The organism is Ginsengibacter hankyongi (assembly GCF_008710285.1).
In the GTDB taxonomy this organism is placed as follows: domain Bacteria; phylum Bacteroidota; class Bacteroidia; order Chitinophagales; family Chitinophagaceae; genus Ginsengibacter; species Ginsengibacter hankyongi.
This window is the reverse complement of the sequence record NZ_VYQF01000012.1, coordinates 1-115343: the sequence shown is the minus strand read 5'-3', so window position 1 is coordinate 115343 and position 115343 is coordinate 1. Positions and strand designations below refer to the sequence as shown.

Sequence of the window (115343 nt, the reverse complement as noted above, 5' to 3'; positions counted from 1 at the left end):
TTAGTTACAACCATGAAAAGGATAATTTATTTGCCAATTATTTTCTTATCATTAATATCGTGCATCAAAAAAAATGACAGCACATTTATAAATATGCCTCCGGTTGATACTTCTGATATTTCAAAAGATACTTCTACAAAAACATATCTTGCCCTGGGCGATTCTTATACAATAGGCCAGTCTGTTCCCGACTATGAAAGGTTCCCTGTACAGACCGTAATATATTTAAGAGCAAAAAATATTTCTATAAAAGATGCGGATATTATTGCTGTTACCGGCTGGACAACCGGTGACCTTTTAAATGCATTAAATAACAATCCTCCTAAAAACAATTATTCATTTGTAACACTTCTTATTGGTGTAAATAACCAATACCAGGGAAGAACGCTTGATGAATATAAAACCCAGTTTACCGAATTATTAAACAGGTCTGTTGCTTATGCAGGAAATAATAAACACCACGTGTTTGTACTTTCCATTCCCGATTACAGCGTTACGCCCTTCGCCGATGGAAGAGATACGATGCAGATTGCAAAAGAGATTGATGAATTTAATGCCGCTAATAAAACCATCTCACTAAATGCAGGCGTAAACTATATTGATATTACCCCGATTTCCCGGAATGCAAAAAATGATGCTTCACTAATTGCCAAAGATGGGTTACATCCATCCGGCATTCAATATAAAAAATGGGTTGATCTGCTTGTTCCATCAGTGCTGCAACAAATAAAGTAAGTCCCTTCATTTTTTTACCCAAAAAATCTTCCAAAGATTTCCTGATAATTGGCTGGTATATATTTGCTGTTAATATGATTAGGAACACTTCAGGATTTCAGCCAATGTGGGTGTTCCATTCATTGCGAGCCAAGGCGCCAACCGTGAGAGCCGCCTTCTGGACTCCGACCAACGGCAACATAATTTTGAATTTCAATGTATAACAAAGAAATACATGGTACACAGAAAGCCAGCCCCTTTAAAAAAACTAACCAGCTGAACTACAATCATTCCGTTCGCAAACTCTTAACAGGGTTTGCCAGTGCAGCTTTAATAGTTTGAATACCGATTAATAATGCCGTTATACAGCCTAATATTGATATCGAAATAACAAAAGGTGATGCTGAAATATTTACCCTGTAAGCATATTCCTGCAGCCACTTATTCATAATTATATAAGCTAACGGGCAAGCCACCGCGCCGGCAATAGCAATAATCAGCAAAAATTCTTTCAGGAATAACAACATGATTCCCGACACGGAAGACCCCAATACTTTCCTGATACCAATTTCTTTAGTACGTTTTTGAACGCTCAATGAAATAAGGCCCAGTACGCCAAGCAATACTATAACTAATGCTAAGAATGTTGCGGTATACGAAGCTTTCTTTAATTGTATTTCTGACTTGTAGAGTTTGGCTAACGCATCATCCATAAACGTATATTCAAATGGAACACCCGGCATCAACGCTGACCATTTTTTTTGCAATGCATTAATTGAGTTACTGATATTTCCGGGTGTTATTTTAAATGAAAAAAGCCTGTAAATATTTGCCAGTGTAACGTGCAGGAAAGTGATCGGCTGAATCGGTTTTTGCATAGAGCCAAAATGAAAATCTTTCGTAACACCCACTATCGTAAATACTTGCCCTCCTCCCCCCTGGAATTTTAGTTGTTTACCTATTGCGTCGGTCGCATTGTTCCATCCGAATGCTTTAGCCTGCGCCTGGTTTATTACAATTGCAAAAGGATCGGTGACTGCACCAGGTGCACCAAAAAATTTTCCCGCAGCCATAGGAATGCTAAACGTGGATGCATAATATTCATCAGCAACTATTTGTTCGGAAGCAACTGCTGTTGTTGAATCAGCGCCTGCTCTATATAAAGAAGCGCTGCCGGAACTGTTGCCGTCGGGCACTGTGTAAGAAAGGGTTGCATTTACTACCTGTGGCATTGCAGCAAATTGCTTACGCACTTCCTCTGTCTTTGTAACACCTTGCGGCGTCCAGTCGCGGGGAAGCTGCGCAGATACAATATAATCCTTATTGAACCCAATGTCTTTACTAAAGAAAAGATGGATTTGCGAAGAAATAATTATTGCCCCAATAAGAGCAATCGTAGCGGTACCAAACTGAAATGCCACCAACGATTTTCGAAGCAAAACATTTTCTTTTGTGGAAGAAAGCTTTCCTTTTAATGACTCAACCGATTTTAAAGATGATAGCACAAACGCAGGATAAATACCGGCCGTAAAACCAATGATCAAAATAAGTATGAGGGGATACACAATAAAGTATAGTGGGAAATCGCCCAGGGAAGGAATTTGTTTTCCAAGAATATTGCTGAACATGTCTTTCGATAACGCATACACGAAAATCGCGAAGACCGTTGCAAAAAATACGAGGATGATTGATTCAACAAGAAACTGCATAATCAATTGTTTCTTCAACCCGCCAAGCACTTTTCGTATTCCAATCTCCCTCATCCGTGCGGCAGACCTGCTGACAGACATGTTAATAAAATTGATTATAGCCATTATTAAAATAAAGATTGCAATGGCCGATAAGGCATACAACATCTTTTTGACAAGGCCGTTATTTGCCGAGAGATAATAATCTTTTAACGGAACCAGGTAAGGTGTCATACCGGCTGCAATTTGCGGCGGCGCATTTTGTTTCATCAAATACTCGATTGGTTTTTCAAGGTCTTTCGGCTTTACTCCTTTTTGCAATTCAACATAACTAACAATATATTGATTGGGCCAATCCATATTTCTGCCAAAATAACTTATGTTATTTGATGATATATAAAACTGGTTATTGTTATCATCATTAAGATAGGTGACAGAATTCTTTGAAGGACTTTTCAAAACACCGGTTATAATAAAATCATGTTTTGATCCTGAAAAACTTTCAATAGTAAGTGTTTGACCAACTACATCTGTTTTACCAAAATATTTTTTTGCTTTTTCACTGGTAATCACAAGAGAGAACGGGCCATCAAACGCGGTCTTTGGATTTCCATAAAGTAACGTAAATCCATACATGTTGAACATAGTGCTGTCGCATATTTGCAACCCTTCCCTAAAACTTTTATCACCTTTGGAAACATTGGAAGTAATACCATCCCAGCGATAATAATTTGCTACAAGATCAGGATATTGCTCTCTTAAAGCCTTTGCCAGCGGCCCCATGGTGGTAAGTTCGAGTCCCTGGTTTGGATCTTTCCATTTGCTCTGAATAATATATTGTTGATTCGCGTTTTTTAAATTTTTATTTACCTGTAATTCGCTCCACACATAAGCGCCAATTAATAAAGTGAATGCAATACCCGTAGATAATCCGATAATATTTACCGATGCATAAAATTTGTTTTTGGTAATATTCCGCCAGGCAATTTTAAGATAATTTCTGAGCATATATTTTCGTTTAGTCCTATATGTTAGTCATAGTTACAATGGCCTTATTCCGTTCTTAAACTCTTAACAGGATTAGCAACTGCTGCTTTTACAGATTGAAAACCAACCGCGATAAACGCTATCCCAACAATCAGTGCAAAAGGAAATATAAAGTAGGTCCAGCGCAGATCAATGCGAAAAGCATAACCCTGCAACCAGTCAGAAGTCATCAGCCAGGCTAACGGTGTCGCTATCAAAAAAGCAACAATTAATAAGTAAATAAATTCTCGGTACAATAAATTAAGGATGGTCCCTACAGAGGCGCCCAACACTTTTCGGATACCAATTTCTTTTGTACGTTGAAGCGTTGTGAATGAAGCAAGCCCAAATAATCCAAGGCAGGCTATCAGAATTGCAAGGAATGTAAATAACGTAAATACCTGCCCAAAGCGTTGGTCAGCTTTGTATTGATCGTTGAAATGATCATCGAGAAAGAAATATTCAAACGTATTGCCGGGAAAAAATTTATTCCATTCTGCCCTTGCCACGTTTATTACGGTCTTCGCTTTAGCGGCATCTGTTTTAATAGATACCGGGCCGTTAACATCCGGGATTAAACGAAAAATAAGTGCATCATAATTTTCGTGCAAAGACTGTTGGTGAAAATTTTCCGTTACCCCAATGATAGTATATCTCCTTCCCCAAAAGTCAATTCGTTTATTCAGCGCATCTTCCAGGTTATCGAAACCTAACAGGTCTACCGCCTTCCTCGTAAACATTATTGCACTGTCATCAGAACCAAAATCTTTTGAAAACGTGCGCCCGGCAATTAGTTTCAGGCCGTAAGTTTGCATGTAATCATAATCAATCCCAATTACACGGTATTGTTTTTGTTTCGACTCGTCCTGGCCTACAAGTTTTATTCCACCGGCGTTCCAGCCAACTGCTTCCCCCGGTACATTTGTCGAAACCGCAATATCTTTTACCGAAGTTTGCTGTCTTAACGCGTCTTTAAACGCAGTCTTCTTTTGAAGAAAAGTGGAATCTGTTCCGACGGTTGGTGGTGATATAACCAGCGTTTGGTCGATGTTCACGCCCAGGGATTGTTTCCTCATAAATTGTATCTGCTTGTAAACGATAACAGTTCCAATTAATAAAAATAATGAGGCTGCAAATTGAAACACAACCAGCGACTTTCGTAACCAGGCGCTCTGCCTGGTGCCACTCATCTTTCCTTTTAGTACTTCTATGGGTTTAAACCCTGATAACACGAATGCGGGATAAAGGCCTGAGAAAAATATACCAACAAAAAATAAGGCCGATAGATCGATCCAGAAATTACCTGTCATAAATAATGAAAGTGATAATTCCTGCCCCGATAATTTATTAAAACCAGGAATGGCAAGCAGCACAATTAATAAGGCAATGGCTAATGCGGCACCATTTATTAACGCTGATTCAGTAAGAAACTGAAGAACCAGTTGTCTTCGTTGTGAGCCGATTGCTTTACGCACGCCAACTTCCTTTGCACGGGTTATCGCTCTTGCAGTAGCGAGATTGATATAATTTACCCACGCAATTACCACAATAAAAAATGCGATTCCCAACAACAGGTAAACTGTTTTGCCATCACTGGTTTCACCCGGTTCCATCATATAGTGCGAATAAAGATGAATATCGTTTAAAGGCTGAAGATGGTAAGTGACAGCCGAATTATACTTCTTCATATCAGCGCCAACAAATTTATCAACAATGGGAGGAAATTTTTTTTCAACGGCAGCAGGATCAGCGCCCTTTCTCAATTGCAAATAAGTTAAGCAACCATCCCATTCCCATGCTGTTTCAGGGCCTTTGCCGCTTGAATCAGTATTCCATTTTACAAACGTTGCATATGAAAGAAGGACATCGGGTTTGATCTGCGTATTCCCGGGCGCATCTTTATATACAGCCGTTATAACATAATTGCTGTTCCGGTTCAATTCTAATTGTTTGCCGATAACATTCGTGGTTCCAAAGACTTTTTTTGCTGTAGTCTCCGAAACGGCTGCATCAAAAGGTTCTTTCAAGGCCGTATTCTTATCGCCGGCTATTAAAGGGTATGTAAATATTTTAAAGAAAGAAGCGCTCGCAAAAAACACTTTTTCTATTTTTAAAGGTTGATGCTGAACATCGGTTGTAACTTTTCCGTTTTGAACAAGCTTCACATAGTCTTCCACTTCTGGTATGGCATCTTTAAAAGCGTTACCCACGCCAAAAGCGCCCGCCGCCCATTGTGTACTCAACTTTCCATTGTCATACCGGTCCTGTTGCACGCGATAGACCTGATTTTTATTCACCTGGAAATTTTCATAACTCAGTTGAAACGAAACATATTGTAAAATGATTAAACAGGTTGCAATGCCTATAGATAATCCGAGAATATTTATGGCTGAGTAAACCTTATGACGCATTATATTTCGCCATGCGACTTTGAAATAGTTTTTAATCATAAAATTCAATTTAATTACGGTTAATCGTTTATGTTAGTATGGCACCCTATTCAGTTCTTAAACTTTTCACCGGGTTTGCAACCGCTGCTTTTATTGCCTGGAAACCAACCGTTAGTAATGCTATCAAAATGGCAACTATAGCAGCAATTAAAAATATCCACCAGCTTATATTTATTCTATACGCAAAACTTTGCAGCCATTTATTCATTGCCCAATATGATAATGGAAATGCAATAACGCATGCAATGAATACAAGCTTTACAAATTCTTTTGAGAGCATCTGCGTAACCTGGGTTACACTGGCTCCAAGCACTTTTCGGATACCTATTTCTTTAGTACGACGCTCTGCAGTGTAAGTTGCTAAACCAAATAATCCCAGGCATGCAACAAGTATGGTAAGCACAGCAAATATGTTCAGGATAGTTCCTGTTTTTTGTTCTGCTGCATAGGTTTTGTTATACAGATCGTCCATGAAAGTGTAAGTAAAAGGCTCATCGGTATTGAACTTATCCCATTGTTTTTTCATGGTGGAAAGCAGGCCGCTTATATCTGCTGTTTTTACTTTGAATATCAAACCCCAATCAGGTTCCAGTGTCATCAACAAAGGTGTAATGGGTTCATGCAAGGATTTGAAATTAAAATCTTTTACAACGCCAATAACATGAAAAGGAACATCCCGCCCCCTGTCACTATTTTGACGTATGATGATCTTGCCAACTGCATCCCTTGTCCCCCATCCAAATGCTTTGGCGGCTGTTTCGTTAATAATCATCCCTGTTGAATCTGTTGCAAAATCTTTAGAGAAATTTCTGCCGATTGCCAAATGCATACCCAGCGTTGGAATGTACTGTTCATCCACATGATACTCCATCGTTTTCATGATCTGGTTGTCATGCCCTTCGGGGTAAGCCAAAGCATTGCCGCCACTGCTTGGTCCGGCTGGTTTATAAGATGAAACAGTTGCATTTAATACCCGCGGATCTCTCAATAGTTCTTCTTTGTAAACCTTTTCATTTTTCCCTAATGCATAAGAGTTGGGCAGGGTAAGTAATTGTTCTTTATCATAACCCAATTGTTTATTCTGTATATATTCCATTTGTTGCCATACCACAATAGTGCTTATGATTAATCCCACAGAAATAAAAAATTGAAAAACAACAAGGCTGCTGCGCAAACCAAAGCTTTTGTTGTTGCTGATGAACTTTCCTTTTAATACCATTATGGGTTTAAAAGAAGACAGAAAAAATGCAGGATATACGCCAGCAATAATGGTGACTAATATCCCAAGTGTAATAAACGCTGCAATTATTTTTATATTAAAACCAAAGCTTAAATTTTTACCAGAGATATTATTGAACAAAGGCAAAGCAAGTTGTATCAATACCATTGCGATAAGCAAAGCAATAAATACCAGCAATGCAGACTCTGTTAGAAACTGTTTAATGAGTTGAAATTTCCCGGAGCCGATTACTTTACGAACACCAACCTCTTTTGCACGTCTTGATGCGCCTGCCGTTGAAAGGTTTATAAAATTGATACAGGCGATCAGCAACATAAAAATTGCAATAGCGCCAAAAATATAAACATACATAGCATTGCCACCTGCATCTAGTTCATAGTTAGAATGAGAATGTAAATGTATAGATGTTAAAGGCTGTAAGGCAAAACCCAGTTCATTGCCTTTGGTACGAAACTGGGATAGGCTAATACCCATGTTTTGCTGTATCTGCGGACCCATGTATTTCTCAACCATACCGGGCAGCTTTGCTTCTAAGTTTTTATAATTATAGCCTGGCCTAAGCAATATATAAGTAAAAAAATTAGAGCCCATCCATGAGTCTGACTTCGCCTGGTCGAGGCCAGCTATAGAGCCAAACAAATCAAAGTGAAAATGAGAATTGACAGGCACTTTATTAATTACACCCGTTACTTTGAAAGATGCATTTTTGTTATCAGGGAAAACCAAAATTTTGTCAATCGGGTCTTCATTACCAAAATATTTTTTTGCAAAGGGTTTTGTGATAACAAGCGTATTTGGTTCTTTCAATGCGTTTTTTACATCACCTTCAATGAGTGGTAAAGTGAATATGCTGAAAAAGTTTGGGTCAACGAAAGCCAATTCATCATCCTTAAAACTCTTGTCTTTATAAGTAATTTTTGGTGCGCCTGCTACATTCAGACGCGTGGCATCTTCCACGTCGGGATAATCATTTTTCATTGCCACGGCAACAGGCGGCATCACATTAGCCTCAAAAATTTTTCCGCCATTAATATCTGCTTTGAAAACCACACGCACAATACGATCAGCATTTTTATTAAAACGGTCATAGCTCAATTCTTCCTGAACGAACAGCATGATAATAAAACAAACAGTTATCCCGATAGATAAGCCCGCAATGTTGATGATTGAAAAAGTTTTATGTTTCATCAAATTGCGCCAGGCAATTTTAAAATAATTTTTAATCATAATTTTTTCGGCTAAGCCTTTATGTTAGTAAAATTCATATTTATTCTGTTCTCATGTTCTTCACTGGCCTGGCAATTTTGGATTTCATTTCCCGGTCGCATACCATTCTACCGGCGAAGCGATAACCATAAAAATGACCACCAGCTTTAAGAAACCTTTAGATACTGATGTGGCTATATTTTTTACAGAGGAGCCAGCTACTTTACGCACACCAATTTCTTTAGTTTGTCGCTGATGTGCAATTTTGAAAAATTCTTTTAACATGGCAGGTCAATTAGGGCCGTTAAGAATAACCGGGACAGAAATTACTACGGTAATTTTTTTTCAACCATCATACCAATGATATAGTTCATTGATACATAATATTTAAGAAAAGAAATTCTAATTTAAACTGTTCGTAAACGAACACTCGTATTTATAAAGCGGACAATTTTATTTACCCTCTATGAATTTACCCGCAACAAATTGTACCGTTTTTATGCATTCTCGCAATAATAAACTCCAACCTGCGACAAAACGCAGTTTATTCTAATTAAATATTTAGAAACTTGCGTTATTATTGTTTGTCACACAAAAGCCACCACATACGCGTTCCTAATGCAACGGCATTTTTTTATATTAGTATTAAAAAAGAAATTATGAATAAGACAATTACCGGAAGAGACATTCGCAATCAGCTGAAAGCTGATTTAATTGGAAAAGACTCCTATCGGGGGGTTACTTTAACCTACACCTGGCTGGCCAATCAATTCGGGCATATTTCTCTTGGATTTATTCCCACTTTTATCCTGTACATCATTCTCTCAAGGTATTTCACAGAGGCCAGTGCCTCGTTTTGGTCAGCGGTTTATATTTCTGCTGCATGGTTTGTATTTGAAACTTTTAATTTTTTAGGGCCATTGTTATTAAGCAATCCCTTAAAAAAAAAATACTTTTATTGAGCCTTCCCAGCAATATATCTTCCAGCCGGCATGGGGAAATGTTGCATTTGATACCATAACCGACATAGGTTTTTTTTGGTTCGGTGCTTTCTTTGCAAGTTCACTCTGTAATTATTCGACAATTTCTGTCACCATATTACTGATTTTGGCAGGCCTGTTAATTTACCCGGTATACTATTGGTATCCAACTAAAATGTATTTGCAAATACCCCAATACCCTTTTCAGTTCAGACTAAGCCAATGGGAAGCTGAACAGATTGGCCCAGATGCCATACATAATATCAACAGATTTTTAAATAATGACCGCGACGGAATGCACTTACTTATCTTCGGATCAAAGAACAGTGGCAAAACAAGTATAAGTGTTGGCATTGCCACAGAACTTTCGATAAAACACAAGCCCTGTTATTATATAACTGCCATGAAATTGTTCAGTATGTTCTTTGATACCGATGAAAGGCCTGCCGGCTTGTGGAACTGGCGCTCATCTTCAGTATTGGTTATCGATGATATTAATGCAGGGCATCCCATTAAGCAGGACCTTATATCTCCTGAACATTTTTTAAAGTTAATTGACACCTACTCGGCTCAAAACGAAATAAACAGGAACGCTATTAAGAATACAAATACCATATGGGTATTAGGCAGCAGCGATACCGGCAAAGATTTGTATGGTAAATGGCACGAGATGCTCGAAAATATAGGTGTTGATAAGAAAGATATTCTGTCGGTACATCTGCCTTAAGCCTTAAACGCAATAAAGTTTTTCAGCTATTTTAAAATATGGTTTTCATAAGCGAAACTTATTAAGTGGGTAAGGCTTTTAACGTTAAATCGTTTATACAAAGGAATTATTCGTTTTTCAATAGCTGATTGTGTAACATTGAAGTGGTTGGCTATTTCTTTAAAAGAATACCCTTTGGCAACCATCTCCAACGCTTCCTTTTCCTTGCGGGATATAGCATAATAGTTAAACAACTGCTTATTTAGTTCTTCCTCAAATTCAGATTTATCCGGGCCATAGGCCTCATACCTCATCACATTGCCCAAATTAATACTCCTGTTAATCTGCGATCTTCCTATTATTGCTGTAACCATTCCGTTCTCAATATCGAACACCCCAACTTTTGAAATTAAAGGAACGGCAGTTCCGTTTTTATGGATTTTTTTTAATTCAATCGTAAAGCTATACTTTTCCAGTTCTTCGGTTCTCCCATAAATAAATTTGAGTGCTTTATCATTGAGTTCATTCGAGAAAGGGGCATATTCAGGCGAGGTAATACTGACGATTGTAAGCATACTTATTTCATCATCTTTATAGCCAAGGATCTCCTCCCATCCATCCGCATATATCATTCTTTGTTCTTTAAAAGAATAAATATAAATTGCCTCTTCAGGAAACCTTGTGAGTATTTTCCTAAAGTAAACAGCCCTTTCGCTTTTTAAATCCGCGGGCACATCAGTAATAAAAGATTTCGTATAATTTCCCGGAACCGACATTAAAAAAAATTGTTTATAATTAGAAAAGCAAGTTGACATCCTGCGTGTTTTCGCAGTTGGTGTCCTTCTTTCATAGCAATAACTTTGTAAGCATCAAATATGCAGAAATTAATGGAAAAAAAGATAAAATAATATTATTGATTTATTCACAGATTACATTTATAAAAGCTTTTGCAAATTAATACCTTATTTACTAAAAATTATCTAATCCTTTAAAAAGCCTCCTTTTAGCTTGCCTGGGAAACCATACCTTTTTGTTAAAAACATACCAATGAAAAACACCTTTTGTTTTTAACTAAAAATATCAATTTTATTTTTCCAAAAATTAAAATTGATATTTTTTATTTGCTAACGGGAGGGTTAAACGATGAAACCATTTTATTAATAAAAGTTAACACAGGCGTTACCTACATTATCTAAATAATCAACAAATTTTATATGCAGCACATTTTACTTGTTGATGATCATCCCATAATAACTGATAGCTTAAAAATAGTTATAGAAAATTCTATAGCCCATTGCAAAACGGATGTCGCCAACGATGGTGATGCAGCTTTTGAAAAAATAAAACACAATGACTACGATCTTATAATAATGGACGTGTCGCTGCCAAATACTGATTCATATAGTATGGTAAGTAACATACTCGCTATTAAGCCTGCTTCCAGGATTTTAATGTTCAGCATGAATTCTGAAGAAATATTTGCAAAAAGATATCTTAAGATGGGTGCAATGGGATTTTTACGTAAAGATGCACCGCTGGACGAAATAAAAAATGCAATTGAGACGGCTTTAAAAAATAACCGTTATATGAGCCAGGAACTAAGAGAAAACCTACTGATGGATGTGCTTGACCATAACAAGCGCGAGAATCAGTTTGATAAATTATCTCCCCGGGAATTTGAAATTGTTCAACATCTGGTTCATGGAGAGTCAGTGTCTGAAATATCCAAAAAGTTGAACCTCCATACATCAACTATAGGAACTCACAAAGCAAGGATATTCGAAAAGTTGCGCTGCGACAATATCGTTGAGCTTGTAACAATGGCAAAAGTTCATCACATTTTGTAACCCCCACCATAGTTCACATTTCAAAAACCAATAAATTCAAAGGAAAAGATTAGAATTTATTGGTTTTTGAAATGTGAACAAAGTTTTTCGGAAAAGTAAAAATTATCAAAGCAATACCGCTTCCTATTTAACTTTGATTAAACAATCTTTAAAAATCGTATGAACCAACAACTTTTTGAATCAGTGGACCAATATATCGGCCGGCTGTTTTATAATGAAGATGCCTGCCTTAAGGAGACCGAACAATCGATTATCCGCTCAGGTATTCCTCAAATAAGTGTTTCACCCAACCAGGGTAAATTCCTGCATATACTCGCCAGACTTTGCAATGCTAAAAAAATTTTGGAAATGGGAACACTTGGTGGTTACAGCACCATCTGGATGGCAAGAGCACTACCGGCAAACGGAAAATTAATTACACTTGAAATTGACAAAAATCATGCTGATGTAGCCCGGCAAAATTTTAACCGTTGTGGGCTCGCCTCAAAAATTGAAATACGTTTAGGCAAAGCCATTGATATACTACCATCACTCAAGGAAGAAGGTGCGGGCCCCTTTGATATGATTTTTATTGATGCAGACAAACCTCCTTATACTGAATATTTTCAATGGGCCTTAAAGTTGGCAAGGCCTGGAACACTCATCATAGCCGATAATGTAATAAGAGAAGGGAAAGTATTGCTTCAGGAAAGCCCTGATGAAATGGTAACCGGGGTAAAACGGTTTAATCAATTTTTATCGCAATGCAGTGATGTAACAGCCACAATTTTTCAGACAGTCGGCGCCAAAGAACACGATGGTATGGCAATAGCTTTGGTAAAATAAATAATGACCCACGCATGGATTTGATATGTGAGTTATCAACTTTACTTGTTTTCTATTCCGGACCTGCGAACCAACCATTACGGTGTTGCTGAAAAAATACAAAAAAACGTTAATGTAAGTATGTCCGCCATCTCACAAAAGGCGCATAATTATTTTTGAGCATAAATATTGCAATAAGATACTATTGCTTCTTTTAAAAGAAATTAAAAACCAAATAAATAGTGGATATACAACAACATTTTGACAACCAGGACGAGTTTAATAAGCTGGTGGCCAGAAACCTGGAGTTGAAAAAAGAATTAGAAAGAGAACAGGTGCTGCACACGATGCTTTACAAAGAATGGAAAGAATTAAGCGAGAAAATGTCTTCGCAAGAACATGAAGCGTATGAAAATAGCAGGCCGAAAAATTTATTTTATAAATATGCTTTTTTTTTACTGTTAATTGCCCTTATACCGGCAGTTTATTTTTTATATCCGCAAACAGGTAGTGGCAAACTTTCTGCATCACCTCCGGTGGCTGCAGATAGCTTATCGGGCATGAATACAACGACCGCCATTACGGAGCCACCGCAACAGGATTCTATCTCTACAAACAAAGAAAAACAAATAAGCAGCCGCGACGTGTCTCACGAGCCCGCACAGGAAAAACCTATAATAAAAACCGTCGAGAAAACACCGCCCGCGCATGATAGTTCCAGTACGGCCCCGTTAGTTGTACACAAGCCGGTTATTGAAACTCCGCTAACCAATGAAGCAAGGGATTCCATTTCTTCCGATGGATTTAGTGCTTATTTTAACCATCGTCGAAACCCTTACAGAAGGAACTCGGAGAGATATAAAGTATGGGCCGAAGGCTGGAAAGAAGGAAAAGCCGAAGGTGAAAAAGTGGTAGAGAAAAATCCTACTGTTAAGCAATAGAGTTGTTGGCAGAAAAGACTCGGGTGAACATCTTATACCTGTGCCAACCGCCTGATATCTTTTACTTCCAATATATTTTTCGAATAGCCCACCGTTACCGCGTTTATCATTGCCTGCCCCACTTCGTGCATGGTTAGCACACTCCTGGGCGAAACGGCTTTGATGACCTTCACTATAAATTTAAAAAGTGGCTTCCAGTTTTTCTGAGCCGGGAAAGGCTGCATCACACCCGGCCGGAAATTGTATTCGCCTTTAAAACCCAGCTGCGCCAAATCGTTTTCCGTTTTGCCCTTTACACGTGCCCACATCATCCTGCCCTTTTCACTGCTGTCTGTCTGGGCGCCGGATACATAAGTGAAAACAATATCCTTGTTTACCGCGAGTAGCGCCTTTGCGAAAGATAAGGTTGTATCATAGGTAATGCGGGTGTACTTATCTTCGTTCATACCAACAGAACTGATACCTGCACAGAAAAAACAGCCGTCATAACGTACAAGGTTATACGCTAGTTGGTTGATTTGAAAGAAATCGGGAACAATCAGTTCTTTTAGTTTGGGATGCTGCATTTCGTAATGCCTGCGGTTAATGATGAGTACTTCACTAACGGTTGGGTTTTGCAAACACTCAAATAATACGCCTTCGCCAACCATGCCCGTGGCGCCGGTGATGATTACTTTTATACCACTCATTATTTTGTATTTATAAACGAAGGTCGGTAGAAAAATGAAATACTGCTTTGTTGGACGCTTCAAAATTGAGTAAAACAAAATCGCGGAATTCATTTAACTAGTCACGATAAACGGCCCTTCGCCTTGCACCTTAATTTCTTAACTTTATAGAACACAATTTTTATCAGCATGAACATAATAAGAAAAGAAGACATCAAACAGGAAGTGTTTGATCTTTATGACGACTATGCACACAATCGTGTTAACAGGCGTGAGTTTGTGCAAAAGCTATCTGCCTATGCCGTGGGTGGCATTACGGTAGCTTCTCTCATGAGTATTCTTATGCCGAACTATCAAAGCACTGCTGAGGTGAAAGCAGATGACCCGGGCCTTAAATCAGGATATATACATTACGATTCTCCGAAAGGTGACGGTGATATCAAAGCGCTATTATCAATGCCATCGGATGCAAAAGGAAAGCTGGGGGGCATTGTAGTGGTCCATGAAAACCGCGGTCTGAACCCCTACATTGAAGATGTGGCAAGAAGAGCTGCGCTGGCAGGATTTATCACTATTGCACCGGATGCCCTCACGCCCCTGGGCAGTTATCCGGGCAATGATGATGCGGGGCGTGAAATGCAAAGCAAACTTGATAAAAATAAAATGCTGGAAGATTTTATAGCCGCTTATTACTACCTCAAAAGTCATAAGGACTGTAATGGTAAAGTAGGTGTGGTAGGATTTTGTTTTGGCGGAGGCATTGCAAATATGATGGCCGTTCGCATTCCGGATCTTTCAGCCGCTGTTCCGTTTTATGGAGCCCAGCCTCCCGCAGAAGATGTTCCCAAAATAAAAGCTCCCCTGCTGCTGCATTATGCGGCACTCGATACCCATATAACCGGAGGATGGCCCGCATACGAAGCTGCTTTAAAAGCTAACGGAAAAGCATACACGGCTTATATATACCCCGACGTAAACCATGGCTTTCATAATAATACCACGCCGCGTTACGACAAAGATGCTGCAGAACTTGCCTGGAAACGTACCATTGATTTTTTTGATCAAAAATTGAAATAGCGGTTGATGGTCCTAAATGTTTTTATAGCCCGACATCTTTTTGATAAATTACTTTTCCCTTTACCATCGTAGTATGTACAGTAATATCTTCATCGAAGATTACAATATCCGCGTCTTTACCCAGAGTCAAAGAACCCTTCCTATCTGCAATATTCATGATAGATGCCGGAGTGTGTGTTATCATTCGTACTGCATCGGGTAATGAAATGCCGGCCATTTGAATCATAGTCCTTACCAAACGATCCGCCGTTGCAACACTTCCGGCAAAGGAACTCCTATCGGGTAATTTTGAAACACCATCTTCAACAATTACTTTGAGCCCGGTATGAATATTACCAATCACGCTTTTCCCGGACGGCATTGCCGCGGCACGAATGGCGTCTGTGATGAGCGCAATTTTGTCGAAGCCTTTTATCTTACAAACTAATTGTAATAATGGGGCAGAAAGGTGAACACCGTCTGCAATAACTTCAACATCCATTTCATCAATAAGGAATGCGCTTTCAACTACTCCCGCATAACGGCGGGCGTTCCTGCGTGTGACACCTGACATAGCTGAATATAAATGCGTCGCCAGCGTGTAGCCGTTCTCGTAAGCCTCCATCACTTCTTCATAAATGGCGTCAGTATGGGCAAGAGCAACCAATATGCCTTTAGACTTTACATATCTTCCAAATGGAATTGCTCCTTTTAATTCAGGAGCTGCGCTCCATCGTTTGATCGCATCGGATTTGGATAGGATATACTCATATTCCTCAGGATCGGGATCACGGATGTACCGGGGATCCTGGGCGCCACGCTGGCTCATGGCTAAATAGGGGCCTTCGAGATGCACACCCATGAACTGCGCACCGGATTTATTCTTCAGGTAGGCTTCATCGTAAGTCTCCAATGTTTTAACGATATCTTCAGTGCTGCCGGTAAGTGTAGTGGGAAATAATGCCGTAGTCCCAAACCTGGCATGGGTTTGAGCAATTGCAAGAAATGCTTCCACGGTATTATCCATAAAATCGTGACCGCCTCCGCCATGAACATGGATATCAATAAAGCCGGGAGAAATAAATCTTCCGCCCGCATCAATCGTCACTGCTCCGGGCACGTCGGGATCATGCTCCGAGACTTCGGCAATAATACCATCTTTAATAATTACCGAACCATTGGATATGCCCCTGAAAGGAGTAATTATCCGTCCATTGTGTATTTTAATAAAAGAGTTCTTTGTATCCATCAAATTCGGATTTGTTGTTGGACTTAAGCGGAATTACGTAAACCGCCACATTTATTATTAAATGTTATCATCGTTGAGTAAAGCTGATGAATCTCTGTCAAGAAAACAAACGCAGTTTGTGTGAAGTTGCAAAATACCTGCCGGAAACAAATTGGAAACAGGATTATCAAAACAATCTCTTACAGCAATAGCTTTCCTGCTTTCAGGCACTGAACAAATGATTGCAGCTGATTTCATGATTTGCTTAACTGACATGGTGATCGCCGTGCGAGGCACATCGCCGATCGTTTTAAACCAGCCTTCGCCCAACTGTTGTTGTCGGCATTTTTCATCAAGCTCAACAATTATAAAAGGTTCTTCAGTTTCAAAATTGGCAGGTGGATCGTTGAACCCAAGATGACCGTTTTCGCCGATCCCTACAAGGGCCAAATCTACAGGTGTTAACCTGATAATATTATTTAATCGCATGCACTCTTCCACTGAATTAGTTTCGCCGTGTATTAAATGTATCTCTTTTAAAGGACGCACTTTTTGAATGAACCTTTCATCGAGGTATCTCCTGAAACTTGCAGGTGACGCTTTTGGTAAAGCGATATATTCATCAAGGTGAAACATGGTTACTTTACTCCAATCAATATCTTCGTTTGTAAGTTGCAGTAATGTTTCAAACTGGCTTGTGCCGGTAGCCAATATGATAACAGCTTCACCATTATTATTAACCGCAGTCCGTATTATTTGTGCGGCCATGCTGCCGGCGGCTTTACCCAATTCAGAAGGATTATCATTTACAATAATTTGCATTAGCTCTCAAATATTTTGTTTAAAATTAGTTTGAAAGTCTCTGAATTATGGATCGGGGAGTATTTTTTTCTGACCAATCCTGTTTCTGTTTATCATAATTTTTACCATACAAAACATTTCAAACTTTAAATATTTTTTTTACTTTAGTAACCTGTTATTTTCTTCCCCCATGTAACTAAGCCCTCCATCCACATCCGGAATTTGATTGTTTAACTTAAAATCAAAAATTATGTCGCAGGTAATTATTGAAAAAATGCCGCTGACCGAAGTTCAGCAAAACATGGAATCTTATTTTAAAACACATGATGTTAAGTACATTGCAACTGATGCCGTATTTATAAATATGGGAACCGGTGAACGCACGGAAGGCCGTGAGGCAGTTGCAGAGATGCTTCATTATATTTATCATGTGGCTTTTGATGCTATAGCCGATATAACCAGCTCGATTATTACCGAAAATAAAGCGTTATTGGAAGCGAATTTTAAAGGAAAGCATATCGCTGAGTTTGCCGGTTTGGCTGCTACGAATAAAGTGGTGAGTGTACCATTCTGTATATCATACGACTTGGAAAATGGGCTGATTAAAGAGGCTCGTATTTACATGCTGGGCGACGTAATGTTTAAACAACTCAGTGGTAACGGATAACCCCTTTTTTTCCGTGTATTTAAAAGGTTCGTTAGCGAAAAGTTCATTCGGGTAGGCTTGTACGTTATTACAGGGGACTAAGCTTAAAAAAGCTTACGTCATAATACGACCAGTTTAATTCATATCATATCATTTTAATTCAAGTAGCACACAAGTTGCGGTAGCTGCCTGCTTATTATTGACAGATACTTCCGTATGGAGAGCAAAGAAAATATATTTACCCATAGTAATTTTTTTGCCGGTCGTGTTTACGGTACCGTTAGTACATATTAATAAATGAGCACAGCTCCCGGCGGGAATAGCAATTTTTTGCTGGCTGCTCAAATCAAATTTATAAACACGTACCAGTTTTTCATCTATGGTAGTTTCAACATTGGCATTCGTTAATGCTGTACAAGCCTCACTTGATGGCTCTTCCTTTACCAGTTCTATATCCATCACATGAAAAACATTTTTGCCTGCATTATACACTCTATGTGTAACCGGGTTTTTATCGTAAGCCGCAAATTTTGCGTCTCCCGGTAAAACATGGACCGGCGGTGCAATTGATTGACCCATAACCTGAATTCCAATGGTTGATTTACTAATGTGGACCATAACAGAAGGTGCAGCATGAATATGATACAACGTAGTATCGCCCGGCTTTATATGTACATCCAACAAACGAACATAATTGTTCTCCAGCACAGGCTTGTGATGCGGTTCTTCACGAACAGGAACCTGCGCCGTGGTAGTGTTACCTGCCATTAATAATAAAAGTAATGAGCAATATTTTACATAAAGCATACAATAATTTTATACTAAAGATATTCAAATAAAAGCCGCCTGGCAATTACCCGCAATTGAAATGTACGGCAACTTTCCGCGACCAGACTGACGAAAATCATACGCCGGATTGTATTATATCATTTAATGCGAGACACAACAGTTATTCCTTTACATACCAATTAATTCAAATTATTAATAAAACCCAATCTATTATGGCAATTAAAATAACCGAAGAATGTATTAACTGTGGCGCATGCGAACCCGAATGCCCCAATAACGCAATATATGAGGGGGGTGTACAATGGGCTATTGCAGACGGAACAACCGTTACAGGCAGCTTTGTACTAAATGATGGGACTATTGTGGACGCAAACGACCGCTTGCCGGCAATCTCCACGGACATTTATTATATAACGCCCAACAAATGCACAGAATGCCAGGGATTCCACGAAGAACCCCAGTGCGCCTCTGTTTGTCCCGTTGATTGCTGTGTCCGTGATGAAGACTATAAGGAAACAGTGGATCAACTGATGGCAAAAAAGGAATTATTGCACGCTTAAATTATCGATTCTAACCTATAAATGATTTAGAGCAGCGTTAGGATAGGAACAGGCAATTAATTTAAAAACGAGCCGGTTTTTCGCAGTGCAAATAAATCACCGTTGGCTTATGATTGGGGTGAAAAGTTAAACATCCAGCGAATACCAAACTTGTCTAAGCAACAACCCCAATAGCCCCAAAACTCTTCTCTCATAGGAGCTACGTCGCTGCCACCTTCAGAAAGAGCTTTGAATAAACGGTCTGTCTCTTCCTTCGAATCCGGTTCAAGATTAATCGTTACGTTATTGCCCACGATTAATTTATGTCCCATAGATTCAAGCATATCAGTTCCCATTAGAACAGTGCCACCTAAAATAGGAAGAGCTACATGCATAACGCTATGGGCATCTTTTTCGGACAGTGGGGGCATACCAGGCTGTGGAGGCGCATCCTTTAAATACATAACCGGTCTTTCAAACTCAGTTTGGAAAACCGTTTTGTAGAAATTAAAGGCCTCTTCTGTATTGCCCATAAAGTTGACATAAATTGAAACTTTTGCCATTGTTTTAAAATTTATTTAGTTATCAGAATTAAATTCCTTTACCACAAAGTTTGATATCTTTTTTGAAATGCAACGGGTGTAATTGAGGCTTTTTAAGGGCCTATTGCGACAGCCTTCCACTATTCCAGTAGTTGAGATCTACCGGAAACAAAGGCTAGACTATTTAACTCTTTACCTTTTTCAGACAGATAAAACGTAACCGGATAGTTACACGGTACCACTGCGACAAAATAAGTGGGTGTCTCGCAATGTTTCACAGCAATAAATTACCAAAACCCGGAGATTGGATTACCCAACACCATCACGGGAATGATCTACAAGATAAATACCGGGTTGCCAATTCGCATAAGTGCTCTAAAATTAGCTATAAGCAAAACTTGCCGTATGTTTACGCAGGGATAGCTGCCCTCCTTGCCTTCCGTAAACGGCGGATACGGCCACCGTTAGTTTTCTCCCTGGTGAATAGCAGGATATTTTAAATAGTATAGTAACTTATTAATTGCTTTTGGAAAATATTTTCTATATCTTAATGTGTTAATAGGGTGAGCAGATCTTCCTGTTTCCACCTTATTAGTTAGTTTTGGTACGGCCGCGGTTTCCACCGCGGCCTCTTTTATAAATATTTTTCAGTTAGCAGAATTCTTTGAATATTTTAACTGTGCTTTATAGCGCCCAAATTATGAACAAGATGTACTTCTCCTGTCATCTCTCATGGGTTTAACAATCTTCTTTTTGATTTTCCTCAATTCTGCAAAAATCGTTAATTAAATTATTGAATTAGACATTTGCACTCGTCGGTTAGCCTACAACGTTAGGTCACCGAAAGCTATCGAATAACACAATCGTTCTGGCTGCAAAGCTACAGCGCTGATCTTGCCATTGCACCATCCGAAAAATAAAGAGTCTTTATGGGTTGTTTTGTCAGTATTTTAAAATAAATAAACTCCTGTAGAAACAGGAGCTTATAATTGAACCACACATTAATTGCAAAATCACCAGAAAATCTTTTATCTATGAATTATTTAATGTCTTATATAGTAAATATGTTTTGATCTAAAAGAAAATACCGGCCGTGCACAGGCAGCAATGGACGTGCAGCGCATAAAATTATAAAAGGGTGCCAGGGTGGCCATCGGTGTTTTCACCGTTTTTGCGCCAGTGTTTTTCACCGCTTTTGCAAGGGTGTTTTCACCGTAAGCGAACATTAAGGATGGATAATAAACAATGGGATATGGGCAACGGATTAGTTACATGGTTTCATGCAGCCACCCGGTGGCTTCTTCTAAAGAGGTGAACGCATAAAACTGCAAGCCCCTGGTGAGGCATAAGGATTCCCATGATTCAGCTACTTCTTTATATTCCTGCGCCACCACAATACCAATTAGCAAAGAGCGGATTTCGGGCGGATAACTAACTGCGTAATCCTGCACAAGTCCAAAATATGGAAACAGTTCCAGCGGAAAATCCGTGCCTGTATCATCTACAATTATTCTTTTGGCGCCCTGCTTCATAATTTCATCAAACATTAATTGGGAATGCTTAATCAACTCTTCTTTGGTTTGCAATGTACCTTTGCTTTCTATCAAAAGGTATCCATCTTTGTTATGCGAGGTGATGGTTAGTTGCATGTGTCATTTCATAGATGAGTAATATTTTCACGATTGGCCATATTGTCAACAATATTCGTTGCATTATAAAATTACCGGTTGCAACCAACAAGTGCAGCACACGCAGGCGGGGACAAATTAACGCTTTAAGGTTAATTTAAATACTGTGTTTTTACGCAAAATTATCACTGGCCTTTCAAAAGTGACAGAATGAAAATAGCTCCAACGAAAATTTGAATGACAGAAGCCGGATATGCATGGCATATACTATTCCCGGCTTATATTCGCCAATTGAATTACTTCTGCGTCAATAAGCACCATTCCAAAAATAATATCGTATAAGGTTGCACGTTAGCAGCCGCAAAAGATACCCTTACTTTGAAAAAAACAGGGTATTGTTTTGCCTTGTTGTATTAAACTGGTTGTTGTACAGGAAAGGATAACTATTTCTTTCGACGCCTATGCTGCCGGAAACAGAAAAGGTTCGTGCATTATTAATGTACATTAACCCCAGCGAGGCCGCTGAATACATTGAAAAATTGGCTGGCTGGTAAAAGCCGTTATACGGATTTAGCTTATTGGCATCAGCGGTTAGAAAAGCATGGTTAAAATTATGATACGTGGGTGCTGCCGTTACTCCCGCAAATGCGTACACGTTATTACTGAGCCTGCGGTTTAACTGCAGGCCTAACGGTGCAGCCATAAACGGCGTACCGCGCCGTTGGAAGAAATTATACCCCGTGGCAAAACCACTGTAGCTGCTTATGAACCATTTTTTGCGGGGGCCGCTATTATATACATTACTATCCCCGGCAAAGGCGTTACCACCCAAATTATTTTGAAAGCTGCCTGGCAAAGTTGTTTGCGCTTGTACAGCGGTGGCAAAAACTATGATAACACATGTAAATAATATACGCATAATAAATATTACAGTATAAAAATACGCCATATTGAGTTAATGCAATTGAGCCTTGTATGCCGCCTAAATATTTTCTGTCCGCCGAAGGTTTTGTAGCGGGGCAGTTTCTTTGGTTAATTATACAACCCCAAAAAGGTTTTCAGCACGTCCCTTTTCCGTCCTTTTCCTCCCACCTGTAAAGTCAGAGTTACCAAATATTGAAAGATACTTTCCCCGGTAAAATTCCAAACTATTTTAGTGTCATAAAAAATATGCCGCATTAACGCGGCATGTGCCGGCATTTAATAACAATAATAGTATTTAAACATTAAACGCTTAAACATTTTTAACCATAAATATATTTTTATGAAAGCAATTATTTTATTAATAACCATCTGTGCATTTTTAAACATTGCACAAGCACAAAAAGTGAGCGATGTAGTTAAACAACAAGCGGGCGAGGGAGTGAAGGAAGGCGCCTCAATTGCCACCCAGCAAACGGCCAATAAAGTAACAGACAGAGTATTGGATAAACTCTTCTCGAAGAAAAAAAAGAAGAACGACGCTAAGGATAATACCAATAATACTAATAATAATATCACACAATCTGCTCCTGCTCAAAGCAGCGCAGGCAACAATACCCAGGAAATAAATACGCCGGACACACCCACCTCACTTACTACTTATTCAAAATTTGATTTTGTTCCCGGTGACAAAGTTTTGGTGTATGAAGACTTTTCACGGGATGCCATTGGCGATTTCCCGGAAAACTGGAACACAAATTCTGCAGGTGAAACAGTCACCGCTTCCAGTGAAACCGGCCACTGGCTGATGATTAACAAAAAAGGTGTATTTAAGCCGGAAGGTATCAATAAACTACCGGATAATTTTACGCTTGAATTTAACCTGATCTATTCCAGCGATAATTATATTCCTACTCTTCAAACGCTGTTCCTGTCTGCAGGAAACGGCAAAGACGGCAACCAGGAGTTGAATGCTGATTTTAGTTATAATAAACGCTCAGGAATAAACCTGGGAATTCAACCCATTCCCCGCGATAAGGGCGGCATTGCTAATATTTATGCTTTTAAGGCAGGAGATAAAATAATGGACAACCAGATTGAATTTCAAAATAACGGAGCCACAAAAATTAAGGTATCTATCTGGCGGCAAAAGCAGCGCCTGAGAGTTTATCTTGATCAGAATAAAGTATTTGATTTGCCCCGGGCATTTTCTCCCGGCGAAACTTATAATAACGTAATGTTTCAAACCTGGAGCGATTTTCCGAACCAGGATAAATACCTCATCAGCAATATTAAACTGGCTGTTGGCGAGCCTGATACCCGTAATAAACTTATTAATGAAGGAAAATTTTCGACCACCGGAATCTTGTTTGATGTTAATTCCGCTGCCATAAAACCCGAGTCTTATGGCTCATTAAAAGACATTGCAAGCGTACTGCAGGACAATTCGGGTATTCATGTAAAAATTATAGGACATACCGATAACGACGGCGATGCTGCAATGAATCTGGCACTTTCCAAAAAACGTGCAGCGGCGCTAAAGGCAGCCTTGATAAGTGATTTTTCAATCGATGGCTCCAGGTTGGAGACGGATGGAAAAGGATCGTCTGACCCGGTTGCAACTAATAGTACTCCTGAAGGCAAAGCCCAAAATCGTAGAGTAGAATTTATAAAGTTGTAATGTAATGTTCAACAGTTTTTAATAAAGCAGCTTCACTATGAAAAGGACGCATTTATTTGTTATACCCGCAGCGTTCCATAATTGATGTTTTGCAAGTTTCAATAGGAGCCAGGGTTATAAAAGAACAGCTACCACAAAAATACAGGGGTTATTTAAATTCAATTTTTAAATAAACGGCACTGGCATAATTATGCTTTAAGCTTTAAGCGTTAAGTATTAAATTTAGCATGGCGATTCTTCATTAATATGACGACTTCCCTTAAACGATATTTTTTATTGGCCTTCATTCTTGTTGGGTTAATGCCGGTTAATACAAATGCCCAGGCACCGGAGCCTTCCTCAACATTTCCGCCAGCTTATTATACACTCAATTCAGATACTGCCCGCATGCTGTTTTTAATGAATGCGATCAGTGATTCACTCAATAGCGGGCAGCTGAATTTGGTTTATAATATGGCGAAGGCCGGTGTGTCCCTTGCAGAAAAGAACAACGTTGATACAATGAAGGGGATCTTTTATTTTGATGTGGCTAAGGCATTTTCATACCGGTTTGATAAACCCGACAGCGCTATATTTTATTATAAAAAAGTGCTTCCTTATTTCCCGGGTAAAATGAATTACTATAACCTTACTTCGGTAAGAGAAATCATGGAGCGTTTCGTGCAGGCAGGAAAAAAAGATTCGGTCTTTGCTTACCTCGATTCCCTGCATGAAAGGATAGATACCATGGAGCTCACCAATCCACGCCGGTACGGCATTTCATCCGTAATGGCGGGAGTGTATCAATATTATGGCATGTTCAGAACGGCTATTGCCTTGTTTGAAAATTCCATTGACGGGCTGCGCAAGGCGGGTCATCCACGGGAAGTTGGTCTACCCATGGCGAATCTTGCTGAACTCTATGATGAATCGGAAGATGATATAAATGCGGTGAGATATGCCCGCGAAGCACTGGCCTACCTTGCCGGTAATAACATGCCGTTTATGGGTACGTCATCAAACCTGGCAACTTACTATACAAACCTTAACCTAATTGATTCTGCAATTTATTTCAATAAACTGTCTGATTCGGTAGCCCGCCTCATAAACAACCCGGAGCAGGAGCATGTGCGTAATCAATTTAATTATATTAATATTTTGTGCAACGGGAAAAAGTATAGCGAAGCAAAAAAAACACTTGCCCTTGTGAAACCCTGGGTGGATAAAAGTGGCGACCAATCTGATCTCGTGACCTATTTAATGTCTTACGCCAGTATAGACACGGGCCTGCACCGGTGGGCGCCGGCAGCAGATACACTTCGGCACGCACTGACCATTGCGAAAGAAACGGGCCAGGAGGTTTACATCGTAATGGTGATGCAGCAACTTGCAGCAGTAAATGCCCAACTCAAAAATTTCAGGGACGCTTACTACTACCAGCAACAATACATGGAGCACAAAGATTCTCTCACCAGCGAGGAAACAAAATCGAGGCTGGCGGATTTTGAGGCGATGAATAAAACACGGCAGAAGGAACAACACATTACCCTATTGCAAAAGGACAATGATATTAAGAATCTCCAGTTAAAGAACAGCAGGCAAGAGAATGTACTTTATCTCGGCGGGTTTACATTCTTACTTGCTGCAACAGGAATCGTCTTTTACCAGCGAAACAGGCGGCTGAAAATACAGGCTCAAAAGACAAAAGCAGAATTACAAATGCAGGTATTCCGCTCGCAGATGAACCCTCATTTCATTTTTAACAGCCTCAACGGTATTGAAAATTTTATTTTGCAAAACGATAAAAGGCAAGCCAGTGAATACCTTAATAAATTTGCCAGCCTCATACGGATCATCCTTTCTAACAGCCGAAAAGAAGGAGTGGCATTTACAGATGATATGGAAACGCTACAGTTATATATTGACCTGGAGCTTTTACGATTTAATAATAAGTTTTGTTATGTAAAAAATATTGACCCGGCCTTAATGGAATTTGATTACCGCGTCCCTCCGCTGCTGATTCAACCTTTTGTGGAAAATGCAATTGTTCACGGCTTCGCCTACAGCAAGAGAAAAGATCTGCGTCTACTCGTAACGGCCAGGCTGGATGATGATTATATTATTTATAAAATAGAAGATAACGGTGTGGGAAGAACAGCGGCTGCAGACTATGAGGCAAAAATTAAATCCAAACATACCAGCCTGGGCCTTCAGATAACCAGCGAACGGATTAATGTTTTTAATGAACAGCATAATGCCAAAAGCATGTTAACGGTTGAAGATTTATATGATCTTAATGGACAACCCACCGGCACTTGTATAACGGTAAAAGTAAAAATCATCTGATGCATAAAACACTTAGGGCCATATTGATTGATGATGAACTGAGCAGTTTGCAAAACCTTAAACAGAAGTTAGAGGAATTCTGCAAGCCTGTAACAGTGGTGGCCGCCGTGCAGGAGCCGGAAGAAGCCATTCACCTTATAAAACGACTTAAGCCTGATGTGCTTTTTCTTGATATTGAAATGCCAAAGATGAATGGATTTATGATGCTGGAAGAACTGGGCGAATGCAACGCAGAAATTATTTTCACCACTGCTTATAACCAGTACACCATAGATGCTATGCGCATCAGCGCTTTCGACTACCTCGTAAAGCCCGTTGCCATTAATGAACTGCAACAGGCAATGAACCGCCTGCTGGAAAAGCAAACAGTTCACACACGCGAGCGCCTGAATATTTTACAGCAAACATTAAAAGATGATAACAGCCAGGATAATAAAATTGCCGTTCCACTTGCCGATGGGTTTGAGTTTGTTGCCATAAAAAATATTGTGAGGATAGAATCAAGTTCCGGTTATTCCCGCATTTATTTATTTGATGGAAAGTCTTTGCTGCTTACAAAACTCCTGAAAGACTTTGAAGAACTACTGGCTCCGTACCGTTTTTTCAGGGTGCATAACAGCCACCTGATAAACCTTAATTATATAAAAAAATATATGCGTGGAACCGGCGGACAGGTGATGATGGAGAACGGCGATGTGGTGGATGTTGCCAAAAGAAAAAAGGAAGAATTTATAAGTTTGCTGAACCGGTAATAACTTCAGTTGCTTGTTGCACCAGTACCTGTCTGTTTCAATAAATAAATGCAGGATATCGGTAACGCTTAAATGAAGTTAATATGTAAACTTAAGATTGGTTGCAACATACCTGGTGAGTTCTCTTCAAGTTGAAGTTGCAACTTACTGTTCCGCATTTACTGGTAACTTTAAGTAAAAAAATTATGCCGCCGTTAGTAATTAAAGCCGGACAAAACAAAAACACTGGCAGCGCCGGTATCGTCCTCAAACCAATTCATATGACCAGTATCACTTCGGGCAAATTTCATTCAAACATTACCAGTAAAATAAAATGTGGAGGCAACAGGCTATTTGCTGCGAGTATTCTGATATCATTATTGATTTGCACCGGCCATTGTAATGCCCAGCAACGAACTTTACTGGCCCTTTCAAAAACGGATCATACGCTTGCGATGGTTGACCCTGTTTCATTAAAAGTCATGGCACGGGTACCGGTTGGTTCCGATCCGCATGAGGTTATCGCATCAACCGATGGAAAGACGGCTTACGTTTCTATCTATGGAGGCGGCAGCCTGCACGAAATTAATGTGATTGATCTCGTGGCAAAAAAGCCTTTATACAATATTGATACAAGGCCTTTCCTTGGGCCGCACGGGCTATCGTTTGTGGGAGGTAAGCTTTGGTTCACCGTTGAAGGCTCGAAGTGTGTAGGACGTTATGACCCGGCTACCAAAAAAATCGATTGGTGCATGGGTACCGGCCAGGACCGTACGCACATGATCTACGTAACTCAAGATGAGAAAAGTGTTTACACCACCAACGTTAGCTCCGGCACCGTAAGCATATTAACGGATACCCTCCCCGCCCCCGGCCCGATGGGACCGCCCGGGTTTCAACCGCGCCGGCAATGGAAGCAAACACTGGTGCACGTTTCAACAGGTTCCGAAGGTTTTGATGTTTGGCCTGATGGCAAACAGTTATGGACCGCATCCGCTGATGATGGAAGCATTGCTGTTATTGATCTAGACATCATGAAAGTTGCGGCAACCATCGATGCAAAAGTAATGGGTGCAAACCGCCTGCAGTTTACCCCCGACGGTAAAATGGTATTAGTATCGAGTCTTAGAAATGGCGATATGTGTGTTTTTGATGTTGCATCGCATAAAGATATAAAGAAGATAAACATGGGCCATGGCGGCGCAGGTATTTTAGTAGAACCAAATGGATTAAGGGCATTTATAGGCTGCACACCCGATAATTATGTTGCTGTAATTGACCTTAAAACGCTGGAAGTAATTAACCATATTGATGTTGGTGGCGGGCCCGACGGCCTTGCATGGGCTGTTAGAAATTAAATGGAGTTACTACCGGCATGGTATACCCGCTGAACATACAAACTGTTTTTAAACTTCTTTCTCCCGTATAAGGTCCATTAGCTTAACAAAGTCAGTAGTACCCAATTCTTCAATAAACTTCATATCTTCTTTTGATAATTGAATGAGGCCGGTTGTATTGCTCTCAGCTTGCTCAATTGTCCTGATGCCGGGAATAACGGTTGATACTTCGGGGTAACTTAAAATATAACTCAGTGCCAGCTGGGTTTTGTTCATGTTGTATTTTTCGCAGAGATTCCAAACAGGCTGCAGGCCCAGGTTACAAGCATCGACCACATCTTTTGTTACTCTTTTTTTACGATGATCATTATCGGGGAAATTTACACCCGCATCAAATTTACCCGTAAGCAGTCCAAATTGCAGCGGCATCCTGGCTATGATGCCGTATCCTTCAGCGCCTGCTTTTTTTATAAGCGGCATCGCTTTTTGATTCAGGATGTTTAATACCAACTGAAAACCACTCCCCAGTTTATTTTCCAACAAATAATTTGCTTCATCAAAGGGATCGTAGGTGTTCAGTGAGAGGCCCCAGTATCTTATCTTCCCGCTTTGCTGCAACAATTGCATGGCTTCTAAACAATCGCCCTGCTTAAGGTGCGATAATCTCGCGGTATGCAACTGGTAATAATCTATTGTTTCCCGCCCCAGTCTTTTTAAACTTTTTTCACAGGCTTGTAAAATATATTCCTTGCTATAATCAAAAGTAAACTCGTCATTGCGGGATACATTGCCCACCTTCGTTGCAATGATTACATCCTTATTGTTTCCCACGGTGTGTCCCAACAATTTTTCCGAATGGCCCAACCCATAAATATCAGCAGTATCAAAAAAATTAATGCCAACCTCCAATGATCTATAAATAGCTTTTATGGAAGTTATATCATCAGCTTGTCCCCAGCCAATAGCCGTGTTACCAATCATAGCGCCCCCACCAATTGCCCAGGCACCAAACCCAACTTCACTGACCAATAAGTCTGTATTTCCAAATTTGCGAAAGTTCATTTTGAATGTGTTTAAGTGTTTGTAACAACCTCGCTTACGCATGATGTTGCATTGAATGCAAAGAAACAGAATACAATGTAAATAATAAGTTTGTTGGCATTATAAAAAAAAGAAGTTCGTGAGTATGCACGAACCACGTGTTGAAGCGACATTGCTGAGAAAACGTATTTTTAGGAATTCATTTTTTTTAATACACCTGGTAAAATATATTCTGATAAGATGAAAAAAATAATTGTATTGTCATTTACAATCTTCGTTCTAACGGTCCCAAAATCTTTTTGCCAGCTACCTAAGCTTATCGAAAAAGATGGCCATCATGCTTTACTTGTAAATGGAAAACCATTTTTTATCCTTGGCGGACAGGCGCACAATTCCAGTGCGTGGCCCGCGATGCTCCCCTCTGTATGGTCTTCCATTGAGGTCATGCATGCCAACACGTTAGAAGTACCCATTTATTGGGAGCAGGTGGAACCTGAACAAGGAACCTTCGATTTTTCTTTAATTGATACACTGCTTAGCCAGGCAAGGCAACATAATGTCCATCTTATTTTGCTTTGGTTTGCCACCTGGAAAAACGGCAGTAATCATTATATGCCTGTATGGATGAAACGCGATGCCGGGAAATATCCTAATGTTATCGGCAAGGACGGGAAACCTGTTGATTCGCCCTCCCCCCACTCCCAGGCTACGCTGGATGCAGATAAAAACGCTTTCGTTGAAGTGATGAAGCATTTAAAAAAAGCAGATGAGCGACATTCTGTAATTATGATACAGTTAGAAAATGAACCCGGCGCATGGGGAAGTGTGAGAGATTATTCACCTGCTGGGCAAAAATTATTTGAGGCCGATGTACCATCGGAATTGCTTACTCCTTCATTGCTCACCGCGTTACAAATCCCGGCAGGAACCCAAGGCACCTGGCAAAAAGTTTTTGGAGAAAGAGCGGATGAATATTTTCATGCATGGTCCGTTGCCCGTTTCATTGGGCAGGTAGCAGCGGCCGGAAAAGCAGTGTACCCGCTGCCGATGTATGTAAATGCAGCGCTGCGTGATCCACTCACGAATCCAATGGCAAACACCTATGAAAGCGGAGGACCAACAGATAACGTAACCCCCATCTGGAAAGTAGCAGCACCTGCTATTGACATATTAGCGCCGGATATTTATATATCAGGAAGTGAAAAAATATTGAAGGTTATTAGTTTGTATAGCCGCCCCGATAATGCGCTTTTTGTACCCGAAGCAGCATTAAATGCTGATAAAGTAAAATATTTATCCGAAGTGATTGCCCGTGGTGGCATCGGCTTCTCACCGTTTGGTATAGACGATAATGGTGACTCGTCTCTGGCTGAACAAACGAACGAAAAGCTTGCCTCCTTTGCACATGAATACGCAACTATTGAACCGATGATGAGAGAAATAGCTCAATGGAGTTTCGATGGAAAAATAAAATCGGTGGTAGAGCGGGAGGACTTTGCACCGCAGACAATAGAACTTGGATCATGGAAGGCCATCGTAACATTTGGTGGCAATAGAAGAGGAAACGCCGCCCCGGTAAACACAGACCCCACGGGTAAAATGATGATTGTGCAATTGGAAGAAAATAAATTTATTCTTATAGGAACCGGCTGCCACATTACTTTTCAGCCTACCGGTAAAAACGCAGGCAGGGCATGGCAGTATGAGAAAGTAGAAGAAGGGAAATATGAAAATGGGAAATTTATATTGAGGCGCATTCAAAATGGAGATGAAACAGACTGGGGTGGCCCGGGTTTCGGTAGGGTGCCAACCGTTTTGCGGATAACCCTGATCGTGCGATAACTGTCGCGTTTCATGAAAGACGAACCACAGAGCTTGGTTTAAACGATAATTCAGGAATGTCGGGCGAAGGACATCATGCAATGAAGGTGATTAAATTATCTTCTAAATTAGATCACGCACAAGTAAAAAAAATACAAACACACACCAACTCATAAAAAAATCCCTGCTTTGCCGTATCTTGAATTTTAGAATGGAAAATGCAAAACTCACAATCGGATTATTCGGAATCGGCCTTGATACTTATTGGCCACAGTTTCAAGGATTAAAAGAAAGGCTCGAAAGTTATTTAAAAATAGTTGAGGAAAAACTTTCCGCAATTCATCCGTCAGTAATTAATGCGGGGCTCGTTGATACTATCGATAAAGCCTTTGAAACAGGCCTACTGTTTAAACAACAGGATGTTGACATCATCTTTTTATACGTAACCACCTACGCATTGTCTTCAACCGTTTTACCCGTGGTACAAAAAGCCAAAGTACCCGTTATCATTTTAAATCTTTCTCCCGAAGTTTCTATAGATTATGATGCATTTAATGCTATGACAGACCGGACAAAGATGACCGGCGAATGGCTTGCATTCTGCTCACCCTGCCCCGTACCCGAAATTGCAAATGTTTTTAAAAGAACCGGAATTTCATTTCACCAGGTAACCGGCATGCTTCATAACGATGACGAATGTTCGAAAGAAATACGCGAATGGATTGAAGCGGCAAAAGTTGCTCACATCATGCGATACAATCGCCTCGGTTGTATGGGTCATTATTACAGCGGTATGCTCGATATTTACACTGACCTTACGCAACAATACGGCTGCTTTGGCGGGCATATTGAATTGCTGGAAGTAGAAGAATTAGCAACGTTCCGCAAAGGAGTGACCACCGAAGAAATGAACGAAAGGCTCCGTTTATTTTACAACACATTTGATGTGCAGGAAGATTGTCTGCAGGAAGATCTGGAAAAAGCTGCCGTGACTTCAATTGCATTGGACAAGTTGGTTGAGCAACATAAACTGGGTTCAATGGCTTATTATTATAAAGGCACCGGTAACCAGGAAAATGAAGAAGCCATCAGCTCCATTATATTAGGCAACTCATTGCTTACAGCAAGAGGTATTCCTGTTGCCGGCGAATATGAAATAAAAAATGTACAGGCCATGAAGATCATGGATAGCTTCGGCGCCGGTGGTTCCTTCACTGAATATTATGCAATGGACTTTAAAGACGATGTGGTATTGATGGGACATGACGGACCCGGGCATATTGCCATCGCCGAAGGCAAAACAAAAGTGAGACCGTTAGAGGTTTACCACGGTAAAGTAGGCAAAGGCGTATCAGTGGAGATGTCAGTAAAGAACGGGCCTGTTACTTTATTAAGCGTTGTTGAACAAAAAAATAATGGATTAATGTTGTTGGTTGCAGAAGCTGAATCTGTGCCGGGGCCAATATTGCACATAGGCAATACCAACAGCCGTTACAAGTTTTCAACAGGCGCCAGGAAATTTGTGAACGATTGGAACAGCTACGGTCCAGCACATCATTGCGCAGTGGGCACCGGGCACATAAGTTCCAAAATAGAAAAGCTTGGCAAATTGCTGAATATCGACGTAATAAAAGTTTGTTAACACCATTAAATTACCTGAAACATGACAAAAAAATTTATTGCTACATTTTTTCTAACGCTATGCGTAAACGCTTTTTTATTTATACCGAACCTCTATGCACAGGATAGTGTTTCTGTTGACTGGAATAAAACAGTATTCGTTTCCAAAACAACACCAACGCTGCAGGTGGTAGAAAATCCAATGGTGAGGCCCTCCTCACCTATTCATGAAAACACTTTTAAAGCATTAAAAAATTTAGGTGCAGATTATGTTCGTTATGTTCCATGGTTTCCCTACCCTAAGATGGCCGTTGCCGAATTAAAGCCGCCAACAAAAACAGAAACGTTCTGGGACTTCACTTATTTGGATAGCACCATGGAAGCGTTGATGAATGCCACCAGCGGACATTCCGTTGTAATCAATTTCAGCACTACGCCCGCATGGATGTGGAAGACCGATGCGCCCGTACAATATCCTGATGATGCCTACCAGGTGTCCTGGAACTATAACCAGGGAACCGTTTTGAGAGATACCACTGCAAAAGAAGTGGCAGGTTATTATGCAAGACTATTGAGCTGGTACACCAAAGGCGGCTTTACTGATGAACTGGGCAAGTATCATAAATCAAATCATTTTTATAAAATACCTTATTGGGAAGTATTGAACGAGCCGGATTTTGAGCATAGCATTTCGCCGCAGTTGTACGCGAAGATGTATGATGCAATAGTCGGTGCCATGAAAAAGATTTCACCGTCAACAAAGTTCATCGGCATGTCACTCGCATTCAATGCCCGGCCCGAACATTTTGAATATTTCCTCAATCACAAAAATCATCAGCCCGGTATTCCGTTAGATGGCATCTCATATCATTTTTATGGAACGCGTTCTTATAATAACGAACCATTGGAAGAATACCAGTATGCCTTTTTTGATAAGGCAGATGCCTTCCTTGAAAAGGTTCGTTTTATAGAAAGCATCCGCAAAAGGCTTTCGCCAAAAACTATTACCACCATTAATGAAATCGGGACCATCATCGGATCGGCAACCGGCGAAGATATTCCTGCAGTCTATTGGAATTTATCGGGCGCCATGTATGCTTACGTATTTCTCGAATTAACAAAAATGGGAATCGATGTAGCCGGAGAATCGCAACTAGTGGGCTATCCAACGCAATACCCTGATGTGAGTATGATGGACTGGAAGACAGGCAAGCCCAACTCAAGATACTGGATATTGAAACTGCTAAAAGATAATTTCGGCCCCGGTGATAGGCTGGTAGCCACTGCTGCTCACGGTGATTTTTATTGCCAGGCTTTTAGTACCGCGAAAGGGAAAAAGATTCTATTTATTAATCCCCGCAATAAGCAGGAGAAGATCAGCTTACCATTTGATGTAAAAGATGCCACGATTCAGTATGTTGATGAACAAACTGGTGAAAACCCGGTTGCAAGGGAACAATTAACCGAAAAATCCATAACGCTTCAGCCCTATGAAGTTGCCGTTGTAGAAATGAAGTAGTAAATAAGGCCGCAAGCTTTCGTGCATTCATGAGCGTTAGCACGGGATATTACACATTAATGTAAATAAATTTACAAGCTGCCGTCCTATTCCCAGCACATCATTTGTTATACAAGTGTATAAATTAGTAATACACACAATTAAAATGATCACATAATGTACAAAGAAATTCTCCTGGAAATAGTAAAGCAAAACCAATTTACCAGCCATTTTTCTTTTGACAGAGTTACAGAAGAAAATGCGGCTTTAAGGCTAAACGATAAAACGGCATCAATAGGTTTTATTTACCGGCATGTGGGTGAAACGTTCAATTTATTTGGTCAATTTTTGGGGATGCCCACCGATGTTCAAAACACAACAATCGGTAAAACCGATAACGGCCAGGGACGTGATGTTAAATACAGCAAAGAGTTAATTGACAGGGGTTACCGGATGCTAACAGAACTCGTGGAAAACAGTTCAGAAGGAGACTGGCTGAAACCCGTTGAAACTCCTTTCTTTGGCACTGTTACACGAATAAGATTATTTGCTCACGTTCTTTTCCATAACTCCCACCATGCCGGGCAGATATCAATGACCTTATCAAAAGGAAATAAATAATTACCTGAAACAAGACCGAATAACCTTTACCGTTAGTTTTATCCGCACATAAAATACCAACCCACTATTCCGTTCTTAAACTCTGCACCGGGTTTTCAACTTTATAAAATTTTGTTTTTAATTACCTGCTATGCAATTTTTCCTGATAGAGTTTTAATAATCTTCTATTGGTGCCAGTAAAAATATAACTGATTGACAGCCCGACATAAGATAAGTTGGCGGAATAAGTTCCTGTACTTTCCGGTTTGCCTGTCACATCAATGGTATAATTAAAGTTTACAACTTTTGTTGCTGAAAAATTTGCAAGCAGGTTTATGCGCAGGAAATTATAATTAGAAAGAAAAAAAGAATATCCTCCGCCAACATTAAAATTTATCCACGGCTTTAAATTATTTCCAACCCAGCCTTCCAAATCGAGCACCGGCACATATTGGCTATTTACATCTACTCCACCGTAGTCATAGATATAAATCGCTTCGTCCGGATCGAAGCGTATATTTATCCCGTCATCTACATTCCAGGTTGAATTGCTTTTTGCAGCCCATCTCTTTTCAAACCATATCGGCGCGGAAAGGTAAATAGCATAATCTTTAGTGAGGCGTCCCCGGAAATCGATGTCATATTGCAGGTTGGGGGTGAAATCTGTTTTTGGGATAAACAATTTGAAATTTCTTCCACTGAATCCAACATGAGCACCCACTATTAAGGAGTAGTCTTTATTAAAATTAATGAAATAATTTGCGCCGGCCTCGATACCACCTACATTTGAGGCACCCATTGAATAGGGACCCAATTGCCTTACAGGTTTTCCTTTTTCTGTACTGTAGGGGATTAAATAAAAGCCGAACCAGGAGCCATGGAAGAGAACTTTTGGGATGTTTTTTTTTATGAAATTATTCTGCTGTGCAAAAGCTGGTAACAGAAGGATACAATAAAAAATGGTTCCTGGTAATAACCAAACTGTAATCTGGCGGATCAACCTCATAGATTTGAATTTCGCTTATTGTCTTTCCTGGTTGCTCTTCAATATTTCTTTTTAAAATGCTTCTAAGGCTCAATTACCGTTTTTCATTTTTTCCTCTAAAATCTTACGAAGTCGTTTGTTGGTGCCAGTAGAGAGGTAACTGAATGACAGACCCACATAAGACATGTTAGCCGAGAAAGTTCCGGTACTTTGTGGTTTGCCGCTAACATTTATCTGGTAGGTTCCATCTATTATTTTCTTATCAGAAAAATTAGCCACGAGGTTGCATTGCAAGTAATTATGATTTCGAAGCAATAACGAATAACCTCCTCCTATATTATAATTAAGCCATGGGCGCAAATTGTTTCCCATTGTGGCGTCTATTTCCAGAACTTTTGTTTGATTGCCATTTACATCTGATATATTCTCCGCAAAACCATAGTGACTATATCGCATAGGATAATACCTGACATTAACACCTGCAACAACATTCCAAAAACCATTACTTCCCGTAAACAAACGCTTTTGTATCCAAATGGGAACACTCATGTAATATGCCCACTCAGCTGGCCCATACTCATTCCAATTGCCACCAATACTCGGATTAAAGTCGCTTCCGGGAATAAAAAGCTTGTAATTCGTAGCAGAAGCACCTCCATGCAGCCCTACCATCACCGAATAGCTGTTACTGATGTAGATATGGTAATCAGCCCCCGCTTCAAATCCATGTTTATATAGCGTTTTAAGATGATAAGCTCCTGATTGTGGAGTAGCTTTTGCTTTGTTAACGATATAGGATGCAATTGAAAAGCCAAATGAAGAACGGTTATAAACACTACTTATTTGTGATTGATCTATTTTTTCAATTTTAGATTGTGAAAAGCATAACAGGTTTGTTAAGAACATCAAAGCGCAAGTAATTAAAATTCTCACCCGGATAGTATCCATTTCTAATCGTTAGATTTTGGTTTAAACAATCTAAATTAACTACAATTTCTTATGATTAATACGATTCAGTTTTAAAAAACATGAAACTGAGAAAAAACACAGGCAGACAATCCGTGAATACGAACTGCGGAATTTTAATTTCAGTACCAATAGCCGATTAGCCCTTACCGTTAGTTGCATCCCCGCATCAAATACCAACTCCCTATTCCGTCCGTAACGATTTCACCGGATTTGCCACAGCCGCCTTAATTGCCTGGAAGCTGATGGTTACTAACGCTATGAACATGGCAATAAACGCAGTTATTACAAATACCCACCAACTAATAGGTGTGCGATAGGCAAAGCTCTGCAGCCATTTGTTCATCAGGAACCAAGCGAGTGGCGATGCGATGATGATGGCAATACCCACCAGCTTTAAAAAATCTTTTGAAAGCAGGGTAACGATGCCCGTTACACTTGCACCCAATACTTTGCGCACTCCAATTTCTTTTATGCGTTGCTCTGCACTAAACGTAGCCAGGCCAAATAAACCCAGGCACGAAATGAGAATAGCAATAATGGTAAAGTCGCCAACTATAGCGGCAAGCCTGTTCTCTGCATCATAATTTTTTTGAAAATCCTTATCCAGGAAACTATAATCAAATGGCTCCGTTGCATTTAATTGGTGCCACGTATTTCCAATGGATTGTAACGCCGCATTCATATCGCCGGACTGTATATGTACAATCATGTAGTTAAACAAAGACGCCGTATTTAACTGAAAGCCGTAAGGCCCTATCGGCAAATGCAGGTCTTCATAATGAAAGTCTTTTACCACGCCAATAATATTAAAATTGGATGTAACGCCATTGTAAGTAGTATGGAGTTTCTGGTTAACCGCCTGCGATGCATCTTTAAACCCAAATGATTTTGCAGCCGTTTCATTAATCACCATTGTTCCCGTGGTATCTTCCGTAAAGTAGGAGTCGGAATACAATCTTCCTGCGAGGGGCTTAATGTTCAGCGACTGCAGGTACCGCGTATCAATATAATTCATCTTAATATCTTTGCCCTGCTGCATATCTTTGCCATCGGTGTACAAAATATTATCGGACACGTTGGAGATGCCTGGATAAAACATAGACGCACCCACGTTGGCGATACCTGCCTGTTTCAACAAATCATTTTTGAAAGAACCATATATTTTTTTTGCATTTTCACTTCTCAGCGGAATAACAATTTGCTGGTCTTTAGTAAAACCAAGATCAGCAGAGCGCAAATACTTCATCTGGCTGGCAATAACCACCGATGCAATAATCAATACAATGGATATTACAAATTGAAAAACTACCAGGCCCTTTCTTAAAGAAACCGCTGCCAGCGAATTGGCAAACTTTCCTTTCAACACCTTCGCAGGATTAAAAGAAGATAAATAAAATGCGGGGTAGCTTCCTGCAATTAAGCCGGTGATAACCGACAAAGCTACAAATGTCGCAATAAGCAATACATTGTCGCCAGCCTCAAACGAAAGCTGCCGCCCCGAAACCGAATTAAACAATGGCAGCAACATTTTAGTAAATGCAAAAGCAAGCAGCAATGCAAACACGCTCATCAAAACTGCTTCGCCCAAAAACTGTGTAATAAGAAATTTCCTTTCAGCGCCCAATACTTTCCGTATCCCTACTTCCGCGGAACGCTTGGCAGATTGCGCCGTTGCCAGGTTCATGAAATTAATGCAGGCAATCAGCAAGGTGAATAAGGCAATGGAAGCGAGGATATATAAATAGGTAACACTGCCGCCGGGGGTTAAATTATCTTTTACATCTTCATCAAGGTGTATCTTCGTCAGCGGCACTAAAAATTGCTTTTTGCCAAAGCCATAATCTTTTAAGCCTTTGCCTGCATACTTATCAATGAAGGCAGGGAATTCCGATTCCAGTCTTTTTACATTGGCATTTGGATCAAGCTGCAGGTAGGTGAAATATATGTTGTTATTCACCAGGTTGGTTCCCGCGTCCTTAATCATATCAGCTATCTTCCCGCCCATCATGCTCATAAAAAATCTTCCGTCAACGTGCGATGGCTTATCGATGGGTTTAAAAACGCCGGTTACTAAAAAATCATGATCACCGTTAGTACTGCTGCTTATATGAATTACTTTGTTTAGCGCCGGCTCGTTGCCAAATAATTTATTGGCAATATCATCTGACAGCACAACGGTATTGGGATTATTTAAAGCGGTTTGCGGATCGCCTTCAATAAAATTGTAAGTGAACATTCTGAAAAAAGTAGAATCCGCCAGTAATCCCTTTGTTTCATAAAAAGATTTCATTGGCTCACCCGGCCTCTGCTGGTATTGCAACAGGGTTTTGTCTTCCCCGTATAATGCGGTAACCCTCGTGGTTTGCTTTATTTCCGGGAAATTCGCTTTCATCATTTCGGCCATGGGCGCCGGTGTATTCGGCAGCTTCTTAAAGTTGCCCAGGCCCACGAACTCCGTGCCTAACTGGTAGATGTTAGCCGCATTTTTTTGATACGAATCGTAGCTGGTTTCATTAATAATATACAACGTTATCAGCATGCAGCAGGTAAGCCCAACCGATAGGCCAATCACATTAATAATGGAGAACAATTTGCTCTTTAGTACATTTCGCCATGCGGTTTTTAAGTAAGTCTTAAACATATATTATGAGTTGTGCATTAGTATATCGTAAACCTTTATCACCAGGGTAAAAATATTTTCAACCATTATACCAATAATTTATCTCGTTGATATAGAATTACTAATATAAATAATCAATTGATGAACTGTTCGGATATGAACACTTTGTTTTGGGAAGCGGACAGTTAGGAGGGTGAGATGTAGATACCCTGCCTGAAAAGATGGTTGTCACACTGAGCTTGTCGAAGTGAGCTTAGCTTGCCCTGAGGGATCGAAGGGCCGTAGTGCTTAGTGGGGCCTTCCGATATTAGCAGTAATCTTTAAGCGAGCTTGCTCTTCACGCGCCGAGTCCCCTGCGGGAGACTCGGCTGAGACAAAAGTTTATTAATTGCTCAAATTTTTCTTTTCCAACTTACCGCAATTAACGAAAAATTTCTTGTTTGCGACCGTATCATAGTTTTGTGACTAAAAATCCTATAATAAAAGCGTAAGAAAAAAGCATAAGAACAATTTTGGCGTAATAAAAAATATATATTGGAATATTCTTATTCTTGGGCGCTTTAATGTCTGGATCTGAATCATCAGTTACTTTCTCCTCTTCACTTCGAAAGAACTTTATCCAGATTTGACCACCCAGTACATACTGAATAAGATCGAAAAATAATGCTAACGATAAAAATATAAGTGGTAAGATCAAATAATGGTCAACTAATGGTTCATCTTGTTTTGAATTTTTGAAAAGCCAAATTATACCTATACCGGCAAGACTTAATTGACGAGTTATCTCGCTTGCTTTTCCTGTATACTCATTTGATTTCTTTCTATATTCGCTAAGTTTCATTTAGTTACTTTTTTGTTCTCATCGGACCTGTATCATCGGTACCACCACCAACTATATTCTGAAAAATATTAGCAGCCTTAAATCTAGCGATATTTTTATTCTTGACTTTGATTAACGCCCCGGTATGTGGGTTTCTCCCTTGCCTTGCAGCTCGCTTAGATACCGCAAAAGTTCCAAATCCGTTTAAAGTAACCTTGCCACCATTTTTTAGAGTTTTTGTTATGGAATCAGTTAAGGAATTTATTAAGAGCGTTGCTTGCAATTTTGTAATTCCTGCATCTTTGGAAATTTTTTGGATGAGCTCTGCTTTATTCATGTAGAAGAATTTAATCTGCTGAGGTTAAATATAACTGCTAACGCTGGGTATTGCTGTAGGCGGAAATCCATTGAACGTCCTGCCCTGAATGATAGTTCAATATTGTTTTCAAAAGTTGAAGATAAGAACTTTTGCTTGGCTTTGCTCCTCGGATGAACTCTTATGTGCCAGCCGAGTCTCCCGCAGGGGACTCGGCTTGCAGAGACTTCCATAAGAATTTGTATTTTACAATCAATGTCTGTAAAGCAACAAATAACTGAATCGGATGGAATATATTTTATAACAATTACCTGTTATAACTGGTCGCATTTGTATGATGTTACCGATGGATACCCGTTAGTTTATAAATGGTTCGATCATTTAAAAGAAAACAGGCAATACATTACCGGCTGTGTTATTATGCCAAATCATTTACTTGCACTTATTGGCTTTCAAATTCAGGAAAGAAGTTGTACAAAATGGTTGGCAATGGTAAACGTTTTATGGCTTATGGTATAGCTGATATATTAAAAAAGCAAAACAATGAAATTATATTAGATAAATTATCAAAAGCAGTAAACGTTTCAGACAAAAAAAGAGGAAAGTTGAATGAAGTTTTCGAATCTTCATTTGATATTAAAGAATGTTTTACGAAAAAATTTATCATGCAGAAATTAGATTATATCCATCAAAATCCATGTACAGGAAAATGGAACCTTGCTGATTGCCCGGAAAATTATGTACAGTTCTGCCGGATTTTATTATAAAGGAGTGCAGGGAATTTATCCGGTTGATAACATCATGAATTTAATGGATATTGATTTGAGTGAAGGAATGTAGCTTGCTCTTCACACGCCGAATCCCCTGCGGGAGACTCGGCTGGGACATAGATTTAAGCTGGCGTATTTGATCTAATTCTAATGGAAACATAAATTATGAAAATAACAAAATTGCAAGCTGGGACTATGGTATTTTTTTTACTTGTAATACTATTTATTCTTATTGCGGTTCCACTATTCAAGAAAAGATTAATTCAGAACCATAAAATTTCAAATGCGACTATAACTGACTGTTCTTATGGTGGTCGGACGCATGTGGGAACAATAACTTCTATTTACAATTTTTATTATAATAAAAAAATGATAGACGGAATCGCTGCGTTTAATTCAAGTGAGCTCAATTTTAAAGATGCTAAATTATTATTTGTGGGGAAGGCATTTCCTGTAGCATATAACCCTGACAATCCTAATAATAATTATCTTTTAATTAGGCCAAAAGATTTTAAGAAGTTTAATTACTCCTTTCCAGATAGTTTGCACTGGATAGTTCGATACGTGCATAGTAAATAGTTCCCAACACCTTTTTAGTCCAAGCATATAAAGAAGTTCCGTGGCGCAACCTTTGTCGCATAGCCTTGTGCGTTAGCCATGCTTGTGCCAGTGTGAAGACGTCTCTTTGGCACGAGCGTCCACTGTTGACCAAATTAAAAAGATTTCAGCCTCCGCCAGGTCTCCCGGGCAACGCAACTATTATATTGTTGCTTCTGCTGCTACTGGTTCCCCAACAATTATATTATCCACTTCACTTTTTTCGGGCCCCTGGTAACGGCCGTGCAAAGAAGTGGGGTTATACACATGCATTCATACTATTTGACCATTCCTTCTGAACATTATGACCCGCAACACTTTTAAAGGCCCAGGCACAGATGTCGCCTATTTCGCCATGTACACTATCGTACCATCCCGTACCGGGAACAGGATCTGTAATGGCTTCGCACAATTCATGCGAACTGGTGCCGGTGATTGCATTCAACACACTCAGGCCACCAAGGCATCCGGCGCAACCCGGGAAAGGCATTACGGCATAGTAATCTTTTTTCGAAATGTGATTGTGATAACCGCAAAAAGCTGTACATGATGCCCCGCCACCCATATGCACGGTCACTCCCTTGTCCAGGTAAATAAAATACAGCGTGTTTTTGTCCCAGGCAGGAACGGTATTCGCAGCTATCCACGCCTTTAATTGCTGTTGAATAACGGCGTCGGTGATGATGCTTCCCGGGGCATTTGCCGTAATTACTTTACTGCCTGAAAGTGAGCCATGCTTTATTGTGAAAGCAGGCGTGTTATATTCAGCTAACTGGTCTATGAGGGAGCTCACTACAATATCTTTAAAAAATTTATTGATATTTTGCTCCAGCTTCACAAAGGCCGGTGCCGATTTCCAGTTTTTGCCCCAAAATATAGTATATACTTTTACCTGTGGAATTAACGGCCCGTGGTTGTATACCAGGTGTGGCGGCGGCGGAGCCGTAGGAAGCGGCGTGGCTATCAATTCAGCATCGTCTGCATCCTGTCCTAAGTCCTTTAACTCCACTTTGGTTTTAGGATGATGTAAGGGTGCAATACGAATGAACTCGCTGTTAGTAACTCCTTTTAAAGGAGCTACTATAGTTGCTTGCTTTACCATAACAATTTAAGATTTTTTGCCTACTCTTTGATAGGATTTTCGGCTAACTCCATATAAATTTTCATTAACCTTGAACTAATCCTGCAGTTTAAGAGGGGAATTTCTTTGCACTTTTTGGGGCGGGTTCAATGGGTGCATTAAACCCATTCTGAAGTTAGTGCTAATAACTGTGAAGTCAAAATTTAGCATAGAAAAATTTTATGCACAAAACAGGGTGGATGGTTCCTGCAATTTCCCAATTGGCGCTACTGCCAGTGTCCGCCGCCGATCGGATTGAAAAACGATTTCCCCACCTGCGTCTACCCTTCTACGTTAAAATGATTATTCTTTTGTTCATGGGAATGTCTCCGGAAGGCACTTCCTGCTTATGACCGCAACGTCAACTGCGCGGGAAGTTACTCCGCAATTAAAATTATATCTTAAGGTAGCTATATTTAATGTACCTTGATTATAATGTAATTTTTCAAATAAAAGCTGTTGCTATATAAAACTTCATTATGGAAAAACGAACTTTTGCCAATCCTGCCATTAACGACTCTGCTACCTTTATAAAAACTTCCGACGAAACAAATGGCGAGTACACTCTTATTGAAATAGATTTAGGTAAAAGCGATGGCCCCCCTTTGCATTACCATAATGCATTTTCTGAAAAGTTTGAGGTACAGGAAGGCACTTTGTACGTGCAGGTAGGCAAGGACAAAAAAGTTCTAAATGTTGGTGAATCGGTAACTGTTCCGGCAGGTACCCATCACCGGTTCTATAATGAAAGGAATGACAAAGTGAAATTTCATATAACCTTAAACCCCGGGCATACAGGTATGGAAAATTTCATCAAGATTTTCTACGGGCTTGCGGCTGACGGCCTTACAGACAAAAAAGGAAAACCAAAAAAATTTGCACACCTTGCGGTGGCTTTAATTATATCAGATTCGAATGCCCCGGGATGGATGTCACTACTTTCGCCAGTTATCAGGGCTACAGCCAGGCGGGCTAAAAAGGACGGAACAGAAAAATGGTTGTTAGATACATATTGTTCATGACAAACCGCATCTTCGAATTGAAAGATTTCTCCATCTGCGTCTACCCTTCAACGTTTAAATAATTATCAACTGTGGTACTGGTGTTTCCAAAACTCACCAAAAACAAAAAGCCGCCCTACCGGGCGGCCTAAAATAACTTGTATATCTGACGTTTAGTTAATGTTTAGTTGAGTAATGCGACTTAGGGGGTCGCTGTATGCCACCTGTTCTTTAGTGCCCACTGCAATAATCCGTGCCCAGAATTTTGTGCCGGCCGGAAGATTTGCAAATGTGTACTCTTTAGAGGTGGTGGAGAAACTAGTCCAGACGCTGTCGGTTGTTAAAGGGTCAGCGGTGATCTGGTGGGTGTAGCTTACACGGTATTTTACACCGTCGCACACGAGCGTTAGCCCGATGCCCACTTCGGCATCCAGGAGCTTAAAGCCTGTAACGGAGCCAAGAGGCGAAGCGCTACTGTCTTTATACAGCTCAAAGCCGCTGGTGAGCAGTTTATCCCGGTCACCTTTTGCCTCGTACGTAACAGAGCTTGCTACGTCAGTAAGCTGCAGCACGAGTTCCGTGCGGGCTGTGTCCCGCAGGGAAATCATCGCCTTGTCACGGTTTTCGGCGTTAGCCAGGGCAGTGTTAAAGCCGGTTAACGCAGATGAAAGGTTTGGCAATAGAGCCTGGGTTAATGGAAAATTGTCATTTGCTGTAAGTGCAGTATTTATTGTGTTTGCAAATGGCGACAGGGCTGTGTTTGAAAATCCGCTAAGGCCTGTCTTGATTTTAGCAGATTGGATTTTAATTACCATTGTTTTAAAATTTGACTATAAAAATGTGTACGTCAGGTACAAGTCATTTTTTTAATAACAGATAGTTTTAAAATTTATTTTACAACCGAATGACAATTTTGTGTATTTTTTTATTATTAAATTATAATTGGTTGATTATTAAAGAAAATTTTTTTTGCTTTTTTATATTTTTTTTATAAACAGCGAAAACGGTCCCCGGTCCACACCGTAAAGTGGATGCGCCACACCGAAAAGTTGACGACCCACACCGAAAAGTCGACGACCCACACCGTAAAGTTGATGCGCCACACCGTAAAGTTGATGCGCCACACCGTAAAGTTGACGACCCACACCGTAAAGTCGACGACCCACACCGTAAAGTTGATGCGCCACACCGTAAAGTCGACGACCCACACCGTAAAGTTGATGCGCCACACCGTAAAGTCGACGACCCACACCGTAAAGTTGATGCGCCACACCGTAAAGTCAGCGCACTTTACGGTAAAGTGGATGGCGGCACGGTAAGGTGAGATTGGATTGTCCTAACGACAATTGAAAATAGCGAATGTTAAACGATTGAAAATCAATTTGCAAATTTGGGAGGAGTGCCATATATTTAAGTGTTGCCTGCCATTTTTTTGAGCACCTAAATTCCACAACAAGTCGACATATTTGTTATGACAGAAGAAGAAAAGAAAAGATTGGACAAATTAAGATGGGAGGCAGAACGTAAACAAAAGCAGTCTCAGCTTAATGAAAAATTGAAACTGCTTTTAACTAAAGACAAGTATGAATTTTTATCTTTTGAAGAATCTGATAAAATTCAATTAGCCTCTGATGGTTGGCCCGACAATAAATGGAAAGACTCTTTATATTTTCAAGCAGCTTTACAAAATAAGACAGCAATTAATGAGATAGTAAAAAAATATACAGACACAACTAAAAGTGACAGCGTTTTTTTATTTTTCATGAATTTTAATTTCGGTTTAGTAAAGATTTCAAATTCAATTCTAATTAATTACTGGTCTGAGTTGATTGAAGTTGATGGCGACGAAATATTTTGTCTTCAACAGGACGACCCAAGTTTTATTTGTATAGAGAAAACGGAAGACATAATTGTTGGAAATGAAAGCGAAGGCAGACAATGGTTGTATGAAGTAACATTTTCAAACGCTGACATAAAAAGCAAACTGACTTAAAACGGCAGGCAACATTGGGTTTTATGCAAGTTGGACTTAACCAGCAAACATCAGCTAATTGCAAACCCAGGCTGTGGCTCGGGCTGAACAAACAACTTTCAACTTTAGTTCTTAAATTCAACAATATATTTTCAATCAGCAGCGGTTGTGGGTAGACGGAATGCTAATTTCCAACCTGCATAAAGCCCTGCTCGTCGTATGTCGTTTAAAATTTCAAAAAGACAACTATGCCTTTCTTTAGATTTTCCATCATGCTTATCCTAATCTGTACAAAAAGTGCATTTGCCCAAACCTCCATAGACACCTCAATGGCTGTAAATATTGGAGGAATTAAGCAGTGGATAAACATTTCAGCAAAAGATACTTCAAAACCTCTATTACTCTTTTTAGGTGGTGGGCCGGGCGAATCCTATATCGATAACAAGGATTACTTTACCAAAAAATTGCAAGAACAATTCACCCTTGTCATTTGGGACCAACGAGAGTCGGGAAAAACACTTCAATTAAATTCATCACCGGTACCATTAACTGTAGACAGGTTTCAGCAAGACACCCACGAATTAATCACCTACTTGCTACAGCGCTTCCATCGCCCTAAGCTATATTTGGTTGGCTTTTCATGGGGAACCGTGTTGGGATTAAAAATAGCTCAGCAATACCCAAATCATTTATACGCTTACATCGCCGTAAGCCAGATGGTAGATCAGGAGAAGAGTGAACAGATGTTACTGCAAAGGTTGAAAGAACAGGCGGCAACAGCAAAAAATCAAACCGCTCTTCAAGAATTGTCACTTGTCAAGGTTCCTTTTGAAAACACAGATGAATTGTACTATCAACGGAAATGGTTGTTTCACTTCACCAATAACCCTGTACCCGATTCTGTATTGAAACAATATTTTTCAACATACCCTAATTCACTGTTTGTGTTGGCGAATGAGGCGTCTAAGATTAATTTTACAAAAGAAGTTCCAGCCCTTCAATGCCCCATTTATTTTTTTGCAGGGAGGAATGATTATCAAACAAATCACGAACTGACATATAGCTATTACCAACAACTCAAAGCAAAAAACAAACATTTTTATTGGTTTGAGAAGTCAGCACATACAGTTCCTTTTACTGAACCTGATTTATTTCAGCAAATCATAATTGACACAGTGTTTAAAGAAACTTATAAATAAACGAACGCACAACATGTGCATCCTATGTAAAGCGGTTATGTCCCAGCCGAGTCTCCCGCAGGGGACTCGGCGTGCATAGATTTTCATAAGATTTTGTATTTTCCAATCAATATTTATAAAGCAACAAATAGCTGAATCGGATGGAATATATTTTATAACAATTACCGGTTATAACTGGTTGCATTTGTATGATGTTACCGATTGATACCGGTTGGTTTATAAATGGTCCGACCTTTTAAAAGAAAACATGCATTACATTAACGGCTATGTTATTCTTCACACGCCGAGTCCCCTGCGGGAGACTCAGCTGGAACAAAAGATGAAACGGGCGGGGAAAAGAAGGAATTAGGTATTATAACGTGATTGAAACAGATTCAATGCAACAATGCCCCCGGCTATCCTGATAGTACCTCCGGATATTTAAGATATAACAGCTAAGGTTAAACGAATTGCAAATAGATTGACTTATAAAAATTGAAATTTTTTTGTAGATTTAATGTTTATAAATCCTGAGCTGCAAATTCAGGATAGTGTAGCTTTTGGTTGGAGGTAAACTAAGAATAGCCGGGTGGCTGCAAAATCCAAAACTCAAAAAATAAATGTTCCTCACCTAGTTAAATGAAAACAGTTCCTCTAATTTATTTCATGTTGATATTTTCGCTTGTATTTATTTTATCAAGTGTAAAAGGCCAACAGATTAATGATAGTTCGTTTAATACTAACCTACTTAAGCCAGCTTATTTAAATAAACACCCAAGTGTGCTTATCGACGCAGCACACTACAATGCCTTTTTTACGTTGAATAGAATTCAACCATTTTGTAAATTAATCTATGCAGACGGATACAATGTAGATACGATAGGAAGAAGATTTAATTCAAGGATGCTGTCTAACTACGATATTGTTGTAATATTCACAGCTCAAGGCGGACCGGATGAAAGCGACTCAGCTGAATTTTCGGCATTTAGCGATTCTGAAATAGAAGCTCTTATTAATTGGATAAAAAAAGGCGGTTCACTTTTGTTCGGAGTTGATCATTCACCTTTTAACTATGCAGGACTTAAATTGCTCACGAACTTAGGCATTGGTTTAAGTTTTGGACGTATTGAAGATTCAGTATTTAGTGAAGGTGGTATTGAAAACGGGCCGGATGGACGAAGGGGCACTCTTATTTTTAGCCGACAAAACGAATTGCTCGGAAACCATGTTATAACAAGCGGAAGAAATTACCAGGAACAAATTAATAAGGTAATTACAGATGGCGGCCAGGCACTAAAACCCCCTAAAGGAAGTATAACTTTATTTCGAATTTCAAATACAGCCTATAATGGTGGGATTGGAAATTCAGATTCTTATCGAATGCCTGTTGGAGTATATAATGCACAAGCAATCGCTTTTACATTAGGTAACGGCAGAGCTGTAATAACAGCTGATTGTTCAATGTGGACGGCGCAACTTGTTAAGTTTAATAATAAATGGGTCAAATACGGCATGTCCAGAACCGATACAGATAATCGCCAATTCGCCTTGAATGTGATGCACTGGTTGTCTCATTTAATCAATTGAATTCTTAAACAATGAACTTTTTCAATCATCTGACAAAGGCCCGGCTTCTGATTTTGATTTTTTTAGCCGCCATTTCAGAGTACTCATTTTGTCAAAAAACTGATTCAATAGTATTGAACGATGCTGTTTTGTATTATTACATTTATGGCAGCGGAAAGCCCATCATCATATTAAGCGGTGGCCCCGGGCAGGCCTCTCATGCAGAAGACGACGTTGCATTAGCACTAAGCAAAAAATACCAGGCTATTTTATTTGATCAAAGAGGGACCGGTAAGTCATGGACAAAACCAATGGACAGTTCAACCATAAACATTGAGCAGGCAATAGAAGACATTGAACTATTAAGAAAACATTTGAAAGTTTTGAAATTGAATATGTATGGTCACTCTTGGGGAAGCATGTTAGGTGCTGCGTACATTGCATGCTATCCTGGAAATGTGCAGTCATTTATTTCTGTTGATGGTGGCCCGTTAGATTCGTCAATGGCTTCAGCCGTCCAAATTAATTTCGACAGCAAAAACCAGTTGTGTGATACGAGCCAATATGATTATTGGAGTAGGCCGGATATAATTAAACGAGATTCGCTGAAAGCTAAATACGAATTAGAGAAGATAGTTATGGCTCCCTTGTTGTACGATACCTCAAACTGGAATAAAGTGTTTCTGCAACGCCGAAAGGGAAATAGAAATGATTTAATGCACGAATTGATGTTGACAAGCTTTTCAAAAAAGTTTATTCCAATTGAAAAAGATCGCAAATATCATGGGGCCTCCTTAATTGTTTTTGGCTTTAACGACCCGATTGGTCTAACCACATTGAGTCAATATTTACGGGCGTTCCCGAAGGCAATTGTTGCAGGGATATATCAATCAGGACATTTCCCTGAAATCGAGCAGTCCAAACATTTCTATGAAATTATAAATGCTTTTCTCGAAAATAATACTAATTAAGGATAATGGGGCCCGAAAGTGCAGTGGCAAAACGGTGGCGCAGCGAATATATTCTCAATTTTTTGTACGCTAAGTTTCAGGCGATGAAAAACGCCCGGCAATCGAATAAACAATGACCCTTTATTTATGAATTAGCACCGGTTAAGAGCTGACAATTTTCAAATACCGTCAAAGCTTGCTTCTATGCTGGCAGATTTGCAAATCCTCATCTTTTGTAATGCTATCAACAGCAATCCGGCAAACTTTCATTATTGAATTTTTCTATATATCTTCATCGATAATTTTCAATTGGGCTAACGTTGCGGGCTAAACGATATAAAATTCAGAATAGCCGCAATACCCTAGCGTACAAACGGTTTAATTTTAAAACAGATAATATGCGTCCAACATTATTAATTTTTGTGGCATTGAATTGCTGTAGCTTGTTTTCCTGTAATTCAAACAATTCAGAAAAAGCGCCCGGCGAGAAAGTTGAAAGCTCAACCCTGGATAAAAAATGGGCAAAGTCTTTCGTGGATAGTATCAATGCGAAATTTTCCGAACAAATTGCCTCGGGTGACTCTGCTGCATTAGCATCTCACTACTGGCCCGATGCTGAGCTTTTGCTGGACAATAGCGAAGCTGTAAAAGGTAAAGATATTCTTAATGCCTGGGGCGCTGCAATACGCATGGGCATAAAAGAAATGACCTTTTCAACTACTGATATTACGGGGAGTCCCACATTCATAATTGAAACGGGCAACTATGAAATAAAAGATGGATCGAAATCATTACTTGATAAAGGCAAATACGTTGTAGTGTGGGAAAACCGGAATGGAGAGTGGAAGTTATATCGTGACATTGGAAGTACGAGTATGCCGGCAGCAAAATAGAATATCATCCCGTTAGATACCTGAAACAAAAAAGCACGAACGCTCATCAAAAGCATTTGCACAACCTGGAAGAACTACAGGTATATGAACAAAGAACTTGTTAAAATGATTAAGCTTTTAGTTGACACCTATTTATCGACCGACAAGACACAACGGCCAAAAAGGGTAAGGCTTTACTAACAATGGACTTTTACTTATAAATTTGACAATGGTTACGGACAAACGAAAGTTTACTTCCACGCCTGCATAAATGTGCAGTTGCGCCTTAAAAGACCTTACCTCATAGCTCCAATAGTATGAAAAAATATTACCCTTCCGTTCGTACGCTTCACTTATACTTTGGTTTATTTATCAGTCCGTTTGTACTCATCTTTAGTATTAGCGTAATAATTTTTAACCATCCGGGGCTTATAAACCGGCTTAACCCGGTTCAAAACCCGCCGACCGTAAAAACAAAGTTGGACAAAATTCCTTATGATTCTACTGATCTGCAAACAGCTAAAGCAATCATCAGAAAACTGAATATTAACGGAGAAATAGATTTTATTTCTAAATCGGACAGTTCTATTTCTTTCCCGGTAAACAAGCCCGGGCTAAAAACTTTTATTGCCGTAAACACAATTAATGATAGTGTATTAATTACCCGGAAACAGGAAGGCACGCTGCGAGCCACTACATATTTACACTCAATGCCTGGCCCGCATAACGCAAGTATTCGTGGCAATTCGGTATTCTTAAAAATCTGGCGAATATTAACGGATGCAGTAGTTTATGTACTCCTGTTCCTGACGTTTAGCGGAGTTTTTTTGTGGTATATGTTAAAAGCAGAAAGAGTTATAGGATTGTACGCCATCGCTTTGGGTGTGTTGTTCTTTATTAGTATTTTATTATTCATTTTTTAAGCCGCTAGCCGATAATATGCAATCTCAAAGATTATCTAAAGAGCTGAATTTCTGGGGCAGGAAGGTACATATTCATCTTGGCCTGTTTTTGCTTTTATTTATTTGGTTATTTTCTTTTTCAGGCCTTCTCCTAAACCACGGAGATTGGAAAATATCCAACTTCTGGGATAAAAGAAAAGAAACTCAAATAGTAACGCCCATTCATGCTTCAACCAGCAGCGACAGTAGTACCAGGTTGAAAGATATTATGTCTCAGCTTAAAATTGCAGGTGAAATAAGCGATGTGAAAATGTGGCCGGATAGTATCTATTTCCGCGTGTCGAAACCAGGTGAGGTTAGAAACATGGAAGTAAACTTTATAACCGGTGTTTGTACTCAAAAAGAGCTGCAATACAATTTAGCAGGTAAAATACGCACCCTTCATTCATTCAATGGAGTTGATAAAAACAATCCTGGCAGGCAGCCTAACTGGATAATTACTGATATATGGAGATTATCTATGGATGGAATAGCGACAGGGCTTTTATTATTATGCATAAGCAGCTGGATCATGTGGTTTAAAATAAGAGAACGATACCGTTGGGGATGGTTTGTTTTGATATTGGGCTTTGGCGCCGCCATTTACTTCATATTTGTTTTACGAATATTATAAACTGTTTCATACCATGCAAAAAAAATCCCTGCCTTTAGTTTTCCAAATCTTTTTTAAAGCTTACCCGCAATCACAATATTTCAATAGTACGACTGACCGGGGAATGCTGTCATCAGACAAAATAATATTAAGAATAAGATTTTCTTAATACACAGTTTTTATGATGAGCTTTACTAGTTCAATACGAGCTTCACAGGTATACCTATCGTTTTTAAAATTCCTGTAAGAATAGAAAACCAGATAAAGCTAATGAAATTGGAATGCTTTCCCCTCGACACAGAAAAAGTTGGTTTGCGCAGGTCATTTCCTTTTCCCGGATTTGAATTTTTTATTAAGAAGATATTTGCAAATAAACCAGTAAATGTTTTCTTTTTTAACTTACCGCCATTATTCTTATTTTTTTTAAGCGGATCGATATGAAGATTGGTGTAATTTAATGCAACTGTTCCCTTAATGGTAAAATCATTTCCTTCCAAATGCGCAAAGCCTGTCTGCATTTGCCCGGTTCTTACATTAAAAAGCCCGAGTGGTTTTGCAATGGGATTTACAATTGTATTATTCAGTGTATCCATAAATATATCCGCTGTAAATTCTCCTGTCCGATACCTTGAAAGATCGAACCTGAACTTAGCAGCCATGGGAATTTTATGCATGAATAAGCTCTTTGCGTTGACAGTGAGATACCGCGCTTTTTTTATTTCTGCACGTACGTTTGAGATATTCTCTGCGGTTCCATTTATGTCATCAAAAAATGTGGTTCCCGATTCCTTACTATCAGGGTTGAATTCTTCAAGAGACACATCAAGGTGATGAAGGGTGAGTTTTCTTACAGATACAGGAACAGGTATATTCATTAAAACCTGCTGTGGAAAATTATTTATTTTAAAAGGCCCAAATGGTAAAGATCTGTCGAGGTACACATAAAAACTTCCATGATTAATAGTTGCCTCTTTTGCTATAAATCTTTCACGATTTATCATAGACCACCAGTTAATATTGCTAAGCGCAATTTTAGGAAAAGTTAAGTGAAGCATCACTTTTCTTACTGATAACCTGCTTTCAAATTGCCGTTTATTGCCACGGGGTGTCAATTCCACATCTGTGGCAATAATTTTATGTTGTTCGCCTGAAACCTGTATTGAACCGATTTTAAAAAAATATAAACTGTCGGGGGTGCGAAAAAAATAATTATTGCATTCAATAGCCGTGTACTTTGTAAACAGGAACCTGTTGGTATCATACTGTGTAGTACTGTCTATCAGCAAATCTTTCATAACAATTGAAAGAACATTAAATTGTGTGAGGTGCGGCTTTTTGTCAAGGTTATGATTAATAAATGTACCTTTCCCAATGTTAATTTTACCAATTACAATTGATGTTGCCTGACCTTTTATGCGGCGGTATAACGATAACGTATCGCTTGCTTTTCTTATAGCTTTGTTATAGGTCCGGTTCTTATGATATACTTCAATGAGCGGGCTGTTGCAATAAATTGCGCTTATAGCAATGTGTTTTTTATTGATCAAATCTTCAAGGCCGATTCCGTCAATATGCAGGCTGGCAAATTTTATTTTAAAAATATCATCAGGAAGCTTTTTTAGTTTATCAAGTTGCAGCATCGCCACTGTGTCAACTGTAATGCTTGCATTCGCCGCGTCAAGTTTTGCAGCAAGTACATCAATACCTAATTTTTGAATGGATAAAACATATAAGCCGTCTGAACCGTCTTTCACCACTTGTTGCAGTTTGGCAATTATTGCCGGTCTTAAGTCTAATATATTTTTAGCCCTGGATTGATCGGGCTTGAAATTTTTTGCTTTCAAAAAATTATACCTGGTGTAGACGTAAGCAGAAATGATAATGAACAAAACCACAGAAAACACAACGATAAACTTTTTATAGAAGCCCGGTAAGCGCATAATTATAAAACATAAAATACGTGCCAGTTTCTGCGAATTTAATTTTCAGTTGCATGCTGGCATATCAATTGTATGGTTTAAAATAAAGACTATGAAAAGATTATCCGTATTTACTGCAACACTCGCTCTGAGTTTTTTGATATATGCTCTTTATAAAAAATCAATAACTGTAAATGATGACCTAAACGATAGCACAGAGCCTGAGCCGCACTCCCACCATGTTACAGATGTGTTTGCCAAAGCTAAAAAGGTAGCTATGTCAGAAGAGTAAATATTTGTTCAACTTCTCGTTAGGTAATACCGCGTGGAGCGGTCTGTTTTAAACCTTTGCCTTTTTTCGCCAGGGTAAAGGTTCTGCTTGATGGTATTGGATAAATTTCAAAAGGGCAAAAAGCACAATGGGTAGGTAATGCAAAAAAGCTGCATAGTTTTTCTTATGTTCCGGATCTGGGCAAAGGGCTTGCTATATTAGGGCAACATACAGAAGCTGACAACCAGTTATGGCATTTACCTACTGCCAAAGCTTTAACGGGTGAACAGCTGATACAATTGGCGGCATAAGTATACAATGTTAAGCCTGCATACAGTTCTATTAATAACTTAATGTTGCGTTCGTTTGGTCTTTTTAAAAAAGTTGTGAAGGAGTCTGTTGAAATGTACTATCAGTACGACAAGGATTATTATTTTGAATCAATCAAATTTGAGAACAAATTTAATTACAAAGCTATGAGTTACGAAGCCGGCATAAAAGATTTATCTAAAACACTCTATGTCAAAAAGTGATTACAACAGACAAAACCCTAATAGTCTTATACCTGTAAGGTTTGGATATTTATAATTAATTTTTATTCAGGTTTTTTGCACGGCCTGTAATAGCGAGCGACATTTAGGTCTTATGTATAGCGGTTCTAACAGTGGTTAATATATAATAAAACAGCTGCCCGTTTTAGGCTGTAGTTTTTCCGGCTCATGGGCGGGATGCTACCCCGAATGTTTTGCAGTCAGTTTTCGTACATGCTTTATAGTGATCTTAATCGCTAATAATATAATTTACAATTCCCGGCTATGCCGAGTTTGTAACTATTGCAAACTTCGGATAGCCTCGCTTTCGGATAAACTCATTTAGCTCCAGCTAGGGATTTATGTCACCAGGTGCCGGGTGCGTTCGTCCTGCAGGAAAGAGGCATTTTTAGCTTCGTAGAAATAATTTACCGCTATTTGGATATAATTGGGTACATTTTATGCTAAGCCTTTTATTCATCTTATTTTAAAACCCTCTTTTAATGGCCGAAGAAAAATTAAGCAATCATGTTGACCAGTCCTTATTAATTAAAAAGGTGTGGATCACGGGTGGCATTGCATTAACCTTCCTGGTTTTTTTTCTCCTGTTCAAAACTTTGTTCAGTGTGTTGCTTCTTGCGCTTGCCGGGATATTAATTGCCATTTATTTTCATGGCTCGGCTAATATCATCCGCAGGAAACTACATTTATCAAATGGATGGAGCCTTGCTATTGCCATTACCTTCAATGTGCTTTTGATGGTTGCTTTTTTCTGGTTTACAGGGGCGAGGTTGCAAAGCCAGGTATCGCAATTGTCTGATACTTTGCCAAAAACTATCAGGAGCGCAGAAAGTAAAATGGACAGCACAGCCATAGGAGGTAAAATACTGGATTATATGAAATCTTCCGGCACTACTGAAAAAACGATGGCTGTTGCAACAAAATTCTTTTCATCAGGCTTTGGGATTTTAAGCGACCTGTATATAGTTCTTTTGATGGCTGCGTTTTTTACTGCTACACCTTCTATTTATAAAAAAGGTTTCATTAAGTTGCTGCCGCCGAAAGCGAAAGAAAAAGGTGAAGCTTTGTTAAATGACATAAATGGCGTTTTAAAAAACTGGCTAAAGGGAGAGATATTTGGTTTCTTTTTTATCGCGGTGCTTACGGGTGTCGGCCTGTGGATCATTGGAATGCCGTTGGTGCTTACACTGGCGGTTATGGCAGGCATATTAAATTTCATTCCGAACTTCGGGCCGTTAATAGCGTTAATTCCTGCGGGCCTGCTGGGGCTTACTATTAGCCCCGCGACGGCACTTATAGTTTTGGGCATGTACACATTTGTGCAGGTAATTCAAAGTGCGGTAACGCAACCATTAATTCAACAAAAAATGTTGAATATACCGCCTGTACTTACCATTTTTGCACAGGTAGCGATGGGTTTGCTGGCAGGTTTTTGGGGCGTATTACTGGCAGTACCGGTTGTTGCCATCATAATGACAGTAGTAGATAAATTATATATTGAGCAACAGGCGCATAATTAATAAAACTTTCCTGGTAGCTTTCCAAATTGACTTAACTAACGGTTACGGTTAAATGTTGTTTATAACGTTATTTAGTCCGGGCATATGAAAGGTTCCCTGGCGAAGGCCTTGTCGCATAGCCCTTGTGCGTTAGGAATGCTTGCTAATAACGGGCGTTCAGTAAAAAGATACGTACCTAATGCTGTAAGCTTGCCCCGCTTCAGTGGCCAATAGCTTTTAGAAACTCCGCTTTCTTTCGTTTGGACACATCCAGCACTATCCCGTTACTTAATACCACCTGACCGCCTTCGCCGCGGATATATTTTTCGGCAAAATTTTTATTAATAATAAATGAATTATGGATTCGTATAAACGTATCGGGCGGCAATATGTCTTCAAAAGTTTTAAGGGTTTGGCATATAACAAATTTTCTTGAATCTGTGAGGATGAGATGGGTGTAATTCGTATTTGCTTCGAGATAAAGAATATCGTTAATTTTTATAAATTGTAAACCATCTGTAGTGGGTACTGCAATTTTTTGAAAGCTTGTTTTCCTGGCGGGTAAATTCTCCAGTAAGATTTCAAGTTGACGGGCCGATGTCATATTGGATCTTTTTTCGGTTGCCCTTTCCACTGCTGTTTTTAATTCTTCAATTTCGATAGGTTTTACCAGGTAATCCAGTGCGCTGAAGCGTATGGCTTTAATGGCATAGTGGTCATAAGCCGTTGTAAATATCAGCTCAAAATTTTTAAAAGATAAGTTTTGTAAAAGGAGGAAACCATTCATCACCGGCATTTCAATGTCGAGAAAAACCACATCGGGTTGTAATGAATTGATTGCTTTAATAGCATCGGCTGCGCTGTAGCAAAGCGCAACGATGTTCAACTCCGGGCAATGACGGCTTATCTTTTCTTTTAATGAGCTTACATTGCTTTCTTCATCATCAACCAGTATTGCATGTAGCATATGGAATAAATTAAGGGTTGTCAATTTTGATGTTTACGGCAACTTCTGTACCGGCGGCCTGTCCATCGCATAAAAGATCAGTAACCGTTATATTGTTTTGCCTGCCGTTTTGGTTATGTAATTGTATCCTTTGCGAAGAAATTTCTATCCCGTAAGAATTGTGCTCCGGTTTATTTTGCTGTTTTATATCCTGTGCTCTTTTCCTGCCAATGCCATCGTCTTTTATGATGTACTGTATAGTGGCTGCTTGCAGAGATGCATTGATTACTAAATTTCTTTCGCCAATTAATTTATTCATTAAGCCATGATGAATCGCATTTTCAACAAATGGCTGCACCAGTAGCGGGGGTACTTTATAATCACCATCCATTAACTCTTCATCGGCGTTCATCGTATAGGCAAATTTATTTCCGCTCCTGAATTGTTCCAGTTCTATATACAATTGAAGTGTTTCAAAATCTTTGTAGAAAGGTACCACGTTATGTTTGGTACTTTCCAAAACGGATCGGATTAATTTGGCAAATCTTGCGAGGTACGTCGTTGCTTTATCGGGCTGGTTGGTTTGTATTAAATTATCTATTGCGGTGAGGCAGTTAAAAATAAAATGAGGATTCATCTGCGAGCGAAGCGCCAGCATTTCAGTTTCGGAAATCTTATGGCGCAACTCAGCTTTGTATCTTATATTTTGTATGCGGCGCTTTACAAAAAAATAAATAATAAATGCAACCAATAAACCCATTAAGGCTTTAAACCACCAGGTGGAATAAAAAGGCGGAATAATCACTATGTTTAGCGTTGTCAGCGGAGCATTACTATCTTCTGCACCTGCTTTTAAAATAAACCCGTAATCGCCGGGCGCAAGATTTGTATAGGTGGCAATGTCCTTTTCATTTGCTTTTACCCAGTTGCTGTTCATGCCTGATAACTTATAAAAAATATCTTTTGCAATACCCGCATAAGATTGGATGGTAAATTCTATTGTGAGAAAATTTTGATCGGGCTTTAACCGTATAGTTTTATTATGGAAAAGAGAATCGATATTCATCTCACGGTCAGAAATTTTAAAGCCGGTAATGACTACACTCCTGTCTTGCCTTTGGGCAGCAGCCATTTTTGCGGGGTTAAACACAATAGCTTCCGTTTTGGAACCTGTAATCCAGTTTCCGTTTTGCAAAGGATATATGTTCAGCATTTCAAAGGAAGCATTCATAAGTCCGGGTGGCAAATCATACTTTAATAATTTATTATCCTTCGCCTGTAGCTGGTAAATATGATAATCAGAAGTCATCCATACATTTTCATGAGCATCTTTTTTTATAGCATATATGTTTATGGCTGTTACATCCGGGAATGCGTTATACCTCGTGAACTGTTTGGACCTGGTATTAAAAAAGAAAAAACCATAGCGCATAGTTCCGGCAACAAGTACTGAATCATTTTGTTGTTCTATGCCATTTATTTCATCGCTACAATTATTGTACGCATTGGTTTTTGAAATGAAGTACTGTGCAACATACCGGTGAGTTAAAGGATCAAATTGCAGCAACCCATTATCTGTGCTTATCCATAATTGATTGGCGTTATCAATAAAAATATTTTTTACCGGGAATTCATTTAAAAGGCCGCCTTTATCTTCTGCAATAAAACTGGCTGACTGTTTTTCCCACTCCACTATTTTTCCATTGTGTAATCCAATCCAAATATTCCCCGTTCTATCTTTAACCATAGAACGGGCAGTTGAATTTTCCATTTGTGGCGGATGAATGGTTTTGAGTTTTCCGCTTAAAGGATCGTAGATATGAATGTAGCCATGCTGGGTCCCCACCCAAATTGTCCCCTTATCGTTTTCAGCAAAAGCCCATACTAACGGCCACTCATATTCGCCTTTTGGCGATATGGTCTTCTTGAAGTATCCCAGGCTGTCATAAATGCTGAAGCCTCCTCCCCAGGTACCGATATATAGCCCGCCATTGTTACCTTGAATAAAAGAAGTTACCTCATTTTTTGGAAGAGACGATGAATTATTTTCCTCGTGTGTTATACTATAATAATATTGGTTGTATGGATTAAAAATATTGATACCTCTGTCTGTCCCCAGCCAGAGATTTCCGTCGTGGTCTTCACTAATACAGAGAAAGCTATAATTATATTGCAATCCTTTTTGATCATTATTTTTGCCGGATATAGTTTCAAAATTATTTTTAATTTCTTCAAACCGAAAAAGCCCGTTATGGTCGTTGCCAGCCCAAATTGTTCCATGGCTGTCCCCGTACATACAAAGCGTTGTAATTGTTTCTTTCATTTTTAATGATCCTTCATTTTTCCTTGATTTTGGGACCGTTTGATACGGTGTGCATGTTTTTTGTTGCACATCGTATTTATAGATTGTGCTGCCCCATGTTGCCGCCCATATATTTTCCTTACTGTCAACCAGCATAAACGAAATAATCTTACCAGCGAAGGCTTTTAATACAGGATTGTTAATAGGATTATAGCGGGAGGTGTAAATATTTCTTGTCTTTTCATCGAGCATCATCAACTCATTAAAGTTGGTAACCCATGTACATTTACGAACACTATCATGATAAACCACGTTCCCCAATTTGGAAGATTGTTTGGGAGTATAAAGGCCAAATAATTTTAGTTGACCCGTTAGCGTGTCCGTAAAATAAAGTCCATAATTACTTAGCAGCCATTTATTATTATTTTTATCCGTATACGCAACAAACTTTTCGCCCGGTTTTTTTAAAAGATCTTTTTCATTATATACTGTTGCATTATTTTTTAAGGTATTGATGCGGGCAACTTGCGTGGTGGTGACCCAGATATTATTTTCATTATCGGCATAGATATTTTTTATTGGAATAGCATAAGAAAGTGACGTCAATTCTCTTTCATAATTTTTAAAACGTAATCCATCGTACCGTTGCAAACCGTTAGGAGTGCCGATCCACATGAAGCCTTGTTGATCCTGCGTGATAGCAAAAACCGAATTATGCAACAATCCATCCCGCTGATCGATATGCCTGAAGATATATTGATTGTTCTGTTGCGCCTGTGCAGGTAAGGAATAACATAATAAAGCGGAAAGCAGCAGGCGAATCATATTATTGGTTTTGATTCAAACTATACAGAATGCAATTCAGGTAACTATCGTATCCGATAAAGAAGCTACAAAGAATAGTTTTGAAAATAACCATATCACAATGAAGTTACCGTGTTTTCAGAGGAAAATAAATTTAGTCTTAATCCCTTTTACTTTGAAGTAATTTTATTTCCTGCTCCATAGCTTCTATTTTTTTATTCTGCATAGCAATTATTTTGCTTAATTCCTGGGTAGCGGAAATATTGAGTGTTGTCAGGCCCTCATAGTCTACCGTTCTGAAATCATTTACTTCTTCACCATACACAAATATTTTATCAGCGTTTAAATCAGTAGTTTCAATAATTACATCTTTATCGTTGGGTATTGCAACAATATTGCATTGCTGCATTTGGTTTTTCCCTGAAAGAAGCAACTGCAGTTTTTTTGCTGTGCTGCTGATTTTATGCTCATGATCAAAATGCAAAATGTACCCGGTGGAAGTCTTCTCAATCTTACTGGCTGACTGGTACACATTAGGAACAAAATCTGTATGCTTTGATACAACCTGGGGATATACTTTTTCAACCTCCTGTGCTATTACCTTTTTAAATGATTTATTGCCATACTTTACTTTATCCTTCATGGTATAATCTGTTATGCGTAAGGCATTCAATGTTTGTAAATCTTTCCAGTTGTCGCTAACGCCGGTAATAGCTTTTATGCGTGCATCTGAAAAAGCATTAAATTCAGCTGCAAATACCCGGTCAGAAGCATAAATGGATACAAGGCCATCGGTAGCAGTATAAATACCGCCTGTGTTGGTGGCAGGCTTACCGTCAGAACCGTAACCTATCGCGTAAAAAGCGTACCCGCCGTATCCGTTACCGGGAATTGCTACGGTAGCATTACCATCAACCTCCAAGGCAGCCCTTGGCGTGCTTGTATTAATACCAACTCTTCCGGCACCATTATTACGAGGGAACAAAACGATATCGGTAGAAGAAACCATCTGCAAAAAGGAATTCGTTTGAAAAAGCCCGGTTGCATTGGTACCATTGCCAACGACAATATCATTTCCACTAAAACCAGTTGATCCCACAGAACCAATTTGTAATTTATTATTAGCGTTGGCAACGCCAATACCAACGTTTCCCCTGAACTGGGCGCTACCTTCGTTCCAGAACGTTATTTTACGGTTGGAGCCTAAAGTGCCTGCACCTATAATATCCAGCGCATCGGGCGTATAGGTTTCATAACCTATTTTTCCTGCGTTACTTTCTTTACCGGTAACTCCTGCTCCGAGTTCAATGGTATTGGCAGCATCTACTTTTATATTACCCGCCACATGCAGTTTAGCCTGGGGTGTAATGGTTCCTATTCCAAAGTTACCATTTTGAAGGAGCGTCATTTGCGGCCCGCCATCGGCAGTAAAAAAAGTAAGCGGGTGATTTGACCTTGTGCCGAACCAACCGAAATTGGCATTAACATAGGATCCTATTGTAACTGTGCCATCGGTGTGGGTAAATCCATAATTACCAGTAGGCGTTTGCACCCCAAGTGCTGAAAGGGGTGCGGCAGTACCAATACCTACCTTGCCGCCGTTAGTATTACTGATATCACTTCCGTTGGCACTCCAGAAGTTTGTTGAAGAACCAGCGGAGAGTTGCGTCCAGGCGGTACCGTTATAGAAAAAGAAACTGCTTACATCGTTATCAAAAACCAATAATCCCTTTGCCGGAGAAGTGATGGCAGTACGCTGCACTGTCGTCATCCTGGGTACTAACATGCCTTTATCTGTTGCACTTACATCCAGCATAGAGCTGGTATTTGGAGTGGTGGTACCAATGCCTACACTTTGAGCGTAGCTTTTTGACATGCTTAGAAACACGAACATAAGGATCATAAACTTTTTCATAAATACATTATTTTTTAATGAATGACGGTGTTTGGTCGTTAAATCAATTGCAGGTTTCGGAGTTAGGATAAATGCGAAATAAAAGCAGCAGCAAAAAAGATATTTCTGCCAAAGTTTTCTTTTGAAGATAACTAAACAGAAACCGTCGTTTGATTTCGCCTTAGCAATACCCGAAAAGCTTTAGTAGCTATCCTGAATTTTATGGATGGAATCAAAGGAATGAATTTGAAAAAGCCTTTCAAATATTTTTCTAATTTGTCAAGTAAAAAATAAGCACTGTATATCCGGCGTGTATTTTTGATTAAACGGGAGAATATCTGCTAATTATTTTTCCGGAGATTAGAAATTGAAAAAAACGGTGACATGTGCAATCGAAGTTGGAAAAATAGAAGAGTAAGGGAACTCAGCTAAGAGCTTAGTTTTTTCCAAACTAAATCGTAGTATTATAGCCTGATATTAAAGACACCCAATCAAAACTAACATGCGGTTATTCTTTCTATTATTGATAATACTACAGGGTTCCCGCATTTTTGCACAACCTTCCATAAGTAGCTTCACCCCTGTTTCGGGTCCTGTCGGCACAACAGTTACCATCAAAGGATCAGGCTTTAGCCCAACCACCGCCGGCAACATCGTTTATTTCGGGGCTGCCTTATTAATCAACCCCTGCAATTGAATGGCACAGACCTCAATAATTCAGGCATGTCCACCTATTCCTGGTCGCCGGCTAATGGGCTTAATAATACACACATCGCGAATCCCATTGCCACGCCAGGTAACGACATAACCTACCTGCTAACGATTACTACCGTTAATGGGTGTGCGGGTACAGCCAGGATCAATATTAAAGTTTTCAGCCATCCGGAGATTTATGTACCAACTGCGTTTACCCCTAACAGTGATGCTATAAATGATATCCTGGAGGCAAGACCAGTTGGCCTGAAAGAATTTAGGTTATTCAGTATTTACAACCGCCTTGGCAAATTGGTATTTTCAACTACTGACGCTGGCATTGGCTGGAACGGCATTTATCATTCAAAGGCGCAGCCCGCGGATATTTATGTATGGATAGCAGAAGGTGTTTCTTACAACGGAACCATTATCCGGCGAAAAGGAATAGTGGCTTTAATAAGATAGGTTTATACACTCCTCACTAAAAATCTATCAGTTCCACGACCTCCTGAAGATATTTCTTATCAGTATCATCAAAAGAGTTATATGCTTCACTATCGACATCCAGAACAGCAACAACTTCGCCATCTCTTATGACCGGTACTACTATTTCCGATTTTGATAAACTGCTGCACGCAATGTGGCCGGGAAATTTTTCAACATCGGATACGATCAAAGTTACAGCCTGTTGCCAGCAGCTTCCACAAACACCCCTGCCTTTTTGAATTCTCGTGCAGGCAACCGGTCCCTGGAAAGGACCTAAGACGAGTTCATTATTTTTTACTATATAAAAGCCAACCCAAAACCATCCAAATTGTTCTTTAAGTGCTGCTGCCAGGTTAGCCATATTAGCAATTAAATCGATCTCGCCTGTTAGTAGTCCTTTTACCTGCGGAATTAGTGACTGATATTCTTCTTCCTTGGTTCCTTTTACAATATCCAGGTCTTCGGCCATAAAATATTTTTTACAAAGATAGGGAAGACAAAAGGCAATTGGAAGAGATAGAAACCAGTGATGAGTCTAAAATATCTGTTAACAAAAAGTTCTTTAATAAACAATCTTAAACTATGCATTCGCAATATAACCCGGATTTTTATAACTAACAGTATCGGCTAACCGAAGTAATTAATAAATTTAAATTTTAAAACTCCTGTTATTCCCGGCCGGTGCAGGTCCTACTGTCTCGAATTAAAATTCGTTGTCCATATTTTCTCTTAATTCAACTTCGGTAGCCTTCGCATATTTTTTATTATGGGGTTTATTCCGGAGGTTTTGTGGTAAAAACAAATTTATCGTTATAGAAAATCGTAAACGCCAATCGAAAAAAAAGAAAGTGTATAAGTAGGTTAACAGTACTTACCGGGTTGCTGAAATACTACTGAATTTTAGTTAGAATCATTATTAAAAAATATTTATCTTCGGAAAGTCTTCAATCCACTGGTTATGCCTATTTATATGGACGTACATATTGTGCCGGGCGTCAAAGCAAAGGATGTTGCTGAGGCGCACAGCAAAGATTTGCTTCACCAGGTAGAACATCGTTGCAAATGCATGACCTATTGGATAGATGAAGAACGTGAAAGCATATTTTGCCTTGTTGAGGCTCCTGATAAACAGGCCGTGAATGAGATGCACAGAAAAGCACATGGCTTGATAGCCAATAAAATAATAGAAGTAGATAGCACTCTCGTCGCTTCTTTTTTAGGGCGCATATATGATCCTGAATCAGCAGTAATTTCAGATGATGGATTGAAAGTTTTCGCTGATCCGTCCTTTCGCATTTTATTAGTAACAAAGACCACAGACCCAAATTTACTCGGGCATAAACTCGGGAGCGAACAAGCCGGTGAACTGCTGGAAAGTCATAATAATATTGTAAGAAGAAACATATTGCAACACGGAGGACGGGAAGCGGAATACGAAGGGAGCGGATTTATTATTTCCTTCTCTTCGGCACAAAAAGCGGTGGCATGTGCTTTATCCATTCAAAAAGAGATGCAGGATGCGCATAAAGATGCCTTTAGTTTCAGGATAGCTCTCAATGCAGGCGAACCTGTTGAAAAAAGCAACCAACTGTTTGGAGATACTATCCAATTTGCATCGAATATGTGTAGCATTGCGGGCAATTTTCAAATTGCTATAGCTTCGTCAGTGAGAGAATTGGTATCAAAAGATTTTTTTCAAAATAAATCGAAAAATTTTTTAACCCTTTCACCGCAGGACGAAAGTTTGCTGCAATTGTTATTCAGTAAACTGGAAGAGAACTGGCGCAATACAAGTTTCGATATAACTGATTATTGCAAGCTAACGGCTATGAGTACCTCGCAGTTGTACAGGAAAACAATTTCACTCACAGGCTTATCACCCAATGCGCTGTTAAAAGAATTCAGGCTTGAAAAATCTAAAGATCTCATGAGAAAAAAGCACTATAATATTGCACAAATAACATTCGATTCAGGCTTTACCAGCGCTTCCTATTTTACCAAGTGCTTTAAAAAGATGTACGGCCTGCTGCCCATGACGTATGTTGAACTCCTTCATTAATTCATTTCTTCTGCGATTTAATTTTACTATTTATTGAACGATTTGTTCTATGTCGTTTTCCATTTATTGAATGATTTGTGATAACACTCCGCTTATTGTCAATACTATCTTTAAGTATTCCTAATTTCTAAAAAATTAAATGTCATGAAATCAATTACCAATCGCATTCTGATTTGCACTATCGTGTTATTCACGGGTTATGCTTCGGCAGCACAAACCACGGCATCAAACATTTCAACAACCACTAAAACAGCATCTATGAAAACGTATCTTATCGAAAGGGACATCCCGGGCGCAGGTAATTTAACGCCTGCTCAATTAAAAGCTATTTCGCAAAAATCATGTAGTGTACTTAAAGACATGGGTCCGCAAATTCAGTGGATACAAAGCTATGTAACGGGAGATAGGATCTTTTGTGTTTACAAAGCCGAGAACGAAGAACTCATAAGGGAACATGCTAAAAAAGGTGGTTTTCCTGCCAATAAGATCACCAAAGTTGATACGGAGATCAGCCCGGCAACGGCTACCGCCGAAGTCAATTAATCACAGGCCATTTTAATGGACATTACAGATTCGTGCCTTATTGACTTTTATTTTTTCACTCCTAAAAAAAGAAATATGAAAAATTCATTTAGCAGCGCTTTGCGCTGCAAGAAGAAATCTATTGCCATACATTATGGCATTGCTCACAGTCTTATCTTGTTTTTGTGTATAACAATTTTTACAGGTATTTTATTTACATCTTGTCAAAAGGAGGTTTCCAGTGATGTTAAAAGTATCGATCCATTATTCATCGGAAACTCAAACCAAATTTCTACAGATAATAATGGAAACAGTCAGTATGCAGAGGTCGTAAATATGTATAGCGGCCTAAGCAGTCAAACAATATGGGAACTGCAACAGGCACGTGCCGCAACAGCCAGGTACAGGGATATTAGAAATGCTATCAGGGACGGCTATTCGAACATAAATGTCGATGTGTCAAATATGGGGCATCATTTTATGAAAACATCCTTAATTGATGCTACATTCGACATACGGCACCCCGAAATACTGGTGTACAACGGACTTGATACAGGAAACCCTATATTGGTAGCTGTGGAATATGCGGTACCGCTTGATCAACCGCTGCCAGAAGGTTTTACCGGTTCAGGTGATGTATGGAACGGTACTTCAGGATTCCCTTTTTGGCTGGTGCATGCATGGGTTTGGAAATATAATCCCGCTGGCGTCTTTAACTGGACCAACCCATCCGTGGACCTGGATTAATCAACTTTACAATTTTTCTCATGTTCCCCTTTTTAACTGCTCCGATTCTTCGGAGCAGTTTCTTTATAAACTTCTTATTCTATAATGCATGACATTTTGTTCCTGCTCTGTGGCTTACGTCAAATTGAAGAATTATATTTTGTTTCTATTGCAACACCTTTGGTGAGTGTTTGATAAACCACACAATATCTTTCAGTGAGTTTTTTGAGACTGGCCATTTGCTCATCGGTAGCTCCGGTATCCAGGTCGAAGTATAGGCGGATATTTTTAAAGCCGACAGGAACTTCTTTTGAAACTCCCAGGGTTCCTTTGAAATCAAGATCTCCCTCAGCCTTAATGGTTCCACTTCTTATTTCAACCCCGATGGCCGTACTTACCGCCTGCAGTGTTACACCGGCGCAGGCAACCAAGGCTTCCAAAAGCATATCGCCCGAGCAGGCGAGCATACCTGTTCCGCCTGTGGCAGGATGAAGGCCGGCTTCCGCCATTGCCCGACCTGTTTCAATTTTGCACGATATTCCCTCGCCTACTTTCCCCTCTGCTTTTAACGTAATAACTGCAGATTCCGGTTTTTCGCGGTATTTCTCTTTAAGAGGCGCTTGTAAGTTTTTGAGTTCAGTTGCATGCATTTACAAGTTTAGTAAAAAAAATTGAGGAGATAATTAAAAAGTTATAAGTATGCAGACCATTACTGCCATAATCGTTAAACGATTATTAATTAGGTGGTCTTTACCGATTGCAAATTTTTACCGGTAGCCACATTAATTTTTATAGACCGATGAATAATGCCCGTTGGGCCGGTATATGGAGAATTCGCCAGCTCCAGACTTTATCGATTAGGCCTGGGCGTTATAGCCACTCCTTTTCATCAATGACGGGAACATTATATTTCCTGGCCGGTTTATCGGCAATGCCCACTAAGATTATAAAAAAATTGCAGACTTTCCCCTACTCTTTAATCATCATAAACATTATTTCGGGAAAAAACTAACGATGTAGTAATCTGCCGGGCAACATGATGATGCCTTTGAGCAAACTGAAAATTCCATCAACAGCTATCCCCGCCAATCTGAATGGCAACGTGAGTATCCAAAAGACCGGGTAGAGCACGAGGGCCAGGATGGCCAGCGGCCAGCAAAGTACAAATAAGATGAGCCAGGCAATAAATGTAAACATTACATAAAGATAATTACCAAAAGAAAGCCTGCATCCTTCAATTTTATGAACGGCAAATCCCGGAATAGTATAGTTGAAAGTAAAATGGGGACATGCGTGTTTGCCAGCACTCTTCTTCCGATGGCAGGTTGTTCGCCGCTTGACTGCAAACCGGCACGCGGTATTGTTTTTTTAATTATACCTTGCATTTAATCCATGGGCTTCCGGAAATGAATAAATGAGAACGTCGAACTGTAACGCTGCATTTGAAAATGCACGACTCATAAACCACTTTCTTAAATTTTTTACAAATGGCTATCGATGATGAGAAAATACAAGACCTCGTTGACAAAAACGATCTATTAGAAAACTATTTCAAAAATACAATCATACCGCAGCTATTTGTAGATGCAGACCTGGTGTTGCGCAAATTTACTCCACCGGCAATGACGCAGTTTCAATTATCGTTAAGTGACCTGGGAAAGCCGGTTGAAAACGTGAAAGATAATTTTCGATTTGCGGGCATAATGGAAAATATTCAATACGTTATTGATAATAATGAAATACTGGAAAAGGAGGTACAAACTACTGACCGGCGATGGTTCCAGATGAATATACTGCCCTATGTGGAACAAAAAAGCAAAAAGACAAACGGCGTCATCATCACCTTTGTTGAGATAACTTTACGCATAACAGATTTAAAAGAGCAGGAAAAAATTATCTCCGATCATGAAATTTTATTAGATACCATTTCTCATGACATAAAAACGCCTCTCACCAATTTGCTCATTGGGATTGAATTATTAAAAGATGTACCACTGGAAGAGTTTGAAAAATCTAAGTCACTCTTTAAATTACTCGAAAATTCCATTAAGAAGATGCAGTTGCTTATAGGCGAACTTACGGAGACAAGAAAGCAGAAGCATAAATACAAAGAACAGGAAGAACTCTTGAATTTTGAAAATATACTTGAAGACGTGCGCCTTACTCTTGCAGAAAGCGTTATAAAAACTGACGTGGTTATTCATACGGAAATAAATGTATCCGAGATAAGCTTTTCCAGGAGAAAACTTAGAAGTGTTATTTATAATTTTGTAAATAATTCCATCAAATTCTGCGCTCCTGAAAGGATACCGGAAATTTGGATCAAAACCGAAAGGATTAAAGATGAGATTGTAATTACAGTAAAAGATAATGGCATCGGTATTGAAAAGCGCGATTACGAAAAAATATTTACGAAGTACTTTAGAAATGAAGAGAAAATTGAGGGCTCAGGCATTGGCCTGTTCCTGGCAAAAGAAATTGTAAGTAATGCAGGTGGCAGAATTACTGTGGAAAGTGAAGCAGGAAAAGGTTCTGAATTTAAAGTGTACCTAGCAGATAACCACCCTCCAGCGAGCCAGGAATAAAGGAGTCTTTCCCGCAGACGTCATCGTCGTATAGTTTTGTGCGTTGTATTTGGTTTAAAAGATCTTCTGTTCAAGGCAAGTTTACAACCAAAATATCGCTGCTCTATTTGTATTGATATATCTAAGGTTGAACGGAAAAATATTGTCGTATAGCCTTACCCGCTAGCCACAGGTCCGGGCTCAAAAAGTAATTTACTGCTTTAGTATTTTTGCTGATTGCATATCTTTTATAAAATGAAGAACAATATTGGCGAGATGCCGTCAATAGCCAATGGCTAAAGTGGCACATCCCACTTAACTTTACAAAAAAACATAAGAATATGAAAGCATTTTTAGGAACCGGGCTGTTGGGACATGGTTTTGTAAGAGCTATGATCAGCAAAGGAGAAACGGTGCAGGTTTGGAACCGCACTGCCTCCAAAGCGAAGGACCTGGAACAATATGGCGCAAAGGCTTTGGAGGACATCGCTGCCGCAGTGAGTAATGCAGAGATTGTTCATCTTGCACTAAAAGACGACGCTACTGTAGATGTAGCATTAAGCGAAGCTGAACCGGGACTCGCAAAGGGAACCATTATTGTGGACCACACAACTACGTCAGTGGAAGGTGCCAAAAAAAGAACAGCCGAATGGCAAAGCAAGGGATTTTTATACCAGCATGCGCCGGTATTTATGGGTCCGCAGAATGCACTGGAAAGTACGGGTTTTATGTTAGTGTCCGGGGACCAGCGATTGGTTAAAAAACTAGAACCTCAGTTATCCGCTTTAACCGGAAAGCTGATCAATTTGGGTGAAGAACCAGGCAAAGCCGCGGCAATGAAACTGACCGGAAACCTTTTTCTGGTGGCCTTTACAGGAGCCATTGCTGATATGATTTCTTTTGCACATGCGTCCGGTATTTCCGTTAGCGAATTGTTACAATTATTTAGTGAATGGAACCCGGCCAGCGCATTACCGGCCAGGTTAAAACGAATGACAGCTGACGATTTCAGTAACCCATCATGGAGACTGGATATGGCAAGAAAAGATACCGGACTGTTTATGCAGGAAGCGGCAAGCAAGAACATCCCGTTAACTGTAATTCCTCCGGTAGCCGACCTGATGGATAAATGGATAAAAAAAGGGCATGGCCCGGATGACTGGAGTATTATCGGGAAGATAGAGTGAGAAAACCCTTTCATTGCTTCCCTCCTCTTTTTTGGTATATTACCTTTGTAGAGGCCCGACAATGATAGGCAAGGGTCAGATAACGCTAATGTTTACCCCGGTATCATTTACCGCAGAACTTGAATGGGCAATGCCAACGTGTGTGAAAGTGATATGTGTGGCATTCTTTGCTGCTAAATTCGTCGAAATATTCTTGTTTCCTTCCTGCTTATCTTTAGCCAGTGCTTATAAAAATCAATCAAATGCCAAGGCAATTTTCCTGTAGGAATTAATTCAACCAATTTGCATCGTTATAGAAGTTTCATCGATTTGCACCATTATTAATGCTAATAATTCTAAAGAAGTATTTATGCTAATTCCTGTACCATAATCCTGTTCTTTCATTTAATAAGTTGTTCGCTAATAGAAAAATTGCGCTGTTGCAAACCAAGGGCCTTCATTTATACAGGGACCCTAGTTTCTTTTCATGTTCGGTTTGCGGTTTGCCCGCTGCGTTGGGCTGGCCTTTACCGGTGCACACCAGGTTGCGCAGGCTGTTTTGGATATAATTGGTCCACGCCTCCCTGCAGATATCAAAACATTCATATTCGGAAACCAGTCCATGGTGAGTAAAAACGAGCTGCGTTTTGCTGTCCTTTTCATCAATTTCAAAAATAATTTTTGTGCCACCCCATTCGTTTTTGTCTTTTGTAGACTTAAAATAGTTTTCCAGCACAAGCCAAACTACTTTTTTGTAGGGAACGAGTTCGGTTATTTTCATTTTGGCACGATGAACATCTGCGTAATGATAGTCAAATACTTCATTTTGTTTGCAAGTGCTACCTTCAATTTCCTCGGACCACCACCCACGAACATTATTAATAGCCTCAAATACTTCTTTTGGAGTTTGGTCTACAAGTAGAGTAGTTTTAAAATCTGGCGTATTCATCGTATTACAGTTTATGATTTTGAAAGAAACAAAATTACATGCCTAAATTGGTGGCTGCAGGGTATGAAATAGACTTTCTGCCGGGCTGATTTGGACAAATACTGTTGAATCTTTCTGCGGCAATATATTGTTCGAAACAAATCGGTTAAAACATTTTATGTTACAATACCGGGAATGGGATTGCATTGTTATTGGGTATGAAAATCATCAACTTGGGAAGAGATTCCCCGTAAATTTTGCTCGGTTAAAAGTAATAACGAAAAGATAATAAAGAGCCAGCCATGTTTTTAATTATAACAATCCAATGATAATGCACGACACATAAGGACTTGCTTTGTATTAAAAAATGTAATACCTTTATCGCGTCCTATTCTACAAACATTATTTGATGAATAAATGGCATACCCGGTTTTTTGGCAATAAAGTTGTTGATAAGTAATCAATTAAGACTTTAAGCTGAAGGGTACAACCTCCGCATCTTAATGCTTCACTCCATCCTTTGAAATTCTGCATCATTAAAATACGTCATATCATCCTTTGAAATTCTGCAACATTACATTCAAATTGAATATTTATGCAGAAAAATTGGTATGTTCTTTACACGAAACCACATTGTGAAATCAAGGTAACTGGTTCACTCTCTAAATTAAAAGTTGAAAACTTCTGTCCACAAGTGGGCAGGAAATCTCAATCGTTTATGCGGATTAAATATAAAAAGGAACCTTTATTTCCTTCTTATGTTTTCGTAAAAACGACTGAAAGCGAGATTGCAGCGCTTTGCAAAAAAGTGGATAATGTTTTAAATATAGTCTATTATGGCAGCAAGCCCGCCATTATTAGCATTGATGAGATAGATGCCATAAAGGAATTTTCAAGTAATCACCTGGAAATTAGTTTAGAAAAGTGTCACATAGATTCGTACTTTAAAGGCAGCATCCTTGGTGATAACTTGTACCAGATGGATGGCAAAATTTGGATTATAAAAAACAGGGTTATAAAAGTTAATCTTCCTTCTTTGGGCTATACAATGGTAGCTCACACAGAAGATACCGGCAGATGGAGCAGAGAACTACTTCTGGATAAAGAAGTTTTGGATTCCACCATAAGAGGATAGTTTAAATAGTACGCTATACTGTAGCCCGCGTTTCTGGGAGCATAATTAATATGTTATAATATCTTTTCGTAGCGGGTATCGCTACCCGCTGCCTGAGGTCGGCAATCTTTTATTTTTCTTGTTGATGGTAGCTGTACAGAAGTCTCGCAATGCATTTGCTACAATACGTTCACCTCGATATTTACCATACCCCTCGTGTAATCCGAAGCCAATTATTGCTTTTGGCATCAACTTCCTACAACTGCTTTCCCATAAATGGATCGCTTTTACCAGGCTTACACGTTTCTACCCGGCCGGCATATCTTTTCTCAAATAAGCTATTACCTTTTATTGCAACTGTGATATCGTACCAATTAAAACTATCCCGTAAGTCAAAAGTAATTACTGCAGCACCCGCTTTTTCTAAAACAATAGTGCGCACACCTTTATAAAACGCGGATCATTAAAACCTCTTACACCCTGCAGCGTACCAAAACAATGATCAAAAGAACGGTTTTCCTGCATCAGGAAAACAACGTGTTCTGCATCTCGTAAGTAGCTCCGGGATCAGGATTAATTGTAATTGCTTTTTGAATCGATGCGGGCAAACTGTCCATATGCCTGCACCACCAGACAACAGACTTGCTTTCTTAATAAATTCTCTTCTTGTATCCAATAGTAAAACAAAACGGGGTTGATTTTAATTCAGGTAACGATAAATATTGGCACACTGAAAGAAAATGTTGAGGCCGTTAGAAGAAGTAGTTAATATATCGCTACAATAAACTTTTAATTTCATTATAAAAAACCAACAGTCAAAAATAAAATTAATTCAAATGTAAGCGCAAACAATTTTTGCAGGAATGTATATTCCTAAACCGATAAAGATTTGGACAGCATGAAAAGCAGCAGGACCCGACCCCTCCCCTGTGCGTGATGAGAAATATCCTGGTGGATTTATTTATAGTATCTCTAACATTAAAGCTTACCCGCTGCAAGGTTTAATATTAAAGTATTGTTATGCGGGGTAATTCTAAAAACACCACTATTTAATTTGGAAAAAGCACCTTTTACCGCTTTAACAGGATACTTCATTCCTTCAAATTCACAATCCACCCGGGTGGAGATTATCTTTTTAAAAGGCAGTTTTGCATTATCATCAGTGGTTAAATCAAGAAACCAGGTGACGGATTCTACTCCTTCAAGTTTCATCTTTATTTGCTGCTCATCTATGTCAATAACAAGAGTATCCTTAAGCGATTCCAGTGGCCACGATATACGCAATTTACCTGCAATGGAGTCGGTTATAGCCGGGTTGCCACCTTTCATCAATACTTCTTTTCCATCCACAATATTTTTAAAACGCAAACCGGCAATTTTACCGGGAGCACTCCAGGCATACCCATCTACGAAAGGAAGTGTAAAAAATGAACATTCGTTTGAAGTAGCTTTTTCATTGGTATAAACGGAAGGAAAATTTTCATTAAATAAATGAATATCGCGGAAACGCAAAGTGCCCTTCTCCCATAATAAATTGGCACGGTAAAACCGGCTATCGAACCATACAGTCTTGTTGTCGCTTCCTTTTAAATCTTTTGTAACAGTAACCGAAGTTGCGGGAGTAACTTTATAATGTTCCTTAAACCATTGCCCAGATTGCGCCAGTGTTTCAACTTTTAATTTCTTTTCATCACGTAAACAGGCAATTAAAGCCATTTGCATTTGGAATCCTTTTGCCATTGCTTTCCATGTAAACGAATTTTCCTGCCCTGCCTGCACATAAGCATATTCCATATCACTGCCATTGATGAACTCTTTAAAGTACCAGTTAACCCATGCTGAGTCGCCGCCGGCATCGGGATAAACAGGCTCCAGTGTAATAACTCCCTGCCTGCCTGTTCCAAGCTCATTATCGTACTGTCGTACAGGATCACTTCCGAGCATCCTGAACACAGGTACAGCAACCTGGTTGCGTTCATGCTGGGCGGGCATGTACGAATTTATTTTGCTGGAATAATATGCCTGGTTCCAATAACCGCCCCACAATGTGTAGCCATCAGTGCCGTATTGATCTTTACAATTACAGGAGGCAACAATCTTATACTTTTTATAAAGATAATTTAACGTATGCGCATCAATAAACCATGAACCAACTGACTTAGGGTAGTAGCCGAAAATCTTTTTAAAATCGCTCATATACACATCCACAAGTTTCTCACGTTCAGCAGGGGTATAGCCTGTAGAGAAGCCTATGTTTGCCCGCCAGTCCCACGGATAACGGCCTCTCCATTTTAGCCCGGCTTTCTCAACAAGCGGCTGCGGAATTTCCCACCAGGCACCAATTTCAAAGGAATCACGGGAAAGGCTTTTTAATAATTTTTGATAACGGGGATCAAGTAACGCATCATATTGTAATAAGAAAGTGCCACCCAGTTTATATTTTTTCATGGTGGCTACCTGCTTCACTACCGTTTCATACAAAACCTCTTCCGTAACCGCGCTATCTCTTGGTTCCAGTAAACGAATAAAATTTACAATGTTAACAATTTTGGGATGCAACTTTCCGCTTTTAATATTTCGTATATGCCTTACTGTTACATTAAATGAACAAAGCAATCCTATACCGAGTATAATAAGTACGGAAGAAGATCTGTTATTTAGATTTTTCAATTGTATGTGAAGCTGATAATGCATACTACGCGAATAGTTAAGTAACAATTTCTTTTTGCAGGTAAAAAAATTAGCTGGAAGAGCGATCGTGCTTTTTTTGTAAATATAAATGGTTCTGAAGAAGGATTCTATATAACCTCCTGTTAAGTTCTGACATAAACGCTGTCATTAGTTGGAAATAATGTTTCCGCGATAAATTGCTTTAGATTTTGACGATCTTAAAAACTGCACCCTTTGGTCCTGTTTTAGTATTTAATATGCCCATTACAAACACGTTGTTGGCCGGATCAATATTACATCCACATATTAATAATGGAGCTGCAGGTTTATTAATTATTTTAATGGGCTGCCTCATCCAGTTACCCTGTGTATTTTTCATAAGGGCAAACATGCTGCCATTAAAATCACCAAAAATATATTTATTCTTTAATGAAGGAAATTCATTTCCGTAATAGAAACTTCCACCGATAACACAAATACCGATTTTGTGACTGTAACAGTTAATGGGCGCTGTATAGGCCGATTCATTTATAACGCTACCTTTTACAAAAATGCTGTCACCCTCCATTACAGGCCAGCCATAGTTGGCGCCCTTCTTCACCATATCAATTTCTTCTTCCCTATCCTGTCCTACATCACCGCCAAATAACTCGTTCGTTGTTGAATCAAAATTGTAGTGCCATAATTTGCGAAAGCCATATGCCCATATTTCCGGCCTTGCATTTTTTGTGGCCACAAATGGATTATCTACCGGTATAGTATAGGGCAATTTATTTACATTGATGCGAAGCAATTTGCCATTTAAAGATTTTAAGTCCTGCGCATGATGGATGTAGTTGCTGTCGCCTAACCCGTCATCGCCGATAGAAATATATAAATAACCACCAGGACCAAACATTATTTGTGCTCCATTGTTTTGAATATTTTTTCCTTCCAGTTCCATTACCTTATGCTCAGATGAAAGGTCCGCCAAATCAGGATTTGATTTACTTACCATAAATTCTGAAATAACCAATTTACAGGCGTTCCCATGAACTTTTGTCGGCGCAGTATAGCAAACATAAAATTTGCGGTTTGCCGAAAATTGCGGATGCAATGCAAAGCTGAAGATTTTACCAACCGGCGAGTTTTTATCCTGCTGCCCCACTTTATCATAGATATTAAGAAAAGGCTTTGCAAGTAATGAATCATTTTTAAGCAGCAGGATCTTTCCCTTATTATCGGTAATGAACAAGCGGTGTGTAGTATCGGGAGACGCTTTTACTTCAACCGGAAGTTCAGCGGCATCGGTGACTAATTGCAGCTTTACATCAATTGAATCGTTTGCCGGTTGATTATTTTTATCTGCCAACTCTTTTCCCACTGAAGGATGACATGCTACGAGACAAGTAATAAATAAAAGTATAACGGCACCAACCGATGGTCTTAGCAAAGTAGTAGTTTAAATTTTATTGAAAGTAATTTAATATTTCAATGTTTTGCATTAATCCATTGTCATCTTTATATGACAAATTGAGACGCATCACGGGAAGCCATAAACGCAAACGCTGTAAATTATACCGGCATTGAAATAATAAGCGGATCGATCACTGTGTGCTGGTCTTTCTTTTTCTGCACTTCGGGATCTTTCATCATTTCATTTAGTTTATCCATGTCCGTTACCTCCACTACCAGCACAACCGAGTTAGGGTCATTTGTATCCTGGAATTCCTGTAAACCGGATGTTACAGGACCAAATAAATTCACCCTGTCTTGGTGGCCTTTAAGCCATGTATCGAAATCACCTACTTTGTGACGAATAATTACTGTTGGCATAATTGTATTTTTTAGTATTAGAAATTTCTTTGCTTGGCAATTAATTCAATAAAATCCCGAGATATAAAAATCTGCACCTGATCTATTCTTATCTTACTATGCCGGGAAACCGATCGAATTTGTTCAAAGGAATGAGGTTAAATAATAAAATCATTTACCAATAAACAAAACTGAAAGGGTAGCATCTGATTCAACGGGTGGGAGAGAAAAAATAATCTTACAATTGCATGTAAGATAAAATAATTAATGATATGAATAATAATTGAAATTAATTAAATTGATGCGTTTTGAAAATAAACTAAATTTTAATTCAATCCCCGGTAAATCTGATAACCGTAACTTAATGCTTATGTGGAACTTCCTGTAATCTTCTTTAAAAAAGAAATTAATTTAATACTATAGTCCTTTAAATACTTCTCGTTAAAACTGGTATAGCCCAATATTAACCCTGGTTTCGTTTCAAACTTGTTTGCGTAACGCGACAACGGTGTGCTAATAATATTGTGCGAGTGCAGGAACTCTGAAATTACTTTATCATCCATTCCATCGGGAAGCCATCCAATTAAATGCATACCACTATCCTGCTTTTCTACTCTTATTACTCCTTTGCCATATTTATGAATTTGGCTGCAAAGAAAGTCCTGCCTTTTTTTATAGAGTATCCTCATTTTTCTTAAGTGTGAAGCAAAAAAATCCTGTTTCATAAATTCATGTAATATAGCCTGGTCGGTTATTGAATTTTGCCGGTCAAAAAAGGACTTGGCTTTGGAAAATGTTTTTGCAATTTCTACGGAAGGCAAAACAAGATAGCCAATTCGCAAAGCAGGAAATAAAATCTTACTAAACGTACCCAGGTAAATCACTCTTCCAAAATTATCTAAACCCTGTAACGAGGCAACAGGTTTTTTAAAATAACGAAATTCGCTATCGTAATCATCTTCAATAATCCACATGTCATTTTTATGTGCCCAGTTAAGTAATTGAATTCTTTTGGGAAGAGGTAAAGTTCCTCCCGTAGGAAATTGATTAGAAGGGGTAACGTACACGAGGTTTGCTTTTGGATAATGCTTTATTGCCCAATCTACATTTATTCCATTTTTTGAAAGAGGTATATAACAGGGTAATGCACCTTCCTCCATAAAAGCAGCTTTGGCATTGGCGTAGCCTGGGTCTTCCATCCAGAACAAATCATTTTTTTTAATCAGCATTTTGGCTATCATATTTATTGCCTGCTGCGCCCCGTTCGTAATAACTATTTGTTCGGGCTCGCATTGCAAGGCACGGTTAGTTCTTAAATATGCAGCGATAGACTGGCGAAGCGGGTAAAAGCCCTGTGCATCATCATAACCGAGATGCAAAAATTCAAATTCCCTGAAGATTTTGTTAGCACATTTAACCCATTGTTTAAAAGGAAACTGGTCAAAAGAAGGAATCCCATTTTGAAAAGGTATAACCGAAGATTTTGCACTTTCTGTATTGATGATATTTTCAGAAAGTGGGTGCTTCAAATTTACGAATGACTTTGTTTCACTCACTTTAATGTTAGGTGTTAATACTTTTTGTTTTGGGTAAGTTATAATCTGATCCAGGCTTTTGGAAACATACGATCCTGAGCCCACACCGGAATTGATATACCCTTCCAGTGCAAGTTGCTCGTAAGCCAGCAAAACAATATTGCGTGAGACCTTCAAATCTTCCGCTAACATCCTGGAGGAGGGAAGCCTTTGCCCTTCCCGTATTTGACGATTTAATATAATGTTGCGTAGTCCCTCATATATCTGGCGATACGCCGGTGTTTTATTTTTTCTATTAACTACAAGTCCGGGAATATTAATATGTAATGATGATTTAGGCATAATAATGGTTCTATAATATATATGAATAATGACCTGTAAAATTACCCATTATTATAATAGGTTTGCATTGGGTTTTGAAATATTATTTGCATAATTGCATTCGTGCAGCACAAACCAAAGCCTAATTAAACCTATTGTTATGAAAAAGATATTCCGGTTACGCGTGTTCATTCTTACTTTTTGTTGTTTCACCAGCCTGATCATTAAAAGCGAATCATCAATATGCAAACTAACATGCACGAATACATGTAAAAACCTTTATAAACAATCTTTAATTCTGCTTGAGACTCATGAAGAAGAAGGCTATCCTTATGATGGATTGTTTATTAAGATTTAAAAAGTAAAAATTTACGGAATTAAAGATCCTGATGGCGACTCAACCCTATCTGTGTACAACAAGCGCTCCTTTCCTTATATTCGTAAAAACATTTTCCATGAAATTTATCTTTCTCTACGCATTTATTTGTCTGGGTTTTTGTACAAATGCCCAGCAAAATAAAAAACTTTTTAATGGTAAAGACCTTAACGGGTGGACCATTCATGGCACTGAAAAGTGGTATGTAAAAGACGGGCTGCTAATTTGTGAAAGCGGGCCCGATAAGCAATACGGTTATTTATCTACTGATAAAAATTATAAAAACTTCATTCTTACGTTGGAGTTTAAACAAGATGCGAATGGTAACAGTGGCGTCTTTTTCCGTTCGCAAATACCCGAGGGTGTAAAAATCAGCGGCTGGCAGGCAGAAGTGGCACCACCCGGCATGCACACAGGTGGTATTTATGAATCGTATGGAAGAGGCTGGCTTATTCAGCCTAAAAAAAAAGATGAGAAATATTTGAAAATGGGCATGTGGAATACCTATAAAATAAAAGCCGATGGAGATGAAGTAACCACCTGGCTCAACGGGCACCGCATGTGTTATATAAAAGATGAAAAGATCGGGCAGGGCGAAGGCTTTATCGCTTTACAGATACATGAAGGCGGCGGCATAAAAGTGAGCTGGAAAAACATCCGGATAGAGGAGTTGAAGAAGAAGTGAATCCAAAGATTCGTTCAATACTCAATCCGCAATATTAATAATTGTATAATTCCAAACGCGAATTAAACTTCTGCATGCACCGTTTAAATAAATAGTTTTAGCTTAATGAAACAGTTTATTTATTGCGGTTGCCCATTAGCGTTAGTTATAAGCTTCAGAATCGCAGCAACATTTAATAATTTATTTACTCACTTCGCAAACTCTTCACAGGGTTTGCAACCGCGGCCTTTATTGCCTGGAAGCTAACGGTAAATAATGCAACAATTAGTGCAAGAAAGGTTGACAAAAGAAATACCCACCAATGAATACTAACACGATAAGCAAAATCCTGCAGCCAATGCCTCATTGCATACCATGCAATAGCACACCCTAAAACAGCAGCAATTAGTATTAGTTTTATGAATTCTTTTGCAAGCAATGTAATGATAGAACTTACATTTGCACCCAACACTTTACGAACTCCAATTTCCTTTATACGTTGTGTAATTTCAAATGCAGATAAGCCAAATAACCCCAGGCATGCAATGAAAATGGCTATACAGGCAAAGATGGTAAAGATGGTTCCCTGACGCTGTTCCGCCTCATACAACTTTGAATACCTTTCGTCGAGAAAAGTATATTGGTATGGTATTTCAGGAAGATACTTTTGCCAGGTTTTTTGAACGGATGCCAATGCTGCCGGCATATTATGACCGGAAACTTTTATAGACAACGCATTAAAAAAAGATTGTGTAGGTGTAGTTGGAGGATTTATTAAAACGATCGGAACAATTGCTTGCCGCAAAGATTCAAAATGAAAATCTCCGATAACCCCAATTACATGACCTGTTATACCCGCATATTTAAAATCTTTGCCAACCGCTTCCTGTGGCGACTTCCAGCCTATTGCTTTGATTGCCGCCTCATTCAAAATAAAATTAGACGTATCGGTACCGTAAGCCCTTGAAAAATTTCTTCCCGCGATTACATGAATTCGATAGGTGGGAATAAAATCATAATCGGCTGCTACATACTTTATGTTCGCAGTAACAGGAGTCATTGAATCACCAACCATAGTAGAAGCGCCCATCGCATCTAACAACCTGCCTGTAGGAGTTCGCGATGAACGAGTGACATCTTTGATATCAGGGTTCTGCATCAAATCATTCCTGAATGTTTCATATTGGTTATTGATAGAATTATAATAGGGTAACGTAATGATATGTTCTTTATCGTAACCAAGTGAAGTTTCCTGCATGTAGTGCAACTGCTGAAAAACAATAATGGTTGTTATAATAAGCACAATAGAAATAGCAAACTGTGTAACCACCAAAACTTTCCTGAATGATATGCTGCGTCCGCCTGCTTTAAATAATCCTTTTAATGTTTTTACCGGTTGAAAAGATGACATAAATAATGCAGGATATAATCCTGATATAATGCCTACAATAAATGGTGTAAGAAATAATGGAATTAACACCTGCCACTTCATTAAAATCGAAACAGACAATTGCTGTTCTGAAATTTTATTAAGCCACGGAAGTGTAAAGTATAAAAGCGCAAATGCTATTAATATAGATGCCCATGTTATTAAAACAGATTCGCTGAGGAACTGGAATATCAATTCTTTTGTTCTTGCGCCAATTACTTTTCTTATTCCTATTTCCTTGGCACGCAATGCCGAACGTGCGCTTGATAAGTTCATGTAATTAATGCATGCAATTAATAAAATAAACAGGGCTATTGCGGAGAAAATATAAACCCGGTTAATATCGCCGTTAGGCTCTGCCTCATAATCAGTATGCGAGTATAAATGAATATCAGTTAATTTTTGTAAACCGATTTTCGTGTATTTGGAAGGCAGGTCGCCGTTATAATCTTTATGGTCCATGTGACGGTCAACAAATGCAGGAAATTGTGCCACCAGTTTTTTCGGATCATAATGCTGAGGCAAAACGATAAAAGTAAAAAAAGAATTATTACCCCAGTTGGTTCGCAGGTTTTCAGCTCCATATACCGCAGAATCTTTCAACGTATTGAATGAAACCAATATACCCGGATGCATGTGAGAATTTGTTGGAAATGCCCTATAGACACCCGTAACCTTAACATCGAACTGGTTATTAGCTCTTAAAACTTTGTTCATGGGATCTTCATTGCCAAAATATTTTTTCGCAACATCTTCGCTCATCATTACACTAAAAGGTTCTTTCAATGCAGTTTTTGGATCACCTTCCAAAACTTTGAGCGTAAAAACATCAAACAGGTTTTCATCAGCAAAATAAACATCAGGCTCATTAATAAGTTTCTCTTTATACTTTAATGGCGTTGTTCCATTATTCAACAGCCTCGTCATTTTTTGTATCTCGGGAAAATCTGTTGGAAAATAGTATCCAAACGGTGGTGATATGGTACTCAGGTTCAATGAAACAACCCCATCCTTATTATTAAAACTTCGCGTAACACGATAAATGTTTTCTGCATTTTTATTGTAACGGTCATAGCTTAATTCATTCAATATATAGGTTGTTATCAGCAAACAGCAGGTAAGCCCAACCGTTAGTCCAAACAAATTAATGAACGAGATGAATTTATATTTCACCAGGTTACGCCAGGCAATTTTGAAATAATTTTTTATCATGGTTCAAAATATTATTCTGTTCTTAAACTTTTAATAGGGTTACGCAATGCAGCACTCATTGTATTAATGCTTACCACAATTAATGTCAATGCCATAATAACCAATCCAACTATAGTAAACATCCACACGCTAATGGTGGTGCGATATTCATATTTCTGCAACCAGTTATGCATAAACCACCATGTTAGCGGAACTGCAATTACAAAAGCGATTAAAACAAGTTTTAAAAATTCTTTTGAAATAAGCAATAACAATTGTTGTACCGAGGCTCCTAATACTTTTCTTATCCCGATTTCACGTATTCTCTTTTCAATGGTGAAAGCTGCGAGGCCGGCCAAACCAATGCAACAAATGAAAATAGCTAATGCTGCAAAAATGTTACTAAGCCTACTGATTAATTCTTCCGCCAGGAATTTCTTTCCAAATTCCTTATCAACAAACTGGTATTCGAACGAATAAGCCGGATTATATTTTTTAAAAATTGTTTCAATAGAAGCCAGTGCTTTTTGAGGTTGTACTCCGTTATTTAAACGAATGCTTATGAAGCCGGAGTTCTCAGGGTTATAATAAATCATCATGGGGTCAACCGGCTTGAAAGGTGACTCCATTACTATATTATCTGTTACTCCAATAACCGTATAATCTTTGCGGGAATGCATTTTCATACCTATGGGATTTTTTAAACCCATAGCTTCCACAGCCGCTTTGTTAAGCAACATCGAAGATGAATCAGCCGGTGTTCCTGAAAAATCTTTTCCCTCAATCATTTTGATGCCCATTGTTTTTACAAAATCATTGTCGGTTGTTAACCCTGAAAAAATCATATTCGTGTTAGCTGGTTTACCCTCCCAGTCCGGCGACGGAGACTTCCACCATACTTCAGTAATGGGTGACATCGTTCTTGTTACTGAATTGATCATTCCTGTTTGCAACAGCTCCTGTTTTATTACAGTAAAATTCTTTTGTGTATCGTCTGTGCCGGGAATTGTTATAAGGTTATTTGGATTATAACCCACATCACGGTTCTTAATCAAGTTAATTTGCTGGTAAACTATTATGGTTCCCGAGATTAATAAAATAGAAATTATAAACTGAAGAACAATTAATACGTGTCTTGGTAACACTGCATTTTTTCCTGCAACAAAAGTTCCTTTTAAAACCTTCACAGGGTTAAAAGATGATAAATATAAAGCAGGATAACTACCGGCAACAACGCCGGTAAATAAAATAATTGCCAATGCACCTAACCAAAAAACGGGTTGCGCAATATCTAACGCAAGCTGTTTATCAACTAAAACATTAAATGATGGAAGCAATAAATAAACAGCCAGAATTGAAAAAGCGAATGATATAAAAGTAAGAATTATTGATTCAAAAAAGAATTGTAATACCAATTGTTTTTTGCCTGAGCCTAATGTTTTTCTTATACCAACTTCTTTGGCTCTCTTTTCTGAGCGGGCTGTGGAAAGGTTCATAAAATTTACACAGGCGATAAGTAAAATGATAATCGCGATAATCGTAAACATCCTCACATATTCTATCATGCCGCCTACATTTTTTCCATCTTTAAAATCGCTGTACAGCCTCCATCTACTCATCGGGAAGGCAAAATAGGTGCTTATCTTTTTATCGTTAGGATCATGTTGATATTTTATGGCATTTATTCTTTTCTCTATTGCTGCAATGTTTGCTCCTGGTAAAGTTTGTACATACACCTGCCATGATGAATTCACCCATTCAGTCATGGCATGCTTCACATCTTCATTTGAATAATTAAAAGGAATTATGTAACCAAATTGCATTGTGGTATTACCCGGCATGTCAGCAACTACTGCGGTAACTTTTGCATTATGATTATTATCAATTTTTACGACTTTATTTATCGGGTCCGCATTGCCAAATATGGCCTTAGCAGCAGATTGAGTTAGTACAATAGATGAAGGATCAGCAATAGCTCTTGCAGCATTTCCCTCAATAAATTTTACTGAGAAAACATCAAAAAAATGGGTACTAACGGTATAGCCGGTCTTTTTTAATTTCATTTCTCCATAAGTAATGTTTATGGAAGAAGGATAAGTAGTTACCACTGCATGCTTTATCTGCGGAATATTGTTTTCTATTGCTTCCGCCAAAGGCAAAACCATACTTGGATCAGTAAAGATTTGATTATTAAAATTTCGATTGGCCATTATCTTATAGATCTCATTATAATTTTTTTGAGATTTATTATAAGACAATTCATCTTTAACCCATAGGAAGATTAAAATAGCGCAGGTCATCCCGATCGTAAGCCCTAAAAGATTGGTTAATGAGAAACCTTTATTCCTGAATAAATTTCTCCAGGCAATTTTAAAATAATTTTTGATCATGAATATTTGTTTGAAATAGATAATACCTGCCAATACTTTTCAACCAATGTACCAATGATATATTTTCTTGATAAAGAATAACTTGTTTATAAATGCCATTTTTAAAAGTGTCCATATTCGAACACTTTTGAGGATAAAACGGACAGTTGGGATCTTTGTTGGGCTTGGTAACAGTTTTTGTATATAAGCGGTGATTTGAAAAACTTCCTTCGTCACCAGTGTTTATGTGAAATAAAACTTTGTTCGACTTCCAATGGCGCAACATAATGTCCCCCGTATCTTTGCATCCCTTAGATTATTTTTTATGGAGAACATCCGGAAATTGCTTACTACCTATGCCTATAATATTTTAGGCTCTTATGAAGACGCAAAAGATATAGTGCAGGATGCCTACCTGAAGCTCTCCTCTTTGGATATTGATGCAATAGAAAATAAAAAAGCCTACTTCATTCGTACTGTTATTAACCTTTCTATCAATCTTAAAGAAAAGCAAAAGCGATTGATAAGCCAATCCCGGTGAATGGTTGCCGGAGCCTATCGCAACGGAAAAGGCTGATGCAAACATTACAAGGAAAGAAATTCTTTCTTATTCCTTAATGGTACTCCTTGAAAATCTTAATGCAAAACAACGTGCGGTTTTCATTTTGAAAGAAGCGTTTGATTATGACCATAAAGAGATAGCTAGCGTTCTTGGCATAACTGAAGAAAATTCGCGAAAAATATTTAGCAGGGCCAAAGAAGAATTAAAAGAGCCCAAACTAACCGATAGTGCTTCGATCTCCAATGACTATCTTGAAAAATATATAGAAGTTATTTATAAAGCAGATACCAGGCAACTGGAAAATTTATTGCAAAAAGACATTGTTCTCATTTCTGATGGCGGAGGCAAAGTTTCAGCAGCCCTCAACCCCGTTTCCGGCAGGGCTCAGGTTGTGAAATTTATATTGGGGATAAATAAGAAGTTTTATAGCAAAAACGAAATAGTCATCAAAAAAAGTAATATAAATCATCAACCCGCTCTGTTATATTACCACGATAATACGTTAGTTAATTGCCAGGTTTTTAATTTCGAAAACGGACATATAAGCCGTATTTATTTTATCCGCAACCCGGACAAATTGCAATCTCTTTAAAAAAAATTTTGAAACTTGTCACGTTTTCTTTCTCTTACCTGTTTTTATAAAGAATCAAAAAATTTAAAGATTATGGAAAGGATTTCTTACAGCGATGCGCCCACAGGTATGGCGCAGGTTATGACAAACGTTGAGCAGTTTATAAATAAAAGCGGCCTCGACAAAAAGCTTCTTGAATTATTGCGCTTCCGGGTATCGCAAATTAATAGCTGTGCCTATTGCCTGCATATGCATTTTAAAGAAGCCCTGCATGCCGGTGAAGATGAAAAAAGGCTTTACTCTTTATCTGCATGGAGAGAAACGCCTTATTATTCTCCAAAAGAGAAAGCAGTATTTGCCTTTGCCGAAACATTAACCAAACTGCCGCCTGACGAAGAAAGCGACGGTATTCATGATGAGCTCAATAAGTATTTCTCCAGGCAGGAAATCGCGTACCTCACTTTGGCTATAGCACAAATAAATTCCTGGAACAGGCTTACAAGATCATTTGGTACAGTACCCGGAAATTATAAAGTAAGGGAATCTGAACTGGTTAACGGGTAACAATATTTATCTATTTATACAATAAAACGAAGGTTTATCCTAAGCAAATCAATTACTGACCTCTGTATAAATTTGCCGGTTTATCATTAATCAATTGTAATTTTCAAAGGCTATCGCTAACGGAGAAGCGATGGCCTTATTTATTAATGACGTATAATTTCATTTTCCTGCTTCGTAATTATACGACTAATTCAGTAAATTCAGTATACCAAAGATTGAGTAATGCTGCCCTTGCGCATTGGCCGAGGCCCAATTATCTTTGTTCCAGAAGTTGATTGATGTTAAAACAAACATTAATCAAAATATCCAAATCCGTTGAAAGAATCAGCATCCAATTATCCAATAGAAAATCAATAATCCGATGTCAGTCAACTTCTACTTTTATCCAATACCTGAGGATAGCTAAACCAACGAAATCCATCCATCCGATAATCCTTTTGTAATAACCTACCCTGGAATTAAAATTTTTAAGCCTGCAGCAATGCGGGCTTTTTATTTACAACCAATCATTTTCTCCCGCTGATTAAAAGACTTATAAGAGAAATAACTTTACACGGCCACTTAATTAATTTTTTCACATAAGTTACTCCGGGATTTATTCCTTATTATAGCTGAAATACTTAATTTATCCATTTACCTTAAAATAAGAATTATAATTAAAAATTTATATATTTACGTACCTAAGACACCCAAAACTGCATATGAATAAACTGCTGGTGGTAGATGATTCTACGGATTTATTAGAGGCAATGGAGATCATCCTTTCACAAAAGGGATACCTGGTAAAAACATTGCAGGACTGCAATTCCATTTTTAATGAAATACGTGACTTTAATCCAGACCTTTTAATTCTAGATATTTTTCTTGCCGGTAAAGACGGACGGGAAATGTGTAAAGAACTCAGAAAATCAATTGTGAATAAATATTTATGCATCATCATATTTTCGGCCTCACCGAAAGCTCTTGAAAATTATGCTTCATTTGGCGCAGATGATTCTTTAGAAAAACCTTTTGGTATAAATAATTTAGTAGACAAGATAGAATTGGTATTAAACAATTGTAAAGAAAAACCTGGAACCGTTAGCAACTAACATTTTTAATCAAATAACGATCTTGAATAATTTTTACTGATATCAATAATAGTATTTAGGCTTCGCCTCTCACCGGTATCATCAACATAAATAAGCGAGGTAATTTCACAGGCAAAGTGTTCGCCGCTTTTTCTTATCGCTGTTATTTGTGCCTTTGCCCTTCCATAAGACTTGCGTTGAAATAAATAATCTTTATAATTCTTTTCTGTAGTGTCAAAAAGGTCTTTAGTTGTAAGCCTTGTCATCTCATCTGTGGTATATCCAAAAACTCTGCAAACCGTTTCATTAGCCTCAAGCGTTTTTCCCTCACCGTTACCTATAAAATTCGCATAAAATGAATTTTCGAGTACGGCATGAAATATTTCTGAGGTAGAAGGGAAATTTACCAGCTCCGGGTTACCCTGGAAACCTTGCCGATAGTTTGTTTCATCATTACCGCTGTAAAAGTGGTTACTGTGTTGAAAATTGGAATGAGCATTCATAACCTATGTTTTAAAAATTATAGTTAATTATCGCAACAATTTAATGATGAACATCAGCTATTCTATTTCGGACTAAAATAAAGATCAACAACAATCATGCTATAAGTAATAAATTATTAAATATTTTAATAAAGCTATAAGAGGATATAACGTGATATTTGTATAAATATCAAACACAATTTTTTGAATGAGTATGGGCGCATGGATTGTTTTAATATTAATAGTTGTTACTGCGTTTATTGTGCTTTTTTATAAACGCCCGGTAAAGAAAGTTGATTTACCTATAGGCTACAAAAAGCTGTTACAAACCCATGTTGCATTTTATCGTTCTCTGAACGATGAAGAAAAAATAAGATTTGAAGAAAAGTTAAAAGAATTTCTCGGTTATATACTCATTACAGGAGTTGATACTACTGTTACAGACATTGACCGTTTGTTAGTAGCTGCAAGTGCTGTAATTCCGATTTTTGGGTTCCCTGCATGGAAGTATTATAATTTACGCGAAGTATTATTATATCCTCAATCGTTTAATAAAGAAGAATTTTTAGCCAAAACTAATGAACGAAATACTTTGGGAATGGTGGGGAACGGTCCTATGCAACGTGTTATGATTTTATCGAAACCTGCGCTGCATGCCGGCTTTGCAAATGAGCCGGGAAGAGAAAATACCGGGATACACGAATTCGTTCATTTGCTTGATAAAGAAGATGGCGATGTAGATGGTTTACCAGGAGCACTGCTAAAAAGGCAATACACCATTCCCTGGCTTGAATTAATGAATAAAAATATCAGCGCTATAATCGAAGGTAATTCCGATATTAATGTTTATGGAGCAACCAATAAAGCTGAATTTTTTGCAGTAGCTTCCGAATATTTTTTTGAAAGGCCGGACCTCTTTAAAGAAAAGCATGCCGACTTGTATAATATGATGGTGCAAATTTTCAATCAAAGTCCTCCTACTGCTATATTCACTGAACCACGTGATTTAACTTAATAAAAAGATGATTTAAAATGCGCCATATCAAGACCTGGCTAGTCTTTAATGTTAGGCTCAGAAGCCTCTTCTTAACATGTCAGCATATTCGTTGGGCAGCGGGCTGTCTTCTACTGCTTTTGCTGCTTTCTCTATATCATAATCAAATCTTATAAACTCAACCTGAACGGAATCCTTATTGGTGATTGAACTATCTGCGGTTATTGTAAGCATTCCATAACAACCTTTAGGATTGTTATCTTTTGGTTTGCCTACGGAACCGATATTAATAGCATGGCGGTAATGGGGATTATCTGTTTCTTCTTTTGGTAGTATTCTGTGATAAGGTTTATGAGTATGCCCGAAACACATAATGTCTGCATCTGCACCTTCCATTATTCTCAACATGCTTTTTTCATCCCTGTCTTCAAATAAGTATTCATTTATCTTTCTTGGACTACCATGTACTAACAACAAATTGAGCTTGTCATTATTTAACTGAAACTCTACTTTGATATGTGCCGGTAAGGTTCTTAGATATTTTCTTTCATCTGGTTTCACAATGGAATTGGTAAAGCCAATGGAGATCTTACCCAGGTCTTTTTCATGTTCTTCTTTATAGGCACAACCGCAATCATCACTCATTAAGCCAATGCCCTGGTCGTAATTGCCGGCTATAGTTGGGATGCCTCTTTTTCTTATTTCGTTTATCACTTCGTTCGGCCAGATGTTATAACCTACCAAATCCCCCAGGCAGTAAATGGCATCTGGCTTTTGTTCGTCTATGCTTTTTAAACATGCTTCCAGTGCAGGAAGGTTGGCATGTATATCACTGAACAATGCAATTCTCATAAGATAAATATTAAATGTTTTGTAATTGCTTTGTGTAGTATTTTTTTCTGAACCAAAATGCCACATTAACTAAGGATATTAATGCGGGCACTTCAACCAAAGGGCCAATAACACCAGCAAAAGCCTGGCCGCTGTTGATTCCAAATACTCCGATAGCAACTGCTATAGCCAATTCAAAATTGTTGCCTGCTGCTGTAAAGGCAATAGAGGTATTGGTTGAATAATCTGCTCCCATTTTCCTACCGATAAAAAAGCTCACCAAAAACATGATGACAAAGTAGATGACTAGCGGTACGGCTATTCGAACTACGTCGAAGGGAATCTGTACAATCAATTCACCCTTAAGGCTGAACATTACAATTATAGTAAATAATAAAGCTATTAAAGTAATTGGGGAGATAAGAGGAACGAATTTATTTTGATACCAGTCATCACCTTTTGCTTTTCTTAATGCAATCCTGGTGATAATACCAGCGGCAAAAGGGATACCCAAATAGATAGCAACGCTTTTTGCAATTTGACCTATGGTGATATCAACGACGGACCCATGAATGCCGAATAACGGGGGAAGCAGGGTAACAAACCCATAAGCATAGACGCTGTACAGCAATACCTGGAAAATACTGTTCAATGCAACCAGACCCGCCGCATATTCCCTGCTGCCTTCTGCCAGTTCGTTCCAGACAATTACCATGGCAATACACCGGGCTAAGCCAATCAAAATTAATCCAACCATATATTCCGGATAACCATGTAAGAACACAATAGCAAGGAAAAACATTAATATCGGGCCTATCACCCAATTAAGCAATAAAGAAACGCCTAATATTCTTGTGTTTTTAAATACTTCTTTAAGCTTATCGTATTTCACTTTTGCAAATGGCGGATACATCATCAATATTAAACCTACAGCTAACGGAATGTTGGTGGTACCGGAAGAAAATGAATTGATGAAGTTGGATGAAGATGGAAATAAGTAACCAATGGCTACGCCTATCCCCATCGCTAAAAATATCCATAGAGTCAAGTACCTGTCTAAAAAACTTAATTTTTTTCTTTGGTTCGCCGGGGCGCAGTCGTTTGCTGACATAATTCTGTTTAAGTAGATATTAATTAATTGCAACAATCAGGACCACAACAAGCTGCTTTTTCTGCAGTTGGCTTTTCAGCATATACCGTTATACTGCGAATACCCGTTCCTGATAGTTTAAAAGATTCACTTTGTTCTTTTGATAAATAATTGCCTAAGATATCGTCCGGGATAATGATCGGTTTATCTTTTTGAAGGGCAATATTCTTAAAACCGTTAGTCTCTATCAATTCCAAATACACTTGTTTTTGAATGGCTCCCGCTACGCAGCCCGCATACATTTCTGCAGCTTCTTTAATTTGTTTGGGTAATTCACCTTCTAATACAATATCTGAAATGGAAAAGTGGCCGCCTGGCTTTAGCACCCTGTATATTTCTTTTATTACACCGTCTTTGTTGGGAACAAGATTTAGTACACAGTTACTGACAATAACATCTGCAGTATTTGCCGTAACGGGCATCTTTTCTATGTCGCCTTGTCTGAACTCAACATTATTGAAACCTCTTACTTCATTATTTTGTCTTGCTCTTTCAATCATGGCCGGCGTAAAGTCTATTCCTATTACTTTACCTGTTTCACCAGTTTCATGCCTTGCTATGAAAGCATCATTACCTGCACCGCTCCCTAAGTCAATCACCACATCCCCTTTTTTAATTTTTGCAAATTGAGTTGGTAGTCCGCAGCCTAAACCCAAATCAGCATCAGGATTATATCCATCAAGTTCATTATAATCTTCTGACATAATATTATAAACTTCGGTGCTGCAACACCCTGAGCCGCAACAGGAAGATTCATTGGTTTCTTTATCCTGTAAAGCTATTTCTGAATATTTCTGTTTTACAAGTTCTTTTAAATCGCTTTCTGTTTCCATTTTATTTCTTTTTAAATTTTATAGATAATCGTTATATACCGATAGGATTTGTTAAAAAAAATCAGCAGCAACTGCCTACCTTATCTTTATAAGAGTCAAAAAGCTGGTTGATGCTTGCCTGTGCGTTTTTCCACTCCTTTTCATCAATGCAATAACAAACTGATGCACCTTCTATATCTCCCTTGATTAACCCTGCTTCTTTTAATTCCTTTAAATGTTGCGAAACCGTACTCTGCGAAAGCGGTAATTCATCAACTATATCGCCACAAACGCATGCTTGCTTTTTCGCAAGTAATTTCAAAATTGAAATTCTTGCAGGATGGCCCAGTGCCTTCGCATACTTAGCAAGTTTATTTTCTTTTACAGTAAATATATGTGACTTAGTTATTCCCATAATCTAATCGCAATATTACGATTACCATTTGGAATAAAAAAATTATTTTCAGAAATCTGGGATAAAATTTAATGCTATAAAATAAGGACGAAAGTACCAGCGATTATGAGTAAAGCGCCAATGGCTATCTTGGGAGTTATCGCCTCTCCCAGGAAAATCGCAGATAAAATAATTGCTAAGGCTACACTCAATTTATCTACAGGTGCCACCTGTGAAACTTCCCCAAGTTGCAGAGCCTTAAAATAAAAGATCCAGGAAAGGCCGGTAGCAATTCCCGATAAACAAAGAAAAATAATATTTTGTTTTGTAAGAGAATGGATGGATGTTATTCCGCCTCTGAAAAATGCTATGCCCCAGGCAATAATTAATATTACAACGGTGCGTATAGCGGTAGCAAGATCTGTATTAACACCCTTAATTCCAACCTTGGCAAAGATAGCTGTAAGTGCCGCAAAGAAAGCAGAGAGCAAAGCATATATCCACCACATAGTTTTATTTTTAGCTTAGAGATGTTCAAATTTCAGTATAAAAAATTACAAGTGTTAATATAATATTTTTATAGAATTTTACATGAAAGGAATAAACGATATTCATCCTTATATCTGATTTGAATTTATACAACGTAAGCGGTAAAACAAACATTTTTTTGACAGATATGAACACGGAATTTTGCAAAGTATAAGAATTCAGATTTCGGTAGTTTACAACTGCATGCCACCAGAAAATAATCCCAGCCTTTAGAAAGCGGTAAAAAAAATTGAGAATTTTAAGAATGAAAACTCCTTGGCAGGATTTTTAGTATATCCATATATTAAATGAACCATTTGTTTAAAACAGCTTTACTTTTCGCAACAGGGCTTCTGTTGGCCACTGTGGCATTAGCACAACAACATGATGCAAACCATACAGCACGGTACTATAAGACTATAAGTGCCGGCCCACAGTATAAGCGGTCAGGGTGGCACCAGTTTTTCTGGGGGAAAAATTACCGCAAAGAATGGAGCACACCTCTTCACCTGCCATTTTTTTTATTAGATAGTACTGAAGGCGGCCTTCGCGAGGACAAGTTAGGGGGCGGTCATCAAACTACGTCCTTGCATTTAGAAGCCGGGAATGGGCAAAAATATACCCTACGTTCGGTTGACAAAAGACTCGGTAAAGTTTTACCTGGAAATTTTAAAGGCACATTTATAGAGAGTCTTGCAAATGACGAAGTTTCGATGTCTGATCCATATGGTGCAGCTGCAGTTCCTTTAATGGCACAAAACGCAGGGATTTATCATACCAATCCCCGGTTTGTTTATTTACCACGGCAGGATGCACTGGATAGTTTAAATAATAAACTCGCTGGTAAGGTTTATCTCTTTGAGCAAAAACTTAGCGGTGACTGGAGCAATGCCGACAATCTTGGAAACTTCGATAAATTTTATGACACGCAGGAGGTAATGAAAAAGCTGATGGATGATACGGAAGACAGGGCAGACCAAAAATCTTTTTTGAAAGCACGATTGTTTGATATGTTCCTTGGCGATTGGGACAGGCATGAAGACCAATGGAAGTGGGGTGAAAGAAAAGAAGGCGACAGGAAAACTTTTGTTCCCGTTCCGCAAGATAGAGACCAGGTATTTTCCAAGCACAACGGAGTATTGCTTAACCTGGCAATGTCCGCTGCCGGCATTCATTATATGCAGAGCTTTTCCGGCAAAATAAAAAATGTAAATACCCTCAATTATGAAGAACGTGGACTTGACAGGTTCTTTCTTAATGAACTGAGCAAAATTCAATGGGACTCAATTGCAAAAAGTCTTCAGCAGTCACTAACGGATGGCGTAATCGAAAATGCAGTTCAGCAATTGCCGCCGGAAATCTTTGCTATATCTGGAAAAACGATAATTTCAAATTTAGAATCAAGAAGAAATCATTTGTTGGAATATGCTGAACAATATTATTTATTTCTTTCAAAAGAGGTAGAAATTATTGGCACGAAAGGCACAGATTATTTTAATATAAACCGGTTAAACGATAATGAAACTTCTGTAAACGTTATTAACATTAAGAAAGACGGACAGAAAGAAGACACTCCTTATTATTCAAGAATTTTTTTCACCAATGAAACAAAAGAAATCCGGATTTTCGGCATATCAGGAAAAGATGTATACTCTACGAGGGGTAAAGTAAATGATGGGATTAGAATAAGAATTATTGGCGGGGATGATAAAGATTCAATGACGATCAATTCAATGGCAGGGCACAGCACTAAAACATTTATTTATGATGATAAAAATAATTTTATCCAATCCGAAGCCAGGGTAAAACAAAAAATGTATAGCGACAGTGGTGTTCATAAATATCAATACATGGACTATGTGTACGATAAAAGAGGATTATCTCCAATATTTTTTTATAGTGATGCGGACCGCTTTTATCTTGGGCTTGGATATAAATGGGAACATCATGCGTGGAGAAAGTGGCCTTATGTTTTTAAGCAAACTATTGGCGCAAATTATTCCCTTTCTCAACGGGCTTTAAGTTTTACTTACCTCGGCATATTTCCAAATACAATTGGAAAATGGAGTCTAAACTTGCTTGCAAATTACGACGCAATACAATGGACTAACTTCTTTGGGTTTGGAAATGAGACGGTACTTACCACAACCAATATTGATTACAACAGAATGCGCTCCCGTGAATTTTTGGCTGGCGTCGGGTTAAACAAAAAGATAAAAAATAATTATTTCGAGCTCGACGGTTTTTACCAAACTATTAAAATAGTTAATGATGATGAGAGATATGTCGCACTTAAAATTCAACCACAAAACCCGGCCGTTTTTGACCAGAAATCATTTGCAGGAGCCCAGGCAATTTATGCGTTTAAAAAATTAAACGATCCTGTTTCTCCAACAGCGGGAATCACTATTACCGCTAACGGATCATACTATCAGAATACACAAAAAAGCAGTCAATCTTTTTGGAAATATGGTGGCCGTCTGCAATTGTACATTCCGTTGTTCTACAAATTTTCTATTGCTACCTCAGGCGGACTCGAAACTGTGGATGGCAACCCCGAATTTTATCAATATCCATCCATTGGTGGCGGGCAGGATTTACGAGGATTTCTCCGGCAACGGTTTTATGGCAAAACCGCTTTTTATAACAGTAACGAACTCCGGTTTATCAGTAACATAAAAAATTATTTTTATAGTGGCAAAGCCGGTTTGCTGGCATTCGTTGATGATGGCAGGGTATGGATGCCCGGCGAAACTTCCAACACGTTACATGTAGGATATGGTGGAGGGATTTTCCTGGCGCCGTTTGATAAAGTCGCCGCAGATATTACTTATGGATTTTCTAAAGAAGACCAGATGTTACAATTCCGGTTTAGCCTTACCTTATAATGTTTGCTGAATATCGATTTTATTTTCACTGATAAGGCCTATACTTACAGAATGGGTAATAGCCTCTTCGCTGTGAATAAAATAACAGCAATGCGTACCCGAAGTAATAATCTTGTCAATAACTTTCTTTACCGGTGAATAGTTATTTTTCTGAACCCGTCTGATATAGATAGCATAAATTCTGCCCGGAAAATGCTCCACCAGTGCAGCATAAATATTCGGGTCTTCCTGTGAATCATCGCCAAACAAAACGAAATTCCTTTTGGGATAGGCTTCAATCAGCCTTACTATTCTAAAAAATTTTGTTGCATGTTTGCTCTGGCCCGTGCGCAGCACTTCGCTAAATCTCTTTAATACGTTTAAAAGATAAACCCCCTTCGGAAGATTGTTTTTATTAATAAACTCTTTTATAAAATAAAAAAGATTCCACTCGCTGCTCGATACATAAAAAAACGGATTGGTTTCATCAATATGTTGCCCGTGAGATGCCAGCAAATAATAATGTTTAACCACACCCTGGAAAGGCTTTCGGCTGCGTGCATTTTTTGTGAGCAATACGTACAATCGCTTGCGAAGCCTCGATGAATAAGATATTAAAAAAGTATCATCAATGTCAGAAACAAAAACATATTTGGAATCAAACGGAACATATACTTCTCCTTCGCCGCAGATTTTTTGAGCCTGGTACTTTGGCTCTCCCAGGCGAACTACAACATTGTGCCAGCCCGGTGATGACGAAACAACCGCATTTATTTCGAATCTAAAAAAACCATCATCCTGCGATTGTGCATGAAAGATTCTGCCCTCCCACTGCATTGAAACCTTTGCATGTTCATAAGGCCTCACCATAAACAAACGTAACATTGAAAAAATATTAACTACCCAATTTTGCCGGTATGTTTTACGCATATACGGGCTTAACTTCAACACATGCCCAAAAACAAATATTTTATCTGAGCTTCCGTAACCGTTATAAACCACAATTACAGGATGGTGGTTAAGCCTGAACAAAAACAATATTTTTTGTTTTATCCTTTTAACCCACGAAAGTTTCTTTTCTTTATACTTCAATTTATAATTCATTAATCAGTCTGAAAGATATTATGGAAAATCCGGCTAATCTCAAAATATTATTCGTTCTCAATCCGGTGTCTGGAGGAAAGAAAAAAATTAATTGGGAAACTGCCATACGGGATTATTTTAAAAATCTTAAGCATACCATAGAAATTTATATTTTAAAAGACAAAGATGATACCGGATCAATTAAGTATTGGATTGAAAAATTACAAATTAACAGGATTGTAGCGGTAGGCGGAGATGGCACCGTTTCTTTATTAGCAAAACAATTATTTGGAACAAATTTAACCATGGGTATTTTGCCTGCGGGTTCTGCAAATGGTATGGCGAAAGAATTGGGCATTCCTGAAGACCCTGCAGAAGCATTGGATATTATTATAAATGGAAAGATAAAATGTTGTGACATAATAAAAATAAACGACGACGATATCAGCCTCCATTTAAGTGACTTTGGAATGAACGCTCAACTGATAAAATATTTTGAGGAAAACCCATTGCGGGGAATGTGGGGCTATGCAAGAATGGTAATTAAAGTACTATGGCGAAAAAAATTATTGAGCGCACACATTGTAACAGATGATAAAGATTTTAGAACGAACGCCTACATGGTGGTAATTGCAAATGCAAGCAAATACGGCACGGGCGCTCTGGTTAACCCTGAAGGCCTTTTAGGCGATGGCCAATTTGAAATTGTAGTGTTCCGGAAGTTTCCCGTTTGGGAATTATTTAAGATGCTCTTAAGCTATAAAAAGTTTAACCCGAAAAAGGTGGAGGTTTTTCAAACAAAAAATGCAACTATAACGTTAAAGAGAAAAACTCATTTCCAGATTGATGGAGAATATAAAGGGAAGATTGATAAAGTAATTGCGAAAATTATTCCCTCTCAGTTAAACCTTTTGGTAAAGAACAGTTAGCAACGTTAAAAAGAATTTACGTAACTCATAATTCATATTTTCAAACGCATTTCCAAATTACATCAGTAAACCATTTATTCTTATCAAAGAAATGAGCTACAGGTTCAAAACCGCTTTGGCTGGCTATTTCATCAGTTTGTTCAATAGAATATTTTTGAGAAATTTCCATGAAGACCGTTTCGTTTTTTAAAAAATTAAACGATGCATGGTTGCCGATAGTCACTTGCTGATCTTTTAAAGAAACCAGGAAACTCCTACAAGCGCCGGTTATAGGATCGTAAGTTGCATAGTGCTCGAAATCTTCTATTACAAAGTTGCCGCCTAATTCCCTGTTAATTCTCCTTAAAAGATTAAGATTAAATTCACGTGTATATCCATTACTATCGTCGTAGGCTAAACGAATTTGCTTTGGATTTTTTTTAAGATCAATTCCAATTAGAACCATATCGCCAATGGAAAGCTGGCTGCGTATTTGCCTGCAAAATTCATTCACCTCTTCCTTTGGAATATTTCCAATATTAGAACCAAGAAATAATACCAGTTTTATTTTATCAGAAATTTTTTTTGCAGAAGTAAGCATCGAAAGATATTCCCCGTTAAGCCCGTGAATATTGAGTTTTGGCAATTGTTCAGGAAGCTTTTTTTGAAGAAGATCAATTATATTATTAGAAATATCAACAGGAAAATAAGTATCAATTGCATTTTTACCGGCCAGTTCTTTTAAAAGATATAATGATTTTACCGCATCACCCGGACCTAATTCAACTACATCAAAACTGTTATGCTGGTCAATAATAATATCAGCAAGTGCGGCAGTTTGTGTAGAGAATATTTCCATCTCACAATTGGTAAGATAATATTCTTCGCATTGCATAATCTTTTGAAATAATTCATCGCCCTTCTTGTCATAAAAATATTTCGATTGTAAATATTTTGGAGATGATTGTAATCCCTTTAAGACATCCTGTAAAAATTGGTTCATCACATTCATTTTACTTCATAACATATTATTGTGCCAATCTTACCCCTGTGTATTGCCAGCGTAAATGGGGATGAAAAAAATTACGATAAGTTATTCTGCTATGTCCTTCGGGAGTTACTTCCGATGCTCCACGTAACACTTGTTGATTCACCATAAATTTTCCATTGTATTCTCCAATTGCGCCTGGTGCTTTTGAAAAACCAGGATAAGGCAGGTAAGCACTTTCAGTCCATTCCCACCTTTGTCCCCACTCAAATTGTTGCGCGGCAATTTCCCATTCAAACTCAGTAGGCAGGCGCATTCCCTTCCATGATGCATACGCCGATGCTTCATAAAAACTTATGTGGCATAAGGGTTTATTTAAAGCGATTTTCTGCAAACCCTGTAAAGTGTAATTAAACCATTCGCCATTAATGAAATGCCAATAAAGCGGCGAATTGATATTATTGGTCTTAACCCAGTCCCAACCTTCAGCGTGCCAGTAATTAAAATTTTTATAACCGCCCGCATCCATAAATTCCATAAACTCTCCATTGGTAACAAGATTATTTGCAATACTGAAGTCCTGCAACAGTACTTCATGCCTGCTTAATTCATTATCGAAACAAAAATCATCTCCTTCATACCCGATTTTATAAATACCTTTTTTGACCTTGAGAAAATCATTATTTTTTGTCTGAATATTATTTTGACTTTTACCAACCTCAAATTTATAGGGAGGAAACAACGGATTATTTCCTAAAATATATTTAATATCAGTTGCTAAAAGTTCCTGGTGCTGTTGTTCGTGATTGAGGCCCAGTTCAATTAATTCTTCCAGTTCCTTCGTCAGTGGCTTTTGCAAAAATTCATTCATAGCATTATCAACATGTCTGCGAAATTTGTAAATATCTTCCACAGTCGGCCTGCTTAAATTTCCCCTGTCTGTTCGTATTACCCTGACGCCAACTGTCTCATAATAGCTGTTGAATACATAATTATATTGTGGGTCAAACTCCTCGTACTTTTCCATATTCGGTTTCAGAATGAAGGTTTCAAAAAACCAGGTGGTATGCCCAATGTGCCACTTAGGTGGACTTACGTCAACTATTGGCTGAACAACATAATCTTCAGTCTGCAACGGCTTGCATATTTCTTCCGAATGGTTTCTTACTTCTATATATTTTTTTAATAAATCCATAAATTATCTTTTATCGTTCTCACCAAACTAAAGTTTACAAGTTATTATAAACTTGCCCGGTAATTTTATTCCCTCTCCCCCGCAGAGGGTTGGGGGTGAGGCCTATTTTTTATCAAGATATTTTTTAAGCCCGGAAATACTATTAACACCTATTCGCTTCGATTGTTCTCTTCGCATCATTAAACAATACGAATTATTAAACCCAACAGGTTTTAACCATTTTAAATTATATTTCTCATGGAACTTCTGTTGCACATAATCATAAATATTTTGTTCATTCGCTCCCAGGTTTTTTAGAACGGAATCCTGAGCTTGTAATATTACCAATAATGCCGTCCCCGTGTATTCAGGATACATGTCAATTTGGTTATTCGTTAAAGCATCAAAACAAATTTTTGTTCCTCCTAACCCGGTTTTTGTTTCTACCTGCAAATTGGTATTGCCTTTAATCAGCATGGCATACATTGATGCAAGTATATATTGTTCACCAAATATTTTTGACCCGATTCTTATTACTTCTCCATTCCCGTTTTGTGGTTCTTTATACAAACTTTGTTCCATCAAAAAATCTTTGGCAACTTTGTCAGGACTTTGCTTTAAATAATCAACACGATAATTTAATTCCGTCATCACAGAATCATTGATACGACCAGCTAGTTGATTTAATACATTTTCAAGTTCAGGATGTTGCTGTAAAATACTTTCATGGATGACCGGTGCGACAAAATAAGGTGGAAATATTTTTTTATCATCATCCAACACAACGAGATTAAAAGCCTTCAGGCGTCCATCGGTGCTATACCCGCTGATAACATCTAACTTTTTTTCATAAGCAGCTTTGTACATCACAGCATCACTGATAACAACATTCCTGATATGCAAATGATATACTTTTTCAAGGCCGAGATAACCATCTTCCCTTCCCATAAATTCAGGGGTAAAACCCGCAAGCATTTTAGTTCCATAAATGTCAGGCAATAAATAAAAAGAAGATAAAAGAATAACGCTGAGCGGAAGTAACCAAAAACCGGCCCGCAGTTTTTTAAGATTAATCTTCTGAACCTTTGATAAAATAAAATCAAGAACGATAGCAAGTAACGCTGCAGGAATTGCGCCTGCAAGAATCATATTGGTATTGTTTAATGCAATGCCCCCAAATATAAATTCTCCCAGGCCCCCTGCAGCTATATAAGCTGCAAGTGTTGCCACGCCTACATTTATCACTGTTGCAGTACGAATTCCCGCGAGTATAACGGGCAAGGATAAAGGCAGTTCTACTTTCGTAAGAATTTGTTTACCGCTCATGCCCATTCCCTTTGCTGCATCTCTTACCGATGCATCCACACCCATAATTCCCGTGAAGGTATTTCTTACAATAGGCAATAGTGCGTACAAAAACAAAGCAACTATCGCCGGTTTTGGTCCAATACCGAGAATTGGAATCATAAAACCAAGTAATGCAATACTTGGTATGGTTTGTAATACACCAACAAAACCTAAAACGGTACCGGATAGTTTCTTTCTTTTTGCAATAAAAATTCCCAAAGGCACACCAATGGCTACTGCTATTAATAAGGAAATAAAAGTAAGGCCAATATGCGCGAGCAATTGATCCAAAATTTTACCAGATTGTTCACGCATAAAACTAAAGAGCGATTGAGTTGATTCATTCATATCTCTGTTGTTTATAATTGCTGAACGCCGTGAACAAAGAATCGTAATTCGCAGTTTTCATTTCTGCTGTTAAAGCATTATGCAATACAATACTTTTATTTTTTTTATTTAATAAAAGATAAAGCGCCTGCCATATATTATTATCAATATCAATGATGCCGTCTGTTATTTCCTCCTGATTAATTGACGGGAGATAGTTCCAAATATCTTTTAGTAAAACAGCGTTTAACTCAAGTTGCATCCGTTGATCTTCAAAAAAAGAGGTGACAAAATTATTAACAGGATTAAACAGCAAATCGGGCGCAGCGCCTTCCTGCACTACCTTCCCTTTATCCATCAATAAAATTTTGTTACCTAGTTGAAATGCTTCACGGATATCATGAGTGACCAAAACAATCGTTTTATTTTTCAGTACTTCAAGCTTACTGAATTCATTGGTAATGTTTGCACGGGTAACTGCATCGAGCGCACCAAAAGGTTCATCCATTAACAGTAAAGGAGGATCAGCTGCCAATGCTCTTGCAAGGCCTACACGCTGTTGCTGACCTCCGCTTAACTCCTGCGGATAAAGTGATAAATAATTTTGAGGAAGATGTAGTTGCTCTAATAATTCCGAAGTTCTTTTAGTGATTTTTTCTTTCGGCCAATTTAACAACTCGGGAACTATCGCAATATTTTCAGCAATAGTGTAATGAGGAAAAAGCCCGTTGTGCTGCAATGCATATCCGATATTTCTTCTTAATTCCTCAGGCGGAACGTTTTTAATATTTTTCTCATTAATATAAATATTTCCTGAAGTTGTTTCTGTAAGCCTGTTGATCATGCGAAGCATCGTTGTTTTTCCACAGCCACTGGTCCCAAGCAGTACAACGTTTTCTCCTTCATTTACTTTAAATGAAACAGTGTCAATTGCTGCTATATTTCCAAATTTCTTTACAACACTATCAACAACAATCATTGCATAATTTTTTCATTAAGAATGTTATTAAAAATATGAAATTTAAAAGAGATGGGTTTAGCCAGCTGAAGAACTCTTTTTTAAAAATGTAATAAAACTTATTTTTAAACTATTGAAAATAAGATTGGCTCTGTCCATTTTTTTTTTCGAAGTATTTAGCGCAAGATGCAATTGATCATAATAAACTTCAGGATATGAATATTTTATCGGTTAAAGCGTGTCTGTGTTTCTTAGGTATTTTATTTCTAAATGAAGAAAGCTACTGCCAGACAACAATCACCAAATGGCAGTTTGATAAAAAAGCGGCTGTGTCAATTACATATGATGATGGCATTCCAACTCAGTTTACAGAGGCCATACCTATTATGAACAGGCTTCAATTTCCAGGCACATTTTTTATTGTTACAGGAGATATAAAAGGTTCCCGGTATCATGCAAAATTTATTGGCAGGCCGGTAAAAGAAATAATGAATGAAACAAAAACTGTTTCCACCAATAAAAATAATTTTTTCGAAAGGGCTTCCGCCGCAAAATTTCTCGGTTATAAAGGAACCACGGATTATTTTTTCAGAGCAGGCTCATTGTATGAAGAAGGAAAACCGAAGGCAGCTTATAAAATTATAGACAGCGTTTACACCATGGCGTTAGCCGGATTATTTAAGCCCGGAATTGATACAACATACGAAGCAGGATTAAGCGCTGAGAACTCATGGAGCGATTTTAAACGCTATGCCGCCCAGGGGCATGAGTTTGCGTGCCATTCCCTTTCGCACCCATATATGGCAATACTTGATACGCCTAATATGTATTACGAATTGCAAAAATGCAAAGAAGATATTCGTACTCATTTAGGAGATGAAAATACATTCTCTGCTGAAGTTCCTTTCGGCACGGAAGATGAGCGGGTAATGGAATACGTACTTCAATCAAAACTATTCCCGGCTTTAAGAAATAAAATGCCTGAACCTTATTTGCAGGAAATAAACAGGGGATATAAAGAACAACCGGGTTTGTCAAAAAAAGAATATGTGCAATGGCAAAGAGGGCCGCTATCTAAAACGCAGTTAAGTGTAATGAAATCGTGGGTAGATACACTGTTGGCCCATAATAATATCTGGCTGGTATTGGTATTTCATGGTATAGACACTCTTGGATGGGAACCCATAAATCATGAAGAACTTGTAGAGTACTTTCAATACATAAAAAATAAAGAAGACAGCCTTTGGGTGGCCACATTTAAAGATGTTACTAAATACATGCGTGAAAGAATGGCCGTAAAAGTAACTCAAGAAAAAAGTGAAAATAAAATTACACTCACGCTGCTTCATTCGCTTGATACAAGCTTATATAATTTGCCTCTTACCTTAAAAACATATCTTCCGGCTTCGTGGAAAGGTGTAAATGTTCATCAAAATAATAAAACACGAAAATCTGAAATATTAAAAGATGATAACGGTAAGTATGTTTTATTCCAGGCAAATCCAAATAAAGGTAAAATAGAATTAACCAAGCGCTAAAAAAGATACAGCAAGAACACTTGCGTTATCTATTAAAGTAGATCACCATTATATTACTTTTTATGCAACGCAAGCGCAATTGCTTTCTCTGCAAGCGGTTCCATTATTTTATAGCCCGCTAAATTTGGATGCACCCCGTCTGGTGAGTATTCAGCCTTCATCCCGTTACGATTGTCAACCAGTGAAGTGAAAAAATCAAGATAAATACAACCATGCCTGGCTGCATAATTTTTTATCCACTTATTTAACGCTATTATTTTTTCAGCAGGTTGCAATCCGGGCTTCCAGGGATAATCGTAGGCAGGAAGCACAGACGAAAGAACAACTTTAATATTATTAGCTTTGGCAATTTCTGCCATTGAAGAAAGATTATCTTCTATCATTTCTAAAGTGGAAGGGCCGGTATTGCCGGCAATATCGTTAGTGCCCGCTAATATTACTACAACTTTGGGTTGTAAATGAATAACATCAGCCTTAAACCTTATCAGCATTTGAGGTGTCGTTTGCCCGCTGATGCCGCGGCCTAAGTATGATCTTTCTGCAAAGAATGCAGAGTCCATTCTTACCCATCCTTCTGTAATTGAATTGCCCATGAACACAACACGGTTTTCATTAGGAGCAGGTGCGCTAAGCTTTGCGTTTGCATCTTTATAACGTGCAAGGTTTGGCCAATCTTGGGCTTCCGAGAAAAAAGGAAAAATCATTATTAATAAAATTAAAAAGAAAGATTGTTTAAGCATATAAAAGTTGTTTTTGTTTAATTTTTTGATTTTTTTTACTAAAAAAATTACCGGGGAAAATGCCTTTGCCCCAAATATAAATAATTACAAACAACTTAACGGAGTTAATCCATTAAGCCTGGAGAAACAGCATATCTTATGACTTTGGTGATACAGAACCTAAAATTTCGCAAATAATTTATATGATTTTATAATATAATCCTTGAAAACCTTCATTACTTTTGATGTTGGAATGAAAAAAACTGCAGCCATATTACTTCTTTTCATTTACTCATTTGCAACAATGGGTTTCAGTTTGAAAGAATTTTATTGTTGCGGTAAATTGAAATCCGTATCTCTAACGCTCGCGGTAAACGAAAGCAATAATTTTGGTAAGGTCAATAGCAAAAGTGATTGCTGCAAGAACAAATTCCATTTTCAAAAGGTAAAAGACGGCCACATTGCATCAATTGTCTTAATAAATTCTTTCGGCAATTTTTCCTTTTTACCTCACTATCATTATTCTTATGATGTAAGGCCCTATCTAAGTTTTCAAAGCAGGAATGAAAACATTCATGGCCCGCCTCTTTACACGGGTATCGCCGCTTATATTGCTAACCGCGTTTTTCGTATTTGATATTTCAATTCTCATTGTTGGCCTGGTATTCCCGGGCTAGACGCATTTCTGTTGTCGTCTCCTTTTCTATTTATTGACTTTTAAGTTGTAATCATGAAAAGAATTATTTTAATAATGCTGGTTATGTTATTCGTAACCGGCTTCACAGCTTGCAATGGAAATAAAACAGGAAAAAATACAACCTTGCAAACAGGCACCTTAGCACAGGACGAAACGTATACGTGCAAAATGCACCAAAATGTTATGAGTGAAAAGCCGGGTAAATGCCCGGTTTGTAGAATGAATTTAGAAAAACAAAAGATGACAGAACGGCAAAAAAGCTTTGGGACGAAGGTACTTATGTAAAGGTGGGCAAATAAACAAAGAGCAAAAGCAATATGCATATTCAATACGCAATTAAATAAACAATTTAACTTAAAAATCTCAAAACAATCTTGTCCTTCTCCTTTTGGAGAAGGGTTGGGATGAGGCTAAAAAAATGGTTAATAAACTAATTGAACTTTCACTTCGCAACCGTTTCATCGTACTGCTAATTGCGGTGGGTTTATTGGTGTGGGGCATTTATAATATACAGCGTAACCCGGTCGATGCCATTCCTGACCTGAGCGAAAACCAGGTAATTGTTTTTACAGAATGGGAGGGCCAAAGCCCACAGATTATGGAAGACCAGGTTACCTATCCCCTGGTTAGTAACCTGCAGGGTGTGCCGAAGGTAAAAAACATCCGGGGTACCTCCATGTTCGGGATGAGCTTCGTGTATATTGTATTTGATGACGATGTGGATATATACTGGGCACGTACACGGGTACTCGAAAAATTAAATTATGCACAACGGTTATTACCGCAAGGTGTAACGCCCACACTTGGCCCCGACGGAACTGGTGTAGGGCACATTTTCTGGTACCATTTGGATGCGCCAAAAATGGACCTAGGCGAACAAAGAGCATTGCAGGATTGGTATGTAAAATTTGCTTTACAAACAGTGCCGGGCGTTGCAGAAGTAGCATCTTTCGGGGGTTTTGAAAAACAATACCAGTTAGTGATTGATCCTATAAAGTTGCAGTTCTACAACCTTTCTATGACAGATGTAATGGACAAAGTGAGAGCCAATAACAATGATGTTGGCGGAAGAAAACTGGAAATGGCTGGCATGGGGTATATCATTCGGGGGCTTGGATACATTAAAAACAAAGAAGACATAGAAAATATTGCATTAAGCAATAACAATGGCATCCCAGTGAGAGTAAAAGATATTGGTACCGTGCAAATGGGCGGTGATTTACGTTTGGGCATTTTTGATACTAACGGGGAAGGCGAAGCTGTAGGAGGTATCGTTGTAATGCGTTATGGGGAGAATGCTGATAATGTAATTAAAGCGGTAAAGAAAAAAATGGCTGATTTGCAGAAGGGGCTTCCCGAAGGCGTTTCGTTTAAAATAGATTATGACCGCAGTGATTTGATCGAAGCCGCAATTGCAAACATCAAAAACAAACTGGTAGAAGAAATAAGCATTGTCTGCATTATCGTTATCGTTTTTCTCCTGCATTGGCGCAGCGCATTAAGTATCATTATACAAATACCTATAACCGTAGCCGTTAGTTTTATCCTGCTTAATGCATTTGGTTTATCATCCAACATCATGTCGTTAACGGGAGTTGCATTAGCCATCGGTGTTATTGTTGACAACGGAATTATCATGAGTGAAAATGCATACCGGAGTTTATCGGAGTGGCAGAACAGCCGACCCACAAATCAATCTTCATGAACAAAGAAAAAGACATAAATAAGAAATGGTGGAAACAGGATTATTACAAAATACCTGAAGCCGAAAGAATGAGCATCATTGAACGTGCGTGCAAACAGGTTTCCCGTGGCGTGTTCTTTTCAACTATTATCATCATCACATCTTTTCTCCCTGTGTTTTTACTCACCGGCGAGGAAGGAAAATTATTTCACCCGCTGGCATACACGAAAACATTCATTATGGCGGTGGATGCAATTCTTGTTGTAACACTTGCACCTGTGCTGATTTCATTTTTTATGCGTGGCAGGTTTCGTCCGGAAAGTGCTAACCCGGTCAATCGCTTTTTGGAAAGAATGTATGAACCTGCTATTCGCGCCTGTATTAAATGGCGCAAAACTACCATCGGCGTTATGCTCGTTGCTCTTGCCATCAGCGTGCCAATGGTAATGAGTTTAGGAACGGAATTTATGCCGCCGCTTGATGAAGGAAGTATTCTTTTTATGCCGGTTACCTTACCCGACGTATCCAACAGTGAAGTAAAAAGAATATTGCAGGTACAGGATAAAATACTTGCTTCACAACCGGAAGTAAAATCCGTTTTAGGCAAAGCAGGAAGGGCCAATACAGCAACAGATAATTCCCCGATCAGCATGATTGAAACAATAATAATGCTTAAACCCAGGAGTGAATGGCGTAAAGGAATAACTAAAGACAGCATCATAAACGAACTGAACAGCAAATTGCAAATACCAGGCGTAACTAACGGTTGGACACAACCGATTATTAATCGCATCAATATGCTTTCAACAGGCATAAGAACAGATGTGGGTGTAAAAGTGTATGGCCAAAACCTTGACAGTATTTATGCTTTTGCACAGGTTATAAAAAAAGAACTGGAAGACATTCCCGGTGTAAAAGATTTATATGTAGAACCTATAACAGGCGGTAAATACATTGACATCAATATTAACCGCGAAGAAATTGCACGTTATAATTTAAGTGTGGATGATGTGAATGCTGTAATAGAAAGTGCATTAGGCGGAGCTCAGATAACAACAACGGTTGAGGGCAGGCAACGCTTTTCGGTGAACGCCAGGTTTGGGCAGGACTACCGAAATAATATAGAAGCATTAAAACGTTTTCAGATTCAAACAGCGGGTTTTGGTCCGGTGCCGCTTGGCGCACTTGCCGATATAAAAATTACAGAAGGGCCGCCAATGATAAATTCTGAAAATGCTTTATTACGTGGCACCGTTTTATTTAATGTAAGGGAAAGAGATTTGGGTAGTACCGTAGCAGAAGCACAGCAAAAATTAAACAGCGCTATCGGCAAAATGCCGAAAGGATTTTTCATTGACTGGAGCGGGCAATACGAAAATCTTATTCGGAGTGAAAAAACTTTAAAACTGATAATGCCTTTTGTATTGATTGTTATTTTAATGAGCATGTATTTTGCATTTCATTCAATACGTGAAGCATTCCTGAGTTTAATTTCCCTGCCTTTTGCACTCATTGGTGGCGCTTTTATGATATACTTCTGGGGTGTTAATTTATCCGTAGCAGTAGCAGTTGGTTTTATTGCTTTGTTTGGCCTTGCAGTGGAAACCAATATCGTTATGGTTATTTATCTCAATGATGCAATGCAACAACTCATTGCAAAAAAGGGGAACTCAAAGGAAACCATTACAAAAACAGATTTACGGGAATATACCATAATGGGTGCAGCCAAAAGGTTGCGGCCAAAAATTATGACCGTAAGTGTATCCTTATTTGCACTGATTCCCATTTTATGGAGCAATGGTGTGGGCAGCGATGTAATGAAGCCAATTGTACTGCCGATGGTGGGTGGTGTTATTACCTCGGCCATTTATATTTTACTGGTAACACCACTTATTTTTTTAATGAGCAAAGAATATGAATTAAAAAAATATGGCAAGATTGAAGTGCCGGATGTTCAGCATTAAACCAAAAATTATGAAACGATTTATAACAACTACACTATTCATATTTCTGCTGCATAAAACAGGAGAAACACAAACGTTAGAACTGCATGATATTTTAGATACTATTCAACATTCTTATCCATCATTAAAAATGTATGATGCAGAAATTCAATCATTGGATGCGGCAGCAAAGGGAGCAAAAAGCTGGATGGCACCACAGGTTTCAACCGGCCTTTGGATGGCGCCTTATAATACAAAGTTGTGGAAAGCCAATGGGCCGGGGACTACAGGAATGGGCCAGTACATGATAAGCGCCGAACAATTTTTTCCAAATAAAAAAGCCAATGAGGCAAACGAAGCCTATATGAATGCAATGTCTTCAGTAGAAAAAGAAAATAAACAGGCTACGTTAAATGAAGTGTTTGCTGCTGCCAAAAAAAATTATTACGAATGGATAATTATTGAGAAAAAATTATCAACCCTGGATGAAAGCGAAAAGCTGTTGCACTTCATGATCACTAATGCAGAAACGAGATATAAGAATGGTTTGGGAAAGATAAGCGCTTATTATAAAGCAAAAGCATCTCTTGGTAATATCGAAAATATGCGGGTTTCACTGGAAAACGAAATTGTTCAAAAACGCATTGCATTAAACACTTTAATGAATACCGGTAAGCTCTCCAATTTTTCGATAGATACCAATTATGTAATAAAAGATTACTCCACTGCTACATTTGACAGTTCACTTTTTTATAGCAACAGGAGTGATATAAAAGCGATTGACAAGAATATTGAGCTTACTTACCTGCGGCAAAACATAGAACGTGCAAACCTGAAACCTGAGTTTGGAATAAGGTACGATCACATGTTTGGTTTTGGCGGGCTTCCGATGCAATATAATTTAATGGGCATGGTAAAAATCCCAATGAACTGGTCAACCAAAACTAATAAAGCAAACATTGAAAGCCTGCGCTGGAAATCGCAAGCGTTAGAAGAGCAGAAAGTATCCATGACAAATGAATACGCAGGCATGGCTTATCAGCTTCAGCAGGATATCGCAGCAAAGAAAAAACAGGTACAGTTATTTGAAAAAAACATCATTCCTGCTCTTCAAAAAAATTATGAAAGCACGCAACTCGGATATGAACAAAACACAGAAGAATTATTTGAGTTATACGATGCATGGGATACATTGAATAACACAGAGCTTGAATACCTTGATCAGCTTCAACAGCTCTTAAGCATGCAGGTTGATCTTGAAAAATTAATGGAAATAAAAATAAATGATGACCCTGGATTTAACGATTAAAAGGAATATTATGAAAAAGTTTTTATTGCTTATTGTCTTTTGTTTATTGCTTATTCTCTCAGCGTGTAATAACAAGCAAAACAATAAAAGTGAAATTGCATCATCAAAAGATTTATACACTTGTGCCATGCATCCGCAGGTGCTTGAACATCATCCCGGCAATTGCCCCATTTGTGGTATGAAGCTCATTAAGAAGAATGCAAAACCTGTTGCTGTAACTAACATTGAACTGGAAACTTTGCTTCAGCCAACTAATGAATATGTGGTGGCTTCGCTGCCTGTTACTACACCGCAGCAAGGAAATGTCAATATTCCTGTGAAAGCTCACGGTACCATTGAATCTGATACAAGGGAGTCAGGTATCATCTCCACAAATGTATCGGGTCGCATTGAAAAATTGTACCTGCGTTACCGTTATCAAAAAGTGGAAGCGGGACAAAAAGTAATGGAAATATACAGCCCGGAATTATTAACGGCGCAGGAGAATTTAATATTCCTGTTAAAGCGTGATGCAGAGAATACTTCTTTCATAACCGCAGCCCGGCAAAAATTGTTATTGCTTGGCATGAGTGAAACAGATTTAAATAAAGTCACCCGGTCTGGCAAACCATCGTATAGTGTGGGGATCTATAGCCATTATAGTGGTCATGTTCATGATGCAGGAATGAAGCACGATTTGAATGAAAACGAATCAAATTATACGGCGCCGGTAACGCAGGAATTATCGGTTAAGGAAGGCATGTATGTAACCAAAGGGCAAACATTATTTATGATAATGAACCATCATAAAGCCTGGGCTGCATTGCAGATTTTTCCGAATGACCAGCCTGCTGTAAAAAAAGGAGATGCAGTAGAAATCATTCCGGAAACAGATACTAATGCCGTTATAAAAGGAGAAATTGATTTTATTGAACCCTTCTTTCGTGGCAACAATAAAACCCTCACAGCAAGGGTAAATTTTCACAATATGGAAATGCTAGCTGTTGGCAGCCATGTAACGGCAAACATCTACACGGCAGGTAAAGAGGGTTTGTGGATTCCACAAACAGCAGTGCTCTCGCTGGGAATGAGCGATGCTGCATTTATTAAATCCGGCGATGGATTTATGGCACATAAGATACTAACGGGCATCCGTACTAGTAATAAAGTGCAAATACTTTCCGGGCTTACTCTAACGGATACCATAGCCGTAAATGCACAGTACCTGGTGGACAGTGAAAGTTTCATACAAACAGTTTCAAAATAATTTATATGAGCAAAAAATATTTCAATAAATATTTTCAACAGCGCAATAACATTGTTGTATTTATATTATGCGGAACACTGTTAACTGTATTTCTTTTGGCCTCCTGCAAAGAACAAAAACAGAGAACAGTTACAAGCGCAAATAAAGATGTCTATTATACATGTAGCATGCATCCGCAGGTACATGAAGAGCATCCCGGCGATTGCCCTATTTGCGGTATGAAGCTGATTGCCGTTTCTAAAAAAAGCAACAGTGCGTCTACTCAAATTCATTTAAATGCAGAACAAATCACGTTAGGAAATATCCAGGCAGATACAGTAGGAAAAGGAATTATTGGCGATAAACTTGTTCTTACAGGCACTTTAAATTTCAATCAAAACGAACTTTCTTCAGTAACTGCAAGAGTGGAAGGAAGAGTTGACAGGCTTTATTTTAAAAATGTGGGTGACTATGTTCAAAAAGGAGATAAGCTGTATGATTTATACAGTGAGCAACTTAACAATGCCAAACAGGAATACATCAATGCGTTGCAGCAACAAAATTCAATGGGCAATTCATTAATTAATTATGGAGCATTAGTGGAAAGTGCAAAAAATAAATTATTGTTATGGGGAATTACGAATGCACAAATTAACCAGTTGGCTCAAAGCAAACAGTCTTCAACACACACCACATTCAACAGCACCGAAACAGGATACATTACCTCACTCAATATAAAAGAAGGTGATTATGTAATGGAAGGTGGAAGTGTTGTGGAACTTGCCAACCTTTCAACACTTTGGGCGGAGGCGCAGGTTTATACAACACAAATGTCTTCTATCCGTGAACATGAAAAAGTTTCTGTTCAAATTCCTGGCATCAATAATCAAACAATTAATGGAACGATTGATTTTATAAATCCTGAAATAAATCCTGATACAAGAATAAATCTTGTTCGTGTTACGATTCAAAATAAAAACAATCAGCTCCATCCCGGTATGCCTGTTTATATTATCGCCGATAATCAACAACACAATTCAATTACGCTTCCGCCTGACGCAGTGTTAACAGACAGCAAAGGCTCAACTGTTTGGGTGCAGACAAAACCAGGTGATTATGAAATACGCATGGTGCAAACCGGTATTACCAATAATAATGAAATTGAAATAACTTCAGGGCTTGCTGCCGGTGATGTAGTAGTAACCAGCGGCGCTTATCTGCTCAATAGTGAATATATATTCCAACATGGATCAGATCCCATGGCGGGAATGAAAATGTAAACGGGTTATAAAAGTATTTAGTATCTGATCCTTTTTCAGATTTAATTGTTATTGTAATAACATTTTCTCCGATTCAGATTTTTGAAAGATGCAAAGGTTGTTCAGGATGTTATAATGCTTTTATTCGCCCATACTTTCACTATCTGCAGTTTTACTGCTGTGCATAACCATTGCATTAATTTCTTCAATTTCATCTTTGGAAAAATGTCTCCATTTACCGGGCGCCAATCCCTGTAAAGTTATATTCATAATGCGCACCCGCTTTAAGGAAGTTACTTTATAATCCAAAGCTGCACACATTCGCCGTATCTGGCGGTTAAGCCCCTGGGTTAGTATGATCCTGAATCTTTTTTCTCCTTCCTGTTTTACAAAACATTTTTTGGTAACGGTGCCAAGCATTGGAATACCATTTCGCATTTTGTTTATAAAATCAATGGTAATGGGTTTATCGGTGGTAACCACATATTCCTTTTCATGCATATTGCCGGCACGAAGAATTTTGTTTACAATATCCCCATCATTCGTTAAGAAAATCAATCCCTCAGAAAGCTTGTCCAGCCTGCCAACCGGGAAGATGCGGCTTTTATAATTTATGAAATCTATGATGTTGGTTTTATCTTTTAAATCAGTAGTACAGGTAATCCCTTTAGGTTTATTCAACATTAAATAAACGGGCGCAATCTTCTTTTTTAGAGGTTCTCCATCAATAAGGACGATGTCATTTTCAAATACCCGGTTCCCTTTTTTTGCTTCTTTACCATTGACAGTTACCCGCCCTTCTTCAATATATTTATCGGCCATTCTCCTGCTGCAAAAACCGGTTTCACTTATATATTTATTGAGGCTGATGTTCATCGGGAATGAAAATAAATTTTTTAATCGAAAGAGGTTAGGTTCATAAAAATTTTTTAATAAAAATTTTTTAAAAGCACTTTTTAAAACTGGACATGAAAATATATAACAAAAGATTTGTTAAACTAATAACTATGATTACATTTGTGGTTATTCCCCTTAAGCTAACGTCTTTCCAATAACTATTTAGACCAATTCACGTTCCAATAACTATTAGGCCTTCATCCACTTTCCCTGAATGATAAATCTTTTGATTTATTTTAAACCTGCTTGCATTACCCCTCACAATTGATTTTTTTAATTATTTCTACCCATTTACTAAACAATAAAACCTGTTTATGAAACTTAGGTTACGCTCCCTCCTGCTTACATTATTTGCAATTATACTCGCCAGTGTAAGCGCCTTTTCCCAAACAGCAACGATTGCTACAGATGCTCTGGATTATCCTCCGGGCTCAACCGCAATTATTACCGGCAGCGGCTTTCAGCCCGGTGAAACTGTAACGTTGCAGGTATTACATGACCCGACTGGCGGCGATGATGCTACCAGCCTGGCGCACCAGCCCTGGATGGTGGTTGCAGATGCAAGTGGAAATGTTAGTTCTTCATGGCTTGTTCCAGGTGATGCGGATGAGTTGGGAGCAACGTTAAAATTGATGGCGGATGGGCAGAGGTCGGGTTTGCATGCGGAGTGGGTGTTTACGGATGCCACTGGAATATCTAATCTGGCAATCGAAGCCCAAAATCCAGCAACAATTATGTATGGAACTGGAGGAACGGCTACATATGCTTCTTCAATGAAGGTCACTGGAAATCCGAGCAATGTCACAGTTACTTTTTCTTTTGCTCCTTTATTGCCAAGCGGAGTAACTGCTAACTCAATAACAATTAATGGAAATTCTAATTCATTGAATTTCGATTTAATCTTAAATATTTCAACAACCACACCTGCTACCTCAGGAACCTATACGGTAACTGCGACTACTTCTGATGGACATTCAACGCAATCTTCGACAAATGCCTTAAGCCTAATTATAGGTAAAGCAACTCCTTCAGTAACGGTAACACCGGTAGGTACTTACACTTATAGCGGATCACCACAGGGGCCAGGGGCAGCTACCAATACAGGAACAGGAACATCTTATACTTTCAGTTATTCAGGAACTGATAATGCAAACAACAGCTATGGCCCAAGTGCAACGAAGCCAACCAATGCAGGCAGCTATACTGTTACTGCAACAGTAGCTGCAAGTGCTGATGGTAACTATACATCAGCCAGCTCATCTGCTACGGCATTTACAATCGACAGAGCAACTCCTTCAGTAACGG

The 115343-nt window shown here is 38.6% G+C and carries 103 protein-coding genes and 1 pseudogene; 55 read left to right on the top strand and 49 right to left on the bottom strand.

Annotated features, from left to right (window positions below):
- Positions 1-12: 12 nt before the first annotated feature.
- Positions 13-735: an SGNH/GDSL hydrolase family protein gene (locus FW778_RS21535; RefSeq protein WP_150416958.1), complete on the top strand. Its 723-nt coding sequence runs from the start codon at positions 13-15 to the stop codon at positions 733-735.
- A gap of 266 nt (positions 736-1001) precedes the next feature.
- On the opposite strand, the gene FW778_RS21530 is transcribed toward FW778_RS21535, so the two are convergent.
- The 4 genes from FW778_RS21530 to FW778_RS21515 form a co-directional block, all read right to left on the bottom strand.
- Positions 1002-3410, bottom strand: coding sequence for an ABC transporter permease (locus FW778_RS21530; RefSeq protein ID WP_150416957.1), 2409 nt, complete (start codon positions 3408-3410; stop codon positions 1002-1004).
- Positions 3411-3454: 44 nt separating this feature from the next.
- The gene (locus FW778_RS21525) at positions 3455-5878 is read right to left on the bottom strand and encodes an ABC transporter permease (RefSeq protein WP_150416956.1); all 2424 of its coding nucleotides are present in this window, start codon (positions 5876-5878) and stop codon (positions 3455-3457) included.
- 46 nt (positions 5879-5924) lie between these two features.
- Complete coding sequence (locus FW778_RS21520) at positions 5925-8345, bottom strand: ABC transporter permease (protein WP_150416955.1); 2421 nt, start codon at positions 8343-8345, stop codon at positions 5925-5927.
- Between the two features lie 84 nt (positions 8346-8429).
- A complete protein-coding gene (locus tag FW778_RS21515; protein WP_150416954.1) occupies positions 8430-8609 on the bottom strand; it encodes a hypothetical protein in 180 nt (59 codons plus the stop codon).
- 374 nt (positions 8610-8983) lie between these two features.
- On the opposite strand from FW778_RS21515, the gene FW778_RS23335 reads away from it, so the two are divergent.
- Both FW778_RS23335 and FW778_RS23330 read left to right on the top strand, forming a co-directional pair.
- Positions 8984-9286 (top strand): hypothetical protein, encoded by a 303-nt coding sequence (locus tag FW778_RS23335; protein WP_202552422.1) that lies wholly within the window; start codon positions 8984-8986, stop codon positions 9284-9286.
- Positions 9287-9431: 145 nt separating this feature from the next.
- A complete protein-coding gene (locus FW778_RS23330; RefSeq protein WP_235906533.1) occupies positions 9432-10031 on the top strand; it encodes a P-loop NTPase family protein in 600 nt (199 codons plus the stop codon).
- A gap of 26 nt (positions 10032-10057) precedes the next feature.
- Here FW778_RS23330 and FW778_RS21505 read toward each other — a convergent pair whose 3' ends face one another.
- Entirely contained in the window at positions 10058-10825 is a 768-nt protein-coding gene (locus FW778_RS21505; RefSeq protein WP_235906531.1) for a LuxR C-terminal-related transcriptional regulator, read from the bottom strand.
- 399 nt (positions 10826-11224) lie between these two features.
- On the opposite strand from FW778_RS21505, the gene FW778_RS21500 reads away from it, so the two are divergent.
- The 3 genes from FW778_RS21500 to FW778_RS21490 all read left to right on the top strand — a co-directional run bounded on the left by FW778_RS21500 (position 11225) and on the right by FW778_RS21490 (position 13602).
- A complete protein-coding gene (locus tag FW778_RS21500) occupies positions 11225-11857 on the top strand; it encodes a response regulator (RefSeq protein ID WP_150416953.1) in 633 nt (210 codons plus the stop codon).
- Positions 11858-12016: 159 nt separating this feature from the next.
- Entirely contained in the window at positions 12017-12682 is a 666-nt protein-coding gene (locus FW778_RS21495) for an O-methyltransferase (protein WP_150416952.1), read from the top strand.
- Positions 12683-12903: 221 nt separating this feature from the next.
- On the top strand, positions 12904-13602 hold the full coding sequence (locus FW778_RS21490) for a hypothetical protein (RefSeq protein ID WP_150416951.1): 699 nt from the start codon (positions 12904-12906) through the stop codon (positions 13600-13602).
- A gap of 32 nt (positions 13603-13634) precedes the next feature.
- On the opposite strand, the gene FW778_RS21485 is transcribed toward FW778_RS21490, so the two are convergent.
- Complete coding sequence (locus FW778_RS21485) at positions 13635-14291, bottom strand: NAD-dependent epimerase/dehydratase family protein (RefSeq protein WP_150416950.1); 657 nt, start codon at positions 14289-14291, stop codon at positions 13635-13637.
- Positions 14292-14459: 168 nt separating this feature from the next.
- On the opposite strand from FW778_RS21485, the gene FW778_RS21480 reads away from it, so the two are divergent.
- Entirely contained in the window at positions 14460-15347 is an 888-nt protein-coding gene (locus tag FW778_RS21480; protein WP_150416949.1) for a dienelactone hydrolase family protein, read from the top strand.
- 22 nt (positions 15348-15369) lie between these two features.
- Here the strand turns inward: FW778_RS21480 and nagA are convergent, their stop codons facing one another.
- On the bottom strand, positions 15370-16575 hold the full coding sequence (nagA, locus tag FW778_RS21475) for an N-acetylglucosamine-6-phosphate deacetylase (RefSeq protein WP_150416948.1): 1206 nt from the start codon (positions 16573-16575) through the stop codon (positions 15370-15372).
- Between the two features lie 57 nt (positions 16576-16632).
- Positions 16633-17376 carry a glucosamine-6-phosphate deaminase gene (locus tag FW778_RS21470; RefSeq protein ID WP_150416947.1) on the bottom strand — a complete coding sequence of 248 codons (744 nt, stop codon included), beginning with the start codon at positions 17374-17376 and terminating at the stop codon, positions 16633-16635.
- A gap of 229 nt (positions 17377-17605) precedes the next feature.
- Between FW778_RS21470 and FW778_RS21465 the strand changes: the two genes are divergently transcribed.
- Positions 17606-18022 (top strand): ester cyclase, encoded by a 417-nt coding sequence (locus tag FW778_RS21465; protein ID WP_150416946.1) that lies wholly within the window; start codon positions 17606-17608, stop codon positions 18020-18022.
- 129 nt (positions 18023-18151) lie between these two features.
- On the opposite strand, the gene FW778_RS21460 is transcribed toward FW778_RS21465, so the two are convergent.
- Positions 18152-18808, bottom strand: a complete 657-nt coding sequence (locus tag FW778_RS21460; RefSeq protein ID WP_150416945.1) for a hypothetical protein — start codon at positions 18806-18808, stop codon at positions 18152-18154.
- A gap of 194 nt (positions 18809-19002) precedes the next feature.
- Here FW778_RS21460 and FW778_RS21455 point away from each other — a divergent pair, with 194 nt between their 5' ends.
- Entirely contained in the window at positions 19003-19350 is a 348-nt protein-coding gene (locus FW778_RS21455) for a 4Fe-4S dicluster domain-containing protein (RefSeq protein ID WP_150416944.1), read from the top strand.
- A gap of 107 nt (positions 19351-19457) precedes the next feature.
- Here the strand turns inward: FW778_RS21455 and FW778_RS21450 are convergent, their stop codons facing one another.
- The 3 genes from FW778_RS21450 to FW778_RS21440 all read right to left on the bottom strand — a co-directional run bounded on the left by FW778_RS21450 (position 19458) and on the right by FW778_RS21440 (position 22418).
- Positions 19458-19892, bottom strand: a complete 435-nt coding sequence (locus tag FW778_RS21450; RefSeq protein WP_150416943.1) for a VOC family protein — start codon at positions 19890-19892, stop codon at positions 19458-19460.
- Positions 19893-21139: 1247 nt separating this feature from the next.
- Positions 21140-21520 (bottom strand): hypothetical protein, encoded by a 381-nt coding sequence (locus tag FW778_RS21445; protein ID WP_150416942.1) that lies wholly within the window; start codon positions 21518-21520, stop codon positions 21140-21142.
- Between the two features lie 352 nt (positions 21521-21872).
- Positions 21873-22418 carry a hypothetical protein gene (locus tag FW778_RS21440; protein WP_150416941.1) on the bottom strand — a complete coding sequence of 182 codons (546 nt, stop codon included), beginning with the start codon at positions 22416-22418 and terminating at the stop codon, positions 21873-21875.
- A 345-nt stretch (positions 22419-22763) separates the two neighbouring features.
- Here FW778_RS21440 and FW778_RS21435 point away from each other — a divergent pair, with 345 nt between their 5' ends.
- The 4 genes from FW778_RS21435 to FW778_RS21420 all read left to right on the top strand — a co-directional run bounded on the left by FW778_RS21435 (position 22764) and on the right by FW778_RS21420 (position 28515).
- Positions 22764-24101 (top strand): OmpA family protein, encoded by a 1338-nt coding sequence (locus FW778_RS21435; RefSeq protein WP_150416940.1) that lies wholly within the window; start codon positions 22764-22766, stop codon positions 24099-24101.
- Between the two features lie 246 nt (positions 24102-24347).
- Entirely contained in the window at positions 24348-26426 is a 2079-nt protein-coding gene (locus FW778_RS21430; protein ID WP_150416939.1) for a sensor histidine kinase, read from the top strand.
- Complete coding sequence (locus FW778_RS21425; protein WP_150416938.1) at positions 26426-27178, top strand: LytR/AlgR family response regulator transcription factor; 753 nt, start codon at positions 26426-26428, stop codon at positions 27176-27178. The genes FW778_RS21430 and FW778_RS21425 overlap by 1 nt, the downstream gene beginning before the upstream one ends.
- A gap of 185 nt (positions 27179-27363) precedes the next feature.
- Complete coding sequence (locus FW778_RS21420) at positions 27364-28515, top strand: YVTN family beta-propeller repeat protein (RefSeq protein ID WP_235906526.1); 1152 nt, start codon at positions 27364-27366, stop codon at positions 28513-28515.
- Between the two features lie 48 nt (positions 28516-28563).
- Here FW778_RS21420 and FW778_RS21415 read toward each other — a convergent pair whose 3' ends face one another.
- Positions 28564-29556 carry an aldo/keto reductase gene (locus tag FW778_RS21415; protein ID WP_202552420.1) on the bottom strand — a complete coding sequence of 331 codons (993 nt, stop codon included), beginning with the start codon at positions 29554-29556 and terminating at the stop codon, positions 28564-28566.
- 219 nt (positions 29557-29775) lie between these two features.
- Between FW778_RS21415 and FW778_RS21410 the strand changes: the two genes are divergently transcribed.
- From FW778_RS21410 to FW778_RS21395, 4 genes are all read left to right on the top strand, one after another.
- Complete coding sequence (locus FW778_RS21410) at positions 29776-31377, top strand: GH35 family beta-galactosidase (RefSeq protein WP_150416936.1); 1602 nt, start codon at positions 29776-29778, stop codon at positions 31375-31377.
- A 190-nt stretch (positions 31378-31567) separates the two neighbouring features.
- Positions 31568-32998: an arabinose isomerase gene (locus FW778_RS21405; protein ID WP_150416935.1), complete on the top strand. Its 1431-nt coding sequence runs from the start codon at positions 31568-31570 to the stop codon at positions 32996-32998.
- A gap of 21 nt (positions 32999-33019) precedes the next feature.
- Complete coding sequence (locus FW778_RS21400; protein WP_235906525.1) at positions 33020-34495, top strand: GH39 family glycosyl hydrolase; 1476 nt, start codon at positions 33020-33022, stop codon at positions 34493-34495.
- A 156-nt stretch (positions 34496-34651) separates the two neighbouring features.
- Positions 34652-35095 carry a DinB family protein gene (locus tag FW778_RS21395; RefSeq protein ID WP_150416934.1) on the top strand — a complete coding sequence of 148 codons (444 nt, stop codon included), beginning with the start codon at positions 34652-34654 and terminating at the stop codon, positions 35093-35095.
- A gap of 121 nt (positions 35096-35216) precedes the next feature.
- On the opposite strand, the gene FW778_RS21390 is transcribed toward FW778_RS21395, so the two are convergent.
- From FW778_RS21390 to FW778_RS21370, 5 genes are all read right to left on the bottom strand, one after another.
- A complete protein-coding gene (locus tag FW778_RS21390; protein ID WP_150416933.1) occupies positions 35217-36080 on the bottom strand; it encodes a hypothetical protein in 864 nt (287 codons plus the stop codon).
- Between the two features lie 69 nt (positions 36081-36149).
- Positions 36150-37007, bottom strand: a complete 858-nt coding sequence (locus FW778_RS21385; protein WP_150416932.1) for a hypothetical protein — start codon at positions 37005-37007, stop codon at positions 36150-36152.
- Positions 37008-37209: 202 nt separating this feature from the next.
- Positions 37210-39669, bottom strand: coding sequence for an ABC transporter permease (locus FW778_RS21380; protein WP_150416931.1), 2460 nt, complete (start codon positions 39667-39669; stop codon positions 37210-37212).
- A gap of 430 nt (positions 39670-40099) precedes the next feature.
- Positions 40100-40489 carry a hypothetical protein gene (locus FW778_RS21375; protein WP_150416930.1) on the bottom strand — a complete coding sequence of 130 codons (390 nt, stop codon included), beginning with the start codon at positions 40487-40489 and terminating at the stop codon, positions 40100-40102.
- A gap of 4 nt (positions 40490-40493) precedes the next feature.
- On the bottom strand, positions 40494-40805 hold the full coding sequence (locus FW778_RS21370; protein ID WP_150416929.1) for an HU family DNA-binding protein: 312 nt from the start codon (positions 40803-40805) through the stop codon (positions 40494-40496).
- Positions 40806-41039: 234 nt separating this feature from the next.
- Between FW778_RS21370 and FW778_RS21365 the strand changes: the two genes are divergently transcribed.
- Positions 41040-41303 (top strand): hypothetical protein, encoded by a 264-nt coding sequence (locus FW778_RS21365; protein WP_150416928.1) that lies wholly within the window; start codon positions 41040-41042, stop codon positions 41301-41303.
- A 416-nt stretch (positions 41304-41719) separates the two neighbouring features.
- A complete protein-coding gene (locus tag FW778_RS21360) occupies positions 41720-42133 on the top strand; it encodes a DUF3592 domain-containing protein (protein WP_150416927.1) in 414 nt (137 codons plus the stop codon).
- Positions 42134-42410: 277 nt separating this feature from the next.
- Here the strand turns inward: FW778_RS21360 and FW778_RS21355 are convergent, their stop codons facing one another.
- On the bottom strand, positions 42411-43253 hold the full coding sequence (locus tag FW778_RS21355; protein ID WP_150416926.1) for a hypothetical protein: 843 nt from the start codon (positions 43251-43253) through the stop codon (positions 42411-42413).
- 497 nt (positions 43254-43750) lie between these two features.
- On the opposite strand from FW778_RS21355, the gene FW778_RS21350 reads away from it, so the two are divergent.
- Positions 43751-44293: a cupin domain-containing protein gene (locus tag FW778_RS21350; RefSeq protein WP_150416925.1), complete on the top strand. Its 543-nt coding sequence runs from the start codon at positions 43751-43753 to the stop codon at positions 44291-44293.
- A 152-nt stretch (positions 44294-44445) separates the two neighbouring features.
- Here the strand turns inward: FW778_RS21350 and FW778_RS21345 are convergent, their stop codons facing one another.
- Complete coding sequence (locus tag FW778_RS21345; protein WP_150416924.1) at positions 44446-45087, bottom strand: hypothetical protein; 642 nt, start codon at positions 45085-45087, stop codon at positions 44446-44448.
- 173 nt (positions 45088-45260) lie between these two features.
- Positions 45261-45545 (bottom strand): hypothetical protein, encoded by a 285-nt coding sequence (locus FW778_RS21340; RefSeq protein WP_150416923.1) that lies wholly within the window; start codon positions 45543-45545, stop codon positions 45261-45263.
- A gap of 198 nt (positions 45546-45743) precedes the next feature.
- Between FW778_RS21340 and FW778_RS21335 the strand changes: the two genes are divergently transcribed.
- The 7 genes from FW778_RS21335 (at position 45744) to FW778_RS21305 (ending at position 52385) form a co-directional block, all read left to right on the top strand.
- Complete coding sequence (locus FW778_RS21335) at positions 45744-46265, top strand: hypothetical protein (RefSeq protein ID WP_150416922.1); 522 nt, start codon at positions 45744-45746, stop codon at positions 46263-46265.
- A 251-nt stretch (positions 46266-46516) separates the two neighbouring features.
- The gene (locus tag FW778_RS21330; RefSeq protein WP_235906523.1) at positions 46517-47443 is read left to right on the top strand and encodes an alpha/beta fold hydrolase; all 927 of its coding nucleotides are present in this window, start codon (positions 46517-46519) and stop codon (positions 47441-47443) included.
- Between the two features lie 618 nt (positions 47444-48061).
- Positions 48062-49009, top strand: a complete 948-nt coding sequence (locus FW778_RS21325) for a hypothetical protein (RefSeq protein ID WP_150416920.1) — start codon at positions 48062-48064, stop codon at positions 49007-49009.
- Positions 49010-49122: 113 nt separating this feature from the next.
- A complete protein-coding gene (locus FW778_RS21320; RefSeq protein WP_202552419.1) occupies positions 49123-49959 on the top strand; it encodes an alpha/beta fold hydrolase in 837 nt (278 codons plus the stop codon).
- A gap of 377 nt (positions 49960-50336) precedes the next feature.
- The gene (locus FW778_RS21315; protein WP_150416918.1) at positions 50337-50831 is read left to right on the top strand and encodes a YybH family protein; all 495 of its coding nucleotides are present in this window, start codon (positions 50337-50339) and stop codon (positions 50829-50831) included.
- Positions 50832-51127: 296 nt separating this feature from the next.
- Positions 51128-51733, top strand: coding sequence for a PepSY-associated TM helix domain-containing protein (locus tag FW778_RS21310; protein ID WP_150416917.1), 606 nt, complete (start codon positions 51128-51130; stop codon positions 51731-51733).
- A gap of 16 nt (positions 51734-51749) precedes the next feature.
- Positions 51750-52385: a PepSY-associated TM helix domain-containing protein gene (locus FW778_RS21305; protein ID WP_150416916.1), complete on the top strand. Its 636-nt coding sequence runs from the start codon at positions 51750-51752 to the stop codon at positions 52383-52385.
- Between the two features lie 173 nt (positions 52386-52558).
- Here the strand turns inward: FW778_RS21305 and FW778_RS21300 are convergent, their stop codons facing one another.
- A complete protein-coding gene (locus FW778_RS21300; protein WP_150416915.1) occupies positions 52559-54268 on the bottom strand; it encodes a hypothetical protein in 1710 nt (569 codons plus the stop codon).
- Positions 54269-54395: 127 nt separating this feature from the next.
- Here FW778_RS21300 and FW778_RS21295 point away from each other — a divergent pair, with 127 nt between their 5' ends.
- Together FW778_RS21295 and FW778_RS21290 are read left to right on the top strand one after the other, a co-directional pair.
- A complete protein-coding gene (locus FW778_RS21295; RefSeq protein ID WP_150416914.1) occupies positions 54396-54575 on the top strand; it encodes a hypothetical protein in 180 nt (59 codons plus the stop codon).
- Positions 54576-55587: 1012 nt separating this feature from the next.
- Positions 55588-56625, top strand: a complete 1038-nt coding sequence (locus FW778_RS21290; protein ID WP_150416913.1) for an AI-2E family transporter — start codon at positions 55588-55590, stop codon at positions 56623-56625.
- Positions 56626-56824: 199 nt separating this feature from the next.
- Here FW778_RS21290 and FW778_RS21285 read toward each other — a convergent pair whose 3' ends face one another.
- The 3 genes from FW778_RS21285 to FW778_RS21275 form a co-directional block, all read right to left on the bottom strand.
- Positions 56825-57571 carry a LytR/AlgR family response regulator transcription factor gene (locus FW778_RS21285; protein ID WP_150416912.1) on the bottom strand — a complete coding sequence of 249 codons (747 nt, stop codon included), beginning with the start codon at positions 57569-57571 and terminating at the stop codon, positions 56825-56827.
- A gap of 10 nt (positions 57572-57581) precedes the next feature.
- Positions 57582-60677 carry a ligand-binding sensor domain-containing protein gene (locus FW778_RS21280; protein WP_150416911.1) on the bottom strand — a complete coding sequence of 1032 codons (3096 nt, stop codon included), beginning with the start codon at positions 60675-60677 and terminating at the stop codon, positions 57582-57584.
- Positions 60678-60816: 139 nt separating this feature from the next.
- Positions 60817-62571: a tail fiber domain-containing protein gene (locus FW778_RS21275; RefSeq protein ID WP_150416910.1), complete on the bottom strand. Its 1755-nt coding sequence runs from the start codon at positions 62569-62571 to the stop codon at positions 60817-60819.
- Between the two features lie 481 nt (positions 62572-63052).
- Between FW778_RS21275 and FW778_RS23815 the strand changes: the two genes are divergently transcribed.
- Both FW778_RS23815 and FW778_RS21265 read left to right on the top strand, forming a co-directional pair.
- The gene (locus FW778_RS23815; protein ID WP_150416909.1) at positions 63053-63247 is read left to right on the top strand and encodes an IPT/TIG domain-containing protein; all 195 of its coding nucleotides are present in this window, start codon (positions 63053-63055) and stop codon (positions 63245-63247) included.
- A complete protein-coding gene (locus FW778_RS21265; protein ID WP_150416908.1) occupies positions 63244-63708 on the top strand; it encodes a T9SS type B sorting domain-containing protein in 465 nt (154 codons plus the stop codon). Before FW778_RS23815 ends, FW778_RS21265 begins: the two co-directional genes overlap by 4 nt.
- 16 nt (positions 63709-63724) lie before the next feature.
- Here FW778_RS21265 and FW778_RS21260 read toward each other — a convergent pair whose 3' ends face one another.
- Positions 63725-64198 carry a GAF domain-containing protein gene (locus FW778_RS21260; protein WP_150416907.1) on the bottom strand — a complete coding sequence of 158 codons (474 nt, stop codon included), beginning with the start codon at positions 64196-64198 and terminating at the stop codon, positions 63725-63727.
- 489 nt (positions 64199-64687) lie between these two features.
- Between FW778_RS21260 and FW778_RS21255 the strand changes: the two genes are divergently transcribed.
- The 3 genes from FW778_RS21255 to FW778_RS21245 all read left to right on the top strand — a co-directional run bounded on the left by FW778_RS21255 (position 64688) and on the right by FW778_RS21245 (position 67057).
- Entirely contained in the window at positions 64688-65788 is a 1101-nt protein-coding gene (locus FW778_RS21255) for a nickel-binding protein (RefSeq protein ID WP_150416906.1), read from the top strand.
- A gap of 144 nt (positions 65789-65932) precedes the next feature.
- Positions 65933-66331 carry a DUF4242 domain-containing protein gene (locus FW778_RS21250; protein WP_235906522.1) on the top strand — a complete coding sequence of 133 codons (399 nt, stop codon included), beginning with the start codon at positions 65933-65935 and terminating at the stop codon, positions 66329-66331.
- A 75-nt stretch (positions 66332-66406) separates the two neighbouring features.
- Complete coding sequence (locus tag FW778_RS21245) at positions 66407-67057, top strand: hypothetical protein (protein ID WP_150416905.1); 651 nt, start codon at positions 66407-66409, stop codon at positions 67055-67057.
- 119 nt (positions 67058-67176) lie between these two features.
- Here FW778_RS21245 and FW778_RS21240 read toward each other — a convergent pair whose 3' ends face one another.
- Positions 67177-67686: an OsmC family protein gene (locus FW778_RS21240; RefSeq protein ID WP_150416904.1), complete on the bottom strand. Its 510-nt coding sequence runs from the start codon at positions 67684-67686 to the stop codon at positions 67177-67179.
- A gap of 837 nt (positions 67687-68523) precedes the next feature.
- On the opposite strand from FW778_RS21240, the gene FW778_RS21230 reads away from it, so the two are divergent.
- Together FW778_RS21230 and FW778_RS21225 are read left to right on the top strand one after the other, a co-directional pair.
- Entirely contained in the window at positions 68524-69621 is a 1098-nt protein-coding gene (locus tag FW778_RS21230; protein WP_150416902.1) for a sensor histidine kinase, read from the top strand.
- Between the two features lie 320 nt (positions 69622-69941).
- Positions 69942-70787 (top strand): NAD(P)-dependent oxidoreductase, encoded by an 846-nt coding sequence (locus tag FW778_RS21225; RefSeq protein ID WP_150416901.1) that lies wholly within the window; start codon positions 69942-69944, stop codon positions 70785-70787.
- A 436-nt stretch (positions 70788-71223) separates the two neighbouring features.
- On the opposite strand, the gene FW778_RS21220 is transcribed toward FW778_RS21225, so the two are convergent.
- Positions 71224-71715 (bottom strand): SRPBCC family protein, encoded by a 492-nt coding sequence (locus tag FW778_RS21220; RefSeq protein WP_150416900.1) that lies wholly within the window; start codon positions 71713-71715, stop codon positions 71224-71226.
- A gap of 574 nt (positions 71716-72289) precedes the next feature.
- Between FW778_RS21220 and FW778_RS21215 the strand changes: the two genes are divergently transcribed.
- Positions 72290-72829 (top strand): transcription termination/antitermination NusG family protein, encoded by a 540-nt coding sequence (locus tag FW778_RS21215; RefSeq protein WP_150416899.1) that lies wholly within the window; start codon positions 72290-72292, stop codon positions 72827-72829.
- 235 nt (positions 72830-73064) lie between these two features.
- Here FW778_RS21215 and FW778_RS23325 read toward each other — a convergent pair whose 3' ends face one another.
- The 6 genes and pseudogenes from FW778_RS23325 to pdxR form a co-directional block, all read right to left on the bottom strand.
- Complete coding sequence (locus tag FW778_RS23325) at positions 73065-73250, bottom strand: hypothetical protein (protein WP_202552426.1); 186 nt, start codon at positions 73248-73250, stop codon at positions 73065-73067.
- Positions 73250-73484: pseudogene (locus FW778_RS23810) on the bottom strand (alkaline phosphatase family protein); the annotation flags it as partial. The gene FW778_RS23325 and the pseudogene FW778_RS23810, both read right to left, overlap by 1 nt.
- Before the next feature lie 302 nt (positions 73485-73786).
- A complete protein-coding gene (locus FW778_RS21205) occupies positions 73787-75502 on the bottom strand; it encodes a hypothetical protein (RefSeq protein WP_150416898.1) in 1716 nt (571 codons plus the stop codon).
- A 178-nt stretch (positions 75503-75680) separates the two neighbouring features.
- Positions 75681-76910 (bottom strand): PQQ-dependent sugar dehydrogenase, encoded by a 1230-nt coding sequence (locus FW778_RS21200; RefSeq protein ID WP_150416897.1) that lies wholly within the window; start codon positions 76908-76910, stop codon positions 75681-75683.
- A gap of 122 nt (positions 76911-77032) precedes the next feature.
- Entirely contained in the window at positions 77033-77293 is a 261-nt protein-coding gene (locus FW778_RS21195) for a hypothetical protein (RefSeq protein ID WP_150416896.1), read from the bottom strand.
- Positions 77294-77640: 347 nt separating this feature from the next.
- Positions 77641-79149 carry a MocR-like pyridoxine biosynthesis transcription factor PdxR gene (pdxR, locus tag FW778_RS21190; protein WP_150416895.1) on the bottom strand — a complete coding sequence of 503 codons (1509 nt, stop codon included), beginning with the start codon at positions 79147-79149 and terminating at the stop codon, positions 77641-77643.
- Positions 79150-79288: 139 nt separating this feature from the next.
- On the opposite strand from pdxR, the gene FW778_RS21185 reads away from it, so the two are divergent.
- Positions 79289-79486 (top strand): hypothetical protein, encoded by a 198-nt coding sequence (locus FW778_RS21185; protein WP_150416894.1) that lies wholly within the window; start codon positions 79289-79291, stop codon positions 79484-79486.
- 97 nt (positions 79487-79583) lie between these two features.
- Positions 79584-80189: a 3-keto-disaccharide hydrolase gene (locus FW778_RS21180; RefSeq protein ID WP_150416893.1), complete on the top strand. Its 606-nt coding sequence runs from the start codon at positions 79584-79586 to the stop codon at positions 80187-80189.
- Between the two features lie 184 nt (positions 80190-80373).
- Here the strand turns inward: FW778_RS21180 and FW778_RS21175 are convergent, their stop codons facing one another.
- Both FW778_RS21175 and FW778_RS21170 read right to left on the bottom strand, forming a co-directional pair.
- Positions 80374-82809, bottom strand: coding sequence for an ABC transporter permease (locus FW778_RS21175; RefSeq protein WP_150416892.1), 2436 nt, complete (start codon positions 82807-82809; stop codon positions 80374-80376).
- 11 nt (positions 82810-82820) lie between these two features.
- Positions 82821-85178, bottom strand: a complete 2358-nt coding sequence (locus FW778_RS21170; RefSeq protein WP_150416891.1) for an ABC transporter permease — start codon at positions 85176-85178, stop codon at positions 82821-82823.
- Between the two features lie 304 nt (positions 85179-85482).
- Between FW778_RS21170 and FW778_RS23320 the strand changes: the two genes are divergently transcribed.
- The 4 genes from FW778_RS23320 to FW778_RS21155 all read left to right on the top strand — a co-directional run bounded on the left by FW778_RS23320 (position 85483) and on the right by FW778_RS21155 (position 87945).
- Positions 85483-85698 (top strand): sigma factor, encoded by a 216-nt coding sequence (locus FW778_RS23320; RefSeq protein WP_202552417.1) that lies wholly within the window; start codon positions 85483-85485, stop codon positions 85696-85698.
- Positions 85699-85702: 4 nt separating this feature from the next.
- Positions 85703-86311, top strand: a complete 609-nt coding sequence (locus tag FW778_RS23315) for a sigma factor-like helix-turn-helix DNA-binding protein (protein WP_235906521.1) — start codon at positions 85703-85705, stop codon at positions 86309-86311.
- Positions 86312-86383: 72 nt separating this feature from the next.
- Positions 86384-86854, top strand: a complete 471-nt coding sequence (locus tag FW778_RS21160; protein ID WP_150416890.1) for a carboxymuconolactone decarboxylase family protein — start codon at positions 86384-86386, stop codon at positions 86852-86854.
- Positions 86855-87555: 701 nt separating this feature from the next.
- Positions 87556-87945 carry a response regulator transcription factor gene (locus FW778_RS21155; protein ID WP_150416889.1) on the top strand — a complete coding sequence of 130 codons (390 nt, stop codon included), beginning with the start codon at positions 87556-87558 and terminating at the stop codon, positions 87943-87945.
- Between the two features lie 5 nt (positions 87946-87950).
- Here the strand turns inward: FW778_RS21155 and FW778_RS21150 are convergent, their stop codons facing one another.
- Entirely contained in the window at positions 87951-88427 is a 477-nt protein-coding gene (locus tag FW778_RS21150) for a PAS domain-containing protein (protein WP_150416888.1), read from the bottom strand.
- 187 nt (positions 88428-88614) lie between these two features.
- Here FW778_RS21150 and FW778_RS21145 point away from each other — a divergent pair, with 187 nt between their 5' ends.
- The gene (locus FW778_RS21145; RefSeq protein ID WP_235906520.1) at positions 88615-89421 is read left to right on the top strand and encodes a M90 family metallopeptidase; all 807 of its coding nucleotides are present in this window, start codon (positions 88615-88617) and stop codon (positions 89419-89421) included.
- Positions 89422-89478: 57 nt separating this feature from the next.
- Here the strand turns inward: FW778_RS21145 and FW778_RS21140 are convergent, their stop codons facing one another.
- The 5 genes from FW778_RS21140 to FW778_RS21120 form a co-directional block, all read right to left on the bottom strand.
- Positions 89479-90252, bottom strand: coding sequence for a metallophosphoesterase family protein (locus tag FW778_RS21140; RefSeq protein ID WP_150416887.1), 774 nt, complete (start codon positions 90250-90252; stop codon positions 89479-89481).
- Between the two features lie 10 nt (positions 90253-90262).
- Positions 90263-91342 carry an ACR3 family arsenite efflux transporter gene (gene arsB, locus FW778_RS21135; RefSeq protein ID WP_150416886.1) on the bottom strand — a complete coding sequence of 360 codons (1080 nt, stop codon included), beginning with the start codon at positions 91340-91342 and terminating at the stop codon, positions 90263-90265.
- A 23-nt stretch (positions 91343-91365) separates the two neighbouring features.
- Complete coding sequence (locus FW778_RS21130; RefSeq protein WP_150416885.1) at positions 91366-92214, bottom strand: arsenite methyltransferase; 849 nt, start codon at positions 92212-92214, stop codon at positions 91366-91368.
- A gap of 61 nt (positions 92215-92275) precedes the next feature.
- Positions 92276-92608, bottom strand: coding sequence for an ArsR/SmtB family transcription factor (locus tag FW778_RS21125; RefSeq protein ID WP_150416884.1), 333 nt, complete (start codon positions 92606-92608; stop codon positions 92276-92278).
- A gap of 74 nt (positions 92609-92682) precedes the next feature.
- Positions 92683-93096 carry an EamA family transporter gene (locus FW778_RS21120; RefSeq protein WP_150416883.1) on the bottom strand — a complete coding sequence of 138 codons (414 nt, stop codon included), beginning with the start codon at positions 93094-93096 and terminating at the stop codon, positions 92683-92685.
- A 336-nt stretch (positions 93097-93432) separates the two neighbouring features.
- Here FW778_RS21120 and FW778_RS21115 point away from each other — a divergent pair, with 336 nt between their 5' ends.
- A complete protein-coding gene (locus FW778_RS21115) occupies positions 93433-96003 on the top strand; it encodes a BamA/TamA family outer membrane protein (protein ID WP_150416882.1) in 2571 nt (856 codons plus the stop codon).
- Here FW778_RS21115 and FW778_RS21110 read toward each other — a convergent pair.
- Positions 95998-97086, bottom strand: coding sequence for an App1 family protein (locus FW778_RS21110; protein ID WP_150416881.1), 1089 nt, complete (start codon positions 97084-97086; stop codon positions 95998-96000). The genes FW778_RS21115 and FW778_RS21110 overlap by 6 nt on opposite strands.
- A gap of 20 nt (positions 97087-97106) precedes the next feature.
- Between FW778_RS21110 and FW778_RS21105 the strand changes: the two genes are divergently transcribed.
- Positions 97107-97994: a diacylglycerol/lipid kinase family protein gene (locus FW778_RS21105; protein WP_150416880.1), complete on the top strand. Its 888-nt coding sequence runs from the start codon at positions 97107-97109 to the stop codon at positions 97992-97994.
- A gap of 40 nt (positions 97995-98034) precedes the next feature.
- On the opposite strand, the gene FW778_RS21100 is transcribed toward FW778_RS21105, so the two are convergent.
- The 4 genes from FW778_RS21100 to FW778_RS21085 all read right to left on the bottom strand — a co-directional run bounded on the left by FW778_RS21100 (position 98035) and on the right by FW778_RS21085 (position 102788).
- The gene (locus FW778_RS21100) at positions 98035-98976 is read right to left on the bottom strand and encodes an L-histidine N(alpha)-methyltransferase (RefSeq protein WP_150416879.1); all 942 of its coding nucleotides are present in this window, start codon (positions 98974-98976) and stop codon (positions 98035-98037) included.
- 25 nt (positions 98977-99001) lie between these two features.
- Positions 99002-100156 carry an ergothioneine biosynthesis protein EgtB gene (gene egtB, locus FW778_RS21095; protein WP_150416878.1) on the bottom strand — a complete coding sequence of 385 codons (1155 nt, stop codon included), beginning with the start codon at positions 100154-100156 and terminating at the stop codon, positions 99002-99004.
- A 102-nt stretch (positions 100157-100258) separates the two neighbouring features.
- Complete coding sequence (locus FW778_RS21090; RefSeq protein WP_150416877.1) at positions 100259-101830, bottom strand: ABC transporter permease/substrate-binding protein; 1572 nt, start codon at positions 101828-101830, stop codon at positions 100259-100261.
- Positions 101823-102788, bottom strand: a complete 966-nt coding sequence (locus FW778_RS21085) for an ABC transporter ATP-binding protein (RefSeq protein ID WP_150416876.1) — start codon at positions 102786-102788, stop codon at positions 101823-101825. The genes FW778_RS21090 and FW778_RS21085 overlap by 8 nt, the downstream gene beginning before the upstream one ends.
- Positions 102789-102982: 194 nt before the next feature.
- On the opposite strand from FW778_RS21085, the gene FW778_RS21080 reads away from it, so the two are divergent.
- The gene (locus FW778_RS21080) at positions 102983-104305 is read left to right on the top strand and encodes a polysaccharide deacetylase family protein (protein ID WP_150416875.1); all 1323 of its coding nucleotides are present in this window, start codon (positions 102983-102985) and stop codon (positions 104303-104305) included.
- 53 nt (positions 104306-104358) lie between these two features.
- Here FW778_RS21080 and FW778_RS21075 read toward each other — a convergent pair whose 3' ends face one another.
- The gene (locus FW778_RS21075) at positions 104359-105045 is read right to left on the bottom strand and encodes an SGNH/GDSL hydrolase family protein (RefSeq protein ID WP_150416874.1); all 687 of its coding nucleotides are present in this window, start codon (positions 105043-105045) and stop codon (positions 104359-104361) included.
- A gap of 202 nt (positions 105046-105247) precedes the next feature.
- On the opposite strand from FW778_RS21075, the gene FW778_RS21070 reads away from it, so the two are divergent.
- The 7 genes from FW778_RS21070 (at position 105248) to FW778_RS21040 (ending at position 113162) form a co-directional block, all read left to right on the top strand.
- The gene (locus tag FW778_RS21070; protein ID WP_150416873.1) at positions 105248-105661 is read left to right on the top strand and encodes an HYC_CC_PP family protein; all 414 of its coding nucleotides are present in this window, start codon (positions 105248-105250) and stop codon (positions 105659-105661) included.
- A gap of 93 nt (positions 105662-105754) precedes the next feature.
- Complete coding sequence (locus FW778_RS21065; RefSeq protein WP_150416872.1) at positions 105755-106006, top strand: heavy metal-binding domain-containing protein; 252 nt, start codon at positions 105755-105757, stop codon at positions 106004-106006.
- 133 nt (positions 106007-106139) lie between these two features.
- On the top strand, positions 106140-107426 hold the full coding sequence (locus tag FW778_RS21060; RefSeq protein WP_150416871.1) for an efflux RND transporter permease subunit: 1287 nt from the start codon (positions 106140-106142) through the stop codon (positions 107424-107426).
- A complete protein-coding gene (locus tag FW778_RS21055; RefSeq protein ID WP_150416870.1) occupies positions 107423-109369 on the top strand; it encodes an efflux RND transporter permease subunit in 1947 nt (648 codons plus the stop codon). Before FW778_RS21060 ends, FW778_RS21055 begins: the two co-directional genes overlap by 4 nt.
- Positions 109370-109379: 10 nt before the next feature.
- Positions 109380-110657 (top strand): TolC family protein, encoded by a 1278-nt coding sequence (locus FW778_RS21050; protein WP_150416869.1) that lies wholly within the window; start codon positions 109380-109382, stop codon positions 110655-110657.
- A 10-nt stretch (positions 110658-110667) separates the two neighbouring features.
- Complete coding sequence (locus tag FW778_RS21045) at positions 110668-111903, top strand: efflux RND transporter periplasmic adaptor subunit (protein ID WP_202552414.1); 1236 nt, start codon at positions 110668-110670, stop codon at positions 111901-111903.
- 5 nt (positions 111904-111908) lie between these two features.
- Positions 111909-113162, top strand: a complete 1254-nt coding sequence (locus FW778_RS21040; RefSeq protein ID WP_150416868.1) for an efflux RND transporter periplasmic adaptor subunit — start codon at positions 111909-111911, stop codon at positions 113160-113162.
- A gap of 120 nt (positions 113163-113282) precedes the next feature.
- Here the strand turns inward: FW778_RS21040 and rluF are convergent, their stop codons facing one another.
- A complete protein-coding gene (gene rluF / locus FW778_RS21035) occupies positions 113283-114017 on the bottom strand; it encodes a 23S rRNA pseudouridine(2604) synthase RluF (RefSeq protein WP_150416867.1) in 735 nt (244 codons plus the stop codon).
- Between the two features lie 335 nt (positions 114018-114352).
- Between rluF and FW778_RS21030 the strand changes: the two genes are divergently transcribed.
- The coding region (locus FW778_RS21030) for a pilus assembly protein (RefSeq protein WP_150416866.1) at positions 114353-115343 on the top strand (991 nt) is incomplete at its 3' end.

Excerpts from the sequence above, each read along its gene's own strand:
- FW778_RS21425 (WP_150416938.1), top strand. The coding sequence starts at position 26,426 with ATGCATAAAACACTTAGGGCCATATTGATTGATGATGAACTGAGCAGT.
- FW778_RS21280 (WP_150416911.1), bottom strand. The coding sequence starts at position 60,677 with ATGATTCGCCTGCTGCTTTCCGCTTTATTATGTTATTCCTTACCTGCA.
- FW778_RS21245 (WP_150416905.1), top strand. The coding sequence starts at position 66,407 with ATGAAAAATTCATTTAGCAGCGCTTTGCGCTGCAAGAAGAAATCTATT.
- FW778_RS21100 (WP_150416879.1), bottom strand. The coding sequence starts at position 98,976 with ATGAACCAATTTTTACAGGATGTCTTAAAGGGATTACAATCATCTCCA.
- FW778_RS21520 (WP_150416955.1), bottom strand. The coding sequence starts at position 8,345 with ATGATTAAAAATTATTTTAAAATTGCCTGGCGCAATTTGATGAAACAT.
- FW778_RS21090 (WP_150416877.1), bottom strand. The coding sequence starts at position 101,830 with ATGAATGAATCAACTCAATCGCTCTTTAGTTTTATGCGTGAACAATCT.
- FW778_RS21310 (WP_150416917.1), top strand. The coding sequence starts at position 51,128 with ATGAAAAAATATTACCCTTCCGTTCGTACGCTTCACTTATACTTTGGT.
- FW778_RS21435 (WP_150416940.1), top strand. The coding sequence starts at position 22,764 with ATGAAAGCAATTATTTTATTAATAACCATCTGTGCATTTTTAAACATT.
- FW778_RS21390 (WP_150416933.1), bottom strand. The coding sequence starts at position 36,080 with ATGAGGTTGATCCGCCAGATTACAGTTTGGTTATTACCAGGAACCATT.
- FW778_RS21255 (WP_150416906.1), top strand. The coding sequence starts at position 64,688 with ATGCCTATTTATATGGACGTACATATTGTGCCGGGCGTCAAAGCAAAG.
- FW778_RS21155 (WP_150416889.1), top strand. The coding sequence starts at position 87,556 with ATGAATAAACTGCTGGTGGTAGATGATTCTACGGATTTATTAGAGGCA.
- FW778_RS21285 (WP_150416912.1), bottom strand. The coding sequence starts at position 57,571 with ATGCTACATGCAATACTGGTTGATGATGAAGAAAGCAATGTAAGCTCA.
- FW778_RS21075 (WP_150416874.1), bottom strand. The coding sequence starts at position 105,045 with ATGCTTAAACAATCTTTCTTTTTAATTTTATTAATAATGATTTTTCCT.
- FW778_RS21160 (WP_150416890.1), top strand. The coding sequence starts at position 86,384 with ATGGAAAGGATTTCTTACAGCGATGCGCCCACAGGTATGGCGCAGGTT.
- FW778_RS21470 (WP_150416947.1), bottom strand. The coding sequence starts at position 17,376 with ATGCAAATTATTGTAAATGATAATCCTTCTGAATTGGGTAAAGCCGCC.
- FW778_RS21465 (WP_150416946.1), top strand. The coding sequence starts at position 17,606 with ATGTCGCAGGTAATTATTGAAAAAATGCCGCTGACCGAAGTTCAGCAA.
- FW778_RS21480 (WP_150416949.1), top strand. The coding sequence starts at position 14,460 with ATGAACATAATAAGAAAAGAAGACATCAAACAGGAAGTGTTTGATCTT.
- FW778_RS21105 (WP_150416880.1), top strand. The coding sequence starts at position 97,107 with ATGGAAAATCCGGCTAATCTCAAAATATTATTCGTTCTCAATCCGGTG.
- FW778_RS21405 (WP_150416935.1), top strand. The coding sequence starts at position 31,568 with ATGGAAAATGCAAAACTCACAATCGGATTATTCGGAATCGGCCTTGAT.
- FW778_RS21315 (WP_150416918.1), top strand. The coding sequence starts at position 50,337 with ATGCGTCCAACATTATTAATTTTTGTGGCATTGAATTGCTGTAGCTTG.
- FW778_RS21325 (WP_150416920.1), top strand. The coding sequence starts at position 48,062 with ATGAAAACAGTTCCTCTAATTTATTTCATGTTGATATTTTCGCTTGTA.
- FW778_RS21085 (WP_150416876.1), bottom strand. The coding sequence starts at position 102,788 with ATGATTGTTGTTGATAGTGTTGTAAAGAAATTTGGAAATATAGCAGCA.
- FW778_RS21055 (WP_150416870.1), top strand. The coding sequence starts at position 107,423 with ATGAACAAAGAAAAAGACATAAATAAGAAATGGTGGAAACAGGATTAT.
- FW778_RS21240 (WP_150416904.1), bottom strand. The coding sequence starts at position 67,686 with ATGCATGCAACTGAACTCAAAAACTTACAAGCGCCTCTTAAAGAGAAA.
- egtB (WP_150416878.1), bottom strand. The coding sequence starts at position 100,156 with ATGGATTTATTAAAAAAATATATAGAAGTAAGAAACCATTCGGAAGAA.
- FW778_RS21380 (WP_150416931.1), bottom strand. The coding sequence starts at position 39,669 with ATGTTTAAGACTTACTTAAAAACCGCATGGCGAAATGTACTAAAGAGC.
- FW778_RS21250 (WP_235906522.1), top strand. The coding sequence starts at position 65,933 with ATGAAATCAATTACCAATCGCATTCTGATTTGCACTATCGTGTTATTC.
- FW778_RS21485 (WP_150416950.1), bottom strand. The coding sequence starts at position 14,291 with ATGAGTGGTATAAAAGTAATCATCACCGGCGCCACGGGCATGGTTGGC.
- FW778_RS21385 (WP_150416932.1), bottom strand. The coding sequence starts at position 37,007 with ATGGATACTATCCGGGTGAGAATTTTAATTACTTGCGCTTTGATGTTC.
- FW778_RS21110 (WP_150416881.1), bottom strand. The coding sequence starts at position 97,086 with ATGAATTATAAATTGAAGTATAAAGAAAAGAAACTTTCGTGGGTTAAA.
- FW778_RS21045 (WP_202552414.1), top strand. The coding sequence starts at position 110,668 with ATGAAAAAGTTTTTATTGCTTATTGTCTTTTGTTTATTGCTTATTCTC.
- FW778_RS21150 (WP_150416888.1), bottom strand. The coding sequence starts at position 88,427 with ATGAATGCTCATTCCAATTTTCAACACAGTAACCACTTTTACAGCGGT.
- FW778_RS21365 (WP_150416928.1), top strand. The coding sequence starts at position 41,040 with ATGTCTGTAAAGCAACAAATAACTGAATCGGATGGAATATATTTTATA.
- FW778_RS21345 (WP_150416924.1), bottom strand. The coding sequence starts at position 45,087 with ATGGTAATTAAAATCCAATCTGCTAAAATCAAGACAGGCCTTAGCGGA.
- FW778_RS21220 (WP_150416900.1), bottom strand. The coding sequence starts at position 71,715 with ATGAATACGCCAGATTTTAAAACTACTCTACTTGTAGACCAAACTCCA.
- FW778_RS21175 (WP_150416892.1), bottom strand. The coding sequence starts at position 82,809 with ATGATAAAAAATTATTTCAAAATTGCCTGGCGTAACCTGGTGAAATAT.
- rluF (WP_150416867.1), bottom strand. The coding sequence starts at position 114,017 with ATGAACATCAGCCTCAATAAATATATAAGTGAAACCGGTTTTTGCAGC.
- FW778_RS21370 (WP_150416929.1), bottom strand. The coding sequence starts at position 40,805 with ATGAATAAAGCAGAGCTCATCCAAAAAATTTCCAAAGATGCAGGAATT.
- FW778_RS21145 (WP_235906520.1), top strand. The coding sequence starts at position 88,615 with ATGAGTATGGGCGCATGGATTGTTTTAATATTAATAGTTGTTACTGCG.
- FW778_RS21400 (WP_235906525.1), top strand. The coding sequence starts at position 33,020 with ATGACAAAAAAATTTATTGCTACATTTTTTCTAACGCTATGCGTAAAC.
- FW778_RS21395 (WP_150416934.1), top strand. The coding sequence starts at position 34,652 with ATGTACAAAGAAATTCTCCTGGAAATAGTAAAGCAAAACCAATTTACC.
- FW778_RS23320 (WP_202552417.1), top strand. The coding sequence starts at position 85,483 with ATGGAGAACATCCGGAAATTGCTTACTACCTATGCCTATAATATTTTA.
- FW778_RS21415 (WP_202552420.1), bottom strand. The coding sequence starts at position 29,556 with ATGAACTTTCGCAAATTTGGAAATACAGACTTATTGGTCAGTGAAGTT.
- FW778_RS21460 (WP_150416945.1), bottom strand. The coding sequence starts at position 18,808 with ATGCTTTATGTAAAATATTGCTCATTACTTTTATTATTAATGGCAGGT.
- FW778_RS21535 (WP_150416958.1), top strand. The coding sequence starts at position 13 with ATGAAAAGGATAATTTATTTGCCAATTATTTTCTTATCATTAATATCG.
- FW778_RS21350 (WP_150416925.1), top strand. The coding sequence starts at position 43,751 with ATGGAAAAACGAACTTTTGCCAATCCTGCCATTAACGACTCTGCTACC.
- FW778_RS21130 (WP_150416885.1), bottom strand. The coding sequence starts at position 92,214 with ATGGAAACAGAAAGCGATTTAAAAGAACTTGTAAAACAGAAATATTCA.
- FW778_RS21050 (WP_150416869.1), top strand. The coding sequence starts at position 109,380 with ATGAAACGATTTATAACAACTACACTATTCATATTTCTGCTGCATAAA.
- FW778_RS21040 (WP_150416868.1), top strand. The coding sequence starts at position 111,909 with ATGAGCAAAAAATATTTCAATAAATATTTTCAACAGCGCAATAACATT.
- FW778_RS21275 (WP_150416910.1), bottom strand. The coding sequence starts at position 62,571 with ATGAAAAAGTTTATGATCCTTATGTTCGTGTTTCTAAGCATGTCAAAA.
- FW778_RS21065 (WP_150416872.1), top strand. The coding sequence starts at position 105,755 with ATGAAAAGAATTATTTTAATAATGCTGGTTATGTTATTCGTAACCGGC.
- arsB (WP_150416886.1), bottom strand. The coding sequence starts at position 91,342 with ATGTCAGCAAACGACTGCGCCCCGGCGAACCAAAGAAAAAAATTAAGT.
- FW778_RS21120 (WP_150416883.1), bottom strand. The coding sequence starts at position 93,096 with ATGTGGTGGATATATGCTTTGCTCTCTGCTTTCTTTGCGGCACTTACA.
- FW778_RS21305 (WP_150416916.1), top strand. The coding sequence starts at position 51,750 with ATGCAATCTCAAAGATTATCTAAAGAGCTGAATTTCTGGGGCAGGAAG.
- FW778_RS21125 (WP_150416884.1), bottom strand. The coding sequence starts at position 92,608 with ATGGGAATAACTAAGTCACATATATTTACTGTAAAAGAAAATAAACTT.
- FW778_RS21195 (WP_150416896.1), bottom strand. The coding sequence starts at position 77,293 with ATGCCAACAGTAATTATTCGTCACAAAGTAGGTGATTTCGATACATGG.
- FW778_RS21225 (WP_150416901.1), top strand. The coding sequence starts at position 69,942 with ATGAAAGCATTTTTAGGAACCGGGCTGTTGGGACATGGTTTTGTAAGA.
- FW778_RS21290 (WP_150416913.1), top strand. The coding sequence starts at position 55,588 with ATGGCCGAAGAAAAATTAAGCAATCATGTTGACCAGTCCTTATTAATT.
- FW778_RS21180 (WP_150416893.1), top strand. The coding sequence starts at position 79,584 with ATGAAATTTATCTTTCTCTACGCATTTATTTGTCTGGGTTTTTGTACA.
- FW778_RS21330 (WP_235906523.1), top strand. The coding sequence starts at position 46,517 with ATGCTTATCCTAATCTGTACAAAAAGTGCATTTGCCCAAACCTCCATA.
- FW778_RS21525 (WP_150416956.1), bottom strand. The coding sequence starts at position 5,878 with ATGATTAAAAACTATTTCAAAGTCGCATGGCGAAATATAATGCGTCAT.
- FW778_RS21355 (WP_150416926.1), bottom strand. The coding sequence starts at position 43,253 with ATGGTAAAGCAAGCAACTATAGTAGCTCCTTTAAAAGGAGTTACTAAC.
- FW778_RS21420 (WP_235906526.1), top strand. The coding sequence starts at position 27,364 with ATGCCGCCGTTAGTAATTAAAGCCGGACAAAACAAAAACACTGGCAGC.
- FW778_RS21495 (WP_150416952.1), top strand. The coding sequence starts at position 12,017 with ATGAACCAACAACTTTTTGAATCAGTGGACCAATATATCGGCCGGCTG.
- pdxR (WP_150416895.1), bottom strand. The coding sequence starts at position 79,149 with ATGCCTAAATCATCATTACATATTAATATTCCCGGACTTGTAGTTAAT.
- FW778_RS21080 (WP_150416875.1), top strand. The coding sequence starts at position 102,983 with ATGAATATTTTATCGGTTAAAGCGTGTCTGTGTTTCTTAGGTATTTTA.
- FW778_RS21185 (WP_150416894.1), top strand. The coding sequence starts at position 79,289 with ATGAAAAAGATATTCCGGTTACGCGTGTTCATTCTTACTTTTTGTTGT.
- FW778_RS21450 (WP_150416943.1), bottom strand. The coding sequence starts at position 19,892 with ATGGCAAAAGTTTCAATTTATGTCAACTTTATGGGCAATACAGAAGAG.
- FW778_RS21430 (WP_150416939.1), top strand. The coding sequence starts at position 24,348 with ATGACGACTTCCCTTAAACGATATTTTTTATTGGCCTTCATTCTTGTT.
- FW778_RS21410 (WP_150416936.1), top strand. The coding sequence starts at position 29,776 with ATGAAAAAAATAATTGTATTGTCATTTACAATCTTCGTTCTAACGGTC.
- FW778_RS21500 (WP_150416953.1), top strand. The coding sequence starts at position 11,225 with ATGCAGCACATTTTACTTGTTGATGATCATCCCATAATAACTGATAGC.
- FW778_RS21445 (WP_150416942.1), bottom strand. The coding sequence starts at position 21,520 with ATGCAACTAACCATCACCTCGCATAACAAAGATGGATACCTTTTGATA.
- FW778_RS21505 (WP_235906531.1), bottom strand. The coding sequence starts at position 10,825 with ATGTCAACTTGCTTTTCTAATTATAAACAATTTTTTTTAATGTCGGTT.
- FW778_RS21060 (WP_150416871.1), top strand. The coding sequence starts at position 106,140 with ATGGTTAATAAACTAATTGAACTTTCACTTCGCAACCGTTTCATCGTA.
- FW778_RS21140 (WP_150416887.1), bottom strand. The coding sequence starts at position 90,252 with ATGAGAATTGCATTGTTCAGTGATATACATGCCAACCTTCCTGCACTG.
- FW778_RS21205 (WP_150416898.1), bottom strand. The coding sequence starts at position 75,502 with ATGCATTATCAGCTTCACATACAATTGAAAAATCTAAATAACAGATCT.
- FW778_RS21295 (WP_150416914.1), top strand. The coding sequence starts at position 54,396 with ATGAAAAGATTATCCGTATTTACTGCAACACTCGCTCTGAGTTTTTTG.
- FW778_RS21170 (WP_150416891.1), bottom strand. The coding sequence starts at position 85,178 with ATGATCAAAAATTATTTTAAAATTGCCTGGAGAAATTTATTCAGGAAT.
- FW778_RS21515 (WP_150416954.1), bottom strand. The coding sequence starts at position 8,609 with ATGTTAAAAGAATTTTTCAAAATTGCACATCAGCGACAAACTAAAGAA.
- nagA (WP_150416948.1), bottom strand. The coding sequence starts at position 16,575 with ATGGATACAAAGAACTCTTTTATTAAAATACACAATGGACGGATAATT.
- FW778_RS21230 (WP_150416902.1), top strand. The coding sequence starts at position 68,524 with ATGGCTATCGATGATGAGAAAATACAAGACCTCGTTGACAAAAACGAT.
- FW778_RS21260 (WP_150416907.1), bottom strand. The coding sequence starts at position 64,198 with ATGGCCGAAGACCTGGATATTGTAAAAGGAACCAAGGAAGAAGAATAT.
- FW778_RS21440 (WP_150416941.1), bottom strand. The coding sequence starts at position 22,418 with ATGCGTATATTATTTACATGTGTTATCATAGTTTTTGCCACCGCTGTA.
- FW778_RS21335 (WP_150416922.1), top strand. The coding sequence starts at position 45,744 with ATGACAGAAGAAGAAAAGAAAAGATTGGACAAATTAAGATGGGAGGCA.
- FW778_RS23815 (WP_150416909.1), top strand. The coding sequence starts at position 63,053 with ATGCGGTTATTCTTTCTATTATTGATAATACTACAGGGTTCCCGCATT.
- FW778_RS23335 (WP_202552422.1), top strand. The coding sequence starts at position 8,984 with ATGAATAAGACAATTACCGGAAGAGACATTCGCAATCAGCTGAAAGCT.
- FW778_RS21375 (WP_150416930.1), bottom strand. The coding sequence starts at position 40,489 with ATGAAACTTAGCGAATATAGAAAGAAATCAAATGAGTATACAGGAAAA.
- FW778_RS21455 (WP_150416944.1), top strand. The coding sequence starts at position 19,003 with ATGGCAATTAAAATAACCGAAGAATGTATTAACTGTGGCGCATGCGAA.
- FW778_RS21530 (WP_150416957.1), bottom strand. The coding sequence starts at position 3,410 with ATGCTCAGAAATTATCTTAAAATTGCCTGGCGGAATATTACCAAAAAC.
- FW778_RS21360 (WP_150416927.1), top strand. The coding sequence starts at position 41,720 with ATGAAAATAACAAAATTGCAAGCTGGGACTATGGTATTTTTTTTACTT.
- FW778_RS21215 (WP_150416899.1), top strand. The coding sequence starts at position 72,290 with ATGCAGAAAAATTGGTATGTTCTTTACACGAAACCACATTGTGAAATC.